Raw genomic sequence first — 115343 nt, forward strand, 5'->3', positions numbered from 1 at the left:
GGCCTGGCTGGTCGCCTCGTTGCTGGTGGCGGCCGAGGACGTGGCGCTGGCCCGGTTCCGGGTCGACGTGCCGAACAACCGGCAGGCCCGCCGGGTACGCACCCAGGTGGTGATGCTGCGTCGGCTGACCATCGCGGTGATCGTGATCCTGACCGTCGGCGTGATGCTGATGACCTTCCCCAGCGTCCGGGGCATCGGGGCCGGCGTGCTGACCTCCGCCGGCGTGGTCGGTGTGGTCGCCGCGTTGGCCGCGCAGAGCCTGCTCGGCAACGTCTTCGCCGGGCTCCAGCTCGCCTTCAGCGACGCGGTGCGCCTGGACGACGTGGTGGTGGTCGAGGGGGAGTGGGGCCGGATCGAGGAGCTGACCCTCAGCTACGTGGTCGTGCAGATCTGGGACGACCGCCGGCTGATCCTGCCCACCTCGTACTTCACCAGCAAGCCCTTCCAGAACTGGACCCGGACCGAGGCGGCGGTGCTGGGCACCGCCGAGTTCGACGTCGACTGGTCGGTCAACGTGCAGGCGATGCGCGAGGAGCTGCGCCGGCTGGCGGAGAGCAGCGACCTGTGGGACGGCCGGGTGTGCGTACTCCAGGTGACCGACGCCACCGGCGGCCTGGTCAAGGTCCGCGCCCTGGTCAGCGCGGCGGACGCCGGCAGTCTGTGGGACCTGCGCTGCCTGGTGCGCGAGCACCTGGTCGGCTGGGTCCGCGACCACCGCCCGACCGCCCTGCCCCGGATGCGCGCCGAGGTCGGCGACTCCTCCGGCGCCCTGCCCTGGCAGTCGGTGCAGCCCCGGCGCCCGGTCCGCCGGCCGGCCGACACCGACGTCCCCGACGATGCCCGGGTCTTCGGCGGCAGCGACGACGGCACGGCCCGCAGCGAAGCCTTCGTCGGCCCCGACGACACCCCCACCCCAACGCTCACCCCGACCCCGACCCACACCCGCTGAATGCGGTGATCAAGAGGTCTGCGCCGCCCGGACCGCAGATCCCGACGCAGACCTCTTGATCACCGTGGGCCGGGTGGGTGGGGGTCTGGGTTTGGGAAGGCGGGTTCTGGGGACTGGTGCGCGGGGTGGTCGGTGCTACTGGCTGCACCGCGCAGGATTGACGGGCGGCGGCTCCGGGCATACAGCGCGGTGATGATGAAAGGAGGACAGCATGGCTGACGTCGCGAATCACCGCACGTCTCGGACCGGGAGCGAGCCGTCCACCGCGGAACTGGTGCAGCGGGCCACGGAGCAGGTCTCGCGCCTCGTCCGGGACGAGCTCGCGCTGGCCCGGGCGGAACTGACGCAGAAGGGCAAGCACGCCGGCATCGGGATCGGCCTGTTCGGCGGTGGCGGGGCCCTGGCGCTCTACGGGCTCGGCGCACTGGTCGCCGCCGTGATCCTGCTGCTGGCGCTGGTCATGCCCGCGTGGCTGGGCGCGCTGATCGTGGCGGTGGCGCTCTTCCTGCTGGCCGGGATCCTCGCGCTGGTCGGCAAGAAGCAGGTCAGCCAGGCGGTCCCGCCGGTTCCGGCGGCGACGGTACGCAGCGTCCGGGCGGACGTGGACACCGTGACCGCCGCGGTCCGGGACAGGGGACGGGCATGACGGGCAACGGGGCCGGCGACACCGAGGGGCTCCGCGAGGAGATCCGGCGGACCAGGGTGGAGCTGGGCGAGACGATGGAGGCGCTGGCCGCCAAGGCCGACGTCAAGGCCCGCCTGAGGTCCTCCGCCGAGCAGGCGAAGGGCCGGATGCGGGAGCAGGCCGCGCAGACGGTGGCCCGGGTGCGGGAGCAGGCGGCGCAGGGGGCCGGAGTGGCCCGGGAGGGGGCGTCCACCGCCGGCGCGGGGCTGCGCGGCCCGGTGCCGTGGGCGGCCGTCGCCGCCGGGGCGGTGGCTACGATGATCGTGTTGTTGATCGTTCGGGGGAGGAACAGGTGAGCAGGGGCATCGGCAAGGCCGCGTACAAGCCGGTCGGGGTGCTGCTCGGCGTGGCCGCCGGCACGGTCGCGGGCGCGATCTTCCGGCAGGTCTGGAAGGCGACCGCAGGCGACGGCGAGGCCCCGAGCGCCACCGACGAGGACCGTGGCTGGGGCGAGATCCTGGCCGCCGCCGCCCTCCAGGGCGCGATCTTCGCGGTGGTCCGGGCCGCCGTGGACCGGGGCGGGGCGGCCGGCGTGCGGCGGTTGACCGGCCGCTGGCCCGACTGACCCGTCGGCACCATGGAAAAGGGCCCTTTCCGGTATGCGGGAAAGGGCCCTTTCGCTCGGGGCGCGACCCGTCCGGGCCGGAATTCGGGCGTCCTTCGGGTCACCTCTCCGAGGATCTCTTCGGGTACGCTGTGCGAAGTTTTCGCTACGTGGTTCGCTGTCCCACGCTGTTGCGAGAAGGCGTGGGTTGAGAGAAGTCTCCTGCACAGGGGGCCGCCTCAGGCGCCGCTGCTCGAAAACGGCCAATCGGCCGCACGGCGTGCTCGGCCGCCAGTTTTAGAAGGAGATTCACATGGCGCAGGGAACCGTGAAGTGGTTCAACGCAGACAAGGGCTTCGGCTTCATCACCGTCGACGGCGGGGGTGCTGACGTGTTCGTCCACTTCTCGGCCATCCAGTCCAGCGGCTACCGTTCGCTGGAGGAGAACCAGCGGGTGGAGTTCGAGATCGCCCAGGGTCAGAAGGGCCCGCAGGCTGAGCAGGTCCGCCCGATCTGAGCAGCCGTGGCCGGCGTGCCGGCCGAGGCCGGGTGATCCGCCCGGATCACAGCGAAACCCCGCGTCCTGTCCGGGATGCGGGGTTTTCCGTTGCCCGGCCCCATGCCCTCGGTGGGGTGGAGAGCGGTCAGGGCCGGCGGCGGCTGCGCAGGCCGCGCCAGATCGTCACGAGTCCGATCAGGACCAGCAGCGGGCCGAGCAGCGCCCAGATCCACTGGTCGGTCATGAGGCTGCCGCCGACGTAGCCGAGGCCCTGCACCGTCCAGACGGCGCCCACGACCATGGCGAGCAGGCCGAGGGTGAGCGGAAGCCACCCCTTCATCGCGTTCCTCCTTCGCTGGCCGGCCGGGCCCGTCCAGCATGCGCGTCGTCGCCGAGGTGGGCGAGCACCGTCGGCCCCGGGCGGGTCACCACCGGTCGTGCACCTGCGGCCGGACCAGCTCGTCGTAGGTGCGCCACCCGACGGCCAACTCCTCGGCGGACAGCGGCGGCAGGGCGGCGTTGCGCCGGGCCCGGTCGGCGTCACGGGCATCGGGGATGACCACGTCGGGCCGGCTCCTCAGGAACCGGCCGGGGAGCTGCTCGCTGCGCCCGTCGCCGTACACGTCGGCGGCGTCGACGAACGTGATGCCGGAGTCCGCAGCGGCGGCCAGCACGGCCAGCGCGGCGGCCTCGTCGACCCGACCCCGCTCCGCGCCGAGCTGCCAGGTGCCGAGGCCGACCACGCCGACGGACCGCCCGAGCCGGGGGAGGGTGCGCTGCTGCATGCCCCGAGCCTAGTGATCGGCTTGCCCGGTCGTGCGGCGGGCCGTACGGTTCAACAAGACGAACGTACGGTTTGGGAGGCGGCGATGTGGGACCCGGCGGTGTACCTGCGCTACGACGACGAGCGGGGGCGGCCCTTCCACGACCTGGTCGCCCGGGTCCCGGCCGGGCGGCCCCGGGCCGTCGTCGACCTCGGCTGCGGTCCCGGCACGCTCACCGCCACCCTGGCCGCCCGCTGGCCGGGTGCCCGGATCACCGGCCTCGACTCGTCGGCGGAGATGATCGACCGGGCCGCAGCCCTGGGCGCACCGGTCGACTTCGCGGTCGGCGACGTGCGCGACTGGCGCCCCGCGCCCGACGTCGACGTGGTGGTCAGCAACGCGGTGCTCCAGTGGGTGCCCGGGCACCGGGAGCTGCTGACCCGCTGGGCCGGCGAGCTGCCCGCCGGGGCCTGGCTCGCCGTGCAGGTGCCGGGGAACTTCGAGGCCCCGTCGCACCGGGCGCTGCGCGCGGTGGCCGGGACGGGGCCGTGGGCCGCCGAGCTGACCCCGCTGCTGCGCGAGGCCCCGGTCGACGAGCCGGTCGGCTACGCCAGGCTGCTGACCGACGCCGGCTGCGCGGTCGACGCCTGGGAGACCACCTACGTGCATCAGCTCCCGGCCCCGGCGCACGCCGAGCACCCGGTGCTGACCTGGATGGAGGGCACCGCGCTGCGTCCGGTCCGGGCGGCGCTCGACGACGCGCGGTGGGCCGACTTCCGCGCCGAGCTGCGGGCGCGCCTCGCGGCGGCCTACCCGGCCCGGCGGAATCTGGTGTACTTCCCCTTCCGCCGGCTCTTCGTCGTCGCCCGGACCGATGCCAGCGCAAGGGAGAAATCGTGATTGATCTGTCCACCTTCATCGCCGGACTGCCCAAGGTGGAGCTGCACGTGCACCACGTCGGCTCGGCGTCACCGCGGATCGTGGCCGAGCTGGCCGCCCGGCACGCCGGCCGCAGCCCGGTGCCGGCGGACCCGGACGCCCTCGCCGACTACTTCGCCTTCCGGGACTTCGCCCACTTCATCGAGGTCTACCTCAGCGTCGTGGACCTGATCCGTGATCCGGAGGACGTCTGGATCCTCACCCACGAGGTCGCCCGCGAGCTGGCCCGCCAGCAGGTCCGGTACGCCGAGTTGACCGTCACCCCGTACTCGCACGTGCGCCGGGGCATCCCCGCGCCCGCGTTCTGCGAGGCGATCGAGGACGCCCGGAAGCGGGCCGAGGCCGACTTCGGCATCGCGCTGCGCTGGTGCTTCGACATCCCGGGCGAGGCGGGGCTGCCGGCCGCCGAGGAGACCCTGCGGATCTGCCTGGAGGAACGCCCCGACGGGCTGATCAGCTTCGGCCTGGGTGGCCCCGAGATCGGGGTGCCCCGCCCGCAGTTCAAGCCGTACTTCGACCGGGCCCGGGCGGCCGGGCTGCACTCGGTGCCGCACGCCGGGGAGACCACCGGCCCGCAGACCGTCTGGGACGCGCTGCGCGACCTCGGCGCGGAGCGGATCGGCCATGGCATCTCCGCCGCCGAGGACCCGGAACTGCTCGCCCACCTCGCGGAGCGGCGGATCGCCCTGGAGGTCTGCCCGACCTCCAACCTACGCACCCGGGCGGTCGCCTCCCTCGACGAGCACCCGCTGCCCCGACTCGTCGAGGCGGGTGTGCTGGTCACCATCAACTCCGACGACCCGCCGATGTTCGGCACCACCCTCGACGACGAGTACGCGGTGGCCGCCCGGCTGCTCGGGGTCGGCCCCGAGGGAGTGGCCGCGCTGGCCACCGACGCGGTGACCGCCGCATTCCTCGATCCGGGGGAGAAGTCGCGGCTCACCGCCGAGATCGACAGCTACCTGGCCGCGGCGACCCGCTGACCCGCCGGGGCCGCCGCCTGGCGGTCGGGGCCCGGGTCGAGGGGTCGGCGCGCGCGGCGGGAGCCGGTCGTGGGGGGACCGGACTCCCGCCGCGTGCACGGACTCCACCGGCCAGGGGATGGATCCGGGGGCGGCCGGTGGAACTGGTGGGTTCGCCCCCCGATCCTGACAGGTCGCGCCCGGCCCGCCGGTGCCGTTAATCCGAATCTAAGAAAGACTTGTGTCTGCCCACAGGCGGCGGGGTGATCAGCCGTCCGTGGGGCGTTGCCGGGGCCAGCGACGGCCCCCGCTCTTCTGCTCCCGCGCCTCCCGGGCCATCCGGCCGACCAGGCCGAAGCGGCTGACCTGCCGCGGGGTGGCCTCCGGGTCGGCCAGCAGCATCACCACGCTGGCCCCGCCGAGCCGGGCCCGGTCGATGCTCACCGACCCGTTGGCCTGCAAGGCCACCCGCTTGGCGATGTCCAGGCCGAGCCCCGTGGAGCCCTGGTCGCTGGTTCCCCGCCGCAACGCCCGGTCCGGGTTGGCGATGCCCGGGCCGGCGTCGTCGATGCGGATCGCCACGTATCCGTCCCGGCGGGAGACCGCGAGCTCGAACGCGGTGCCCTGCGGGGTGTAGCGGAACACGTTGCCGATCACCGCGTCGAGGGCGGCGGCCAGCTCGGCCCGGGGCACGGGAGCCGGGATGCGCAGCTGCGCCCCGCTGACCCGGTGCGGCCGGTTCTGGTCCCCCGCGAGGGCCGACCAGAACACCATCCGGTCCCGGACCACCTCGCTGACGTCGCACATCGCCGGGCCGGCCTCGTGGGCGACCGTCTTGCGGGTCGTCTTGATCAGCACGTCGATTTCGCCCTCAAGGGTCACGATGGCCTGCCGGATCCGCCGGATGGTGCGCCGCCGGTCCAGCTCCGCCTCCGTGAACGAGCCCACGCTGGTGTCGTCGGAGTCCAGTCCCTCGGCGTCCAGCCGCAGCACCGTCAGGGGCGTGCGCAGCCGGTGCGACAGGTCCGCCACCAGTTCCCGCTCGTCGGTGCGCGCCGCCGCCATCCGGTCCGCCATCCGGTTGAACGCGTAGCCGGCCTCGGCCAGCTCGCGCGGGCCGCTCGGCTCGACGTGCACCCCGAGGTCGCCGTCGCCCACCGCGAGAGCGGCCTTCACCAGCCCCCGGGTCGAGTCGACCGCGCGGGCGGCGACCCGGTCCACCACCAGTACGGCGGCCCCCACCAGGGCCACCGCCACCGCGGCCAGCAGCAGCCAGCGGCCCCCGGAGCCCTCCTTGAGCGCGGAGTCCGGCACGAACACCTCGACCACGACCACCGTGTCGCCGAGCACCACCGGATCCAGCCGCAGCGCCCCGCCGGGCACGTCGACGATCACCGAGCGCCGGTCCGCGGTGGCCCTGGCCACCGCCGGCGCGTCGGCCCGGCCGGCCGGAGTGGCACCGCCCAGCCCGTGCACCACCGGCCGGGTCGCCGGGTCCGTGCCGCTGGCCTCCACCGCGCGCCGCACCGCCGCCGGCTCGGTGCTGACCGCGAGCGCGCCGGTGACCAGCGCGCCGCGCCGGGCGGCGTCGGCGAGGGCCTCCTGACGGGTCTGCTCGCCCAGGCTGATGCCGAGGGGGACCAGGAACGCCAGCGCGACGAGCGCGCACATGCCGGCCGTGAGCCAGGCCAGCGCGACCCTCAGTCCGGGGCCACCAACCGGAAGCCGACCCCCCGCACGGTGCGCAGGTAGCGCGGCTTCGCCGCGGACTCGCCCATTTTGCGACGCAGCCAGTACAGGTGAACGTCGATGGTCTGGTCCTCGCCGACCGATGGCTGGTGCCATACCTCCTCCAAGAGTTCCCGGCGGGAAACCACCCGCCCCGGGCGGGCGGCGAGATACGCCAGCAGGTCGAATTCCTTGCGGGTCAGCGCGAGCGGCATTCCGTCGAGCTGGGCGCTGCGCTCGCCGACGTCCACCCGCAGGCCGCCGACGGTGTGCACGGCCGGCTGCACCGTCCGGCTGGCCCGGCCGGCCCGGCGCAGCACCGTGGTGATCCGGGCGTCCAGGTGCGCGCCGGTGAACGGCTTGACCATGTAGTCGTCCGCGCCCGCCCGCAGCAGGCGCACCACCGACTGCTCGTCGTCGCGGGCGGTGGCGATGATGATCGGCACGTCGGTGATGCCACGCAGCATCCGCAGCGCGTCCGAGCCGTCCAGGTCCGGCAGGCCGAGGTCCAGCACCACCAGGTCGGGGGTCTCCGCGGCCACCCGGCGCAGCGCGTCCAGCGCCGTGCCGACGGCATGTACGGCGTGCCCCCGGTCGGCGAGGGACCGCAGCATCGCGCCGCGTACGACGTGGTCGTCTTCGACCAGGAGCACCGTGGCCACGTCAGCACCGTACTCGGCAGGGCAAGCTGGCGCGTTGCGGCGCACCCGCGAACCGGGCAAGCTGGTACGACCATGTCCTTCACGCTCTTCCCGGATACCCGACTGGCGCTCGCCCGGGACAGCCTCGCCGGGCTCTCCGTCGGCGACGCCCTCGGCTCCCAGTTCTTCGTGCCGGGGCATCGGCCCGGGGACCTCGCCGCCGGCCGGCTCCCCGCGCCGCCCTGGCAGTGGACCGACGACACCGAGATGGCGTGCTCCGTGCTGGCCGAGCTGGCCGGCGCAGGGGAGGTCGACCGGGACCGGCTGGCGCTGGCGTTCGCGCACCGGTGCGAGCCGTACCGCGGCTACGGCCCCGGGGCGGTGACCATCCTGCGCCTGATCCGCACCGGCACGCCGTGGCCCGTCGCCGCGGCCTCCGCGTTCGACGGGCAGGGCTCGTGCGGCAACGGCGCGGCGATGCGGGTCGGGCCGCTCGGGGCGTGGTTCGCCGACTCGACCCGGCGGGCCGCGGCCCAGGCCCGGTCGTCCGCCGAGATCACCCACGCCCACCCGGAGGGGATCGCCGGCGCGGTGGCGGTGGCGGTGGCCGCCGCCCTGGCCGCCCGGGCCCGCCTCGACGGGGACCGCCCGCCGCCGTCGCGGCTGCTCGCCGCGGTGGCCGCCGCCCTCGACCCGGGCGGCCAGGTGCACCAGGGGGTACGCCGGGCCGCCGCCCTGCTGGACCGCCCGGTGGCCGTCGCCGCCGACGTGCTCGGCAACGGCTCCCGGGTGACGGCGCAGGACACCGTCCCGTTCACGCTCTGGGTCGCCGCCACGCGCCTCGACGACTACCCGGCGGCGATCCGGGCCTGCGTCGAGGCGGGCGGGGACGTGGACACCACGGCGGCGATCGTCGGCGCGGTGGTGGCCGCCCACACCGGCGTCGGCTCGCCGGGCGGGGTGCCCGCCGACTGGCTCGCCGCCCGCGAGCCGCTGCCCGACTGGGCGGGCTGACCGCCCGGCCCGGCCCGGTCGCGGGACGCCCACCCCTCGTGTCCGGGCCGACGCGGTGGCCGCCACCGCCCCGACCGGCCCCGGGCGGAAGGTGTCGGGACGGAGCGTTGCCTTCACCGAATGCGACAAGAAGGGGCCTCTTGCTGCCCGCTAGCATCAGCGGGGGCGGTCGCTCGGCCGCGTTCGTCGTCAGCTGAAGGAGTCAGCGTGTCCGCACCCCGTACCCCCGTCGTGGCCGACCCCGTCGTCGTCGCCGCCGGGACGACGGCGGCCGACGCGGTGGCCGCGGCCGGCCTGCCGGCCAGCGGCCCCAAGGCGGTCGTCGTGGTCCGCGACCCGCAGGGCCAGCTCCGCGACCTGGACTGGGCGCCGGCCGAGGACGTCACCGTCGAGCCGGTCGGCCTCGACACCCCGGACGGGCTGAACGTGCTGCGCCACTCGACCGCGCACGTGCTCGCCCAGGCCGTGCAGGACGTGTTCCCGGCGGCGAAGCTCGGCATCGGCCCGCCGATCGAGAACGGCTTCTACTACGACTTCGCCGTGGACAAGCCGTTCCAGCCCGACGACCTGGCCAAGATCGAGAAGCGGATGCAGGAGATCGTCAAGTCCGGTCAGCGGTTCCGGCGGCGGCGGTTCGACGGCCTGGACGAGGCGAAGGCCGAGCTGGCCGCCGAGCCGTTCAAGCTGGAGCTGATCGACGTCAAGGGCGAAGGGCTGGACTCGTCCGAGGTGATGGAGGTGGGCGGCGGCGAGCTGACCATCTACGACAACCTCGCGGCCAAGGAGGACAAGGTCTGCTGGTCGGACCTGTGCCGGGGCCCGCACCTGCCGAACACCCGGCTGATCGGGGCGTTCAAGCTGATGCGCTCGGCCGCCGCGTACTGGCGGGGGAGCGAGAAGAACCCGCAGCTCCAGCGGGTGTACGGCACCGCGTGGCCGACCCGGGACGAGCTCAAGGCGTACCTGAAGCTGCTGGAGGAGGCCGCCCGGCGCGACCACCGCAAGCTCGGCGCGGACCTGGACCTGTTCAGCTTCCCCGACGAGATCGGCTCCGGCCTGGCGGTCTTCCACCCCAAGGGCGGCATCATCCGCCGGGAGATGGAGAACTACTCGCGCCGCCGGCACGAGGACGCGGGGTACGAGTTCGTCAACACCCCGCACATCACCAAGGCGCAGCTCTTCGAGACCTCCGGCCACCTGCCGTACTACGCCGACACCATGTTCCCGCCGATCCAGTTCGAGGGCGTGGACTACTACCTCAAGGCGATGAACTGCCCGATGCACAACCTGATCTTCAGGTCGCGCGGGCGGTCCTACCGGGAGCTGCCGCTGCGGCTGTTCGAGTTCGGCACGGTGTACCGGTACGAGAAGTCCGGCGTGGTGCACGGCCTGACCCGGGTGCGCGGGCTGACCCAGGACGACTCGCACATCTACTGCACCCGGGAGCAGATGCCCGGCGAGCTGTCGACTCTGCTCACCTTCGTGCTGGACCTGCTGCGCGACTACGGCCTGGACGACTTCTACCTGGAGCTGTCCACCCGGGACGACTCGCCGAAGTTCATCGGCGAGGACGCCGACTGGGCGGAGGCGACCGAGGCGCTGCGCACCGCCGCCGAGGCGTCCGGGCTGGACCTGGTGCCCGACCCGGGCGGTGCGGCCTTCTACGGCCCGAAGATCTCGGTGCAGGCCCGGGACGCGATCGGCCGGACCTGGCAGATGTCGACGATCCAGGTCGACTTCAACCAGCCGGCCCGGTTCGGGCTGGAGTACCAGGCCGCCGACGGCACCCGCAAGCAGCCGGTGATGATCCACCGGGCGTTGTTCGGCTCGATCGAGCGGTTCTTCGGGGTGCTCACCGAGCACTACGCGGGGGCGTTCCCGGCCTGGCTGGCCCCGGTGCAGGTGGTGGGCATCCCGATCCGTGAGGACCACACCGACTACCTGCACGGGTTCGTCGCGGCGCTGCGCGCCGAGGGCGTCCGGGCCCAGGTGGACGCGGGCGACGACCGGATGCAGAAGAAGATCCGCACCGCCCAGCAGCAGAAGATCCCGTTCATGGTGATCGCCGGCGACGACGACGTGGCCGCCGGGACCGTGTCGTTCCGCTACCGGGACGGCTCGCAGCGCAACGGGGTGCCGATCGCCGACGCGGTGACCCACGTGCTCGACGTGGTCACCTCCCGCAGCAACACCGGTCCCTCCGCAGCCGAGGGCTGACCGGCCCGGCGCACGACACGGCGGGGCGTCCCTGAGCCGGGACGTCCCGCCGTGCCGTCTACGTGCGGGTGATCAGGCTCAGATGCCGCAGCTCGACGCCGACCAGCCCCCGACGGCCCCGACGTGCGTGTGGGTGCTGTGGCCCGGGTAGCCGGGGCCGAGGATGTTCCCGAAACCGTGGTAGCGGGCCTGCTGGGCCATCCGGCAGAACGACGGGGAACCGACCAGGTCCACCCCGTCGCCGTACAGGTGCCGGCTGTTGGACGTCCCGCCGACCGCGTTGTTGCAGGCGACGCTGCGGAAGCCGCTGCTGATTTGGATGGATACGTCCCCGAGGGCGTGCCGCATGGCCTGGAGCTTCCACATCGAGACGAGCGCGTTGAACCTGGCGGTGCTCGCCGCGACCGCCCCGCCGGCCCAGGTGCTGTTGCACCGGTTCAGTTCGGCGTAGGTAAAGTTGATCGGCGTGCAGTCGTCGTCCTGGAGCGCGTACAGCTTGCTGAAGGTCTGCGGGCCGGCGGCGCCGTCGGCCGACAGGCCGTACGCCTGCTGGAAGCGGATCAGCGCCGCGCGTGTCGCCGGGCCGAACACGCCGTCGAGGCCGATCTGCGAGTTGTAGCCGGGGTAGCCGGCGATCCGGATCTGGAGCTGGCGGACGTCCTCGCCGGTCGAGCCCTGGACGAGCGTCCGGCCCCAGTTGTAGCAGCCGTCGGCCTGCGCGGCACCGGTGGTCACGGTCAGGCCCACCAGGGTGGTGGCGGCGGCGAGCGCGCAGGCGGCAAGAACTCTGCCGATCCGGCGGAATGCGGTCTTCACAGGGTGACTCCCATCGACGAATATCAGTTTCGATTGGAATGGAAGTTTCATTCACCGTCATCTCTGCGTCAAGAACTTTCACACCCCTATTCGTCCCGGTGAGGCCCCCTCGCGCCCCCAGGTAGCCCCGAGCGGATCCCCCACTCCGGCGCTGGGGTGGCGCCGGGCGGGAACGTAGGATCGGTGGCGTGACAGGGGAGGAACGGCACAGGGACAGCGGCATGGCCGACGGGTTGGAGCGACTCTGGACCCCGCACCGGATGGCCTACGTCTCCGGTGGAGACCGGCCCGAGGGTGGGTACGAGAAGCCCGCCGGCTGCCCGTTCTGCCGCGGGCCGGGGCTGCCGCCGGAGGAGAGCCTGGTGGTGGCCCGGGGCGAGCACGTGTTCGCGGTGCTCAACCTCTACCCCTACAACCCGGGGCACCTGCTGGTCTGCCCCTACCGGCACGTGGCCGACTACACCGAGCTGGCCCTGCCGGAGACCGCCGAGCTGGCGGCGTTCACCCAGACCGCGATGCGGGTGGTGCGCGCGGTCAGCAGCGCGCACGGGTTCAACCTGGGCATGAACCAGGGCGGGGTGGCCGGCGCCGGGATCGCCGCGCACCTGCACCAGCACGTGGTGCCCCGCTGGGGCGGTGACGCCAACTTCATGCCGGTGATCGGGCGGACCAAGGTCCTGCCGCAGCTGCTCACCGACACCCGTGAGCTGTTCACCCGCGCCTGGCCGAGCTGACCCTACGTAGTCGTCCGCCTCCTTTCGGCCAACGTGCTGCCCTCGACCGGGCCCGGGGTGGCACGATCTGGCGATGGCAGTGACGACACGGACATTGGGTCGCAGCGGCATCGAGGTCAGCGGCCTCGGCATGGGGTGCTGGGCGATCGGTGGCCCCTGGGCCGAGGGCGTCCAGCCGCTGGGCTGGGGCGCGGTCGACGACGACGAGTCCGTCCGCGCGGTGCGCCGCGCGCTCGATCTCGGGGTCACTTTCTTCGACACCGCCGACACGTACGGGGCCGGGCACGGCGAGCGGGTCCTCGGCCGGGCCCTCGCCGGCCGGCGCGACGAGGCGGTGCTCGCCACCAAGTGGGGCTACACGTTCGACGAGGACGCCCGCCAGGCCACCGGGGAGGACCCCTCGCCGGAGTACCTGCGCCGGGCGGTCACCGACTCCCTGCGCCGGCTGGACACCGACCGTATCGACCTCTACCAGCTGCACCTGGGCGACCTGCCGGTGCCGAGGGCCGAGGCGCTGCTCGGCGTCTGCGAGGACCTCGTCGCCGACGGCCTGGTCCGGGCGTACGGGTGGAGCACCGACCGGGTCGACCGGGCCACCTGGTTCGGGCAGGGCGCCCGGCACGCCACCGCGGTGCAGCACACCCTGTCGGTGCTGCGTGACGCCCCCGAGCTGCTCGCCGTCTGCGACAAGTACGACCTGGCCAGCGTCAACCGCAGCCCGCTGGGGATGGGCCTGCTCACCGGCAAGTACGGCGCCGGCTCCACGCTGCCCCGCGACGACGTGCGGGGGGCCACGGCGAACTGGCTGGAGTGGTTCCGCAGCGGCCGGCCCGCGCCCGAGTGGCTGCGCCGGGTCGGAGCGGTCCGGGCGGCGCTCACCGCCGACGGGCGCACCCTGGCCCAGGGCGCGCTGGGCTGGATCTGGGCGCGCAGCGACCGAACGGTCCCGATCCCCGGCTGCCGCACCGTCGCCCAGGTCGAGGAGAACGGCGCCGCACTGGCCCTCGGTCCGCTCGCCCCCGACCACTTCGCCGAGGTGGAACGCCAACTGGCGGCCCTCCGCGCAGCCGCCCTCCGCTCCGCCGACCGCCCCCGCTGGCCCATGCCCCCCACCCCCTCCGCCCGCCCCTGACAGCTTCCCCCGCTTCCCCCGCCCACCCTCGCCCCCGCGCGCCCACCCATCCCCGTCGATCTTGCAGTTGTGGCCCTCGGAACGAGGCTTCTGCGCCGATTGCCGGGGCCGAAACTGCAAGATCGCGGGTGCGGGGTGCGGGGTGCGGGGTGCGGGGTGGGGTCAGGGGGTGGGGGGGTGTTCGTTGCGGGTCTGGTCGGACAGGTGGGTGGGCATCGGGTCGTGGCGGGTGAAGTGGCGGCGGAAGGTACCGGTGCCGGAGGTCAGGGCGCGCAGCTCGATCGCGTACCGGAGCAGCTCGACGGCCGGGACCTCGGCCCGGATCACGGTGCGGCCGTCGGCGTCCGGGTCCGGCTCGGTGCCGAGCACCCGGCCGCGCCGGCCGGAGAGGTCGCCCAGCACCGCCCCGACGGTGTGGTCCGGCACCCGGACGGCCACCTCGTCCACCGGCTCCAGCAGGGTCGGCTGGCCCTTCTCGGCGGCGTGGCGCAGCGCCAGCGCGCCGGCGGCCTGGAACGCCGCGTCGGAGGAGTCGACGCTGTGCGCCTTGCCGTCGACGAGGGTCACCCGCAGGTCCACCACCGGGTGGCCGGCGACCAGGCCGCGCTCCAGTTGCGCCCGCACGCCCTTCTCCACCGACGGGACGTAGTTGTGCGGCACCGCCCCGCCGACCACCCGGTCGACGAACTCGAAGCCGGCCCCCCGGGGCAGCGGCTCCACCTCGATGTCGCAGATCGCGTACTGGCCGTGGCCGCCGGACTGCTTGACGTGCCGGCCGTGCCCGGTGGCCGGGGCGGCGAGGGTCTCCCGCAGCGCCACCCGGACCGGCTCGGTGTCCAGCTCGACGCCGCCACCGCGCAGCCGGTCGAGCACCACGTCGGCGTGTGCCTCGCCCATGCACCACAGGACGAGCTGGCGGGTCTCCGGGTTGCGTTCCAGCCGCAGCGTCGGGTCGCCGGCGACCAGCCGGGCCAGGTTGCGGGACAGGGTGTCCTCGTCGGCCCGGCTGCGCGCGGCGACCGCCACCGGCAGCAGCGGCTCGGGCATCTCCCACGGGGCCACCAGCAGCGGGTCGTCCTTGGCGGAGATCGTGTCGCCGGTCTCCGCGCTGCCCGACTTGGTGATCGCGCAGATGTCGCCGGCCACGCAGACCGGCACCTCTCGCAGGGTCGCCCCCAGCGGCGTGTGGAGGTGCCCGACCCGCTCGTCCGCGTCGTGGTCGGGGTGTCCCCGCTCGGCCAGGCCGTGGCCGGCGACGTGCATCGTCCGGTCGGGGCGCAGGGTGCCGGAGAAGACCCGGACCAGGGAGACCCGGCCGACGTGCCGGTCCACCGTCGTGCGGACCACCTCGGCGACGAGCGGGCCGTCCGGGTCGCAGCTCAGCGGCTGCCGGGGGGAGCCGTCCACGCCGGTGACGGCGGGCAACTCGTGCTCCAGCGGCGACGGGAATGCCGATACGAGGCCGTCGAGCAGCACGTCCAGCCCGACGCCGGTCGCCGCGCAGACCGGCACCACCGGGTGGAAGTGCCCCCGGGCGACCGCCTTCTCCAGGTCGGCGACCAGCACCTGCGTGTCGATCTCCTCGCCGGCGAGGTAGCGGTCCATGAGGGACTCGTCCTCGCTCTCGGCGATGATCCCCTCGATCAGCTCGTTGCGGGACTCGGCGATCGCCGGCAGGTGCTCCGGGTCGGGCTCGCGCACCTGGGCCGGCAGCCCGGCGGTGTAGTCGAAGACCCGGCGGGTGACCAGGCCGAGCAGTCCGACGACGGACTGGCCGTCGTCGCCGAGCATCGTCAGGTGCAGCGGGACCACGTTGTCGCCGAAGACCCGCTGGCACAGCGCCACGGCCTCGTCGAAGTCCGCGCGGGGGTGGTCCAGCCGGGTCACCGCGACCGCCCGGGGCATGCCCACCGCGGCGCACTCCTCCCAGAGCGCGGCGGTGGCGGCGTCCATCCCGTCGACGGCGGAGACCACGAACAGCGCGGCGTCGGCGGCCCGCAGGCCGGCGCGCAGCTCGCCGACGAAGTCCGCGTACCCCGGGGTGTCCAACAGGTTGATCTTGACGCCGTCGTGCACCAGCGGGGCACAGGCCAGGCTCACCGAGCGCTGTTGGCGCACGGCGGCCGGGTCGTGGTCGCAGACCGTGGTGCCGTCGGTGACCGTGCCGGCCCGCCCGATCGTGCCGGTCGCCGCGAGCAGCGCCTCGACCAGGGTCGTCTTGCCAGCCCCGGAGTGCCCGACGAGCACCACGTTGCGAATACTGGCGGGCTCGGTCACCACCGGCACGCCGCCGGTGACCCCCTTGTCCTGATTCCTCTGCGCCATGGGGCGCACCTCCCTCAGCCGGTGGTTGGTGGCGACCGCCGCGCGCGACGGGGAAGCGGCCCGGTGCGCAAGCTCCGCGGCGCCATCCTCCGGTGATCTGCCGTGCGGCGGGTACGGGACGGTCGGTCGGGTGAGCTGCCTCACCCTCAGGCTCGATCTCACACCCCTCGGAGGGCCGGCACAAGACTTCCCCGGGCGGGTCGGTGACCGTGGCGTGCCCTCGCCGGGGGCCGGCCGTTATCGTGGGACCGCCATGGCGAAGATCTTCCAAGTGTCGGTCCGGGCGGGGATGACCCGCGTCGTTGAGCCGATCGCGCGCGGCCTGCTCCGCGCGGGCGTGTCCCCCAATGCGGTCACCGTCACCGGCACCCTCGGGGTGCTGGCCGGTGCGCTCGGCTTCGGCGCCCGCGGCCATCTGGTCGCCGGCGCCCTCATCGTGACGTTCTTCGCGCTGACCGACCTGCTCGACGGGACGATGGCCCGGATGAGCGGCGGCTCGACGAGATTCGGGGCGTTCCTCGACTCGAGCATGGACCGGGTCGCCGACAGCGCCGTCTTCGGCGCGGTCGCGTACTGGCTGGCCACCGAGGGTGACCACGCCGGGGTCTCCGCCGCGCTGCTCTGCCTGGCCGCCGGCGGCTTGGTCTCCTACGTCAAGGCCCGCGCCGAGGGGCTCGGGATGACCTGCAACGTGGGCATCGCCGAGCGGACCGAGCGGCTGCTCATCGTCGGCGTGGGCGGCCTGCTCACCGGCTTCGGTGTCCCGCACGCCCTGCAGATCGCGCTCTGGCTGCTGGCCGCCGTCTCGATCTTCACCGTGGGCCAGCGGATCGCCCACGTGTACCGGCAGGCCCGCGAGGCGACCCCGGACGGGTCGCAGGGGTGAACCTGACCGAACTCGGCTACGTCGCCGGCTGGCGTCTGGTCCGCGCGCTGCCCCGGCCCGTGGTGGCTGCGGCCTTCCGGGCGGGCGCCGACCGTGCCCACCGCTCCGGCGGCGGGGGTACGGCCCGACTGCGCGCCAACCTGCGCCGGGTGGTCGGCCCCGAGCTGCCCGAGGCCGAGCTGGACGACCTGCTCCGGCGCGGCCTGCGCTCCTACGCCCGGTACTGGATGGAGGCGTTCCGGTTGCCGGCGCTGAGCCGGGAACAGCTCCTCGCCGGGTTCCGGCTCGCCCCCGAGGGGGTCGACCTGCTCGCCGCCGACGTGGCCGCCGGCCGGGGCGCGGTGGTGGCGCTGCCGCACTCCGGCAACTGGGACGCCGCGGGGGCCTGGGTGGCGGCCACCGGCTGGCCGATCACCACGGTCGCCGAGCGGCTCAAGCCCGAGGCCATCTACCAGCGCTTCCTCGCCTTCCGGCGGGGGCTGGGCATGGAGATCCTGCCCACCCACGGCGGCGAGCGGCCCGCGTTCGACGTGCTGGTGGACCGGCTGCGCGCCGGCGCGGTGGTGCCGCTGCTGGCCGACCGGGACCTGTCCGCCCGGGGGATCGAGGTCGACTTCTTCGGCGCGCGGACCCGGCTGCCGGCCGGTCCGGCGCTGCTGGCGCTGCGCACCGGGGCGCCGCTCTACGTCGCCTCATTGTGGTACGAACCGGATGCGGCGTGCGCCTCGCTCGAGGGTCCGCTGCCCGTGCCCGGGGAGGACAGCGGGCCGCTGGACCAGCGGGTCCGGGAGCTGACCCAGCGGATTGCCGACGGTCTGGCGGCGGGCATCGCCCGGCATCCGGAAGACTGGCACATGTTGCAACGGATGTGGCTGGACCAGCGCGGCACCGGCGACGGCGAGCCCCGGCCCGTCTCCACGCCGCCGGCCGTCACCGGACCGGTCTGAGGCGGAGGGCGCTCACATGCGGATCGGCATCGTGTGCCCGTACTCCTTCGACGTGCCCGGCGGGGTGCAGAACCACGTGATGGACCTGGCCGAGGCGCTGATCTGGCTCGGGCACGAGGTGAGCGTCCTCGCCCCCGCCGACGAGGACTCGCCGCTCCCGCCGTACGTGGTGTCGGCGGGCCGGGCCGTGCCGCTGCCGTACAACGGGTCGGTGGCCCGGATCGCGTTCGGCCCGGTCTCCACCACCCGGGTCCGGCGGTGGATCGCCCGGGGCGACTTCGACGTGCTGCACGTGCACGAGCCGTTGACGCTGAGCCTGTCGATGCTCGCCGTGCTCTCCGCGAAGGGGCCGGTGGTGGCCACCTTCCACACCGCGATGACCCGGTCCCGGGTGCTCGCCGCCGCGCAGGGCCTGCTGCAGATCGTGCTGGAGCGGATCACCGCCCGGATCGCGGTCAGCGCCCTGGCCCGCAAGGTGCAGGTCGAGCACATGGACGGCGGCGCGGTGGAGATCCCCAACGGGGTCACCGTGGCCAAGTTCAGCCACGCGACACCGCTGCCCGGCTGGCCGGGGGAGTGCGACCTGGCCGAGGGCGGCACGCTCGGCTTCCTCGGCCGGTTCACCGAGGCCCGCAAGGGCTTCCCGATCCTGTGCGACGCGTTCGTCGAGCTGGCCCGCTCCCGTCCGGGCCTGCGGCTGCTGGTGGCCGGGCCCGGCGACCCGGACGACCTGTTCGACCAGTTTCCCGCCGAGCTGCGCGACCGGGTCACCTTCCTCGGCCTGGTCTCCGAGGAGGACAAGGCGCGCATGCTGCGCAGCGTCCACCTCTACGTGGCCCCGAACACCGGCGGGGAGTCGTTCGGGATGATCCTCACCGAGGCCCTCGCCGCCGGCACCACGGTGGTGGCCAGCGACCTGGACGCGTTCCGCCGGGTGCTCGACGGCGGCCGGGCCGGGCTGCTCTTCCCCACCGGGGACGCGGTGGCGCTGCGGGCGGCCCTGGTCGCGCTGCTGGACGACCCGGCGCGGCGGGCCGCGCTGACCGCGTGCGGGGACCAGGTGGTGGCGCACTTCGACTGGCCGGTCGTCGCCCGCCGGGTGCTGGAGGTGTACGCGGCGGCGATCGAGGCGACCGACGGGCGGGTGATCGACCAGGAGTGGGCGGGGCTGGGCTGACCGCCGTGACCGTGGGTGCCGGTGGGACGCAGGTGTCGGGGCGGGTCGCGCTCCGGCCGGAGGCGAACGGAGCAGCACTACGATGCCGGGCATGTGGTGGTGGTTGGGCGGGATTCTCGTCGTGGGGCTGCTCGCGGCGTACCTGACCTGGACCGTCGGCCGGGTCGAGCGGCTGCGCCTGCGCGCGGAGTCGGCGGCCCGGGCGCTGGAGGCGCACCTGCTGCGCCGGGCGGCCGCCGCCGCGGTGCTGGCCGAGCGGCGCGACGGCGTGGAGTTGTACGCGGCGGCCCGGATCGCACTGGACGCCGAGCCGGAGGAGCGGGAGGCCGCGGAGAACGACCTCACCCGGCAGTTGCGGGCGGTGCGGCTGGACCCGGCCGACCCGGACTGCGAGGCGGTGATCGCCGCGAGCCGGCGGCTCGCCCTGGCCCGTCAGGTGCACACCGACCTGGTCCGGGACGCCCGCGCGGCGCGGGGACGGCGGCTGGTGCGGCTGTTGCGGATGGGCCACCGACACCCGTGGCCGCGCTACTTCGACATCGACGACCCGACCCTCGCGCTCCCCGCCGACGTGCCCGCCTGAGCGGCGTCCGCCGCAGCCCGGGCCCGTCGACCAGCGGGGCCGGGCCGGGGTGATGACGGCCACAGAGCAGGCCACCCGGGGTCTGATTGGCTGTCGGACCGGCGTTGACCCCGTCGTAGCATTCAGCTTGAGCCACCCCCCCTCCGAGCACGCCGAGGAGCGATAACCCGTGCCCGAAACCATCTCCCCGAACGCCAGCGCCACCCCCGTCGTCGGCACCGCCCGCGTCAAGCGCGGCATGGCCGAGATGCTCAAGGGCGGCGTGATCATGGACGTGGTCACCGCCGAGCAGGCCAAGATCGCCGAGGACGCCGGAGCTGTCGCGGTGATGGCCCTGGAGCGGGTGCCCGCCGACATCCGCGCCCAGGGCGGGGTGTCCCGGATGAGCGACCCCGACATGATCGACAGCATCATCAACGCCGTCTCGATCCCCGTGATGGCCAAGGCCCGGATCGGCCACTTCGTCGAGGCCCGGATCCTCCAGTCGCTCGGCGTGGACTACGTCGACGAGTCCGAGGTGCTCACCCCGGCCGACTACGCCAACCACATCGACAAGTGGGCGTTCACCGTCCCCTTCGTGTGCGGGGCGACCAACCTGGGCGAGGCGCTGCGCCGGATCACCGAGGGCGCGGCCATGATCCGTTCCAAGGGCGAGGCCGGCACCGGTGACGTCTCCAACGCCACCATGCACATGCGCAAGATCCGTCAGGAGATCGCCCGGCTCAGCTCGCTGCCGGCCGACGAGCTGTTCGTCGCGGCCAAGGAGCTCCAGGCCCCGTACGACCTGGTCAAGGAGGTCGCCGAGACCGGCAAGCTCCCGGTGGTGCTGTTCACCGCCGGCGGCATCGCCACCCCGGCCGACGCCGCGATGATGATGCAGCTCGGCGCCGAGGGCGTCTTCGTCGGCTCCGGCATCTTCAAGTCCGGCAACCCGGCCCAGCGGGCCGCCGCGATCGTCAAGGCCACCACCTTCCACGACGACCCGGACGTGCTGGCCAAGGTCTCCCGGGGCCTTGGCGAGGCGATGGTCGGCATCAGCGTCGACGAGATCCCGCAGCCGCACCGCCTGGCCGAGCGCGGCTGGTGACGTGAGAGGAGGGCCCCTGCTCCCCCTGCCTCAGGCGGAGCAGGGGCCTCTTTCCGACACCTGAGAGGAGTGAACGTGACGGCACCGGTCATCGGTGTGCTCGCTTTGCAGGGTGACGTCCGCGAGCACGTGGGCGCGCTGGCCGGGGTCGGGGCGGACGCCCGCCCGGTCCGCCGCCCGGGCGAGCTGGACGCGGTCGACGGGCTGGTCATCCCCGGGGGCGAGTCCACCACGATCAGCAAGCTCGTCGACATCTTCGAGATGCGGGAGCCGATCGACAAGCGGATCGCCGCCGGGATGCCGGTCTACGGCTCCTGCGCCGGCATGATCATGCTGGCCACGGAGGTGCTCGACGGCCGCCCCGACCAGCGCGGCTTCGCCGGAATCGAGATGACGGTGCGGCGCAACGCGTTCGGCCGGCAGGTCGACTCGTTCGAGGCGCCGGTGGAGATCGCCGGGGTCGGGGGCGAGCCGTTCCACGCGGTCTTCATCCGGGCGCCCTGGGTCGAGCGGGTCGGCCCGGACGTCGAGGTGCTGGGTCGGGTCACCGACAGTCCCACCGCGGACCGGATAGTCGCGGTGCGGCAGGGCAACCTGCTGGCCACCTCCTTCCACCCGGAGCTGACCGGCGACCTGCGCCTGCATCGCTACTTCGTGGACCTGGTCCGCGCCGCCTGAGCCACCGCCGAGGGGGCCCCTTCCGTGCCGGGAGGGGCCCCCTCGGCGTGCCGGCCGCCGGGCCCGCCGGTGCCGGGTGTGACACCGACCCGTCCCGCCTCGGTAGGATTGCCGCGGTTCGGCAGGGCCCAGCGCCCGCCGCGGCCATCCACGCAGAGCCGGCCGGCCCGTCCTACGCCGGTGGAGAAGTGGAGTTGGCGCGGGCCGTCGACGCAGGCGTGATCAACAGACGGAGGTAGCAGATGTCCGGCCACTCAAAGTGGGCGACCACCAAGCACAAGAAGGCCGTGATCGACGCCAAGCGCGGCAAGATGTTCGCCAAGCTGATCAAAAACGTCGAGGTAGCGGCCCGCATCGGCGGCGGCGACCCGGCCGGCAACCCCACCCTCTACGACGCCATCCAGAAGGCGAAGAAGAACTCCGTACCCAACGACAACATCGACCGGGCGGTCAAGCGCGGCTCCGGCCTGGAGGCCGGCGGCGCCGACTGGCAGACGATCATGTACGAGGGGTACGGCCCGAACGGCGTGGCGATGCTCATCGAGTGCCTCACGGACAACCGCAACCGGGCCGCGACCGAGGTGCGCACCGCGTTGACCCGCAACGGCGGATCGCTCGCCGACGCCGGGTCGGTGTCCTACATGTTCTCCCGCAAGGGCGTGGTGATCGTGCCCAAGGCCGGCACCACCGAGGACGACGTGATGATGGCGGTCCTCGATGCCGGGGCGGAGGAGGTCAACGACCTCGGCGAGGCGTACGAGGTGGTCTCCGAGCCGACCGACCTGATCGCCGTGCGCACCGCCCTGCAGGACGTCGGCATCGAGTACGAGTCGGCCGAGTCCTCCCTCATCCCCAGCATGAACGTGCCGCTGGACGAGGAGGGCGCTCGCAAGACCTTCAAGCTGATCGACGTCCTGGAGGACTGCGACGACGTGCAGAACGTCTACGCGAACTTCGACGTCTCCGACGAGGTTATGGCCGCGGTCGGCTGAGCCGTGGCGACCGGGCGGGAGCGGCGGTTCGCGCCGGGTGATGTGGTTGTCCGGCGCGAGATCCTGCGCGGCGAGGTCTGGTTCGCCGCCCCGACCGTCTGCGTGCGGGACTCGCCGGATTTGTTGGCCCTCTACCTGCCCACCGGGGCCGAGTTCGGCTTCCCCGAGCGCGGGAACTTCCCCTGCGGGCGGCACCCCTGGCAGGTCGCCGGGCAGCACGCGTGGCGCGGGCCCGGCAAGCTGATGCTGCACCGCCCCGGCGAGGCGCACTCCGTCGACGTGTTCTGGGCCGAACCGGGGCGGTCGTTCGCCGGCTGGTACTTCAACCTCCAGGACCCGCTGCGGCGTACCCCGATCGGGGTGGACACCCTCGACCACGAGCTGGACCTGTGGTGGGCGGCGGACGCCGACCGGTACGAGTTCAAGGACGTCGAGATGTTCGCCCAGCGCCTCGTCGAGGGGCGCTATCCGGGCATGGCGGCGGCCATCCGCGCGGAGGGTGACCGGATCGCGGCCCTGCTCGACGCGGGGGAGCGCTGGTGGGATCCGGCGTGGGCGCGGTGGCGTCCCGACCCGGCCTGGCCGGTGCCGACGCTGCCCGCCGGGTGGGACACCGTCCCCTGCTGACCCCGGCCGCGCGGCCCTTCGGCCCGGCATACCCGGTGACGAGGTGCCGGGCCGGGTGGCGGGGCCGGTCAGCCGGCGCGCCGGGCCTTGACGCCGGAGTCGATCAGGTCCCAGACCAGGACCACCACCGTCGTGATGATCGCGATGACGGTGATCGACTGCCGGTTGCCCTCGTCCTGGAGCCAGGCGAAGCGCTCGACCAGGTCCGGGTTGAGCAGCCGGTCGTCCGCCAGCAGCCAGACCACGGGCACCGAGAACGCCAGGTCCAGCGTGGCCTTCACCGCGACCAGCGGCCAGGTCCAGCGCCCGACGCGGTACTTGACCAGCTCGAAGACCACGCCGGCCAGCAGCACGGCCAGCAGCACCGGCAGCCACGACCGCCACAGCGCCGGGTCGAGCAGCGGGATGCGCTCGCCGTCGATCTGCCGCGCCCACGACCAGAAGTGCTGCCAGGGCAGGAAGGCCGCGGTGAACAGCAACAGGGCGACGGACGCGGCGATGTCGGTCAGGGCCATGTCCTGTTTCGCCGGCACCTCGGGCAGTTGGTCGACCGTCCACGCCGGCAGCTTCAGCGACGGGTCGGCGCGTTCGATGATCGCGAAGGTCAGGGTCACCCAGAACGTGACCTGGATCGCGACCTCGAAGGCGGTGCCGAACCCGGAGGTGATCGCGGGGATCGGGGCCTTCCCGGTGGCCGCCTGGACCACCCCGACCACCGTGCCCGCCAGTGCCGGTACGAAGGTGAGCAGCAGCCGCAGCAGCCGCTGCCAGTGCAGGTAGTAGGTGGGGCCGATGAGCTGCAACCGGCGGTCGGTGTACCGGGCGGCGAGCCGGTCGGGGTTGCCGAGCTCGGTGAGCACCTCGCGCTCGGCGGTGGCGGCGTCGCGCCCGGCGTCCGTGCGACCCTCGATCATGTCCTCGATCGAGGTGCGCAGCTCGGTGGCGATCTCCTCCCGCCGGGGGGCGGGCACCGCGCGCAGGGTGGCGGCGAGATAGCGGTCGGTCAGCGAAGTCATCGGTCCACTCCTTCGATCAGGCCGGTGAGGGATTTCTGCACGGCGGAGAGGTCGGTCAGCAGCAGGCGCAGCACCGTCTCGCCGTCGTCACTGGTCTGGTAGAACTTCCGCGGCCGGCGCTCCTCGGTGTTCCACTCGCTGGTCAGCAGCCCCTGCTCCTCCAGTCGGCGCAGCAGGGGGTAGAGCGTGTTGGCGTCCACGGGGAAGCCGTGGTCGGCGAGCCGCTGGAGCAGCGCGTAGCCGTAGCCCGGCTGGCGCAGCGCGACCAGGCTCGCCACCACCACCGTCCCCCGGCGCAGCTCCTGTAGATGGATCCGCAGGATGTCGTCGCTCAGCATGCCTCACACCATACTGTATGCCACACAGTGTTGTCATCCGGCGCATCGTTGTTCCCGGCCGGGTATGTCCGGAGCTGCCGGCGGAGACGCGGGCCACGACCCCCGGCGCGGACGGTGGAGCCGGCTCGGTCGCCTCGGTAGGGTGGTGCCCGGCCAGTTCGGCCGACCCATGATCCGACCCGGGGGGGCGCTCTGCATGGGCGATTCGTTCGCGCATCTACACGTGCACACCGAGTACTCGATGCTCGACGGTGCGGCCCGGCTCAAGGACCTGTTCGCCGAGGTGGACCGGCTCGGAATGCCGGCGGTGGCGATGACCGACCACGGCAACATGCACGGCGCGAACGACTTCTACAAGCAGGCGATGGCCACCGGGGTCAAGCCCATCCTCGGTATCGAGGCGTACGTCGCGCCGGAGTCGCGGTATCACAAGCAGCGGGTGCGGTGGGGTCGGCCGGAGCAGAAGGGCGACGACGTCTCCGGCAGCGGCGGCTACACCCACATGACGATCTGGGCGGCGAACAAGAGCGGCCTGCACAACCTGTTCAAGCTCACCAGCCGCGCATACACCGAGGGCTTCTTCGTCAAGTGGCCCCGGATGGACGCCGAGACCATAGCCGAGCACTCGGAGGGTCTGATGGCGACGACCGGCTGCCCGTCCGGGGAGGTGCAGACCCGGCTGCGGCTGGGGCAGTTCGACGAGGCGCTGAAAGCCGCGGCCCGGTACCAGGACATCTTCGGCAAGGAGAACTACTTCCTGGAGATCATGGACCACGGCATCTCCATCGAGCACCGGGTCCGCAAGGAACTGCTGGAGATCGGCGGCAAGCTGGGCATCCCCCCGGTGGTCACCAACGACTCGCACTACACCCACGAGGCGCAGGCCGAGGCGCACGACGTCCTGCTCTGTGTCCAGACCGCCGCGAATGTCGCCGACCCCAACCGGTTCCGCTTCGACGGCAACGGCTACTTCATCAAGTCCGCCGACCAGATGCGCGCCGTGGACAACTCCGACGCCTGGCTGGAGGGCTGCCGCAACACCCTGCTGGTCGCCGAGAAGGTCGACCCCACCGGGATGTTCGAGTTCCACAACCTGATGCCGCGTTTCCCCGTCCCGGAGGGGGAGACCGAGGAGTCCTGGTTCCGCAAGGAGACCTTCGCCGGGCTGGCCCGCCGCTACCCCGGCGGCATCCCCGAGGGCCACCTCGTCCAGGCCGAGTACGAGCTGGGCGTCATCATCCAGATGGGCTTCCCGTCGTACTTCCTCGTGGTCGCCGACTTCATCCAGTGGGCGAAGAACCAGGGCATCGCGGTGGGCCCGGGCCGTGGCTCGGCCGCCGGCTCCCTCGTCGCGTACGCGCTGGGCATCACCGACCTGGACCCGATCCAGCACGGGCTGATCTTCGAGCGGTTCCTCAATCCCGAGCGCGTCTCGATGCCGGACGTCGACATCGACTTCGACGAGCGCCGGCGCGGCGAGGTGATCAAGTACGTCACCGACAAGTGGGGTGAGGACAAGGTCGCCCAGATCGCCACCTTCGGCACGATCAAGGCGAAGGCCGCGATCAAGGACTCGGCCCGGGTGCTGGGCTTCCCGTACGCGGTCGGCGACCGGATCACCAAGGCGATGCCCCCGGCGGTGATGGGCAAGGACATCCCGCTCACCGGCATCTTCGACCCGAAGCATGCCCGCTACGCCGAGGCCGGGGAGATCCGCGGCCTGTACGAGTCGGACCCGGACGTGCGCAAGGTGATCGACACCGCGAAGGGCATCGAGGGGCTGATCCGGCAGACCGGCGTGCACGCCGCCGGTGTCATCATGTCCGCCGAGCCGATCATCGAGCACATCCCGCTGATGCGCCGGGACGCCGACGGGGCGATGATCACCCAGTTCGACTACCCGACGTGCGAGTCGCTCGGGCTGTTGAAGATGGACTTCCTCGGCCTGCGCAACCTGACGATCATCGACGACGCGGTCAAGAACATCCAGCTCAACCACGGCAAGGAACTCGACCTGCTGGGGCTGCCCCTGGACGACAAACCCGCGTACGAGTTGTTGGCCCGGGGCGACACCCTCGGCGTGTTCCAGCTCGACGGCGGGCCGATGCGCTCGCTGCTGCGGCTGATGAAGCCGGACAACTTCGAGGACATCTCCGCCGTCCTGGCGCTCTACCGGCCCGGCCCGATGGGCGTCGACTCGCACACCAACTACGCGCTGCGCAAGAACGGCCTCCAGGAGATCACCCCGATCCACCCGCAGCTGGAGGAGCCGCTGCGGGAGATCCTCGCCCCCACCCACGGCCTGATCGTCTACCAGGAGCAGGTGCAGCGCGCCGCGCAGATCCTGGCCGGCTACACCCTCGGCCAGGCCGACCTGTTGCGCCGGGCGATGGGCAAGAAGAAGAAGGAGATCCTCGACAAGGAGTTCGTCCCGTTCCGGGACGGCTGCCGCGAGCGCGGCTACTCCGACGAGGCCATCCAGGCCGTGTGGGACGTACTGGTCCCGTTCGCCGGGTACGCCTTCAACAAGGCCCACTCCGCCGCGTACGGCCTGGTCTCCTACTGGACGGCGTACCTGAAGGCGCATTACCCGGCCGAGTACATGGCCGGGCTGCTCACCTCCGTCGGCGACGACAAGGACAAGATGGCGCTCTACCTGGCGGAGTGTCGGCGGATGGGCATCCAGGTCCTGCCGCCCGACGTGAACACCTCCGCCGGGCCGTTCACCCCGGTCGGCAAGGACATCCGGTTCGGCCTCGCCGCCATCCGCAACGTCGGCGCGAACGTCGTCGCCTCGATCATGCGCTGCCGCCAGGAGAAGGGCGAGTACGCCGACTTCTACGACTTCCTGTCCAAGGTCGACGCGGTGGTCTGCAACAAGAAGACCATCGAATCGCTGATCAAGGCCGGCGCGTTCGACGTGATGCGCCACCCCCGCCGGGGCCTGCTCGCCGTGCACGCCGACGCCATCGACGCGTACGCCGACGTCAAGCGCAAGGAGGCCGTCGGCCAGTACGACCTGTTCGGCGCCGGCTTCGGTGACGCGGAGGCCACCGGCAGCACCACGGTCATGCCGACCATCGGCGACAGCGAGTGGGACAAGCGGGACAAGCTGGCCTTCGAGCGGGAGATGCTCGGCCTGTACGTCTCCGACCACCCGCTGTTCGGCCTGGAGCACGTGCTCAACGCCGCGGCCGACTGCACCATCGCCTCACTGTCCGAGGAGGGCACCGTCCCCGACGGCGCGGTGGTCACCCTCGCCGGCATCCTCTCCGGCGTGCAGCGCCGGGTCACCAAGCAGGGCCGGGCCTGGGCCTCGGCCACCCTCGAAGACCTCGCCGGCGGCGTCGAGACGCTGTTCTTCCCGAACACGTACGAGGTGATCGGGCAGTACATCGCCGAGGACGCCATCGTGGTGGTCAAGGGGCGGGTGGACCGCCGCGACGACACCCCGCGCATGATGGCGATGGACATGCAGCTACCCGACGTCAGCAGCACCCCGGGCAGCAAGCCGGTCACCCTGACCATCCCGGTGCACCGGTGCACGCCCCCGCTGGTGGAGCGGCTCAAGGAGACGCTGGTGCTGCACCCCGGCGACACCGAGGTGCACGTGAAGCTGCTCAACGGCGGCAAGACCACCACCCTGCGGCTCGGGCCGTTCCGGGTCGCCGCCACCACCGCGCTGATGGGCGACCTGAAGAGCGTCCTCGGCCCGGCCAACGTGACCTGATCCGCCCACCGACGGCCACGGCTGGCGGATTGGCGCTGCCAGCGGCCGGTTCCCACCCGTTAGCGTCGCGACATGGAGCTGGAGCAGGCACTGAAGCTGTGGCAGCCGGAACCCGGCTGGCTGAACACCGCCACCTACGGGCTGCCGCCCGAGCCGGCCTGGGCGGCGTTGCAGGAGGCGCTGGCCGACTGGCGGGTGGGGCGGACCTCCTGGGAGGGCTGGGGCGAGTCGACCGAGCGGGCCCGCGCGGCCTTCGCCGGCCTGGTCGGGGTGCCGGCCGCCGACGTCGCGGTCGGCAGCACCGTTTCCCAGATACTCGCCCCGGTCGCGGCGGCACTGCCGCCCGGCGCCACGGTGGTCGTCCCGGAGGTCGAGTTCACCTCCAACCTCTTCCCCTGGCTGGCGCAGGCCGAGCGCGGCGTCGAGGTGCGCACCGTCCCGGCCGCCGGTCTGGTCGACGCCATCGACGCCGGCACCGACCTGGTCGCGTTCAGCCTGGTGCAGTCCGCCGACGGCACGATCGCCGACTACGACGGGATCGTGGCCGCCGCCCGGGCGCACGGCGCGCTGGTGGCCGTCGACGCCACCCAGGCGTGCGGCTGGCTGCCGTTCGACGCGGGCCGGGCCGACGTGGTGGCGGTCGGCGGGTACAAGTGGCTGATGGGGCCGCGCGGCACGGCCTTCGCCTATTTGGCCCCGGCCCTGCGTGAGCGGCTGCGCCCCGACGCGGCCGGCTGGTACGCGGCCGGTGACCCGCGAACGTCCCACTACGGGCCACCCCTGCGGCTGGCCGCCGACGCCCGGCGGTTCGACATCTCCCCGGCCTGGTTCAGCTGGGTCGGCGCCGCTCCCGCACTGGAACTGCTCGCCGAGATCGGAGTGCCGGCGGTGCGCGAGCACGACGTGGCGCTGGCCAACCGGTTCCTCGCCGGGCTGGGTCAGCCGCCGGGGGACAGTGCGATCGTCACCGTCGATGCGCCCGACGCGCGGGATCGGTTGGAACGCGCCGGCATCCGGGCGGCGGTACGCGCCGGTCGGGTCCGGGCCTCGTTCCACCTGTACACCTCGCAGGCCGACGTCGACCTGGCCCTGGACGCGCTGACCGGCTGACCAGATCGCCCACCGCCGCGCCGCCGGACACCCCGGCGGCGCGGTCCCGTGCTGCCCTTTGACGGGCCGCCAAGAGCCGGGCTGTGTCGGACTGGGCGTGGGGCCGGCGCGCGAGGTCGTGGTCCGGGTTTCGGGGTGACGGGTGCCGGACACGCCGCTGGCCGGGCCCCCTTGTCGGGGGCCTGGCCGGTTGGCTGTTCGGTGGTGCGGGGGTCAGCTGTTCCAGTGCTCGGTGACGAGGTCGGCGGCCTGCTGCTCCCACTGCGCGTACGCGTCCGGGTACGCCGACACCTGCACGGTCTGCGCGGCCTCGGTCAGCGGCATGTCCTGCCACCCGTCGACCTGCTTCAGACCCTTCAGGAACGCCAGGGTCGAGTATTCGGGGTCGGTGATCTGTTCGGGGGTGCCCCAGCCGGAGGTGGGGCGCTGTTGGAACAGGCCCTGCGAGTCGTGGTCGTTGCGGTCGCCCAGGTGGCCCAGGTTCTCCAGCTTCGACTCCTGCAGGGACGTGCCGATGGAGATGACGGCGGCCCGCTCGTTCATGCCGGCCTTCTTCGTGGCGGCGATGATGGCCTTCGCGTTGGCGGTCTGCTCGTCGTCGAGCGTGATGCGGGACTGTTCGCCCTGCACGCCGTGGGGGATCAGTTTGGCCTTGTCGACTGTCGGCTTGTCGGCCTGTACGGCGACGGCGGTGGTCGGGGTGGATGCGGTGGGGGTGGTGGTGTGGGCGGTGGCGGGGCCGGCGAACACGCCGCCGGCGAAGGCGAGACCGGCGATGCCGAGAACGCTCTTACGGATGATCGTGTTCATGGGGGTGTCTCCAATCGGGGGTCGACACACGCGCCCGCCCGGGGAGGGGCGGGGGGTGTGAGCACCACGTCGAGGCGCCCAACAGATCAAGAATCAGGGGGGAAGTCGCGGCTCACCGCGCCCGCAGGGGGGTGCTGGTGGCGGCGGGTCCATGTGTAACGACCGGGGGCCGGCCCGCATTCCACGGGGGTTCGGGCGGCTCGGCAGCGGGGTGCGCTACTCGATCGTCTGCCATGTGTAACGACCCCGGGCCGGCCCATGTTCCGCCGGACGGATGCCCCCGGTCACACCCCGAACCACCCCAAACCTCACTCCGGCCCGCCCACCCCGGCCTTCGGCACAGGGTGATCAAGAGGTTTGCGCCGGCTTGGTGAGTTGGCCGGGCCGGGTGGGGCTGGCGGAGTGGGTGCGCCCGAATCTGACCCGAACCTCTTGATCCGCCATTGGGCGCCCGCTACGGGGCGGGGGCAGGGGTTGGTGTGAGGTGGGGCACAAGGGATACGGGACGGTTCCGTATCGAAAAGGGTTGGCCTAGGCTCGTTTCGCGTTACGAGTATGACCCGTTTCGTAATTGCCGCGGGTGGACCTGGGGGAGAGCCGGCCATGCAGCTTCACGAGAACACCGGACACCCGAGGAGGTGGGCGATCCTCGGGGTGCTGGTGATCAGCCTCCTCGTCGTCGTCCTCGACAACACCATCCTCAACGTCGCCCTGCGTACCCTCGCCGACCCGGTGCGCGGTCTCGGCGCCACCCAGGGCGAGCTGGAGTGGTCCATCAACTCCTACACCCTGGTTTTCGCCGGTCTGTTGTTCACCTTCGGCGTGCTCGGCGACCGCGCCGGGCGCAAGCGGTTCCTGGTGGCCGGCCTGGTGTTCTTCGGCCTCGCCTCACTGCTGTCCGCGTACGCGCAGAACCCGGCCCAGCTGATCGCGGCCCGCGCGCTGATGGGCCTGGGCGGCGCGGCGATCATGCCGGCGACCCTGTCGATCATCTCCAACGTCTTCGACCCCCGGGAGCGGGGCCGGGCGATCGGCATCTGGGCCGGCGCGGTCGGCCTGGCCGTGGCGATCGGCCCGATCCTCGGCGGCGCGCTGCTGGAGCACTTCTGGTGGGGCTCGGTCTTCCTGATCAATGTGCCGGTCGTCGTGCTCGGCGTGGTCCTGGTCGCCCTGCTGGTCCCCGAGTCGCGCGACCCCGACCCGGGCCGGGTCGACGTCCCCGGCGTGCTGCTGTCGGTGGTGGGCCTGGTCGCGCTGACCTACGGCATCATCGACGGCGGCGAGCACGGCTTCGACCGGCCGCTGGTCTGGGCGTCGATCGTCGGCGGACTGGCCGTGCTGGCCTGGTTCGTGGTGCTGGAGCTGCGCAGCGACCACCCGTCGCTGGACGTCCGGCTGTTCCGGGTGCCGCGGTTCGCCGCGCCGGTGGCGCTGGTCGGGCTGATCTTCTTCGCCGCCATGGGCGTGATGTTCTTCAGCTCGTTCTATCTTCAGCTGGTCCGCGGCTACAGCCCGTTGGAGACCGGCCTGCTCTTCCTGCCCTTCGCCGCGGCGCAGCTCATCTTCGCCCCGCGCAGCGCGGCGATGGTCCGCAGGTACGGGGGCAGGGCGGTCGCGGTCGTCGGCCTGGCGCTGACCGTGGTGTCGCTGGGGGCGTTCGTGTTCATTGATGCCAGCACCCCGCTCTGGGCGGTCCTGGTGTGCTTCTTCCTTCAGGGCACGGGGATGGCGAACGTCATGCCGCCGGCCACCGAGTCGATCATGTCGGCGCTGCCCCGGGAGAAGGCGGGGGTCGGCTCGGCGGTCAGCAACACGATTCGGCAGGTCGCCGGTGCACTCGGGGTGGCCGTGCTCGGCTCGGTCCTGTCCGCGCTGTACCGCCAGGACGTCGCCCCGGCCCTGCGGGGCCTGCCTGCGGCGGCGCACGAGGCGGCCGCTGAGTCGATCTCCGGGGCGTACACCGCGGCCAGCCAGCTCGGCCCGGCCGGGCCGGCGCTGGTCACGTCGGCCAACCACGCCTTCGTCTCGGCGATGCACTGGGCGGCGGCCCTCTCGGCGGCGGTCGCCGCGCTCGGCATCGTGGTCGCGTTGCGCTGGATGCCCGGCCGGGACCAGGGGCAGCCGCCGGCCGCGACGCCGGTGGCCGGGAAACCGGAGTTGGCCGGAGCCGCATAAATATGGGAAGAATGTCGGACATGACTTCTGCCGCCGACGCTCCGCGACCGCCCGGCCGACCGCGGAGCGTCCGCGCGGACGAGGCGATCGTGGAGGCCGTTCTCGACCTGCTCGCCGAGGGCGGCACGATCGAGGCGCTGTCCATCGAGGCCATCGCCGCCCGGGCCGGGGTGGGTAAGGCCACCATCTACCGGCGCTGGTCGGGCAAGGACGCGCTGATGCTCGACGCGCTGCGCCGCCTCAAGGGCGTCCTCCCTCAGCCGACCGGGCACTCCGTCCGGGAGGACCTGGTGCTGCTGGTCGGCGCGATCGGGCACAACGTCGACCCCCGGGCCGCGAAGATCATGCCCTGCCTCGTGTCGGAGGTGAACCGCAGCCCGGACCACTTCCGGGTCTACCAGAACATCATCGAGCCCCGCCGGCAGCTCATGCGCGAGGTGCTCCGCTGGGGGGTACGCAGCGGTGAGCTGCGTGCCGACCTCGACATCGAGGTGGTGATGGCCCTGCTGGCCGGGCCGATGCTGGTACAGCGGTGGCTGCGCTGGAACCCCGAACTGGACGAGGGCTCCCTGCCCGGCCGGATCGTCGACGGCGTCCTGGACGGCATTCGGGCCCGCTGACCCCTCCGGGGCGGGCCGACCCGGAACTCCGGGCCGTGACGGTCCCGAAAATCCGCCGGGCACGCTCGCCACTGCAACCGGGTGGTGGACGGCCCACCGGCCCCCGTCACCGCCGGAGCCCCGCGCGCTGCGGCCGGCTGCCGGCGTGTCCCCGGCGGAGGGTGTCCGGAGCGACCAGTAGGGTGTCGAACACACGTACTGCTGGCGGCTGGGGGAGGAGGCGGCGTGCGCGTGCTCGGCGTCGACCCGGGGCTGACCCGGTGCGGGGTCGGTGTGGTCGAGGGAGTCCCCGGCCGGCCCTGCACCCTGGTCGCCTACTACGTCGTCCAGACCGACCCGGGTGACGACCTGTCGCTGCGCCTGCTGCACCTGGACCGCTCGCTCACCGACCTGGTCGCCGAGCACCAGCCGGACGCCGTCGCCGTGGAGCGGGTGTTCAGCCAGCACAATGTCCGCACCGTGATGGGCACCGCCCAGGCGAGCGGGATCGCGGTGCTGGCCGGCGCGCGGGCCGGCCTGCCGGTGCAGACCTACACCCCGAGCGAGGTGAAGGCTGCCGTGACCGGGTCCGGCCAGGCGGACAAGGCGCAGATGACGGCCATGGTGACCCGGCTGCTGCGGCTGTCCGAGCCGCCGAAGCCGGCCGACGCGGCCGACGCGCTCGCGCTGGCCATCTGCCACGTCTGGCGCGGTGGCACCCGCTCGAAGCTGGCCGAGGCGGCCGACCGGGTACGACGAGGAGGAGCACGATGATCGCCAGTGTGCGCGGCACGGTGACCGCGACGGGCCCCGATCACGCCGTGGTCGAGGTCGGCGGGGTGGGCCTGGCGGTGTACTGCGCCCCCGGCACGCTCGCCGACCTGCGGGTCGGCCAGCCAGCCCGGCTGGCCACCAGCCTGGTGGTCCGGGAGGATTCGCTCACCCTCTACGGCTTCGCCGACGACGCCGCCAAGCAGTTGTTCGAGCTGCTCCAGACCGCCAGCGGGGTGGGTCCCCGGTTGGCCCAGGCGGTGCTCGCCGTGCACACCCCGGACGCGGTGCGCAGGGCGGTCGCCAACGCCGACACGGCGGCGCTGACCCGGGTGCCGGGCATCGGCAAGAAGGGCGCCGAGCGCCTGGTGCTGGAGCTGCGCGACCGGATCGGCCCGGTGCCGGTGGGCGCCGACGGCGCGGCCGGGGTGACCGGGGGCGCCTGGCCCGAGCAGGTCCGCCAGGCCCTGGTCGGGCTCGGCTGGACGGCCGGCCAGGCCGACCAGGCTGTCGCCGCCGTGGCGGAGACCGTCGACGGGCCGCCCCCGCCCGTGCCGGTGCTGCTCAAGCAGGCCATCCGCCTCCTCGGCCGGACCCGATGACGGGCCCGGACGGCAACCTCGTCTCGGCGTACGTCCACGACGCCGAGCTGGACGCCGAGGCCAGTGTCCGGCCGAAGCGGCTGGCGGAGTTCATCGCCCAGCACCGGGTCCGCGACCAGCTTGACCTGCTGCTCCAGGGCGCGATGCGGCGCGGCTCCCCGCCCGACCACATCCTCCTGTCGGGCCCACCCGGCTTGGGCAAGACCACCCTGGCGAACATTGTGGCGGCGGAGCTGGGCGCCGGCCTGCGGGTGACCAGCGGCCCGGTGATCGAGCGCTCCGGGGACCTGGCGGCGATCCTGACCAGCCTCGCCGAGGGTGACGTGCTGTTCATCGACGAGATCCACCGGATCGCGAAGCCGGCCGAGGAACTGCTCTACAGCGCGATGGAGGACTTCCGGGTCGACGTGATCGTCGGCAAGGGGCCGGGGGCCACCGCCATCCCGCTGGACGTGGAGCCGTTCACCCTGGTCGGCGCGACCACCCGGTCCGGCCTGCTGACCGGGCCGATGCGGGACCGGTTCGGCTTCGTCGCGCACCTGGACTTCTACTCCCCGGCCGATCTGGATGTGCTGCTGCGTCGCTCGGCGCGGATCCTGGGTGTGCCGATCACCGACGACGGCGCCGTCGAGATCGCCGGCCGGTCCCGGGGCACCCCCCGGATCGCCAACCGGCTGCTGCGCCGGGTGCGGGACTTCGCCGAGGTCCGGGCCGACGGCGTGGTCACCCTGGAGACGGCCCGGGCCGCCCTCACGGTGTACGACGTCGACGCGCTCGGGCTGGACCGACTGGACCGGGCCGTGCTCACCGCGCTGGTCGACTCGTTCCGGGGCGGGCCCGTCGGGTTGTCCACCCTGGCGGTGGCGGTGGGGGAGCAGCCGGACACGGTCGAGGAGGTCTGCGAGCCGTTCCTGGTCCGGGCGGGGCTGCTCGCCCGCACCCCGCGAGGCCGGGTGGCGACGGAGGCGGCCTGGCGGCACCTGGGCCGTACCCCGCCAAATGGTACATTTGGCACCGATGCTCCTGCCACGCCCGATCTGTTCTCCGCCGCGCCGGATCAGCCGTGATCCGAACGTGATCTATGCCGCTTTCGGCGTTCCCAGGTGCAGGGACTAGACTTCGCCGCGGTTTGTACAGGACGTGAGACCCCGCCTCCGCTCCGGTGCTTTCGCGCCGAGCCGAAGGCCAACCGGAAGGTCAGTAACCGTGCTCTACGCAGCAGCGGGCGGAGGAGGAGTCGGCGGTCTTACGCCGATCCTCATGATCGCCCTGCTCTTCGGCGTCATGTACTTCATGATGATCCGCCCTCAGCAGAAGCGCCGCCGCGAGGCTGAGCAGATGCAGTCCGCCCTCGGCTTTGGCGACGAGGTGGTCACCATCGGCGGTCTCTACGGCACGGTCACCGAGGTGGACGACGACACCGTCCTGCTGGAGGTCGCGCCCGGCGTGCAGACCCGGTACGCCCGTCCGGCCATCGCCCGAGTGATCAACCGGGCCGAGCGGGTCGAGGCGACCGAGCCGGTCGGCGAGGACGTCGAAACCGTCAAGGAGTGACCGCCTCCCCGACGGGGCAGCGGAGACGCCGTTAAAACTGGATAGTTGGGTCGACACCTGACGCCGACACCCGAAGGTTGCCGGTCGACGCCCCCGCGTCGGCCGTGGTCAGCCGTGCCGGCGTCGGGTCGCCGGCCCCGGACAGCCGTCGCCGGGACCCCCGGCCCGACATTCGCGCCGCCGTGTCGGCGGCGCGACCGTAACAGGGAGACAGACAGCCGTGGCACCACCTCAGGGACAGATGCGGCCCGGACGGCAGCTTGCCGTGCTCGGCCTCATCTTCGTCGTCCTATATCTCATGGTGTTCTTCTCGGGCGGCGCCAGTGGTGGCTTGAAGGATCGGCTCGAGCCTCGGCTCGGTCTGGACCTGATCGGCGGCACCCGGCTGACGCTCGAGGCGACGAACAGCATCGACGGCAAGCCCCCGACGACGGAGAACCTCGAAGAGGCCCGCCAGATCATCGAGAACCGGGTCAACGCGTACGGCGTGGCCGAGGCCGAGGTGGTCACCGAGGGCAACCGGAACATCGTCATCTCCCTGCCGGGTGAGAACCGCGACCTCACCGACGTCGGCAGCGCCGCCGAGCTGCGCTTCCGCAAGGTGTTGAAGGCCGCCGACGGCACCGGCGCGGTGGCCCCCCCGGCGGCCACGCCGACCCCGGCCCCGTCGGGCAGCGCGAGCCCCAAGCCGTCGGGCAGCGCCAGCCCCAAGCCGTCGGGCAGTTCGTCGGCCGGAGCGAAGGCGACCGCGTCGCCGAGCGCCGGCGGTCAGGGTGGCGGGGCCGCGGCCCCGAGTGCCAGCGCCACCCCGTCGGCCTCGCCGAGCGCCGCCGCGCCGTCGCCGAGCGCCAGCGCCGAGCCGGTGCCGGAGGGCGTCGAGAAGCAGCGCGCGGCCGTCCAGCAGAAGGTCGGGGCCGCCGCCTGGCAGGCCGCCAGCGGCCTGCAGGCCCCGGCCGACCTGACCACCGATCCGTCGCTGGGCACGACCCTCAAGCCGTTCGGCACGCTCTCCCCGCGCGAGGTCGCGGTGCTGCCGGTGGAGATGCAGTTCAACGTCCCGACGATCGGCTGCGCCCAGCTCGACCAGCGCCCGGCGGCGTCGATCAAGGACGAGAAGCAGAAGGCGATCGCCTGCGAGGACGGCACCCAGAAGTACCTGCTCGACGTGGCGAAGGTGCTCGGCACCGACGTCGGCGACGCCAACGCGGTGCTCGACCAGACCAGCTCCTGGGTGGTCAGCCTCGACTTCAAGGGCAAGGGCCAGGAGAAGTGGACCGCCCTGACCCGGGAGGCGTTCACCAACGAGGGCCAGGCGTGCGACCAGACCGCGCTGGGCCAGGACGGCAAGTGCCGGGTCGCCGTCGTCCTCGACAACAAGGTGGTCTCCTCGCCGGAGATCCAGGGCGTGCTCACCGGTGACTCGCAGATCACCGGAAGCTTCGACAACAAAACGGCCAGCGACCTGGCCAGCCAGCTGCGCTACGGCGCCCTGCCGGTCACCTTCGAGCAACAGGACAAGGTGAACATCACCGCCACGCTGGGCGCCAGCCACCTGCGTGCGGGCCTGCTCGCCGCCGGCATCGGCATGCTGCTGGTCATCATCTACTCGTTCTTCTACTACCGGCTGCTCGGCTCGGTCATCTTCCTGAGCCTGGTGCTGTCGGCGCTGCTGGTCTTCGGCGCGCTGGTGGTGCTCGGCCGGCAGATCGGCTTCACCCTCACCCTCGCCGGCATCGCCGGCATGATCGTCTCGCTCGGCGTGGCGGCGGACTCGTTCGTCATCTACTTCGAACGGCTCAAGGACGAGATCCGCGAGGGCCGCAGCCCGCGCAGTGCGGTGCCGCGGGCCTGGATCCGGGCCCGCCGAACGATCATCTCGGCCAACGCGATCACCCTCATGTCGGCCGTGGTGCTCTACATCGTCTCGGTCGGCACGGTGAAGGGCTTCGCCTTCGCGCTCGGCCTGGCCACGGTGCTCGACCTGGTCGTGGTCTTCCTCTTCCGTCACCCGATCATGACGATGTTCGCCCGGACCCGGGCGTTCCTGTCCCCGCGGGTCAGCGGTCTCGGCCGCGCCCTTCCGGCGCGGACCGAGCAGGCCACCCCCCGTACCTCGCGCGTCAAGGAGGCCTGAGATGGCTAAGACTGGATTGGCGAGCCGCCTCTACCGGGGCGAGGCCGGGGTCGATGTCGTCGGCAAGCGCAAGCTGTGGTTCACCGTCGCCGGGGTGCTGATCCTGATCTCGGTGCTCAGCTTCGGGATCCAGAAGTTCAGCCTGGGCATCGAGTTCGCCGGCGGCAACTCGTTCCAGGTGCCGGCCAGCGTCGGGACGCTGGAGCAGGCCGAGGAGAAGGTCGACGCGGCGCTGGCGAGCACCGCGGGCGGGGCCGAGGTGGCCACCGCGCAGAAGGTCGGCGGCACCGGCGGCGACTACTACGAGATCCGCACCTCGCAGCTCACCCCCGAGCAGGCCGACGCGGCCAAGGCGGAGATTGCCCGGGAGCTCGGCATCCAGCCGGACCAGATCAGCGGCAGCCAGGTCAGCGAGGCGTGGGGCAGCCAGGTCACCTCCCGCGCGCTGCTCGGCCTGGTCATCTTCATCGCGGTGGTGATGGTCTACCTGATCCTGCGCTTCGAGTGGCGGATGGCGGTGGCGGCCGTCTCCTCGCTGTTCATGAACCTGATCCTCACCGCCGGCATCTACTCGCTGGTCGGCTTCGAGGTGACCCCGTCGACGATCATCGGGTTCCTCACCATCCTGGGCTTCGCGCTCTACGACGTGGTGGTGGTCTTCGACAAGGTCCAGGAGAACACCCGGGGCATCACCGCGAACAACAACCAGACGTACGGCGAGGCGGCCAACCTGGCGATCAACCAGAGCCTCATGCGGTCGCTGAACACGTCGGTGGTCGCCCTGCTCCCGGTCGGCGGTCTGCTCTTCATCGGCGCGGGCCTGCTGGGCGCGGGCACCCTGAAGGACCTCGGCCTGGTGCTCTTCGTCGGTATGGCGATCGCGTTCCTGACCTCGATCCTGCTGGCCACCCCGCTGCTGGTGCTGCTGAAGAACTACGAGCCGCGGATCCAGGCGCACAACAAGCGGGTGCTGGCCCGGCGGGGCGCCCTGGCCCGGGGCGAGATCACCCCGAAGGGCGCGCCGCGCCCGGCCGGGGAGGACGACGAGCCCGTCGACCCGGAGGAGGCGGCCCTGGCCGGGGCCGCGCCGAAGGTGGGCGCCCGGCCCGCCGGTAAGCGTCCGAGCGGCGCCCGGGGTGGTCGCCCCGCCGGCGGCGGCGGCAACCGGCCGGGCGGCGCGAAGCGCCGCTGACGCGACCGGGGAGACACCCGCTGGAAACGGTGACGACGGCGTCCTTCATGCTGTGCGAGCGGCGTGGAGGACGCCGTCGTCGTACGAAGGGAGACGGGCCGCCGTGACGGAGACGTACAGCGCCGGGGTACGGGGAGACAGCGGCCCGCAGGTCGCCGAGCTGGTCGCCAGCCGTGTGCTGGACGTGCCGGACTTCCCGAAGCCAGGCGTCATGTTCAAGGACCTGATGCCGCTCTTCGCCGACGGCGCGGTGTTCCGCGAGGTGGTCGACGGGATCGTGGCCTACCACGGGCGGGACTCGTTCGACGCCGTGGTCGGGATCGAGGCCCGGGGCTTCGTGATCGCGGCGGCCGTCGCGTACGCCACCGGGGTCGGCGTGGTGCCGGTGCGCAAGGCCGGCAAGCTGCCCCGCCCCGCCTACTCGGCCTCGTACGCGCTGGAGTACGGCGAAGCGACGCTGGAGCTGCACGAGGACGCGTTCACCGCCGGGCACCGGGTGCTGGTGGTCGACGACGTGCTCGCCACCGGGGGGACCGCCGAGGCCACCCTCGATCTGGTGGAGCGGGCCGGCGGTACGGTCGCCGGCTTCACGGTGCTGCTGGAGCTCGGTTTCCTCGGTGGCCGTGAGCGGCTCGCCCCGCGCCCGGTGCACGCCCTGCTCGAGGTCTGACCGCCCTACGGAGCGGGTTGACGTCCGGTCCGTGCCCTGCTGACCGATTGGTCGTGCTGACTGCCGGGCGGACCCGGTGCGGTCCGTCCGGCCGAGCGGCGGCGCACGGTGCGTACGGGTAGCATTGCCCTTTGCTGACCGGCGGGAAGACCGTCCGGGCGGCGGAGACCAGGCCGGCCGGCGCACGGTCGGCGTACCCCGGCGAGCGGTAAGGAGGCCGGTGTCCCACGATGTCGTCCCTCCGGTGGAGGGCACGGTGCACCCGACAGGCGACGCTGATGGTTCGGTGACCGACAAGGGAGCTGAGCCGCGGGGCGCGGCCCTCGGGAACGAGGCGGGTTCCGCCGACGGCGACATCCCGGCGGCCGGCGTCCTGGAGCCGCTCTCGGCCGACGACTCCGGCGACCAGTCGCCGAGCGGCGGCTTCGCCCTCTCCAACGCGCCCACCGGCCGGCGGGTGCGGGCCCGGCTGGCCCGGTTCAACGCGCCCTGGCAGACCTCGCAGGTCAGCGAGGTGCTGGAGCCGCTGATCTCGTCCCATCGGGTGAACCACCCCAAGGCCGACGCCCGGCTGCTCCAGCGGGCGTTCGACACGGCGGCCCGCTGGCACTCGGGCCAGTACCGCAAGTCCGGCGACCCGTACATCACCCACCCCCTGGCGGTGTCCACCATCCTGGCGAACCTGGGGATGGACACCACCACCCTGGTCGCCGCGCTGCTGCACGACACGATCGAGGACACCGAGTACACGCTCGACCAGATGAAGGTGGACTTCGGCGGCGAGGTCGCGCTGCTCGTCGACGGGGTGACGAAACTCGACAAGGTCAAGCTCGGCGACGCCGCCAAGGCGGAGACCATCCGCAAGATGGTCGTGGCGATGGCCAAGGACCCCCGGGTCCTGGTGATCAAGCTGGCCGACCGGCTGCACAACATGCGCACCCTGACCTTCCTGCCCCGCCCCAAGCAGGAGCAGAAGGCGAAGGAGACGCTGGAGATCCTGGCGCCCCTGGCGCACCGGCTGGGCATGAACACGATCAAGTGGGAGTTGGAGGACCTCGCCTTCGGCACGCTGTTCCCGAAGCGGTACGAGGAGATCCTCCGGCTGATCGGGGAGCACCAGCCGCAGCGGGAGACGCAGCTGCGCCAGGTCACCCAGAAGGTGCAGACCGACCTGAAGGCCGCCAAGATCAAGGCGGAGACGACGGGACGGCCGAAGCACCTGTACTCGATCTACCAGAAGATGATCGTGCGGGGTCGCGACTTCAACGACATCTACGACCTGGTGGGTGTGCGGATCCTGGTCGACACGGTGCGGGACTGCTACGCGGCGCTGGGTGTGATCCACGCGAATTGGCAGCCGGTGCCGGGTCGGTTCAAGGACTACATCGCGATGCCGAAGTTCAACATGTACCAGTCGTTGCACACGACGGTCATCGGGCCCACCGGCAAGCCGGTGGAGATGCAGATCCGCACGTACGCGATGCACCGCACCGCCGAGTTCGGCATCGCCGCGCACTGGAAGTACAAGGAGCACAAGGGCACCCAGATCGTCGGCCCGCCGGCGCACATCGACGAGATGACCTGGCTGCGGCAGCTGCTGGACTGGCAGCGGGAGGCGGCGGACCCGAGCGAGTTCCTGGACGCGCTGCGCTTCGACCTGTCCAGCCAGGAGGTGTACGTCTTCACCCCCAAGGGCGACGTCATCCCGCTGCCGACCGGGTCGACGCCGGTGGACTTCGCGTACGCGGTGCACACCGAGGTGGGGCACAAGTGCATCGGGGCGCGGGTCAACGGCAAGCTGGTGCCGTTGGAGTCGACGCTGTCCAACGGCGACGTGATCGAGATCTTCACGTCGAAGTCCGAGACGGCGGGGCCGACGCAGGACTGGCTGGGATTCGTGAAGAGCCCCCGGGCGCGCACGAAGATCCGGCAGTACTTCAACAAGGAGCGCCGCGAGGAGGCGATCGAGGCCGGCAAGGACTCGATCGTCAAGGCGATGCGCAAGCAGGGCATGCCGTTGCAGCGGATGCTCACCTCGGACGCGTTGATGACGATCGCCCGGGACCTGCACCTGGCCGACGTGGCGTCGCTGTACGCGGCGGTCGGCGACAGTCAGGTCTCCGCCCAGTCGGTGGTGCAGAAGCTGATGGCCGCGTACGGCGGCGAGGAGGGCGCGGCGGAGGACATCGCCGAGACCGCCGTCGCCACCCGGCCGCCGCGCAGTCGGCAGAGCAGCGCCGATCCGGGCGTGGTGGTGCGCGGCGTCAGCGACGTCTGGATCAAGCTGGCCCGGTGCTGCACCCCGGTGCCGCCGGACGCGGTCTTCGGGTTCGTCACCCGCTCCGGCGGGGTCAGCGTGCACCGGGACGACTGCGCCAACGCCGAGGACCTGCTGGCCCAGGACGAGCGGGTGGTCGAGGTCAGCTGGAAGCTCACCTCCGCCTCGACGTTCCTGGTGGCCATCCAGGTGGAGGCCCTGGACCGGCACAAGCTGCTCGCGGACGTGACCCGGGTGCTCTCCGAGGAGCGGGTCAACATCCTGTCCGCGACGGTCACCACCACCCGGGACCGGGTGGCGGTCAGCCGGTTCAGCTTCGAGATGGCCGACCCGAAGCACCTGGGCCACCTGCTGGCCGCCGTCCGCAAGGTCGACGGCGTCTTCGACGCGTACCGGGTCACCTCGGGGTCCTGATCCGCACACGACAGCGCCCGCCGGCTCTCAGCCGGCGGGCGCTTCGTCGTGGTGGAGGGCTCAGCCCTGCGGCTCGCTCATCGTCAGCTTCTTGATGACGACCTCCTTCTTGGGGTGGCCACCGCCGGCCTGCTTGGCGAACGCCTTGTCGTCGCCGGCCTTGGCGACGGCCTCGACGATGTCCATGCCGCCGGTGATCGTGCCCAGGACGGTGTAGTTCGGGTCGAGCTGCGAGTCGCCGTAGACGATGAAGAACTGGCTGCCGGTGCTGCCGGGCTGTCCCGAGTTGGCCATCGCGATGACCCCCTTCGGGTAGGCGGGGCGCTTGTCGGTGGGCAGGTTCTCCTCGGTCAGCTTGTATGCCGGGCCGCCGGTGCCGTCGGTCTCCCGCCAGCCCTTGCCGGTCGCGCTCGGGTCACCGCACTGGAGCACCTGGATGCCCTCGGTGACCAGGCGGTGACACTTGCTGTTGTCGAAGAAGTTCTTGCTCGCCAGGTGGGTGAAGCTGGCCGCGGTGCACGGCGAGGCGGCCCGGTCGACCTTGGCGGTGATCGGGCCCAGGTTGGTGTCCATCGTCAGGGTCTGGACGCCGGTGTTCGCCTGCTGGTTCTGCGGCAGCCCGACGTCCTTGACCTCCTTGGTCCGGCTCTCCTTGGGGATCTCGGTGAACGCGCACTGCACGAGACCGCTCGCGGCGGTTTCCTGCTTGTCGTCGTCGTCGCCGACGACGGTGGTGGCCAGCCACACGGTGCCGGCGACCACGAGCAACAGGGCCGCCCCGGCGCCGACGACCGCCTGCGTCTGCCGGCGCTTGCGGGCCCTGGTTGCCTGCGCGGCCATGTTCCGCTGAAGTCGGGCCTTCGCCGCCGCGCGCTGCCGCTCTTTCGTGGACGTCACGGTCGATCCTCCTGGACTGTGTCTCTGGCGCGGTCAGTGCCGCAGTGTGTGGGGCGGGGCCCGGTCAGCCGGCGCTCGGGCTGGCCGCCGGAGCGCCCGATGCCGGGGCGGGCGCGGCCGGCGCCGTCGTCGGCTCGCCGACGGTGAGGCTCTGGATCACCAAGTCGGTCTTCGGCTTGACCTTTGCTCCGCTCCCATTGTCCACGGTCGGGAGGGCGCCGATCTTCGTGATCACGTCGAGCCCGCCGGTGACCTTGCCGATCACCGGGTAGACCGGCTTGGCAGGATTGAAGTCCTTGAAGAAGATGAGGAACTGGCTGCCGTTGGCGCCCGGCGGGTTGGCCATCATCGCGACCGTGCCCTTCGGGTACGCCGGGGGCTGGCCGGGGGCGGGGCTGGCCGACGGGCTCGCCTCGGGCTGCACGGGGACGTTCTCGTCGTAGAACGAGTAGGTCGGGCCGCCCAGGCCGGTGCCGCTCGGGTCACCGCAGCGCAACGCGCCCTCGTCGGTGATCTCGTGGCACGTGGCGTTGTCGTAGAAGCCCCGGCTGGCCAGGTGGGCGATGCTCGCCCCGGCGCAGGGGGCCGAGGCGAGGTCGAGCTCCGCGGTGACCGGCGCGCCCTGGTTGGTGGTGACGGTCATCGCCCGGGTGCCGGAGGTCGGCAGGCCGGTGGTGGCCGGGGTGCCGACGTCCTTGAGGTTGGTGTTCGCGGTGGCGTCCTGGGGAGTCCAGATGCAGATGTCCTCGGCGGCCTTGTTCTTCTCCGGGTCGTCGTCGAAGGCGCCCAGCGCCCACGCCGAGCCGGCCACGATCAGCGCGAGCACCACGGCGGCGCCGACGCCGGCCTGGATCTGCCGGCGGCGCCTGATCCGGGAGGCCCGTCGGGCCAACTGTCGGTCGAGCTTGGCCCGCGCCATTTTGCGCTGCCGGTCCCTGCTGGAAGCCACCCGTGCTCCCCCTCCTCATACCCTGACGGTCACCGGCGGGTCGGGCGTCGCGCCCTGTCTGGCGGCACGTGCGCTACGCCACACGCCCGCCAGAGTGTACGGGTACCGACTGGGAATGTGGTGTACCAGGTCCTCGCAAGGTTTATCGGGGGGTGTCACTGTGGCTGCGGGGGCCCGCGGGGCGGGTGGGCCGACGGAATCCGCGCGCCGATGCGGCTAGGCTGCCAGTGCAGGGACGACAGCTCGACGGAAGGGGAGCGGACGTGCTCGTGGCCGGCTTTCCCGCGGACGCCTTCGGCACCAACTGCTATGTGGTGGCGACCGCGCCGGGGGAGCAGTGCGTGGTGGTCGACCCGGGCATCGGGGTGCTCGACCGGCTCGACGCCGTGCTCGCCGAGCATCGCCTGCACCCGGCCGCGGTGCTGCTCACCCACGGCCACCTCGACCACACCTTCTCCGTCGCGCCGGTCTGCGGCGCCCGGGGCATCACCGCGTACGTCCACCCCGCCGACCGGGAGTTGCTGGCCGACCCGGGCAAGGCGCTGTCGATGGACCTCACCCAGCTCTTCGGTGGCCGGCTGCCCTACACCGAGCCCGACGACGTCGCCGAGCTGACCGACGGGGCCACCCTCGCCCTGGCCGGCCTGGAGATCACCGTCGACCACGCCCCGGGCCATACCGGCGGGTCGGTGCTGTTCCGGCTGCCCGGCGCCGGCTCGCCCTGGGAGGCCGAGCAGGTCTGCCTCTCCGGCGACGTGCTCTTCGCCGGCTCGATCGGCCGCACCGACCTGTGGGGCGGCAGCATGCCCCGGATGCTCGCCAGCCTGCGGGACAAGATCCTCCCGCTGGCCGACGACACCGTGGTGCTGCCCGGCCACGGCCCCGCGACCACCATCGGTCGCGAGCGCGCGAGCAACCCGTACCTCGTCGAGGTGGCGGGCTCCGGCGGCGCGCGCCCCGCCGCGCCCACCCGCGGCCTCTAGATCCTCCGCCCGCGCCGCGCGGGCCACGACCTCACCGCGCCCGGCGGCGCGGAGCTGCAAGGAGTACGCCATGAGCAAGCCCACGCCCATCTCCGGCTTCCCCGAGTGGACGCCGGCGCAGCGGATGATCGAGCAGTTCGTCCTCGACCGGATCCGCGCCACCTTCGAGCTGTACGGCTTCGCCCCCCTGGAGACCCGCTCGGTCGAGCCGCTGGACCAGCTCCTGCGCAAGGGGGAGACCTCGAAGGAGGTGTACCTGCTGCGCCGGCTCCAGGCCGACGCCGAGGGCCCGGCCGGGGACGACGCGCTCGGCCTGCACTTCGACCTGACCGTCCCGTTCGCCCGCTACGTGCTGGAGAACGCCGGCAAGCTCCAGTTCCCGTTCCGCCGCTACCAGATCCAGAAGGTGTGGCGGGGCGAGCGCCCGCAGGAGGGCCGCTACCGGGAGTTCCTCCAGGCCGACATCGACATCGTCGACCGGGACACCCTGCCCGCCCACTTCGAGGCCGAGATGCCGCTGGTCATCGGCGACGCGCTGCGGTCGCTGCCGATCCCGCCGGTGCGGATCCAGGTCAACAACCGCAAGATCTGCGAGGGCTTCTACCGGGGCATCGGGCTGACCGACCCGGAGGCCGCCCTGCGCGCGGTCGACAAGCTCGACAAGATCGGCCCGGCGAAGGTGGCCGAGCTGCTGGCCGAGACGGCCGGGGCGAGCGAGGCGCAGGCCAAGGCGTGCCTGTCCCTGGCGGAGATCTCCGCCCCGGACGCCTCCTTCGCCGACGCGGTGCGGGCCCTCGGGGTGAGCCACCCGCTGCTGGACGAGGGCGTCGACGAGCTGGTCGCGGTGGTGGAGACCGCCGCCGCGCACTCGCCGGGGCTGTGCGTGGCCGATCTGCGCATCGCCCGTGGCCTGGACTACTACACCGGCACCGTCTACGAGACGCAACTGGTGGGCTACGAGCGGTTCGGCTCGATCTGTTCCGGCGGCCGGTACGACAACCTGGCCAGCTCGGGGGCCGCCCGGTTCCCGGGGGTGGGCATCTCGATCGGGGTGACCCGGCTGCTCGGCCTGCTCTTCGGCGCCGACGCGCTGTCGGTGTCCCGTAGCGTGCCGACCTGCGTGCTGGTCGCGGTCACCGCCGAGGAGCACCGGGCGGTCAGCAACGCCGTCGCCGACGCGCTGCGCGGCCGTGGCGTGCCCACCGAGGTGTCGCCGAGTGCGGCGAAGTTCGGCAAGCAGATCCGCTACGCCGAGCGGCGCGGCATCCCGTACGTGTGGTTCCCGGGGGCCGACGGCGCGGCGGACGAGGTGAAGGACATCCGCTCCGGCGAGCAGGTGGCCGCGGCGGCGGGGGAGTGGACCCCGCCCCGGGCGGACCTGCGACCGCTGGTCGGGCAGGGCTGAGGGTCCGCCGGGAAAACGCCACGAGCTGGCGTTACTGGCGCGTACGTCGACGAAGACCTACGGTTGCGTAAGTTACGCCACCGTAGGTAGGGAGATCGTCGTGACCGCACTGAGCCAGACTGCCCTGCTCGTCGAGCTCGAGCCCGTCGTGGAGAAGAACCTCGACCGGCACCTCTCGATGGCCAAGGAGTGGTTCCCGCACGAGTACGTGCCGTGGAGCGAGGGTCGCACCTTCGACGGTCCGCTCGGCGGCGAGGCGTGGTCGGCATCGGACTCGACGATCCCCGAGGTGGCGCGCACCGCGCTGATCGTGAACCTGCTCACCGAGGACAACCTCCCCTCGTACCACCACCAGATCGCCACCCTCTTCGGCCCCGACGGGGCGTGGGGGACCTGGGTGGGCCGGTGGACGGCGGAGGAGGGGCGGCACGGCACCGCCATCCGGGACTACCTGACCGTGACCCGGGCGGTCGACCCGGTGGCCCTGGAGCGGGCCCGGATGGTGCACATGACGGCCGGGTACTCCAACTCCCACGACGACTCGATGCTGCGCTCGCTGGCGTACGTGTCGTTCCAGGAGTTGGCCACCCGGATCTCGCACCGCAACACCGGCCGGGTGACCGGCGACCCGGCCTGCGAGGCGCTGCTGGCCCGCGTCGCGGCCGACGAGAACCTGCACATGGTCTTCTACCGCAATCTGCTCGCCGCCGCTCTGGAGCTCGACCCGAGCCAGACGATGCGGGCGATCGCCGAGGTGCTGGCGGACTTCCAGATGCCCGGTGTGGGCATCGAGGGCTTCGCCCGCAAGTCGGTGACGATCGCCCTCGCCGGCATCTACGACCTGCGCCAGCACCGCGACGAGGTGGTCGTCCCGGTGCTGCGTCAGTGGGACGTGTTCAACGTCTCCGGCCTGGACGCCGACGGCGAGGCGGCTCGCGATGAGATCGCCGCCCACCTGGACACCCTCGAGACCCACGCGGCCCGCTTCGAGGAGAAGCGCGACGCCCGCGCCGCCCGCCTGGCCGCCGCCCGGGCCTGACCTCCCACCCCCACCGCCAACCCACCTCCCCTCTCGCGATCTTGCGGTTGCGGCCCCCGCAAAAGCCGCATCACGCCCAGTTCGCGGGCCCTAAGTGCAAGATCGCCGGGGGTGGGTGGGGGCAGGCTGGTGGGGTCACCAGCCGAAGCCGGCGGCGTACGAGACGTCGGCGAGCACCTGCTGGCCGGTGCTGTTCGGGTGGAAGTAGTCCCAGCCGGAGAGCTGGCCCAGGGTGAACGGGTAGCCGAACACGGCGTTGTCGTCGAAGTCGCAGTTCGGGCCGTACGCGGCGCACGCCTGGGCGAGCTGGGTGTTGTAGTCGACCACCCGCTGGCGGACCCGGGCCCGCCGGTCCACGTCGGCCTGCGCCGTGGACGTGGGGTTGGCCAGCATGGACTGGCAGATGCTGAACAGCGACCAGGCGGTGCGGGCGCTGCCGCTGTCCTTGCCGACCGACCAGAGCCGGTGGATGTCCGGAACGCTGACCAGGAGCACCCGGGCGTCGGGCAGGCCCGCCCTGATCCGGCCGAGGGCGGCGTCGATGTTGGCCCGGTAGGTGGCCGCCGGCGTCATCGTCGACTCCGCGCTGGTGCACGCGTCGTTCGCGCCGATCAGCATCGTCACGTATTCGACGCCCTGGCCGACCGCGGTGGCCGCCTGGCCGGGCATGTCGGCGGACTTCGCGCCGGTCTTCGCGTCGTTGTGGTTGTTCCCGGCGATCGCCGGGTTGACCGCCCGGATGCGCAGGTAGTGACTGTTCACCGAGGACGTGTCGCCGGTGCTGAACGAGCGGGAGGTGCAGTCGACGAACCAGCCGCAGGCGTTGAAGCCGCGGGTGATCGAGTCGCCGAGACTGGCCATCGAGGCGGGCGCCGGGCCGGTGTCGGCGTGGGCGGCGGTGGTGCCGAGCGGGACGAGGACGGTGGCGGCGGCGAGGGCGGCCAGGACGCGTCGAACGGGGCTCATGGTGGCCTCCGGATCACGGGTGCCGATGGAATAAATCGGAGTCCGTCGATCCTATAGATCGATGCCAGTGGCCACAATGTTGCTGGTCCGCGTCGTGTTCGGATCGGGTGGGACGGGTGGAGCCAGGCCTTGCCGGTGATCTTAAATATGTGAATACTTCACTTTGCCGGGTCGATTCCCCCCAGATCCGGTCGCTTGGTCCTCGGGTCCGTCACCCCCGGCGCGACCCGTCACCCCCTTCCGGGAGGTTGTTGTATGCGACCCACGAGGTCATCGCTGCTCCGCGCCGCGTCCGTAGCCGCGGCCGGAACCTTGGTCGCCGGCGCGCTGATCGGCGCGCCCGCCCAGGCCGCGCCCTCGCCCGCTTCGCCCGACGCCGCGGCCACCCTGGCCGAGCGGCTCGGTGACCGCTCCGCCGGCACGTACGCCGACGCCAGCGGCAGAATGGTCGTCACCGTGACCGACGAGGCCGCCGCCCGTCAGGTCCGCGCCTCCGGCGCGACCGCGAAGGTCGTGAAGCGGGGCGCCGTGGAGCTCAACCGGGCCACCGCCGAGCTGGAGCGCTCGGCGAAGATCCCGGGCACCGCCTGGTGGACCGACGCGGTCACCAACCAGGTCGTCGTCTCCGTCGACAGCACCGTCACCGGCGCCAAGCTGGAGCAGGTCAAGGCCGCTGCCGCCCGGACCGGCGGCGCCGTCCGCGTCGAGGCCGAGGCCGGCGTGCTGAGCACCCGGATCTCCGGTGGCCAGGCGATCTACGCCGGTGGCGGCGGTCGGTGCTCGCTGGGCTTCAACGTCCGCAACAGCGCCGGCACGACCTTCTTCCTGACCGCCGGGCACTGCACCAACATCGCCTCGAGCTGGTACTCCAACTCGGGCCAGACCAGCGTCCTGGGCACCCGCACCGGCAGCAGCTTCCCGGGCAACGACTACGGCATCGTGCGGCACAGCAACTCCGCCAACGCCACGGGCAACGTGTCCCTGTACAACGGCAGCTACCGGGACGTCACCGGCGCGGTCAACGCGTACGCCGGCCAGAGCGTCCAGCGCTCGGGCAGCACCACCGGCCTGAAGGGCGGTTCGGTGACCGCCACCAACGCCACGGTCAACTACGCCGAGGGCAGCGTCTCCGGCCTGATCCGGACCAACGTCTGCGCCGAGCCGGGCGACAGCGGCGGCTCGCTGTTCAGCGGCAGCAGCGCCGTCGGCCTCACCTCCGGCGGCAGCGGCAACTGCAGCTCCGGCGGCACCACGTACTTCCAGCCGGTGACCGAGCCGATGAGCGTCTACGGCGTCAGCATCATCTGATCCACCGCACCGTCCGCGAAGCGGGTCGCCGGCCTCCCGGTGGCCCGCTTCCGGCGTACCGGGAGAAGGCGGCGACCGGCGGGCGCGTCCGGGCGTTGGCCGAAGGGCCGGTCACGGGGGACCACCTGCTCGCCGTCGACCACCACCGAGGGCCAGCACCGCCAGCAGCGGGCAGAGCGCCTCGGCCCCGGCCGCCACCCGCTCGGCCAGGCCGACCCGGGCGCCGCCGCCGACCAGCTCCACGACCAACCAGCCCACCAGGCCCAGCAGGAGCGCCGCGGCGGCCGTACCGTGGGATGCCGGCGCCGCGGCGTCGCCGGGCGGGCGGCGCGCGGGCGCGGCGAGGGCCGGCCAGAGCGCCAGCGCGCCGAAGGCGACCACGGCGGCGGCGCGGTGCGGGGCGGATGCGCCGCTCATGGCCGGCAGCGGGAGGGCCGCGACGGCCAGCGTGGCCACCCCGCCGAGGGCGAGCAGCAGGCGGCCGGCGGGCCGCGCCGGCCGCAGCCCGGCCGCGGTCACGCAGTGGCACAGCCCCAGGCCGAGCAGCCCGACAGTCATGATCCACCGGTCCGCGGCGTCGACCGCCGCGAGCGCGCTGATCGTGTCGCCCACCTGGTCGAAGCCGCCCGGCTGCCGGGCCGCCGCGAGCGTCCAGCCGCCGATCAGGAACACCGGGGCGGCGGCGGAGGAGAGCAGGGCCCAGCGGGGTACGGCGCGCACCGCCACACGGTACGCGGGCGCGCTCCGCGACCGCCATGCGTGGCGCGGGACGGGGCCCGGCCCGGCGCGCGCCGGGCTAGCCCGGTGGCGGCGCCGTCCGGGTGCCGTCGGCCGCCCGGTGGCGGCGGGGGGCGGGGCGCCCTGACAGAATGCGGGGGCAGACCGACCGCAGATGAGGGAGACGCAAGCCGTGATCCGTACCCATGACGCCGGCAGCCTGCGCGCGACGGACGCCGGCACCACGGTGACGCTCGCCGGGTGGGTGGCCCGCCGGCGCGACCACGGCGGTGTCATCTTCGTCGACCTGCGCGACGGCTCCGGCATCGTCCAGGTGGTCTTCCGCGAGGAGGACGCCCACGCGCTGCGCAACGAGTTCTGCGTGAAGGTGGTCGGCGAGGTGACCCGCCGCCCCGAGGGCAACGAGAACCCGGAGCTGCCCACCGGCGAGATCGAGGTGACCGCCAGCGAGCTGGAGGTGCTCTCGGAGGCCGCGCCGCTGCCGCTGCCCGTCGACGACCTGGTCGAGGCCGGCGACGACATCCGGCTCAAGTACCGCTACCTCGACCTCCGCCGGGGCGGCCCGGCGAAGGCGATGCGGCTGCGCTCGCGGGCCAACCAGCTCGCCCGGGGCGTGCTGCACGAGCGGGACTTCCTGGAGATCGAGACCCCGACGCTGACCCGGTCCACCCCGGAGGGTGCCCGCGACTTCCTGGTCCCGGTCCGCCTCCAGCCCGGCAGCTGGTACGCCCTGCCGCAGTCCCCGCAGCTGTTCAAGCAGCTGCTCATGGTCGGCGGCATGGAGCGGTACTACCAGATCGCCCGTTGCTACCGGGACGAGGACTTCCGCGCCGACCGGCAGCCGGAGTTCACCCAGCTCGACATCGAGATGTCCTTCGTCACCGAGGACGACGTGATCGACCTCGGCGAGGCGATCGTCTCGGCACTGTGGAAGGACCTCGCCGGCCACGAGATCGCCCGGCCGATCCCGCGGATCACCTGGCACGACGCCATGGCCCGGTACGGCTCCGACAAGCCCGACCTGCGCTACGGTCTCGAGCTGACCGAGCTGACCGACTACCTGCGCGGCACCGCGTTCCGGGTCTTCGCCGGCGCGATCGACGCGGGCGGGTACGTCGGCGCGGTCGTCATGCCGGGCGGGGCGGCCCAGAGCCGCAAGGAGCTGGACGGCTGGCAGGACTGGGCCAAGGCGCGTGGCGCGAAGGGCCTGGCGTACGTGGTGCTCGACGCCGAGACCGGCGAGGCGCGCGGCCCGGTGGCGAAGAACCTCTCCGCCGAGCACCTAACCGGGCTGGCCGACGCGGTCGGCGCGAAGCCGGGCGACGCGGTCTTCTTCGCCGCCAGCACGGCCACCCGGGAGGCGCAGGAGCTGCTCGGCGCGGCCCGGATCGAGATCGCCAAGCGGGCCAAGCTGATCGACGAGTCCGCGTGGGCGTTCTGCTGGGTCGTCGACGCGCCGATGTTCGAGCGCACCGACGAGGGTGGCTGGACGGCCGTGCACCACCCGTTCACCTCCCCGAACACCGAGTGGGTCGACCGGTTCGAGGAGGCCCCGGACCGGGCCCTGGCCTACGCGTACGACATCGTCTGCAACGGCAACGAGATCGGCGGCGGCTCCATCCGTATCCACCGGGGGGACGTGCAGAAGCGGGTGTTCGACCTGCTCGGCATCACCTCCGAGGAAGCACAGGACAAGTTCGGCTTCCTGCTGGAGGCGTTCAAGTACGGCGCCCCGCCGCACGGCGGCATCGCGTTCGGCTGGGACCGGGTCTGCATGCTGCTCGCCGGCGCGGACTCGATCCGCGAGGTCATCGCGTTCCCGAAGACCCGGGGCGGCTTCGACCCACTGACCGGCGCGCCGACCCCGATCACCGGGCAGCAGCGCGCCGAGGCGGGCATCGACGCCAAGCCGAAGCCGGCCGCCGCCGCGCACACCGGCACCGCCGGCCCGGCAGCCCCGGTGGCGGATCCGGTCTGAGACGGTCTTTTCGCAGGGTCGGCGGGGCGTCACCGAGGTGGCGCCCCGCCGCCGTGAGAGGGGGAAGAGCGTGACGTTGCTCGTGGTGGGCGCCAGCGGGTACCTCGGCGCCGAGGTGTGTCGGCAGGCCGTCGCCGCGGGGGAGCGGGTGGTCGGCACGTACCACGCCAACCCCGTCGAGCTGGCCGGCGTCGAGGCGCGTCGGCTCGACGTGACCGACCGGGCCGCCGTGCGTGCGCTGGTCGGGGCCGTGCGGCCCGCCGCCGTGGTGAGCACGTCCGCCCGGTACGACGACTGGACGGTCACCGCCGACGGCGCGGCCCACGTGGCGTACGCCGCCGCCGAGGCGGGGGCCCGGCTGGTGCACCTGTCCAGCGACGCGCTGCACGCCGGCAGGCCCGAGCCGTACGCCGACGACGAAGTCCCCGCCCCGGTCTTCCCGTACGGTGCGGCGAAGGCGGCGGCGGAGACCGCGGTGCGGGCGGTCGACCCTCAGGCGGCGCTGGTGCGTACCTCGTTGATCGTGGGCGACGAGCGGAGCAGGCAGATCCGGCTCTGCCTGGACGCCCTGGCCGGCCGGGCGAGCCTGTTCACCGACGAGATCCGCTGCCCGGTCGACGTGGTCGACCTGGCCGCCGCCGTGCTGGAGTTGGTGGAGAGCGAGCACGCCGGCCCGCTCAACGTGGCCGGCCCGGAGGCGGTCAGCCGCGCCGAGCTGGGGCTGCTGGTGGCCCGCCGGTTCGGCATCGACCCGGCCGGCCTGAGGACCGCCACCAGCGCCGCGTCGGGCCTGCTCCGCCCCACCGAGGTACGTCTCGACAGCTCCCGCGCCGCCGGCCTGCTGCGCACCCGCCTGCGCGGGGTCAGCGAGACTCTCGCCCCCTGAACGTTCCCACCGCCGCTGTCGGATGCTGCACACTTTCTATGCACAGGTATTGTGCATAGAAAGTGTGCATGAGTATCGTGCAGGCATGGACAGCGAAACCTCGCCAGGAGCGCTCAGTGCCGTCCGGCTGGACCACCGACAGGTGCGGGTGCTCGCGCATCCGCTGCGGCTGCGGCTGCTCGGCGCGCTGCGGGTCGACGGCCCGGCGACCGCCACGACCCTCGCCGCGAAGCTCGACACCAACACCGGTGCCACCAGCTACCACCTGCGGCAGCTCGCCGAGGTGGGGCTGGTCGTGGAGGACCCCGACCGGGCCACCGGCCGGCAGCGCTGGTGGCGCGCCGCGCACGACGTGACCGACTGGGAGTCGACGGACTTCGACGACGACCCGGACGCCCGGGCCGCGATCGAGTGGATCCAGGGAGACCAGGTGCGGCTGCTCGTCGAGCGGGCCGAGCGGTGGTTCGCCGCCCGCCAGGACTGGTCGCCCGCGTGGCGGGACGCCGCCGGCATGAGCGACGCCCTGCTGCACCTGGGACCGGAACGGCTCCAGGCGCTCGAGGCGGAGGTGTGGCAGGTCCTCATGCGCTACCGCGAGGAGTCCGTCCCCGACGAGCCGGGCGCCCAGCCGGTGCACGTCTTCCTGGCCGGCTACCCGATGATCGGGCAGACCCGGTGAGCGCCCTCACCGTACGCCAGGTCCGGTTCCGCTACCTGGCCCTCTACGGCCTGCGCTGGCTGCCCACCGGACTGCTGATCCCGGTCATGATCCTGCTGATGCAGGAGCGCGGCCTGACGCTGTCCCAGATCGGCCTGGCCGTCACCGCGCAGGGCCTGGTGGTGCTGGCGATGGAGCTGCCCACCGGCGGGGTCGCCGACGCGCTGGGCCGCAAGCCGGTGCTGGTTGCTGCCGGGGTGCTCAACCTGGTCTCCCTGGCGCTGTTCGCGGTGGCCGACTCCGTCGCCCTGTTCTTCCTGGTCTTCGCGGTCCAGGGGGCCTACCGGGCGCTCGACAGCGGCCCCCTGGAGTCCTGGTACGTCGACGCCACCCTCGCGGCCGACCCCGACGCCGAGTACGAGCGCGGCCTCGGCCACGCCGGCACGGTCGCCGGCGTCGCCATCGCCGGCGGCGCGCTGCTCAGCGGTGGCCTCATCGCGCTCGGCCCGGTCGGCCCGGTGAGCGCGCTGACCGTGCCGGTGCTGGCTGCCTTCGCTATGCAGGCGGTGGCGCTGGCCGCCCTGCTGGCGCTGCTGGTCGAGGCCCGGCCCGGCCGGGGATCCGGGGCGCTGCGCGCGTCGGTCGCCGAGGCGCCCCGGATGGTCGGGCAGGCGTTCGGCCTGCTGCGCCGCTCCCGGGTGCTGCTCGCCCTGGTCGCGGTGGAGCTGTTCTGGGGCTTCGGCATGGTCACCTTCGAGTCGCTGCTGCCGGTCCGGCTAGCCGAGGTGGTCGGTGACCCCGAGCGGGCCGCCGCGCTGCTCGGCCCCGCCAGCTCCGCCGCCTGGCTCGCCTCGGCCGCCGGGGCCGCGCTGACCCCGCTGCTGCTGCGCTGGCCGGGGGCGGCCCCCGGCGCCGCGCTGCTGCGGGTTCTCCAGGGCGCGACCGTGGTCGGGATGGGGCTGCTCGCCGGCCCCGTCGGGGTGCTGGTCGCGTACCTGGCCTGCTACACCGTGCACGGCGCGTCGAACCCGCTGCACCTGGGGCTGCTGCACCGGCAGGTCGACGGCCCGTACCGGACCAGCGTGCTCTCGCTGAACTCGATGATGGGCCAGCCGGCCGGCGCACTGGGCGCGGTGGCGCTGACCGTGCTGGCCGACCGCACCGACGTCAGCACGGCGATGCTGGTCGGCGCGGTGGTGCTCGCCCTGGCCGCGCCGCTCTACCTGCCGGCCTGGCGGGCCGCCCGTCGCGCGACCCCGGCCCCCGCCGCCGCGCCGCAGGCCGGTTCCGCCGCCGCTCACCCGGCCGGCCCCGACGCCGACCCGCCGGCCGGGGACGCCCCCGGGCCCGGCGGCGTCCCCGCCGGGACGGTCGTCGCGTCCGCCGACCCCGGCCGGTAGCGCGGGGTCGCCCCGCCACCGGGGCGTCGGGAGGATGCCCCGTGGACCGCCTCAGGCGAGGTGGCGGTGATCATGTCGCCGGCCTGGAACCCGTTCCGGCCCGCCGGTGACCGACCTGCGCGGACGGCCCATCCACGGTGGAGATTGGCGGTCGGACCGGTTGGGTACATCACCCGGCGACCTACTGTGAACCCCCACCGGAGGACCGACATGCTCGCCATTCTCGCGGCCATCGTCTTCGGCTTCGCCCTGTTGATCGACCTGCTCGACACCAACTTCGGCGCACCGGACCTTTTCAACGTACACACCCTGCTGATGCTCGGCCTGCTGCTGCTCTCCCTCTACCTGGCCGGCGTCGGCAGCGGCCCGCGCGGCGGTGGCGGCGGTGGCGGCGGCGGTGGCCGCGGCCGCTGGTACCGGGGCCGGCGCCCCGGTCGGGGCTGACCGGAATCGATCACTCCGGGCCGGGTCCGCGCCGCAGTTCCGGCGACGCGGACCCGGCCCGGTAGTGTCTTCCCGATGGAGTCCGACGCCCTCTTCTCCCTCGGTGCGCCCGCTGGGGCGCCCGGCGCCCCCACGGGGTCCGTCGGCGTCGACGGCTTCACCCCGGTGTCGGCCGACTCGCCCCTGCCCGTCCGGATGCGCCCGGCCGGCATCGACGAGCTCGTCGGGCAGGACCACCTCCTCGCCCCCGGCGCCCCGCTACGCCAGCTCGTCGGCGGCGTCACCCCGATGTCGGTGATCCTCTGGGGCCCGCCGGGCAGCGGCAAGACCACCATCGCCCACCTGGTGGCCCGGGCCACCGACCGCCGCTTCGTAGCGATGTCGGCGCTCTCCGCCGGGGTGAAGGACGTCCGCGCGGTGATCGACACCGCCCGCCGACAGCGCCGCTCGGGCGGCCCGCCGACCGTGCTGTTCATCGACGAGGTGCACCGGTTCAGCAAGACCCAACAGGACTCGCTGCTCGCCGCCGTCGAGGACCGCACGGTCACCCTGCTCGCGGCGACCACCGAGAATCCGTACTTCTCGGTCATCTCACCGCTGCTGTCCCGGTGTGTGCTGCTCACCCTCCAGCCGCTGGACGACGCCGCCGTGCGCGGCCTGCTGCGCCGTGCGGTCACCGACCCCCGCGGCCTCGCCGGCGCGCTCACCCTTGAGACCGATGCCGAGGACCACCTCGTCCGCCTCGCCGGCGGCGACGTGCGCAAGGCGCTGACCGCGCTGGAGGCGGCTGCCGCCTCGGCCACCGCGCTGGGCGTCGAGCGGATCGAGCTGGCCACCGCCGAGCAGGCGGTGGACGTCGCCGCGGTGCGCTACGACCGGGCCGGCGACGCCCACTACGACGTCACCAGCGCCCTGATCAAGAGCATGCGCGGCTCCGACGTGGACGCCGCGCTGCACTGGCTGGCCCGGATGCTGGTGGCCGGTGAGGACGCCCGGTTCATCGTCCGGCGCCTGGTCATCTTCGCCAGCGAGGACGTCGGAATGGCCGACCCGACCGCGTTGGGCGTGGCCACCGCCGCCGCCCACGCGGTCGAGTTCGTCGGCCTGCCGGAGGCCCAGCTCAACCTCGCCCAGGCGGTGATCCACCTGGCCACCGCGCCGAAGTCCAACTCGGCGACCAGCGCGATCGGGGCCGCGATGGCCGACGTCCGCGCCGGGCGGGGCGGGCCGGTGCCCCGCAACCTGCGCGATGCCCACTACTCCGGGGCCCGCGGGCTCGGTCACGGCGTGGGCTACCGCTACCCGCACGACGACCCCCGAGGGGTGGTCACCCAGCAGTACGCTCCGGACGACCTCGTCGGGGCCGACTACTACCTGCCCAGCGGGCACGGTGCCGAGCGGTCGGTGGCCAACCGGCTGCCGTTGCTGCGCCGGATCGTCCGAGGGCTGCCCGCCCCGGCGCGTCCGGACGCGCCGGCCCCCGCCGGGAACGGCCGCCACCTGTCGGGCAACGGGCACGCCACCGTGGCGGACGAGGACGGCGCAGACGCCGTCGGGGAGGGTCAGCAGTGAGATCCCGTGGTTCGGAGCGACCGGAGGACGACACCGACGAGCGGCGCGAGCAACGCGCCAAGGGGCGTCGGTGGGGTCGGGGCCGACCCGACAGCGAGCCCGAGGAGCCGGTGAGCGGCGAGGAGTTCGGCTGGATCGACGACCTGCGGTCCGCCAAGCAGCAGCGCGCCGAGCTGGGCCCCGACGGCCTCCCACCCGGCGAGGCCCCGCCGTCGGGCCGCCCCGGCGCGGCGGCCCGGCGCGGCGGCCCGGCCGGCCCCCCGGCCGCGCCCCCGGTGCGCGGCGGTGAACCCGGCCCCGCCCGGCCCCGCCCGGTCGACGGGCCGTGGCCCGGTTCGCCGGAGCCGGGCCCCCGCCCCGCCCCGGCCGCCCCGACCCGCCCGCCGCACGGCACGCCCCCGTCACCTGCGGCCCCGCCGGTCCGCCCGGCTCAGGGCCCGACCGCTCCGGCCACGCCACCGACCGCTCCGGCCCACCCGCCGTACCCTGCGGCGCAGCCGGCCCGGCCGCCGTACCCGGCAGACGCCGCGCCCCGGCCTGCGCAGGTCGGCCCTGAGCCGGCCCGCGACCAGCCTCGTGCGGCCGGTCCCGCCGGCCCGGTGGGCGGCCCGCCGGGGGACCAACCCCGGCCGCAGGGAGCCGCGCCGGGGGCCGGTGTCCCCGGACACCCTCCCCGCCCACAGGGCCCGCCGGCAGCTCCGGCCGTAGGCGGGGGCCAGCCCCCGACCGGCGGCTGGCCGGTCGGCCCGGGTGGGCCGCCGCCCGCCGGCCGGGCCACCGCCGCCGCGCGCCGTCCGGCCCCGGAGTCGACCCCGGCACCCCGCCAAGCCACGCCGGCGCAACCCTCCGTCGTCGGCGTGCCCCACCCGGCCCCGGCCGACCCGCCCCGGCGCGAGCCGGGGGAGCACCCCGGTCGGGTCCCCGGCGGTCCCGTCGTGGCCGGGCCGGACGAGCCGACCGGCCGTGGTGTCGCCGGGCCGGTCCCGCCCGTGGCCCGCCCGACCGGTCGCCGGCGGGCCACCGAGGAGGCGCCGCCGGTCGTCCCGCTCAGCGGTAACGCCCCCCCGGTGCCCGGGCTGCCGGCCGGTCCGCCGCCGACCGCGGCCCCGGGCGAGGGCGGGCTGCGGCGAGGCCGGCCCGAGCCGGGCCCGGACGAGGCCGCCGCTCGCCGCCGGGTCGTCGGCGACGCCGGGCGGGCGTCAGTCGGCCGGAGCCGGCCGGGTGCCGCGCCCGCCGCTGGGCCGGGGGACTCCGCCCCGCCCGCCACCGCCCGGGCCGCCGCCCAGCCCCGCCCGCCGGCGGCTCCCCGCCCCGGCGAGGTCGGGCCGCCCCGGGAGCCGGGTACGGGCGAGATCCGGCCGCCGCACGAACGCGTCCCCGGTGAGGTCCAGCCGTCCCGGGAACGGATCCCGGGCGAGCCGGGCACCGGCGAGATCGGTGGGCCCCGCGACCCCGCGACCGGCCAGCTCCGGCCGTCTGGTCCCGCGCGGGGCACCGCCCGCCCCGGCGTGCCCGCCGACGCTCCGCACCCGGGCCGGGCGGCCGTCCCCGAGGACCGCCGGTCGTCGGCCGGCCCGACCGGGCTCGTACCGCGCCCGGGTGCCGCCCCCGTGCCCGGTGCCGCCCCCGCCCCGGGTACGGCCCCCGGTGCTCGGCCGGGTGTCCGGCCAGGCGCTGCCGGCCCGCGCCCGGGTGTCGAGTCCGCCCCTGGAACTCCGACGGAGGCCGGGGGCCGCCCAGGCGTCCCCGCCGGACGGGCGACCCCGCCCGGCGCGCCCGCCAACCCCGCCGTCCGTCCCCCCGTGGCCCGGGTGGCGGCCCCCGCAGGCCGGCCCGACGGCGGGCCGGAGGATCGGGTGGCCGGTCGGGCCGCCCCGCCACAGCACGAGCCCGGTCGCGGCGAGCCCGCCGCCGGCCCGTCCCCGGCCGGTCCCGAGCAGCCACCCGCAGTCGCCCGGGCCACCGTGGTGGTGCCTCCCGCTGACGGACCCGGGCAGACCGCGGGCGGGGTGACGCTGCGGGCCGACGGCCCCGACGGCGCTGACGACCCCGCCGGGGACGTCACCGCCGGCCCCGGCGGCCTGCGCGGTGCCCGCTCGGAGTTGCGCCGGCGGATGCGAGAGCGCCGCCGGCTCCGGATGGGCGTGCTCGCCCTGGTCAGCCTGGTGCTGCTCGGCGCGATCCCGCTCTACTTCGGCCTCCGGGCGCTGAGCCACGACCCGGTCTTCGACACCCTGGACGAGCTGGACGTGCCCGGCTGGGCGGCCACGGAGAGCGTCGACAACGTCAGCGGCAGCCGCTGGTGCCTGGAGGAGTGTCGGCTGCGCGAGCGCACCGTCTCCTCCGAGCGGCCGGTGAAGGAGACCACGCAGGCGTACGAGCGCGCCCTGACCGGAAACGGCTGGCGGGCGTGGAAGGTGAGCCGCTGCCCGGAGCAGCAGGCGAAGGGCGTGTACACCTGCTGGCGCCGCGACGAGCTGACCCTCGACCTGTGGGTGCGCGAGCCGACCTGCGTCCCGCCGCCGGTCGACGGCGAGCCCGCGCCGACGCCGCAGGCCTCGCCCGCAGCGCGGGAGTGCACCGGCTCGTTGGTGTCGGTGAAGGTCCGCAACGCGATCGACGACGAGCGGACCCGGCCGCAGCCGAGCACCGACCCGTCACTCACCGGTGAGGATCCCTTCCCGACCCTGAGCGAGGATCCGCTCGGCGAGCCGACACCCTCACCGTCGTGAGCCGGGTTTCATAACTGACGGTAGGGTCTGGGGCTGGCAGGCCTGCCTGCTCCCGCTGCCCCGGCGAGGGTCGTCGAGCGCCGGCGCGGGTATGACGGTCGCGCGTTCCGGGACGTCGGGTTCCGGAACACTGCTTGAGGAGGACATGCGTGGATGGTGGACAGATCGCTGCGCTGATCGCGGCCGGCGCGTTCCTGATGCTGGTGCTCGTGCTGGCGGTGCCGATCCTGCGCCTGCGGCACACCGTGGACGCCACGACCCGGATGATCAACGATCTCAATGACCGCACCGCGCCCCTGCTCGGGGACGTCAACACCACGGTGAAGAACGTGAACACCGCGCTGGAGCAGGTGCAGACCTCGCTGGACGGGGTGAACCTCCAACTGGCCAAGGTGGACACCATGACCACCCACGCCCAGAACGTGACGGCGAACGTGGCGAACCTGGCCACCGTGGTCTCCGCCGCCGCGGCGAACCCGCTGGTGAAGGTGGCCGCGTTCGGCTACGGCGTGCGGCGGGCCGCCTCCGCCCGGCGCAACGCCGAGACTGAGCGTGACGTACGCGACACCATCAAGCAGCAGCGTCGCGCGGCCAAGCGCGGCAACGGCTGAGCCGGCCGGCGACGGAGGGATGAAATCATGAGGCGCCTGTTCTGGCTGGGCATCGGGTTGGCTGTCGGCGTGGTGGTGGTCCGTAAGGCGACCCGCACCGCGCAGGCGTACACGCCGGCCGGTATCGCCGGAGGCCTGTCACAGTCCGCCAGCGGTCTGGTGGATTCGCTGCGTGGCTTCGTGGAGGACGTCCGGATCGGGATGGCCGAGCGGGAGCAGGAGATCCACGAGGCCTTCGCCCGGGGGGAGGCGTTCGACGACCAGTTCGCCGAGCTTCGGGAGGACCCGCGCATCGGTGACCGGGAGATCTTTCCGGAGGATCGCCAGCGATGAGGACGGCGGAGATCAAGCGGCGGTACCTCGGGTACTTCGAGGCGAACGGCCATGCCGTGGTGCCGTCCGCTCCGCTGCCCGCCATCAGCGACCCGAACCTGCTGTTCGTCAACGCCGGCATGGTGCAGTTCGTCCCCTATTTCCTGGGGCAGCAGGCCCCGCCGTACCGGCGGGCGGTCAGCGTGCAGAAGTGCCTCCGCACCCCGGACATCGACGAGGTCGGCAAGACCAGCCGGCACGGCACGTTCTTCCAGATGAACGGCAACTTCTCCTTCGGTGACTACTTCAAGGACGGGGCGATCCCGCTCGCCTGGGACCTGGTCACCAAGCCGGTCGCGCAGGGCGGCTACGGGCTGGACCCGGAGCGCGTCTGGCCGACGGTCTACCTCGACGACGACGAGGCGTTCCGGATCTGGCGCTCCGTCGGGGTGCCGGCCGAGCGGATCGTCCGCCGGGGCAGGACGGACAACTTCTGGTCGATGGGCATCCCCGGTCCGGCCGGGCCGAGCTCCGAGATGTTCTACGACCGGGGCCCGGAGTACGGGCGTGCGGGCGGGCCGGAGGTCGACGAGGACCGGTACATGGAGTTCTGGAACCTCGTCTTCATGCAGTACGAGATCGCCGACATCACCAGCAAGGAGCACTTCCGGATCGTCGGTGAGTTGCCGGCCAACAACATCGACACCGGCATGGGCCTGGAGCGGATGGCCTCCATCCTCCAGGGCGTCGACAACCTCTACGAGATCGACGAGGTCCGGCCGATCCTGGACCGGGCCGCCGAGCTGACCGGCAAGCGGTACGGCGCGCACTCCGGCCAGGTGGCCAGCGAGTCACACCCCGACGACGTGCGGCTGCGGGTGATCGCCGACCACGTCCGCACGGCGCTGATGCTGATCGGCGACGGCGTCACCCCGAGCAACGAGGGGCGCGGTTACGTGCTGCGCCGGATCGTGCGCCGCGCGATCCGGTCGGTGCGGCTGCTGGGCTACCAGGACCGGGCGCTGCCCGAGCTGCTGCCGGTGGCCCGGGACTGCATGGCTCCGTCGTACCCGGAGCTGGCGGCCGAGTTCGACCGGATCTCCCAGTACGCGTACGCCGAGGAGGACGCCTTCCTCTCCACGCTGCGCGCCGGCACCACGATCCTGGACACGGCGATCGCCGAGACCAGGTCGGCGGGGAAGGCGGCGCTGACGGGCGACAAGGCGTTCCAGCTGCACGACACCTACGGCTTCCCGATCGACCTGACCCTGGAGATCGCGGCCGAGCAGGGCCTGACGGTGGACGCCGAGGGCTTCCGCCGGTTGATGGCCGACCAGCGCAACCGGGCCAAGGCCGACGCGCGGGCGCGCAAGACCGGGCACACCGACGTGTCGGCGTACCGGTCGGTGCTGGACGCGGGCGGGCCGGTGGAGTTCACCGGTTACACCGAGCTGAACCGGGAGTCCCGGGTCCGCGCGGTGCTGGCCGGCGGCGGCGAGGTCGGCGCGGCTGTCGAGGGCGACACGGTCGAGCTGGTGCTCGACACCACCCCGTTCTACGCCGAGGGCGGCGGTCAGCAGCCCGACCAGGGCCTGATCACCGTCGGCGGCGGGCAGGTCGAGGTCTTCGACGTGCAGCAGCCGGTGCCGGGCCTGATCGTGCACCGGGCCCGGGTGGTCCGGGGCGAGGTGCGCGCCGGCGAGACCGGGTACGCCGAGATCGACGTGACCCGGCGGCGGGCGATCTCCCGTTCGCACACCGCCACCCACCTGGTGCACCAGACGATGCGTAACTTCCTCGGCGAGTCGGCCACCCAGGCCGGTTCGCTGAATGCCCCGGGCCGGCTGCGGTTCGACTTCAACACCCCGACGGGGGTGGCGCCCAGCGTGCTGCACGACGTGGAGCAGCAGGTCAACGAGGTGCTCCTGGCCGACCTGGAGGTGCACGCCTTCATCACCACCCAGGAGGAGGCCCGCCGGATCGGCGCGATGGCGCTCTTCGGCGAGAAGTACGGCGAGCGGGTCCGCGTCGTCGAGGTCGGCGACTACGCCCGCGAGCTGTGCGGCGGAACCCACGTGGCCCGCTCGGCGCAGCTCGGCCTTGTCAAGATCCTCTCCGAGGCGTCGGTCGGTTCCGGGGTGCGGCGGATCGAGGCCCTGGTGGGCATGGACGCCTTCGGCTTCCTGGCCCGTGAGCACCTGCTGGTCTCCCGGCTCGCCGAGCTGTTCCGGGTGCCCGGCGACCAGGTCGCCGACCGGGTGGAGCAGACCGTCACCCAGCTCCGCGACGTGGAGAAGGAGCTGGATAAGCTCCGCGCCCAGCTCGTGCTCGGCGGCGCGGCGGCCCTGGCGGGGCAGGCGAAGGACGTCCGAGGGGTGGCGTACGTCGGCACCGAGGCGCCCGAGGGCGCGGCCGGCAACGACGTGCGGACCCTGGCCCAGGAGATCCGGGGCAGGATCGATCCGGCGCGGCCGGCTGTGGTGGCCGTGGCGGCGCGTTCGAACGGCAAGGCGTCACTGGTGGTGGCCGTGAACGCCGCCGCCCGGAGCCGGGGACTGGCCGCGAAGGACCTGGTCAAGGCAGCCTTCTCCGGTCGGGGCGGCGGCAGCGACGACCTCGCCCAGGGCGGCGGCCTGCCGGCCGCCGAGGCGCCGAAGCTGCTCGCCACCGTCGAGAAGGCGATCGCCGAGGCGTGAGCGCATCGCACGTCGAGCAGGGCGGACCATCCCGGTTCGCCCTGACTCGTGCCAGGGCAGGGTGAAGGACTGATGACCGAATCGTGGCACGGAGTCCGCCTGGGGGTGGACGTCGGGCAGGTCCGGGTCGGGGTGGCCCGCTCGGATCCGCACGGGGTGCTGGCCACCCCGCTGGTGACACTCGCCCGGGACCTGGCCAGCGCCGAGGACGCCGTGCCCCGCGACATGGCCGAGCTGGTGGGGCTGATCGCGGAGCACGAGTGCGTCGAGGTGATTGTCGGTCTTCCGGTCAATCTCGCCGGTAAGCACGGCCCGGCGGCGCAGAATGTGAAGGCGTACGCTGACCGGTTGGCTGGGGTAATAGCCCCCGTTCCGGTAACGCTCACTGACGAGAGGATGTCGACCGTGGTGGCTTCTCGTAGGCTTGCCGAGCGTGGCGTCCGGGGAAAGCGCCAACGCGCGGTGGTCGACCAGGCCGCCGCGGTCGAGATCCTGCAGAGCTGGCTGGAAGCGCAGCGGAGGCGGACGCGATGATCGACGATCTGGACCTCGGGTTCGACGACTCGGGGCGGGGTGGTGACAAGGGCAAGCACCGGCGCAGCTATGTGCGCAAGCGCAACGGGGAGTCGGGCGGTGGCCGCGGCAAAACCGTCCTCGCCCTGCTCATGGCCTTCGTGCTGCTCGGAGTCATCGGCGGCGGGGCCTTCTACGGCTTCGACCGGATCCAGGGCTACTTCGTCACCCCCGACTACGACGGGTCCGGCACCGGTGAGGTGACCGTCGAGATCAAGCAGGGCGCGCTGATCGCCGACATGGCCAGCGCGCTCTACACCGCCGGGGTGGTCAAGAGCTCCAAGGCGTTCATCGAGGCGGCCGAGGCGAACTCGCGCAGCAAGAACATCCAGCCCGGCACGTACAAGGTGCGCAAGCAGATGAGCGGCGAGCGTGCCCTGGTCATGCTGCTGGACCTCAAGAACAAGGTCGTCAACGGGCTCACCATCCCCGAGGGCACGACCGCCAAGCGCGTCTACAAGCTGCTGTCGGAGAAGACCGAGATCCCGGTCAAGGAGTTCGAGGCCGCCGCGAAGGACCCGAAGGCGCTCGGCGTGCCGGACTCGTGGTTCAAGCGCACCGACGGCAAGCCGGTCAAGAAGTCGATCGAGGGCTTCCTCTTCCCGGACACCTACGAGATCCCGCCGAAGGCCACCGCCGAGAGCATCCTCACCCTGATGGTGGAGAACTTCCTCGCCGTCACCGGGGAGATGAAGTTCGCCGACCGGGTCAAGGAGGAGCGCGGCGGCATCAGCCCGTACGAGGCGCTGATCGTCGCGTCTCTCGCGCAGGCCGAGGCGGGCAACAAGGACGACCTCGGCAAGGTCGCCCGGGTGGCCTACAACCGGGTGTACGGCGAGTTCCCGTGCAACTGCCTGGAGATGGACGTCACGGTCAACTACTACTTCGAGTCGATCGGCCAGGAGGGCAAACGCTCGAAGGACATGACCCCGGCCGAGCTGGACAACAAGAAGAACCCGTACAACCGCAAGCTGCGCGGGATGATCCCCACCCCGATCAACAACCCGGGCAAGCAGGCCCTGGAGGGGGCGATGGACCCGCCGCCCGGTAAGTGGCTCTACTTCGTGGCGATCGACAAGGAGGGGCACTCGGCGTTCGCCGAGACGTACGAGGAGCAGTTGCGTAACCAGAAAAAGGCCGAGGAGGCCGGGATCATCTGATGACCACGCCTCGGCGGGCGGCGGTGGTCGGCAAGCCGATCAGCCACTCCCTCTCCCCGGTGATCCACAACGCCGGCTACGCCGCCGCCGGCCTCGCCGGGTGGTCGTACACGACGATCGAGTGCGCGGAGGCGGAGCTGCCGGCCATGGTCGCCGGCCTCGGCCCCGAGTGGGCCGGGCTGTCGGTGACCATGCCGTGCAAGGAGGCGACCCTCGCCCTCGCGGCCGAGGTGTCGCCGGTCGCCGCCGCGATGGGCGCGGCGAACACCCTGGTCCACCGGCCCGACGGCTCCTGGTACGCGGACAACACCGACGCCGCCGGGATGGCCGAGCTGCTGGCGGCGGCCGACGTGCGACCCGGTGCCCGGGTGACCGTGCTCGGCGCGGGCGGCACCGCCCGGGCCGCCCTGGCCGCCGCCGCCCGCCTCGGCTCGGGCACCGTGACCGTGGTGGCCCGACGAGCCTCGGCGATCGACGAGCTGCGCCCGGCCGCCGACGCGCTCGGCCTGCGGCTGGCCGGGGCCGACTGGGCCGAGGCGGCCAGCTGCACCGACGCCGACGTGGTGGTCTCCACCGTGCCGAAGGGCGTCGCCGACTCCCTCGCCGTCGACGCCCGGTGGCGGCCCGGCGCGGTCTACTTCGACGCGCTGTACGACCCCTGGCCGACCCCCCTCGCAGCCTCGGCCGGGGCCGCCGGGTGCCGGGTCGTGTCCGGTCTTGATCTGCTGGTCGCCCAGGCGGTCGGCCAGTTCGAGCACTTCACCGGCGCCCGCGCCCCGGTGGCGGCCATGGCCGCCGCGCTCTCCGCCGAGGTCGGGATCGAGATCCGCCCGGTCCGGTAGCCCGGTCTCGCCATCCCGGTCGAGCCGGCGCTCGGCGACAGCAAGATCATCTGTTGTGCATCCGGAAAGCACCAGCTCCGCGCGGAATGCGAGCGGCCCCAGGGCGCCGCGACCGCCGAGGTCGCCCTCACTCCACGGTGACGGCCCGCACCGCCCCTTTCGCTGGATTTCCGGACGAACCAGGGTCAATCGGTGCATTGGTCTTCCAAGTTGATCGATCAACTCTTATTTCCCCAGCTCAGCCCGTTGCTGTTCGTGGTCGGTGGAACTTCCACGGGCGGCTGACCTGGCCTTTTGTGGATAGCCCGGCAGTCGCTCAAAGTATTGATTGACCTGGATTCCTGACGCACCGTAGCGTTCGCCTCACTCAATGCCCAGTCGACCCCAGGGGAGGGCCGTCAGTGGCTCCTGCGCGTGCAAGATTCGCGTCAATCGTCCAAGTCGCCAGACTCAGCAGAACAGGACTGGGTCGCTTCACCCTCGCCGGCATGGCGGCGGTCCTCGCGGTCACCCTGACCGACGTGCCCAACCAACCGGCGGAAGCCGCACCGGCAAAGGCGCCGGACCGGGTGCTGGACCGCCCCGACGAGATGGCCGCGCTGGTCACCGCGCGGCTGACCGGCAAGCGGGTCCGGATCAGCGGCATGACCACCGAGAGCGCCGAGTACGTCGCCCACCCGAACGGGCAGGTCGAGGCGACCGTCCACGCGAGCCCAGTGCGGATCCGGCGCGACAACCGGTGGGTGCCGGTCGACCTCACCCTCCAGCCCGCCGCCGACGGCTCGGTCCGGGCCCAGGCGCACCCGCTGGACCTGCGGATCTCCGGTGCCCGCAAGGCCGGCGGGGAACTGGCCGCGGTCGGCGTCGGCGACGGCCGGCTGAGCATGGGCTGGGCCGGTGCTCTGCCCGCACCGGTGCTCGCCGGCAACCGGGCCACCTATCCGGAGGTGGCCGCCGGCATCGACCTGGTGGTCGAGGCCACCCGGACCGGCTTCTCGCAGTTCCTGACCGTGAAGAACCGGCAGGCGGTGGACCGGCTCCCGACGCTGGCGTTCCCGCTGACCGGCAAGGGACTGTCCTCGTTCAGCCAGGACAGCTCCGGCGGGCTGCTGCTCAAGGACGCCAAGGGCCGGCCGATCGCTGCCGTGCCGGCGCCGGAGATGTGGGACGCCCGGCGCAACCCGGGCACGGAGGAGCCGACCCGACGGGCGGTCGTGGCGGCGAAGTCCGAGCGGCCCACCGCGCGGTCGGCCCGGGCCAACGGCCTGACCATGCGGCTGAGCCCGGACCTGGCGTGGCTGAAGGACACGGCCACCCAGTACCCGGTGACCATCGACCCGCAGATCAACCCCCTCTACACGACGTTCGACACGTACGTGAAGGAGGGCGACAACGTCGACCGGGGCGGGGCGAACGACCTCCAACTCGGCCTGCTGGCCGGCACGCCGAACACCAAGGCCCGGTCCTTCGTGCACTGGGGCGTCTCCGCGCTGCGGGGCAAGCAGATCACCTCGGCGACGGTGAACTTCTGGAACTTCTGGTCGAACACCTGCACCGCCACCTCCTGGGAGATCTGGACCACCGGCGCGGCCTCCTCGGCGACCCGCTGGGGCACCCAGCCGACCTGGGCGCAGCAGGAGGCCACCTCCACCCAGACCAAGGGCGGCACGGCCTGTGCCGACGGCTGGGTGAGCATCAGCGGCACGACGTTCTTCCAGCGGGCCGCCACCGCCAACCAGTCCACCGCCTACATGGGCGTGCGGGGCACCGACGAGACCAGCCCCAACAGCTTCAAGCAGTTCCGCTCCCGCAACGCGGCCGACAACAGCCAGGTCCCGTACGCGGTGGTGAACTACAACTCGTACCCCACCGTCGGCACCCGCTCGACGGTGCCGGCCACCGCCTGCGCGACCGGCGCGTCCCGGCCCAAGGTGAACACCGCGACCCCGCAGCTGAAGTCGGTCGTCTCCGACGCCGAGGGGTCCACGGTCAAGGCCGAGTTCGAGTGGTGGACGCTGACCGGCACCACCAAGCTCGGCAGCGCGATCACCGGCACCGCGGCGTCGGGCTTGACGTTCAGCACCACCGTCCCGGCCGCGACGTTCACCCACAACACCTCGTACAAGTGGCGGGTGCGCGGCAACGACGGCACGGTCAACGGGACCTGGTCGCCGTTCTGCGAGTTCACCGTCGACACGTCGATCGGCAGCCCGCCCATCGTCAGCTCCACCACCTACCCGGAGAACCAGTGGGGCGGCGACGCGAACGTCGCCGGCAGCTTCACCTTCGAGGCCAACGGCATCGCCGACGCGGCGGCCTACGAGTACAGCCTCGACGTGCAGACCCTGAACAAGGTCGTCAACACCGCCACGCCGGGCGCCGACGCGACGGTCAGCATCACCCCGCTGACCCCGGGCTGGCACAACATCTGGGCGCGCACCCGCGACTCGGCCAACAACGTGACCGACGTGCGCAGCTACCCGTTCAAGGTGGGCACCGGCGCGGTGACCTCGCCGAAGGCCGGCGACGTCAGCGGGGCGAAGGTCGTGCTCGGCTCGACCGCCGCGCCGTCCTTCGCCAACGCCACCTACCAGTGGCGGCGGGCCGGCTCCGACGCCTGGGTCGCCATCCCCACCGCCCACGTCACGTACGCCGTCGGCGGCGGGGCGGTGACCTGGCCCGTCGCCCTCACCTCCGGCGTGGCCCCCAAGCTGAACTGGGACGTGGCCGCCACCCTCGCCTCGGTCGACGGGGCGAGCATTCCGCGCGACGGGCCGGTGCAGGTGCGGGCCTACTTCAACCTGAGCAGCAACGGGGCGCCGGCCGACAACGTGAAGTTCCGGTTCGACCGGAATCTCGCCTCGGCCGACACAGGCCAGGTGGGCCCTGGCTCGGTCAACCTGATCACCGGCAACTACCAGATCTCGCAGTCCGACGTGTCGGTGCCCGGCCTGGGCATCTCGCGTACGGTCAACAGCCGGCAGCCCCTCGGCGCCGACCCGCTCTTCGGGCCGGGCTGGGTCTCCGGCCTGGTGGTCCAGGAGGCGAACGCGCCGTACACCCGGCTGACCACCTACGGCAGCCTGGTACAGGTCAAGCTGCCGAACGACTCGACCATCGGGTTCACCAAGGTCGACAGCGCCGGGGTGAACTACGAGCCCCAGTCCGGCGCCGAGTCCTACAAGCTGACCTTCAACTCCGCCACCAGCACCTTCACCCTCGCCGATGGTGCGGGCAACGTGGTCACCTTCACCCGGGCGTCGACCGACCCGGCCAACGTCTACACCCCGACCGCGGCCATCGCGCCGGGGTCGGGCAACACCACGACGTACTCGTGGGAGAAGGCCACCGTCGGCTCGAACGAGATCATGCGGCCGACCCGGATGCTGGCTCCGGTCCCGGCGGGCGTCACCTGCACGACGCTGGTCAAGGGGTGCCGCGCGCTGACCTTCACCTACGCCACCGCCACGACCGCCACCGGCCTGGCCGACGGCACCTGGGGCGACTACACCGGCCGGGTGAAGCAGATCTCCTACACCGCCTGGGATCCGGACCTGGCGACCCCGGCGATGCGGACCGTCGTGCTGGCCCGCTACACCTACGACAACGGTGGCCGGCTGCGGACCTTCTCCGACCCCCGACTGGACTACACCAACGGGTCGGGACCCCAGCAGTTGCGGACCGTCTACTACTACAACGGTGACGGGATCATCGTCTCGCTGACCCCGCCGGCCGAACAGACCTGGCAGTTCTCCTACACGACGGTCCCGAACGACCCGGGCAAGGGGCGCCTGCACAAGGTCACCCGGTCCGCCCTCACCGCCGGCACGGCGGTCGAGACCGTGGTCTACCAGCTTCCGATCTCGGGCAGTGGCGCTCCGTACGACCTGTCCACCGGGCAGACGGCGCGGTGGGGGCAGACGGAGCCGCCGACCGACGCCACCGCGGTCTTCCCGGCCAGTCAGGTGCCGACCGGCGACCCCGCCGCCGGCACGCTGCCCGGCTCGTACGAACGGGCGACGGTCACCTATCTGGACGCGAACGCGCGGACGGTCAACGTCGCCGAGCCGGGTGGCAACATCGCGACCACCTGGTACGACGGGTCGGGCAACCTCGTGAGTGAACTGGAGCCGGGCAACCGCAAGCGGGCGCTCGACGCCTCTCCCGCCGACAGCGCGAGTGCCGAGGCCGGTATCGCCGCCAAGCTGACGACCACCACCCTGTACTCGCCCGACGGCCAGCAGGCCGTGGAGACCTTCGGGCCGGAACACGAGGTCGTGCTCGCCAGCGGTGCCGTGGTGCGGGGCCGCAAACACGTCCGGTACACCTACGACGAGGGCGCGCCGGCCGGTGGTGAGCCGAGGAACCTACCCACCACGGAGAGGGCCTCAATCAGCCATGTCAGCGCCGGTCAGACGATCGACGCGGACACCCGGACGACCACGAAGCAGTACGACTGGGACCTGGGCCGGCTGCTCCTCGTCACGACCGATCCCGGCGGTCTCGACCTGACCACCAGGACCAGTTACGACGCCTCGGGGCGGGTCATCGCGACGACCGGTCCCGCCGGGGGTGGGGTGGACACCACCCCGGCGACCCGGCAGACGGTCTACTACACCGAGGCGGCCAACTCGTCGTACCCGGAGTGCGGTGCGCATGCCGAATGGGCCGGCCTGGTATGCCGGACGCAACCGGCCGGCGCCGTGGACGCGGGGCCGGAACTGCCCGCGACGGTGCTGACCTACGGGCTCTACCACCAGCAGCGTTCGACCACGGAGAAGAACAGTGGGGGCGTCCTTCGTAGCACGGCGATCACCTACGACGGGGCTGGCCGTGAGCTTGAGGTGACGGTCACCGCAGGGACCGGTCTGGGCGAGCCGCTGGAGAAGCGGCGCAACGTGTACGACCTGGCCAGCGGCAAGAGCGTGCGGACGCAGTCGCTGAACGGTGCCGGCACGGTCACGGCCGAGGTGGTGCGCGCCTACGACTCGCTGGGCCGGCGCACGACGTACACCGACGCCGACGGCAACGTCTCCACCGTCACCTACGATCTGCTGTCCCGTCCGGCGACCGTGTCCGACGGGAAGGCGACGCAGACCTACACCTACGACGGTGGCACCGAGCGCCGAGGGTTCCCGACGCAGATTGTCGACAGTCAGGCCGGCACGATCACGGGCCAGTACGGCGCTGACGGCGAACTGACGGGTGAGACCTGGCCGAACGGTGTGGTGGTGACGGCGACCCGCAACGAGGCGGGCGACCCGACGGGGATCGGTTACGTGCAGGCGGGCTGTGGCCAGCCCGACTGCACGGTGTTCACGGAGAACGCGACCTGGAGTTCTCAGGGCCAGTGGCACAGTCGCCAGTCGACGTTGTCCCAACAGCAGATGGCATACGACGAGGCCGGGCGCCTGGCCGCCGTGCAGGACACCGTGGGTGGCCAGTGCACGTCCCGGGTCTACGAGTTCGACGCGAGCAGCAACCGGACCGGCCTGTCGTCGTACGCTCCGGGCGCCGGTGGTTCCTGCCAGACCGCCACCGGGGCCACGAGCCGGACGTGGCAGTACGACAACGCCGACCGGCTCGTCAGCACGGGCTACGTGTACGACGCGCTGGGCCGTACCCAGCAGTCGCCGGCAGTCGACACGCCCGGGGGCGGAGCCGCCTCCACCATGACCTATCACGTCAACGACATGGTCAGGTCGATCGCCAGTGGGAGCCGTACGGCGACCTACACCCTCGACGTCCTGGGCAACCGGAACCGCTCGTGGACCGACAACCCTTCGGGAACGTCGGTGACGAAGCGGCACCACTACGCCGACGATTCCGACAAGCCGGCCTGGACCGACGAGGGCGGCGGCGATTTCAGCCGCTCGGTACCCGGGCTGTCCCGGCTGGTCGGGGCGTACCTGAACACCACCGGGATGGCCTGGGCCATCACCAACCTGCACGGCGACTTCGTGGCGGGGATGACCGGGAGCGGTTCGGGTCTGTCGTACACGAGCGAGCAGGACGAATCCGGCCAGCCGCGCAACACCGCCGACGTGGGGACGCGTCGGTACGGCTGGCTCGGCTCGGAACGCAGGGCCTCCGACACCCCGAACGGGGCCACCCTGATGGGCGCGCGGGTCTACAACCCGACCACGGGTCGTTTCCTACAGGTGGATCCCATCTACGGCGGCAACGCCAACAGCTACGAGTACTGCTCCGGAGACGCGGTCAACTGCACCGATGTCTCTGGCAAGATGTCCTGCGGCAGGTGGTACAAGCGCTACTACAAGTGGAGCTGGGAGTACGGCTTCTGGTGCAAGTTCTCGCACTGGGAGACCCGATGGATCCTGGACATCTTCGGTCTCGCCTTCGCGATGATCGGTGGGGCCATCGGCGGGATCGTCGGTTTCGGCATCGGTGGCCCGTGGGGAGCGGGGATCGGTGGTGCGATCGGCGGCTTCATCGGTTGGATCGCGGGCACCTTCGTGCCCCGGCTGTACGAGTACTACTGCCGCAGGCAGAAGGGGGTCTACCTCTATATGGTGGTCGGCTTCATCGGTAGGACGTTCATACCGTGGAAGGGCTATGGAATCCCGGCCTGCCGGTAGCCGGAGAGGTTGATGATGGGGACGCTGGTCGCGTATTTGCTGGTCGTGGGCGGCATTGTGATGGTGCTGCTTGGCGGGTGGCTTCAGAAGCGGGGCACCCTGCCGGAGCGGATGATCCGGACCGACGTCCGCCCTCCGGTCCGCCAGGTGAGCCTGCTGCTCGGCGCGACCGGCGTCGCCGCCGTCGTCTCGCAGCTCCCGGTGGCGCTGGGTGCGGATGCCGGTACGAAACTGTTGCTGTGGTTCGCGTCGGTGCCCTTCCTGGTCGTGGCCGTGGCGCTGCTGTTCCGCATCGCTTCGGCCCGGCACGGACGCGGGGACGGTGATACCGCCGGTCGTCGATGACGAGGTCGGCCGGCGCCTGAGCGGGCGTGGAACGGTTCGGGTCGGGCCAGGTGCCCGACCCGAGCCGTTGCTGCTCGTGGCGTCCGCAGGGCGGGACACGGCGGGCGGTGCGGTGGGACGTGACCCGGTCGTGACAGACTTGCCGACGTGTTGCGTTGGCTGACTGCAGGTGAATCGCACGGTCCCGCCCTCGTCGCGATGATGGAGGGCGTGCCCGCCGGGATCGAGGTGACCACCGGCGAGATCGCCGGTGAGCTGGCCCGCCGCCGGCTCGGCTACGGCCGGGGCGCCCGGATGGCGTTCGAGCGGGACGAGATCGAGGTGATCGGCGGGCTCCGGCACGGCCTCACCCTGGGCAGCCCGGTGGCCATCCGGGTCGGCAACTCCGAGTGGCCCAAGTGGCAGACGGTGATGGCCGCCGACCCGGTGGACCCCGACGAGCTGGCCCAGCAGGCCCGCAACGCGCCGCTGACCCGTCCCCGCCCGGGCCACGCCGACCTGGCCGGCATGCAGAAGTACGGCCACACCGACGCCCGCCCCATCCTGGAGCGGGCCAGCGCCCGGGAGACCGCCGCCCGGGTGGCCGTCGGCACCGTGGCGAAGGCCCTGATCAAGCAGGCCCTCGGCATCGAGATCGTCTCGCACGTGGTGGAGCTGGGCCCGGTCGCGGTGAAGCCGGGGCTGCGGCCCACCCCTGATGACGCCGAGCGCATCGACGCCGACCCGCTGCGCTGCCTCGACCCGGAGGCCAGCGCCCGGATGGTCGCCGAGGTCGACGCCGCGAAGAAGGCCGCCGACACCCTCGGCGGCGTGGTCGAGGTGCTGGCGTACGGGGTGCCGCCGGGCCTGGGCAGCCACGTGCAGTGGGACCGCAAGCTCGACGCCCGGCTCGCCACCGCGCTGATGTCGATCCAGGCGATCAAGGGCGTGGAGATCGGCGACGGCTGGCAGCAGGCCCGATCCCGCGGCTCCGAGGCGCACGACGAGATCATTCCGACCGCGACCGGGGTGCGCCGGGTGACCGACCGGGCCGGTGGCCTGGAGGGCGGCATCACCACCGGAGAGCCGCTGCGGGTGAAGGCGGCCATGAAGCCGATCTCCTCGCTGAACCGGGCCCTGGCCACCGTCGACGTGACCACGGGGGAGCCGGCGACGGCGATCAACCAGCGCTCCGACGTGTGCGCCGTGCCGGCCGCCGCAGTGGTCGCCGAGGCGATGGTGGCCCTGGTGCTCGCGGAGGCCGCCACGGAGAAGTTCGGCGGCGACTCGGTGGCCGAGATCCGCCGGAACCTGGCCGGCTACCTCGACTCCCTGGTGATCCGGTGAGCGCGCCCGCGAGCGGCGGCGACGACCGGGACGCCCTTCCGGTGAACCAGACGCGACCGGTGGTCGTCCTCGTCGGGTCGCCGGGGTCCGGCAAGACCACCGTCGGTACGGCGCTCGCCGCGCTGCTCGGGGTGGGGTTCCGGGACACCGACGCCGACATCGAGCGGCTGGCCGGCAAGCCGATCCCGGAGATCTTCATCGACGAGGGGGAGGCGCACTTCCGTACCCTCGAACGGGCCGCCACCGCGGCGGCGCTGGCCTCCTGCGCGGGGGTGCTCGCCCTCGGCGGCGGCGCGGTGCTCGCGGAGGAGAACCGGGCCGCCCTGATCGGGCACACCGTGGTGCACCTGAGCGTCGAGCTGCCTGACGCGGTGAAGCGGGTCGGGCTGGGCGCCGGCCGGCCGCTGCTGGCGATCAACCCGCGGGCGACGCTGAAGTACCTGATGGACCAGCGCCGCCCGCTCTACGCCGAGGTGGCGACCGCGACCGTGGTGACCGACGGGCGGGGCCCGGAGGAGATCGCCGCCGAGATCGCGGCCCTGCTCAAGCCCTGACCCAAGCCCGGCCCCTGTGGCGAGGGGTCAGGACCGGGCCGCCTCCCGCGCCGGACGTGCCGGAGGTGTCGGACGCGCCGGCCTCGGGTCCTTCCGCACCGGTCGCCAGGTGGCGAGCAGCGCCAGGGCGAGCGCGATCTCGGCGAGGTCGCCGCCGTAGTACATGACCGTCGCCCCGGCCCGGAGCTGCTCGGGCGGCCCCGGCACGTCCACGGCGAGCCCGGCGTACAGGAGTTGGGCGAGGGCGGCGTGGGCGGCGACGGCGACGCCGAGCACCACCAGCCGGACCGGCACCCGGGGCCGGTGCGGGCCGGGGTCGGGGCCGGCGACCGACCAGGTGAACAGGCAGCCGGCGAGCAGGAAATGCAGGTGCACCAGGTAATGCGCCGCCGGGTGCGCCACCGTGGCCCGGTACAGCGGGGTCAGGTACAGCAGGTACAGCCCGCCGGCGGTCAGCGCCAGCCCGGTGACCGGGTGGGCGAGCACGGCCAGGGCCGGCCGGCGCAGCAGCCGGACCAGCGCCCGGCCGCGCCGGCGGTGCACGGTGCGCAGCAGCAGGGTGACCGGCGCGCCGAGCACCAGGCCCAGCGGCGCCAGCATGCCGATCAGCAGGTGCTGCCACGCGTGCCCGGCGAAGCCGCCCGCCGGCAGGCCGAGCCCGACCGCGAGCAGACCCGCGCCGGTGCCGAAGGTCGCCGTCCGCCGGTGCGGCCACCCGGCGCCGCCCGGACCCCGCTGCCGCAGCGCGGCGGCGAGGTAGACCCAGAACAGCGCCAGGGGTACGAGCAGCGCCGGCCCCGGGCTGAACCCGTCGTGACCGGCATGGGCCGGGGTCACCGCTGGTCGGCGCAGAGGTCCACAGCCGTGCCGCGGCGCTGTACCAGCCAGCCGGCGGCGACCAGCGCCGCCCCGAACACCAGGAACCCGAGGTCCCACCAGGTCTGGTGCGGGCCCCCGCGCACGTGGTGGATGCCGAGCAGGTGGTGGTCGGCGATCCCCTCGACGAGGTTGAACAGCCCCCAGCCGACCAGCGCCCAGCCCCACAGCACGGGGGAGCGCCACAGCCGGCCGCGTGACTGGGTCACCCGGGAGTAGAGCAGCGCGAGGCCGGCCAGCACCGCCACCCAGGTCACCACGTGGAAGATCCCGTCCCACAGAGTGTTGATCTCCAGCCCGGGCACGGTGTCCACCGGGTACGCCTTCATCCCCACGTTGGCGCTGCCGGTGCTGCTGAGCATGTGGTGCCACTGGAGCACCTGGTGCAGCACGATGCCGTCGGCGAAGCCGCCGAGGCCGACGCCGAGGATGATGGCGGGCACCCGGATGTCGGCGCCGAGGACGGTGGCGGACACCCGGGTGTGGGTGCCGCTGGTCGTGGGTGTGCTCATCGGGGGAACCTCCGCCTAGTCGACCGGTCCGTGCTGCAGCGCTCCCCCCGGTCTGCCCAGCTAAATGCCTACGTGCGGTAGTTGTCAAGTAACTGAGACGGGTTGTGTCTGCTGGGCGGGCTGGTTGATTCAGGCGGTCTCGGGCAGTTTGGGTGGTCGCGGGCGGCGGGCGACCCGGACGACGAGCCGGACTGGTTCCTGGAAGGTGTGGACACGTACACGCCCGTCGGCCACGGAGTGGACAGTCGCCGCCTGGCACCCGGCGGCTGGACTAGGCTGCCGGGCGATGGACGAGGTGACCCGTATTCCGGTCGGCGGCGAGCGGCCGTACGACGTGCTCGTGGGACGTGACCTGCTCGACGCGCTCCCGATGTTGCTGCCCGACGCGACCCGGGTGGCGGTGCTGCACGCGCCGCCGCTGAAAGGGCTGGCCGAGGCGCTCGGCGCCCGCCTGGCCGCCGTCGGGATGACCCCGTTGACCGTGGAGGTGCCGGACGCCGAGGCGGGCAAGGCCGTCGAGGTGGCCGCCGCGTGCTGGGACCGGCTCGGCGAGGCGGGCTTCACCCGTACCGACGCGGTGGTCGGGGTGGGCGGCGGCGCGGTCACCGACCTGGCCGGCTTCGTCGCGGCCTGCTGGCTGCGCGGGGTGCGCTGGGTGGCGGTGGCGACCTCGCTGCTCGGCATGGTCGACGCCGCCGTCGGCGGCAAGACCGGGATCAACACCGCGGCCGGCAAGAACCTGGTCGGCGGCTTCCACCCGCCGGCCGGGGTGCTGTGCGACCTCACGGTGCTCGACAGCCTCCCGCCGGCCGACCTGGCGGCCGGCCTGGCCGAGGTGGTCAAGTGCGGGTTCATCGCCGACCCGGTGATCCTCGACCTGGTCGAGCGGGACGGGGTCGCGGCCACCGACCCGACCTCGCCGGTGGTGCGGGAGCTGATCGAGCGGGCGATCCGGGTCAAGGCCGACGTGGTCTCCGGCGACCTGCGCGAGTCCGGGGTGCGCGAGGTGCTCAACTACGGCCATACCCTGGCCCACGCGATCGAGAAGGTGGAGGAGTACCGCTGGCGGCACGGGCACGCCGTCGCCGTCGGCCTCGTCTACGCGGCCGAGCTGGCCCGGCTGGCCGGCCGGCTGGACGCCGCGACCGCGGCCCGGCACCGCACGGTGCTCACGGCGCTCGGGCTGCCGACGGGCTACCGGGCCGACGCGTGGCCGCAGCTGCTGGCCGCAATGCGGGTGGACAAGAAGACCCGTGGCTCGCGGCTGCGGTTCGTGGTGCTCGACGGCCTGGCCCGCCCGACGATCCTGGAGGGCCCGGACGACGAGCTGCTGCACGCCGCCTACCGGGAGGTCAGCCGGTGAGCGCGAGGGTGTACGTGCTGAACGGGCCGAACCTGGGCCGGCTGGGCACCCGCCAGGTCGACGTGTACGGGGCGACCAGCTACGCCGACCTGGTGACGCTGTGCGTGCGGACCGGCCGGGAGCTGGGGCTGGACGTGGTGGTCCGGCAGACCGACGCCGAGCACGAGCTGGTCGGCTGGCTGCACGAGGCGGCCGACGAGGGCGCGGCGGTGGTGCTCAACCCGGCGGCCTGGTCGCACTACTCGATCGCGGTCCGGGACGCCTGCGCGATGCTGCGGGCCCCCCTCGTCGAGGTGCACATCTCCAACATCCACGCCCGGGAGGAGTTCCGCCGGCACTCGGTGGTCTCCGCCGTGGCGACCGGGGTGATCTGTGGCCTGGGTCTCGACGGCTACCGTCTCGCCCTGCACCACCTGGCGGCCCGCCCGGGCGCGGAGCCGGCCGGCGGCTGACGGCGGGGACGGCCGGCGGCGGCAGGCAGTAGACTTGCCAGGTCTGTCCGCCAATTGATGATCAAGGCAGGAAATGGCCTCCACCAACGACCTGAAGAACGGCCTGGTACTCAACCTCGACGGAGAGCTCTGGGCCGTCGTCGAGTTCCAGCACGTCAAGCCCGGTAAAGGTGGCGCGTTCGTGCGTACCACCCTGAAGAACGTGCTGTCCGGCAAGGTGGTCGACAAGACCTTCAACGCGGGCACCAAGGTCGAGACCGCGACCGTGGACAAGCGCACCATGCAGTACCTCTACGCCGACGGTGAAGACTACGTCTTCATGGATCTGGAGACGTTCGACCAGATCACCGTCCCGGACGGCACCGTCGGGGAAGCGGCCAACTACCTCCTCCCCGAGGCCGAGGCGACCGTCGCCACCCACGAGGGCGTGCCGCTGTACATCGAGCTGCCGACCTCCGTCGTGTTGGAGGTCACCTACACCGAGCCGGGCCTGCAGGGCGACCGGTCCACCGGCGGCACCAAGCCGGCGACCGTCGAGACCGGAGCGACCGTGCCCGTGCCGCTGTTCATCACCACCGGCGAGAAGATCAAGGTCGACACCCGCGACGGCCGTTACCTCGGCCGCGCCTGATGGCCGAGGGCGCCAAGCAACAGATGCCGGCACGCCGCAAGGCGCGCAAGCGGGCGCTGGACGTGCTCTACGAGGCCGACCTGCGTAACAAGCCTCCGGTGGAGGTGCTCGCCGGCTACCTCCAGCGGATCGAGAAGCCTCACCCGGAGCACCTGGGGTACGCGGTCGGCCTCGTCGAGGGGGTGGCCGCGCACCTGGACCGGATCGACGAGCTGATCGCCAGCTACGCCGAGGGCTGGACGCTGGACCGGATGCCGGTCGTCGACCGCAACCTGGCCAGGATCGCGGTGTACGAGCTGCTCTACGTCGACGAGCTCGACGACCCGGTGGCGATCAGCGAGGCAGTCGAGCTGGCCCGCCAGATGTCGACCGACGACTCGCCGCGCTTCCTCAACGGGGTGCTCGGCCGGATCGCCGAGTACGCCACCCGCTGAGCCGGCGGCGTCGCCGCACCCGTACGACGAGGGAAGGGCCCGTGCCGTCCGGCACGGGCCCTTCCGTCTGTCGACCTCGATCAGGAGGCGAAGAACGCCCGCGGGTCGGCGACGAGCACGCCGTGCTCGGTGAGGCGCTCGATCAGCCCGGACGGCGAGGCGTCGTAGACGATCGCCAGGGCGCGTAGATCGTCGGCGCGGATGGAGAGCACCCGGCCGTTGTAGTCGCCGCGCTGCTGCTGGATGGCGCGGGCGTACCGGGCGACGTAGGCCAGCTCCTCGGAGGCCTCGTCGTAGAGCCGCTCCAGGTCCAGCACGATCTTGCTGGTGGGCTCGTGACGGACCCCGCTGCCGTCGGGCAGCAGCTCAGAGACGGGCACCCGGTAGAAGTCGGCCAGCTCGGCCAGGCGGGACACCGTGACGGCGCGGTCACCGCGCTCGTACGAGCCGACCACCACGGCCTTCCACCGCCCGTTCGACTTCTCCTCCACCCCCTGCAGGGACAGGCCCTGCTGCTGGCGGATGGAGCGCAGGCGGGCGCCCAGCGACTTGGCGTATTCAGAGGGCATTCGGACACTCCCAGTGCTGCTCGGGGTTCTCCCAGCGATCGCTACGGAGCGTGACGGTACGGGGATTGCGACACCTGGTCAAGTGGTCGTGACCCTACCGTTGAGGAGCACAGGGTGAGTTATCCCGATTCGCCACCCTGATCCTGGGGTCAGTGCCGGCGGCGGAAGGCCCCGTGACCGCTGGTAACGTGGCGTGAGCCCCGGCGCCGGCCGTTCGCGGTCCGCCGGAGGTGCCAGACATCCTTTAACGACCCGTCCCGTGAGGCGGGGAAGGAGGTCCGCCGTGGCCTACCCATCGGCTGCCCATCCGTCGCCACCGCGACAACCCTCGGTGAAGGTGATCCTCACCGCAGCGGACGTCTCGCGCGTGGTGGACCGCATCGCCCACCAGATCCTCGAGAAGACCCAGGGCGCCGCCGACACCGTGCTGCTCGGCATCCCCACCCGGGGCGCGCCGCTGGCGCGGCGGCTCGCCGCCCGGATCAGCACCTTCGAGGACGTCGCCGTCCCGGTGGGCGTGCTCGACATCACCCTCTACCGCGACGACCTGCGCCGCAACGCCACCCGCGCGGTCGGCCCGACCCAGCTTCCGCCCGGCGGGATCGACGGCAAGCGGGTCGTCCTCGTCGACGACGTGCTGTTCTCCGGCCGCACGGTCCGGGCCGCCCTCGACGCGCTCGGCGACGTCGGCCGCCCCGCCTCGGTGCAGCTCGCCGTGCTGGTCGACCGGGGCCACCGGCAGCTGCCCATCCGCGCCGACTACGTCGGCAAGAACATCCCGACCGCGCTGGCCGAGAGCGTGCGGGTCACCCTCGCCGAGACCGACGGCGCGGACGAGGTCCGGCTGTACGGAGAGGCGCTCGCGTGATCCGCCACCTGCTCTCCGCCGCCGACCTGGACGCCGCCACCGCCACCCAGATCCTGGACACCGCGGCCGAGATGGCCACCGTCGCCGGGCGCGAGGTCAAGAAGCTGCCCGCGCTGCGCGGCCGGACCGTGGTGAACCTGTTCTACGAGGACTCCACCCGGACCCGGATCTCCTTCGAGGCGGCGGCTAAGCGACTCAGCGCCGACGTGATCAACTTTTCGGCCAAGGGCTCCAGCGTCGCCAAGGGCGAGAGCCTGAAGGACACCGCGCTCACCCTCCAGGCCATGGGGGCCGACGCGGTGGTCGTCCGGCACCCCGCCTCCGGAGCGCCGCACCGGCTGGCCGACTGGGTGGACGGGTCGGTGGTCAACGCAGGCGACGGCACCCACGAGCACCCCACCCAGGCGCTGCTCGACGCGTACACGATGCGCTCCCGGCTGGGCCGGCTCGCCGGCCTGCACGTCGCGGTGGTCGGGGACGTGCTGCACTCCCGGGTGGCCCGCTCCAACGTGCTGCTGCTGTCCACCCTCGGCGCGAAGGTCACGCTCGTAGGCCCGCCCACCCTCATCCCCGTCGACATCGCGGCGGCCCTCGCCCCCGGCACCGACGTCTCCTACGACCTCGACGTCGTTCTTCCCGACGTGGACGTGGTGATGATGCTGCGGGTGCAGCGGGAGCGGATGAAGGACTCCTACTTCCCCTCCGCCCGCGAGTACGCCCGCCGCTACGGGCTCGACGGGCCGCGGATGCGCCGGCTGCCCGAGCACGCGATCGTCATGCACCCCGGGCCGATGAACCGGGGCATGGAGATCACGCCCGAGGTCGCCGACTCGCCCCGCTCCACCATCGTCGAACAGGTCGCCAACGGGGTCTCCGTGCGGATGGCCGTCCTCTATCTCCTGCTCGGGGGGAACAAGCTGTGACCGCGTACCTGATCACCAACGTGAGCGTCGTCGGCGCCGCGCCGGCCGACCTGCTGATCCGCGACGGCGTCGTCGCCGCCACCGGCCAGGGGCTGAGCGCGCCGGACGCCACGGTGGTCGACGGCACCGGGCTGGTCGCCCTGCCCGGCCTGGTCGACCTGCACACCCACCTGCGCGAGCCGGGCCGCGAGGACGCCGAGACCGTCGAGTCCGGCTCCCGGGCGGCGGCGCTGGGCGGGTACACGGCGGTCTGTGCGATGGCCAACACCTCCCCGGTCGCCGACACCGCCGGGGTGGTCGAGCAGGTCTGGCGGCTCGGCCGGGAGGCCGGCCTGGTCGACGTGCAGCCGATCGGCGCGGTCACCGTCGGCCTGGCCGGCGAGCGCCTGGCCGAGCTGGGCGCGATGGCCGACTCGGCGGCCCAGGTGCGGATCTTCTCCGACGACGGGCACTGCGTCGCCGACCCGGTGCTGATGCGCCGGGCCCTGGAGTACGTCAAGGCGTTCGACGGGATCATCGCCCAGCACGCCGAGGAGCCCCGGCTCACCGAGGGCGCGCAGATGCACGAGGGCGAGGTGTCCACCCGGCTCGGGCTGACCGGCTGGCCGGCGGTCGCCGAGGAGGCGATCATCGCCCGGGACGTGCTGCTCGCCGAGCACGTCGGCAGCCGGCTGCACGTCTGCCACGTCTCCACGGCCGGCAGCGTCGAGGTGCTGCGCCAGGCCAAGGCCCGCGGCGTCCGGGTCACCGCCGAGGTCACCCCGCACCACCTGCTGCTGACCGACGCCAAGGCGACCACCTACGACCCGGTGTACAAGGTCAACCCGCCGCTGCGCACCGCCACCGACGTCGCCGCGCTGCGCGCCGCGCTCGCCGAGGGCGTGATCGACATCATCGCCACCGACCACGCCCCGCACGCCGTGGAGGACAAGGAGTGCGAGTGGGCGTACGCCCGACCGGGCATGCTCGGGTTGGAGACGGCGCTGTCGATCGCCCTGGACGTGCTCGGCCCGCAGTGGGAGTTGATCGCCGAGCGGATGTCCCGCACCCCGGCCCGGATCGCCGGGCTCGACTCCCACGGCCTCGACCCGGCCCCCGGCGTTCCGGCCAACCTCACCCTGGTCGACCCGGCCGCCCGGCGGGTCGTCGAGTCCGCCGAGCTGGCCAGCCTCAGTCGCAACACCCCGTACGCCCGCATGACGCTTCCGGGTCGCATCGTGGCGACCTTCCTGCGCGGCGAGCCGACGGTTCTGGACGGAAAGGCAGTGAGATGAGTCGCAGGCAACCCGCGATCCTTGTCCTTGAGGACGGGCGCACGTTCCACGGCGAGGCGTACGGCAGCGTCGGGGAGACCTTCGGCGAGGCGGTCTTCAACACCGGCATGACCGGCTACCAGGAGACCCTGACCGACCCGTCCTACCACCGGCAGGTCGTGGTGCAGACCGCGCCGCACATCGGCAACACCGGCGTCAACGGCGAGGACGACGAGTCCGGCCGGATCTGGGTCGCCGGGTACGTGGTCCGTGACCCGGCCCGGATCGGCTCGAACTGGCGGGCCACCGGCGGGCTGGAGGACCGGCTCGCCGCCGAGGGCGTGGTCGGCATCGGCGGGGTGGACACCCGGGCGCTGACCCGGCACCTGCGCGAGCGCGGCGCGATGCGGGTCGGCATCTCCAGCGTCGACGACGACCCGCGTGCCCTGCTGGCCCGGGTCCGCCAGGCGTCGCAGATGATCGGCGCGGACCTGTCCGCCGAGGTGACCACGCCGCAGCCGTACGTGGTCGAGGCCGACGGCGCGCACCGGTTCACCGTGGCCGCCCTGGACCTCGGCATCAAGCGCAACGTGCCGCGCCGGCTCGCCGCGCGCGGGGTCACCACCCACGTGCTGCCCGCCTCGTCGAGCATCGACGACCTGCTCGCCACGGGCGCGGACGCGGTGTTCATCTCGCCCGGCCCGGGCGACCCGGCCACCGCAGACGGCCCCGTCGAGCTCGCCCGGGAGGTGCTGCGCCGGCGGATCCCGCTGTTCGGCATCTGCTTCGGCAGCCAGATCCTCGGCCGGGCGCTGGGCTTCGGCACGTACAAGCTCGGCTACGGCCACCGTGGCATCAACCAGCCGGTGCTCGACCGGGTCACCGGCAAGGTCGAGGTGACCAGCCACAACCACGGCTTCGCGGTCGCCTGGCCGGGCCGTGAACAGGAGCCCGACGCCGTGCCGACGCCGGGTGCCGTCGTCCCCGACCAGGTGATCGAGACCGAGTTCGGTGGCGTCCAGGTGTCGCACGTCTGCCTCAACGACAACGTGGTCGAGGGGCTGCGGGCGAGGGACGTGCCCGCCTTCACCGTCCAGTACCACCCGGAGGCGGCGGCCGGCCCGCACGACGCGGACTACCTCTTCGACCGCTTCGCCGAGCTCATCGAGGGCCGGACCCACAGCGAGGGGCGCACGAATGCCTAAGCGGACCGATCTCAAGCACATCCTGGTGATCGGCTCCGGGCCGATCGTCATCGGGCAGGCCTGCGAGTTCGACTACTCGGGCACCCAGGCGTGCCAGGTGCTGCGCAGCGAGGGGATCCGGGTCAGCCTGGTCAACTCCAACCCGGCGACCATCATGACCGACCCGGAGTTCGCCGACGCCACGTACGTCGAGCCGATCACCCCGGAGTTCGTCGAGCTGGTCATCGCCAAGGAACGCCCCGACGCCCTGCTGGCCACCCTCGGCGGACAGACCGCGCTGAACACCGCGGTCGCCCTGCACTCCGCAGGCGTGCTGGAGAAGTACGGCGTGGAGCTGATCGGCGCGAACATCGACGCCATCAACCGGGGCGAGGACCGGCAGCTCTTCAAGGACGTCGTGGCGAAGGCCGGCGCCCGGATCGGCCTCGCCGACCCGACCGGCCTGGTGCCGCGCTCCCGGGTCTGTCACTCCATGGCCGAGGTCGAGGCCACCGTCGTCGAGCTGGGCCTGCCGGTGGTGATCCGGCCGTCGTTCACCATGGGCGGCCTGGGCTCCGGCATGGCGCACACGGATGCCGACCTGGCGCGGATCGCCGGGGCGGGGCTGGCCGCCAGCCCGGTGCACGAGGTGCTCATCGAGGAGAGCGTGCTCGGCTGGAAGGAGTACGAGCTCGAACTCATGCGCGACCGCAACGACAACGTGGTGGTGGTCTGCTCGATCGAGAACATCGACCCGATGGGCGTGCACACCGGCGACAGCGTCACCGTGGCCCCGGCCATGACGCTGACCGACCGGGAGTACCAGCGCCTGCGTGACCTGGGCATCGCCGTGCTGCGCGAGGTCGGGGTGGACACCGGCGGCTGCAACATCCAGTTCGCGGTGAACCCGGCCGACGGCCGGATCGTCGTGATCGAGATGAACCCCCGGGTGTCCCGCTCCTCGGCGCTGGCGTCGAAGGCGACCGGCTTCCCGATCGCGAAGATCGCCGCGAAGCTGGCCATCGGCTACACCCTCGATGAGATCCCCAACGACATCACGCACAAGACCCCGGCGGCGTTCGAGCCGACCCTGGACTACGTGGTGGTGAAGATTCCCCGGTTCGCGTTCGAGAAGTTCCCCGGCGCGGACCCGGAGCTGACCACCACCATGAAGTCGGTGGGCGAGGCGATGAGCCTCGGGCGCAACTTCACCGAGGCGCTGAACAAGGCGATGCGCTCGATGGAGACCAAAGCGGGCGGGTTCTGGAGCGTGCCGGATCCGCAGGGGGCGACGAGGGAGGACACCCTCGCCGCGCTGCGCGTCCCGCACGACGGCCGGCTGTACACCGTCGAGCGGGCACTGCGCCTCGGCGCGTCGATCGCCGAGGTCGCCGCCGCGTCCGGCGGGATGGACCCGTGGTTCCTGGATCAGATCTCGGCGCTGGTGGAGCTTCGGGCGGAGATCGTCGACGCCCCGGTGCTCGACGGCGACCTGCTGCGCCGGGCCAAGCGGGCCGGTCTGTCCGACCGGCAGCTCGCCGCGCTCCGTCCGGAGCTGGCCGCCGAGGACGGGGTACGCACGCTGCGCCACCGCCTCGACATCCGGCCCGTCTACAAGACGGTGGACACCTGCGCCGCCGAGTTCGAGGCGACCACCCCCTACCACTACTCGACCTACGAGTCCGAGACCGAGGTCGCGCCGTCGGACCGGCCCAAGGTGCTCATCCTGGGTTCCGGGCCGAACCGGATCGGCCAGGGCATCGAGTTCGACTACTCGTGCGTGCACGCCGTGATGGCGCTCAGGGCGGTCGGCTACGAGACGGTGATGGTCAACTGCAATCCGGAGACCGTCTCCACCGACTACGACACCGCCGACCGGCTCTACTTCGAGCCGCTGACCTTCGAGGACGTCCTGGAGGTCTGGCACGCCGAGGACTCGTCCGGCCGGGCGGCCGGCGGACCGGGCGTGGTCGGGGTGATCGTGCAGCTCGGCGGGCAGACCCCGCTGGGCCTGGCGCAGCGGCTGAAGAACGCGGGCGTGCCGGTGGTCGGCACCTCGCCGGAGTCGATCCACCTGGCCGAGGAGCGCGGCGCGTTCGGGTCGGTGCTGGCCCGGGCCGGGCTGCGCGCCCCCGCGCACGGCATGGCCACCTCGTACGAGGAGGCCAAGGCGATCGCCGAGGAGATCGGCTACCCGGTGCTGGTCCGCCCGTCGTACGTGCTGGGCGGGCGGGGCATGGAGATCGTCTACGACGACCCGACGCTGCGCGACTACATCGGCCGGGCCACCGAGATCTCCCCGGACCGCCCGGTGCTGGTCGACCGGTTCCTCGACGACGCCATCGAGATCGACGTGGACGCGCTGTGCGACGCCGACGGCGAGGTGTACCTCGGCGGGGTGATGGAGCACATCGAGGAGGCCGGCATCCACTCCGGCGACTCGTCCTGTGCGCTGCCGCCGATCACCCTGGCCGGCTCGCACCTGGCGCAGGTGCGCCGGTACACCGAGGCGATCGCCCGGGGCGTGGGGGTGCGCGGCCTGCTCAACGTCCAGTACGCGCTCAAGGACGACGTGCTGTACGTGTTGGAGGCGAACCCGCGGGCGTCCCGGACGGTCCCGTTCGTGTCCAAGGCCACGGCGGTGCCGCTGGCCAAGGCGGCGGCCCGGATCGCACTCGGCGCCACCATCGCCGAACTGCGCGCCGAGGGGTTGCTCCCGCCGACCGGCGACGGCGGGACGATGCCGGCCGACGCGCCGATCGCGGTGAAGGAGGCGGTGCTGCCGTTCAAGCGGTTCCGCACCCCGTCGGGCAAGGGCATCGACTCGCTGCTCGGCCCGGAGATGAAGTCCACCGGCGAGGTGATGGGCATCGACACGAACTTCGGTCACGCCTTCGCCAAGAGCCAGGCTGCCGCGTACGGGTCGCTGCCGACCGCCGGGAGGATCTTCGTCTCGGTGGCCAACCGGGACAAGCGCGGCATGATCTTCCCGATCAAGCGCCTGGCCGACCTGGGATTCGAGATCGTCGCCACCACCGGCACCGCCGAGGTGCTGCGCCGGCACGGCATCGCCTGCGAGCAGATCCGCAAGCACTACGAGTCCGGCGCGGGCGAGGACGCGGTCTCGATGATCCTCGGCGGCGACGTGGCGCTGGTGGTCAACACCCCGCAGGGCTCCGGGGCGAGCGCCCGTTCCGACGGCTACGAGATCCGCAGCGCCGCCGTGACGGCCGACATCCCCTGCATCACCACCGTCCCGGGCGCGGCGGCGGCGGTGATGGGCATCGAGGCCCACATCCGCGGCGACATGCAGGTCCGCCCCCTCCAAGACCTGCACGCCAGCCTCCGAGCCACCCGATGACCCCACCCCGACCCACAACCCCAACCCCCCGCCCGGTCGGCGTTGATCAAGAAGTTCCGCTCGCCCAGGGGCCCGTTCCCGGATGCAAACTTTTTGATCAACACGGCGGTGCGACCCGGGGGAGGGTGTGGTGATTTTCGAGAAGGTGCTGCGGCCCGGGTTGTTCCGGGTGGGTCGGGGGGACGCCGAGGCGGCGCACGAGTGGACGCTGCGGCGGCTGGCCGCCGTGTCGCGGTCGCCCGTGGCGCTGGCCGGGCTGCGGGCCCGGTACGCCGTGCGGGCGCCCCGGAGGGTGTTCGGGGTGGAGTTCCCGAACCCCGTGGGGCTGGCCGCCGGGATGGACAAGGATGGTGCGGCGCTGCCGGCGTGGCCGGCGCTGGGCTTCGGCTTCGTCGAGGTCGGCACGGTCACCGCGCACGCCCAGCCGGGCAACCCCCGGCCCCGGCTGTTCCGGCTGCGTGACAGCGAGGCCGTGGTGAACCGGATGGGCTTCAACAACGCCGGCGCGGTGGCGTTGGCGGGCCGGCTGGCCGCGCTGCCCCGCCCGATCGGGGTGCCGCTGGGGATCTCGTTGGGCAAGTCCAAGGTGACCCCGCTGGACGAGGCGGTGCAGGACTACCTCGCCTCCTACCGGGCGCTGCGCGGGCACGGCGACTACTTCGCGGTCAACGTCTCCTCGCCGAACACCCCGGGCCTGCGCGCGTTGCAGGACCGGTCGCACCTGGACGCGCTGCTGGCGGCCCTGGTGGGGGAGAAGCCGGTGCTGGTGAAGATCGCCCCGGACCTGACCGACCCGGCGATCGCCGACCTGTTGGAGGTCTGCCTGGACCGGGGTGCGGCCGGGGTGATCGCCACCAACACCACCCTGGCCCGTGCCGGGCTCGCCCCGGCCGACCGGGCGCGGGGCGCGGAGCAGGGCGGCCTGTCCGGCCGTCCGCTGGCCGCCCGCGCCCGGGAGGTGGTCTCCTTCGTCCATCGGGAGACCGGCGGGCGGCTCCCGGTGGTCGGGGTGGGCGGCATCGTCGACCCCGACGACGCAGCCCGGATGTTCGACGCGGGCGCGTCCCTGGTCCAGCTCTACACCGGGTTCATCTACCGGGGCCCGGCCCTGGTCCGGTCGGTGGCCCGCACGGCCTGCAGGGCGACAACCCCGGCCGACACCCGGTGAACGAGGGACCGGCGACATCGTGTCCCCGCCCCCTTTGCTCTGCTGCAGCGGGCGCAACGGCTGCCGTCCCGCGTCCGGGCAGCGGGTGTTGCCTCCGCGGCAGCAGAGCAAAGGGGGGCGTACGGGTCGGGGTCGGTCCGCGCGACACGCCCGTGAGGACACGGAGGAGGGCCCTGTGACACCCGAGGAGATCCTCGCCGCCGACCGGGAGCACGTGTGGCACCCGTACGCGTCGCTGCCGCCGGCCACGGCGCCGTATGTGGTGGAGAGCGCCCAGGGGGTGCGGCTGCGGCTGGCCGACGGCCGGGAACTGGTGGACGGGATGTCGTCCTGGTGGGCGGCCATTCACGGTTACCGGCACCCGGTGCTGGACGCGGCCGTCACCGACCAGCTCGGCCGGATGAGCCACGTGATGTTCGGCGGGCTGACCCACGAGCCGGCGGTGCGGCTGGCCGGCACGCTGGTAGAGCTGGCCCCGGAAGGGCTGGAACAGGTTTTCCTGTGCGACTCCGGCTCGGTGAGCGTCGAGGTCGCGGTGAAGATGTGCCTGCAGTACCAGCGGGCCGTCGGGCGGCCGGAGCGGCGCCGGCTGGGCACCTGGCGGGGCGGGTACCACGGCGACACGTTCCACCCCATGAGCGTCTGCGACCCCGAGGGCGGCATGCACCACCTCTGGGGCGACGTGCTGCCCCGGCAGGTGTTCGCGCCCGTGCCGCCGGGCGGCTTCGACACCCCGCCCGACCCGGCGTACGTGACGGAGCTGGTGGACGCCGTGCGGCGGCACGCCGACGAGCTGGCCGCCGTGATCGTCGAGCCGGTGGTGCAGGGCGCCGGTGGGATGCGCTTCCACCACCCGGAGTACCTGCGGGTGCTGCGCGAGGTGACCCGGGCCCATGGCGTGCTGCTGGTCTTCGACGAGATCGCCACCGGCTTCGGCCGCACCGGGACGATGTTCGCCGCCGAGCATGCCGGGGTGAGTCCCGACGTGCTTTGTGTCGGCAAGGCGCTCACCGGCGGGTACCTGACGCTGGCCGCCGCGCTGTGTACGGCGGAGGTGGCGTGGGGCATCTCCCGCGACGGGGTGCTGGCGCATGGGCCGACGTTCATGGGCAATCCGCTCGCCTGCGCGGTCGCCAACGCCTCCATCGGGCTGCTGCGGGCCGGAGACTGGGCCGCCGAGGTGTCGAGGGTGGGCGCGGGCCTGCGGGCCGGTCTGGAGCCGCTGCGGGGCGTACCGGGGGTGGCCGACGTGCGGGTGCTCGGCGCGATCGGCGTGGTCCAGCTCGACCACGAGGTGGACCTTGCGAAGGCCACCGCCGCCGCGGTGGGGCAGGGGGTCTGGCTGCGGCCGTTTCGCGACCTGGTCTACACCATGCCCCCGTACGTCACCGGCGACGCCGACGTCGCCAGGATCGCGGCCGGGGTCGCCGCCGCCGTGGCGGTCGGCTGACCCGCGTCGTTGGCCCACCGGTCCGGCTTGGCATGTCCCGGATCGGTCAGCCGCGCCGATTGCGGCGCGTGTCGGTGCGCGGCGGGTGCCGCGCACCGGGGAGAGATCGAGAGAGGGAGAGGTCGGATGGAGAGCTTCGGTGGCCGGTTGCACCGGGCGGTGGCGGAGCGTGGGCCGTTGTGTGTGGGCATCGACCCGCATCCGGGGCTGCTGGCCCGGTGGGGCCTGTCGGACGACGTCAACGGGTTGGAGCGCTTCAGCCGCACCGTGGTGGAGGCGCTCGGCGACCAGGTCGCGGTCGTCAAGCCCCAGTCCGCGTTCTTTGAGCGCTTCGGCTCCCGCGGCGTGTCCGTACTGGAGTCAACTATCCGACAGTTGCGGGATTCCGGCTCGCTCGTTCTGCTTGACGTCAAGCGCGGGGACATCGGTTCGACCGTCGCGGCGTACGCCGCCGCGTACCTCGATCCATCCAGCCCGCTGTATGTCGACGCGCTCACGGCGAGCCCCTACCTGGGAGTAGGGTCGCTGGCGCCGATGTTCGAGCTCGCCGCCACGCACGGCGGCGGGGTCTTCGTCCTGGCGCTGACGTCCAACCCGGAGGGGGCCGCGGTGCAGCGCGCCCGCACCGCCGACGGGCGCACCGTCGCACAGACGGTGATCGACGAGATTTCGCAGCTCAACCGGGGTGCCGAGCCGCTCGGCAGCTTCGGCCTGGTGGTCGGCGCGACCATCGGTGACACGGGCCACGACCTCTCCGCCGTGCACGGTCCGCTGCTCGCTCCGGGGCTCGGCGCGCAGGGTGCCACGGCGGCCGATCTGCGTACGGTCTTCGGTTCCAGCCTGCCGTCGGTGCTGCCGTCGTACTCCCGCGAGGTGCTGCACGCCGGGCCCGACGTGGCCGCGCTGCGAGCCGCCGCGGACCGGGTCCTGACCGAGTGCCGGGCCGCACTCGGTGCGGCCTGACTGAGTGAAGGCTCGGTCACTTTGCCGTGGTCGCCGCGCGCCCACGTTGCCGAATGCGCCCGCGAACGCTAGTTTTCCCCGCGCTGGGAACCATGGACCCCTTTGGTTCCCGGCGACTTCACGTTTCACAGCTGCGGCGTGGCGTCCCGCCCGTCGCTATAGGGACCTGAGGAGAACTGGTGCCCCTCCCGTCACTGACCCCCGAGCAGCGCGCAGCCGCGCTCGAAAAGGCTGCGGAGATCCGCAAGGCCCGTGCTGAGCTGAAGGAGCAGCTCAAGCAGGGCAAGACCACCCTCGCCTCCGTTCTGGCGCGGGCCGAGGGCGACGACGTCGTCGGCAAGCTCAAGGTTTCGGCCGTTCTGCAGGCGATGCCGGGTATCGGCAAGATCCGGGCCACCCAGATCATGGAGAAGCTCAAGATCGCCGACAGCCGCCGGCTGCGGGGCCTGGGCGAGCAGCAGCGCAAGGCGCTGCTCGGCGAGTTCGCCGCCAACTGAGCACGACGGGTTCGCCGTCACCTGACCACGGCAGCGTGTAGAAACGAGCCGTGAGAACGGATGACGAGGCGCGCCCGGCGGCTCGGCTCACCGTCCTGGCCGGCCCCTCCGGGGCCGGCGTGGGCAGTGTCGTCGAGTTGTTCCGGGCGCGTTCTCCGTCGGTGTGGACGCCGGTGCCGGCCACCACCCGCCCTCGTCGGGCGGGTGAGCGGGACGGCGTCGACCGGCTGTTCCTCGACCCGGCGGAGTTCGACCGGCTGATCGCCGCCGGTCGGCTGCTGGAGTGGACCCGGGTCGGGCCGTACGCCCGCGGCACCCCGGCCGGGCCGGTCATCGCGCGGCTCGCCGCCGGCCGGCCGGTGCTGCTCCCGCTCGACCTGCGCGGCGCGCTCGCCGTCCGTGCGGCGCTCCCGGACGTCCGACTGGTCCTGCTCGCCCCGCCCGGCTGGCGGCCGGAGCCGGCCGTCGCGGCCGTGGCCGAGCACGTCGTGGCGCACGACCTGACCGGGCAGGCGGTCGACGGACTGGTAGGCTTGCTCGGTTCTTCTTTCCCGGCTCCGGCTCAACCGCGTCTGCGTGGTTGAGCGACCCACCGCGTCCGCGCGGTAACAGAGACGCAGAGGTTATTTCGTGGGATCCATCGCCAACCCCGAAGGCATCACCAACCCGCCGATCGACGAGCTCCTTGAGAAGACGACGTCGAAGTACGCCCTGGTGATCTTCGCCGCCAAGCGGGCCCGCCAGGTCAACGCCTACTACAGCCAGCTCGGCGAGGGCCTGCTGGAGTACGTCGGCCCCCTGGTGGAGACCACCCCCCAGGAGAAGCCCCTCTCCATCGCGATGCGCGAGATCAACGGGGGCCTGCTGACCGCCGAGCCCACCGACCAGCCGTAGCCCCCCGCGCGTCGATGTCCGCCGAGATCGTCCTGGGGGTCGGCGGCGGCGTCGCCGCCTACAAGGCGTGTGAGCTGCTGCGGTTGTTCACCGAGTCGGGGCACCGGGTCCGCGTCGTGCCGACCGCGTCGGCGCTCCGCTTCGTCGGGGCGCCGACCTGGGCCGCCCTGTCCGGCCAGCCGGTCGCCGACGACGTCTGGTCCGACGTGCACGAGGTGCCGCACGTCCGGCTCGGGCAACGGGCCGATCTGGTCGTGGTCGCCCCCGCCACCGCCGACCTGCTCGCCCGCGCCGCCCACGGCCTCGCCGACGACCTGCTCACCAACACGCTGCTCACGGCCCGCTGCCCGGTGCTGCTCGCCCCGGCGATGCACACCGAGATGTGGGAGAACGCGGCCACCGTGGCCAACGTCGCCACGCTGCGCTCCCGAGGTGTCCGGGTGATCGAGCCCGCCGTCGGCCGGCTCACCGGCGCCGACAGCGGCAAGGGGCGGCTGCCGGACCCGGCCGAGATCTTCGCCGTCGCCCGGCGGGCGCTGGCCCGCGGCGTCGCCGCCCCGGCCGACCTGGCCGGCCGCCACGTGGTGGTGACCGCCGGCGGCACCCGGGAGCCGCTCGACCCGGTCCGGTTCCTGGGCAACCGCTCGTCCGGCAAACAGGGTTATGCCTTCGCCCGCGCCGCGGTCGCCCGCGGCGCCCGGGTCACCCTGGTCTCCGCCAACGTGACGCTCGCCGACCCGGCCGGCGTCGACCTGGTCCGGGTCGGCACCACCGAGGAGTTGCGCGAGGCCACCCTGAAGGCCGCCGAGGGGGCCGACGCGGTGGTGATGGCGGCGGCACCCGCCGACTTCCGGCCCGCCACCTACTCACCGGGCAAAATCAAGAAATCGGACGCCGGGCCACCTACGATCGAACTCGTCACGAACCCGGACATCGCCGCCGAGCTGGGTCGGCGTCGTCGACCGGAACAGGTGCTGGTGGTGTTCGCGGCCGAGACCGGCGACGCGGAGGCCAACGGCCGGGCCAAGCTCGCCCGCAAACGGGCGGATCTCGTCGTCGTCAACGAGGTCGGCCCGGACAAGGTCTTCGGCGCCGAGACCAACGCGGCGACCGTCATCGGCGCGGACGGCGCGGTGCACACCCTGCCCGAACAGTCCAAGGAGGACCTCGCCGACGGCGTCTGGGACCTCGTGGTGGCGCGGTTGGCCGGGGGTGTCCGCATGGTGACGGCGACCTGACCGATCGAGTGCTGTACGAGTGTGGGTGATTACACTCCACGGAACGACTTCCACATACTTAGGAGTGCCGTGACACGCCGCCTCTTCACGTCCGAATCGGTCACGGAAGGCCACCCGGACAAGATCGCCGACCAGATCAGCGACGGCATTCTCGACGCACTGCTCACCCAGGACGCGCACAGTCGGGTGGCCGTCGAGACCTTGATCACCACCGGCCAGGTGCACGTGGCCGGCGAGGTGACGACCAAGGCATACGCCGACATCCCGACGATTGTCCGGGAGACGATCCTCGAAATCGGCTATGACTCCTCGAAGAAGGGCTTCGACGGGGCCTCCTGCGGCGTCAGCGTGTCCATCGGGGCCCAGTCCCCTGACATCGCGCAGGGCGTGGACAACGCGATGGAGTTGCGCACCGGCTCGTCGGAGAGCGCGCTGGACGCCCAGGGCGCCGGCGACCAGGGCATGATGTTCGGTTTCGCCTGCTCGGAGACGCCCGAGCTGATGCCGCTGCCGATCGCCCTGGCGCACCGGCTGGCCCGCCGGCTGACCGCGGTGCGCAAGGACGGCACGATCCCGTACCTGCGGCCGGACGGCAAGACCCAGGTCACCATCGAGTACGAGGGGCTGCGCCCGGTCCGGCTCAACACGGTCGTCGTGTCCAGCCAGCACGCGGCCGACATCTCGCTGGACTCCCTGCTCACCCCGGACGTGCGCGACCACGTCATCGCCCCGGAGCTGGAGAGCCTCGGCCTGGACACCGAGGGTTACCGGCTGCTGGTCAACCCGACCGGGCGGTTCGAGATCGGCGGCCCGATGGGTGACGCCGGCCTGACCGGCCGGAAGATCATCGTCGACACCTACGGCGGGTACGCCCGGCACGGCGGCGGCGCGTTCTCCGGCAAGGACCCGTCCAAGGTGGACCGCTCGGCCGCGTACGCGATGCGCTGGGTGGCCAAGAACGTGGTCGCCGCCGGCCTGGCCGAGCGGTGCGAGGCGCAGGTCGCGTACGCGATCGGCAAGGCCCACCCGGTGAGCCTGTTCATCGAGACGTTCGGCACCGAGACGGTGGCGGTCGCCTCGATCGAGAAGGCCGTGTCCGAGGTCTTCGACCTGCGCCCGGCCGCCATCATCCGGGACCTGAACCTGCTCCGCCCGATCTACCGGCAGACCGCGGCGTACGGCCACTTCGGCCGGGAACTGCCCGACCTGACCTGGGAGAGCACCGACCGGGCCGCCGACCTCAAGTCGGCCGCGGGAGCCTGACCGGCACCAGGCGCAGCGACCGGCGACCCGCGGACGGGTCGCCGGTCGCTCGCGTCTGCGTGGACGTCCCGCTGGCCCACCTCGACCGCCCCTTCGACTACCTGGTCCCCGCCGAGCTGGACGAGGCCGCCGCCCCCGGGACGCGGGTGAAGGTGCGCTTCGCCGGCCAACTCGTCGACGGCTGGCTGCTTGAGCGGGCCGACGACTCCGGGCACACCGGCAAGCTCGCGTACCTGGAGAAGGTCGTCTCGTCGGAGCCCGTGCTGGCCCCCGAGGTCGCCGGGCTGGCCCGGGCCGTCGCCGACCGGTACGCCGGCAGCCTCGCCGACGTGCTCCGGCTGGCCGTGCCGCCCCGGCACGCCCGGGTGGAGAAGGAGCCGCACACCCCGCCCGAGCCGCCGGCGCCGCTGGCTCCCCCCGAGGCGGACGGCTGGCGGGCGTACCCGGCCGGGCCGGCGTTCCTGCGCGCCCTGACCGAGGGCCGGCCCGTCCGCGCGGTCTGGTCCGCTTTGCCCGGGGAGGACTGGCCCGCCCGGTACGCCGAGGCGGTCGCCGCCACCGTGGCCGGCGGCCGGGGCGCCGTCGTCGTGGTGCCCGACGCCCGGGACCTCGACCGCCTCGACGCGGCGCTGACCGTCGCACTGGGTGACGGCCGGCACGTCACCCTGGCCGCCGCCGCCGGCCCGGCCCGGCGCTACCGCGCGTTCCTGGCGGCCCGGCGCGGGGACGTACCCGTCGTGATCGGCACCCGGGCGGCCATGTTCGCGCCGGTGGCCCGGCTCGGCCTGGTCGCCATCATCGACGACGGTGACGACCTGCACGCCGAACCCCGCGCGCCCTACCCGCACGCCCGGGAGGTGCTGCTCACCCGCGCCCAGCTCGCCGACGCGGCGGTCCTGGTCGGCGGGTACGCGCGCAGCGCCGAGGCGCAACTGCTGGTGGAGACCGGCTGGGCCCGGGAGGTGGTCGCCGACCGGGCCACCGTGCGGGCGCGTACTCCCGCCGTCGCGCCGACCGGCGACGACCCGCAGCTGGCCCGCGACCCCGGCGCGGCCACGGCCCGGCTGCCCAGCCTGGCCTGGACCGCCGCCCGCGACGCGGTCCGCGCCGACGCGCCGGTGCTGGTCCAGGTGCCCCGCCGGGGCTACCTGCCCTCGATCTCCTGCGCCGAGTGCCGGACCCCGGCCCGCTGCCCGCACTGCGCGGGGCCGCTCGCCCTGCCGTCGGCCGACGGCCCGCCCACCTGCCGCTGGTGTGGCCGGATCGCCGCCGCCTATGCCTGCCCGGAGTGTGGGGGGCGGCGGCTGCGGGCCTCCGTCACCGGTGCCCGGCGCACCGCCGAGGAGCTGGGCCGGGCCTTCCCCGGCGTGCCGGTGCGCACCTCCGGCCGGGAGGAGGTGCTCACCACCGTGCCCGGCGGAGCCGGCCTGGTGGTGGCCACCCCCGGCGCCGAGCCGGTCGCCGAGGGCGGCTACGGCGCGGTCCTGCTGCTCGACTCGTGGGCCCTGCTCACCCGGGCCGACCTGCGGGCCGGCGAAGAGGCGCTGCGCCGCTGGCTGGGGGCCGCCGCGCTGGCCCGCCCCGCTGGGGCCGGCGGCCGGGTGGTGGTGGTCGCCGACGGCGCCCTCGCCCCGGTGCAGGCGCTGCTGCGCTGGGACGCCGCCTGGTTCGCCGCCCGGGAACTGGCCGAGCGCCGCGAGCTGGGCTTCCCCCCGGCGATGCGGATGGCCAGCGTCACCGGATCGGCCGACGCGGTGGCCGATTTGCTGGCCGAGGCCCGGCTGCCCGAGGAGGCCGAACTGCTCGGTCCGGTCCCCGCCGACGGCGACCGGGAGCGGATGCTGGTCCGGGTGCCCCGGGCCCGGGCGGCGGCCCTGGCCGGAGCGCTGCACTCGGCCGCCGGGGTCCGCGCCGCCCGCAAGGCGGCCGACCCGGTGCGTCTCCAGGTCGACCCGCTGACCATGTTCTGAGTGGGCGCCGCCGCGCGGGCCGTGGGCACGGCCCGTGCCCCGCCCGCGGCCGGCGACCGGTTCCGAGCGCCGTCACGGTCCGTGCTGGCGCCTGCGTGATAGCATCGCCCGTCATGCCTGGGCGCACGGATCGCGCGACGAATGGCGGAAGCGCGTCGGTAGGACGCCATGTCGATGATGTCAATCAGCCGGTGATCAGGGGTGGACCAGTCGTGACCGTTCGTCAATCGATCGTCTTCAACGGTGACCTCGGCAGTGGCAAGAGCACCGTCTCCGTCGAGATCGCCAAGCGGCTGGAGCTGCGCCGGGTGAGCGTCGGCGACCTCTACCGCCAGATGGCGCAGGAGCGGGACATGACCGCGCTCCAGCTCAACCTGCACGCCGAGCTGGACCAGGCCGTCGACGGCTACGTCGACCAGCTCCAGCAGGACATCGCCGCCTCCGGCGAGAGCCTGGTGATGGACTCCCGGCTGGCCTGGCACTTCTTCACCGACGCGCTCAAGGTGCACATGATCACCGAGCCGACCGAGGCCGCCCGCCGGGTGCTGGCCCGCCCCTCCGGCCCGGCCGAGAGCTACGCCTCCCTGGAGGAGGCGAAGAGCAAGCTGCGCGAGCGCAGCGAGAGCGAGCGGGGCCGGTTCATCGTCCGCTACGGCGTCGACAAGGCCCGGCTGCGCAACTACGACCTGATCTGCGACTCCACCCGGGCCAACCCGGAGCAGGTGATCAACCACATCATCGACGTGTACGAGGGTCGGATCGGTGCCGACGTGCTCCGCGACGCCCCCCCGCTGCTGCTGCTCGACCCGGCCCGGGTCTACCCGACAGAGGACATCGGCACGCTGCGCGGGCTGTGGGACGCCGGGTTCGTCGGTGACGTCGCCGACGGTGGCGACGAGGCGTTGGAGCCGCTGACCATCGGCTTCACCGGGGAGTACTTCTTCGTCGTCGACGGTCACCGCCGACTCAGCGCCGCCCTGCAGAACGGGTTCCCGCTGGTCCCCGCGCGGCTGGTCGCCGAGGTGGAGGAGCCGGTGGTCGGCGGGATGAGCGCGGTGGACTACTTCACCGCCCAGGTCCGCCCCGGCATCGTGTACGACTGGGAGGCGGCCCACAAGATCCAGCTCCCGCTTCCGGAGCACTGCCTGCGCGCCGGGGAGACCGTGCTCGCGGGCGACCCGGCCCCGGGCGCCTGAGGGCCGGTCCCGCGAGCCGGCTCCCGGGGCCGGCGGGCGAGCGCCGGGCCCGGCTGACCCCGTGTGGCTACGCCACCCCGCCAGTCACCCTGCGCGACGAGTCCCCGGCCACCGATCGCGGTACGCCGGCCGGCGTCACCGAGCGCACTCCGTAGACTGGTACGGCACGACCGTCGTCCGACCGAAGGAGCACCCCCGAGTGACCGTCCAGCCCATCCGTCTGTTCGGGGACCCGGTGCTGCGCACACCGGCCGATCCGGTGGTCGACTTCGACGTCGAGCTGCGCAAGCTCGTCGCCGACCTGACCGACACGATGCGTGAGCAGAACGGCGCCGGCCTGGCCGCGCCGCAGCTCGGCGTGGGCCTGCGGGTGTTCGCCTTCGACGTCGACGACGTGCTCGGCCACCTGGTCAACCCGGTGCTGGAGTTTCCCGACGCCGAGGAGCAGGACGGCCCGGAGGGCTGCCTGTCCATCCCCGGGCTCTACTTCGACACCAAGCGCCGGCAGAACGTGATCGCCAAGGGCTTCAACGGCTACGGCGACCCGGTGCAGTTCGTCGGCACCGGCCTGATGGCCCGCTGCGTCCAGCACGAGACCGACCACCTCGACGGCGTGCTCTTCGTCGACCGGCTGGACCCGGACGGCCGCAAGGAGGCGATGAAGGCGATCCGCCAGGCGGACTGGTACGACCCGACCACCCCGCCGACGGTCAAGCTCAACCCGCACGCCGTCGGCAGCCCCTTCGGTCTGGGTCGGTGACGCCGGTGCGCCTCGTCTTCGCCGGCACCCCGGCCGTCGCCGTCCCCGCCCTGGCCGCCGTCGCGGCCTCCGACCACGAGCTGGTCGCCGTCGTCACCCGTCCCGACGCCCCCGCAGGCCGGGGCCGGGGCCTGGTCCGCTCGCCCGTCGGCACGTGGGCCGACGAGCACGGCGTCGAGGTGCTCACCCCGGCCCGCCCGCGCGAGCCGGAGTTCCTCGATCGGCTGCGCGAGCTGGCCCCCGACTGCGTCCCGGTGGTCGCCTACGGCGCGCTGGTGCCCCCGGCCGCGCTGGAGATCCCCCGGCACGGCTGGGTCAACCTGCACTTCTCGCTGCTGCCCGCGTGGCGTGGCGCGGCTCCGGTCCAGCACGCCGTGCTGCACGGCGACGAGCTGACCGGCGCGAGCGTCTTCGAGCTGGAGGAAGGGCTGGACACCGGCCCGGTCTACGGCACCCTCACCGACGAGATCCGCCCCACCGACACCTCCGGTGACCTGCTGGAGCGGCTCGCCCACTCCGGCGCCGGCCTGCTGGTGGCCGTCCTCGACGCGATCGCGGCCGGCACCGGCCGGGCCGAGCCGCAGCCGGCCGACGGGGTGTCGCTCGCGCCGAAGCTGACCGTCGAGGACGCCCGGGTGCGCTGGGGCGACCCCGCGTTCGCGGTGGACCGGCGGGTTCGCGCATGTACCCCGGCTCCCGGCCCGTGGACCACGTTCCGGGGCGAGCGGGTCAAGCTCGGCCCGGTCGTCCCGGTGCCGGACGGCCCCGAGCTGAAGCCGGGCGAGCTGTTGGTGGAGAAGTCCCGGGTGCTGGCCGGCACGGGCACCGTCCCGGTGGCCCTCGGCGAGGTACGGGCGGCCGGCAAGAAGGCCATGCCGGCGAGCGACTGGGCGCGCGGCGTCCGGGTCTCCGGCGGGGAGGAGCTCGCATGACCGGGCCGACGGAACGGCCCGCGCGCCGGTACGACGAGCAGCGCGACCCGCGCCCCGACCGGCATCCCGAGCGGCCGTCGGGCGGCCCGCGGGGTGACCGGCCCGGCTACGGCGACCGGCCCGGCTACGGCGACCGGCCCGGCTACGGCGACCGGTCGGCCCGGGGCGGTCGGGGCGGCGAGGACCGGCAGGGCGGCCGGCGGCCGGCGCGGCCCGCCGTGGACCTGCCCCGGCAGGTCGCGTACCAGGCCGTCGCGGCGGTGCACCGGGACGACGCGTACGCCAACCTGGTGCTGCCGGCGATGCTGCGCGAGGAGGGGCTGACCGGCCGGGACGCCGCCTTCGCCACCGAGCTGACCTACGGCTCGCTGCGGCACACCGGCACCCTCGACGCGATCCTCACCGACGCCGCCGGCCGGGACGTGTCCCGGATCGACCCGCCGGTGCGCGACGCGTTGCGGCTGGGCGCGTACCAGCTCCTGCACACCCGAGTGCCAGCGCACGCGGCGGTCTCCTCGACGGTCGACCTGGTCCGCACGGTCGCCGTCAGCGCCACCGGCTTCGCCAACGCGGTGATGCGCGAGGTGTCCAGCCGGGACGCCGACGCCTGGGTGGCGAAGCTCGCCCCGTCGTTCGAGACCGACCCGATCGGGCACCTGGCCCTGGCCTACAGCCACCCGCAGTGGATCGTGCGGTCGTTCGCCGAGGCGCTCGGCGGCGACCTGGGCGAGACCACCCGCCTGCTGATCGAGAACAACGAGCGCCCGCCGGTGCACCTGTGCGCCCGGCCGGGCCGGGCCGATCCGGTCGAGCTGGCCGACGAGGCCGGGGGCGCCCCCGGGGCGTTCTCCCCGTACGCGGTCTACCTCGGCGGCGGTGCCCCCGGCGACCTGCCGGCGGTGGTCGAGGGCCGGGCGCACGTCCAGGACGAGGGCTCCCAGCTGGTGGCCACCGCCCTGGCCGTCGCCCCGTTGGACGGCCCGGACAGCCACTGGCTGGACCTGTGCGCCGGGCCCGGTGGGAAGGCCGCGCTGCTCGGGGCGCTCGCCGCCCAGCGTGGTGCCCGGCTGACCGCCGTCGAGGTCACCGAGCACCGGGCCCGGCTGGTCACCCAGGCCACCCGGGGGCTGCCGGTCGACGTGCTGCACACCGACGGGCGCACCGTCGGCGCCGACCCGGAGCTGCCGGAGGGGCACTTCGACCGGGTGCTGGTCGACGCGCCGTGTACCGGGCTGGGCGCGTTGCGCCGCCGGCCGGAGGCCCGCTGGCGCAAGCAGCCGTCGGACCTGCCACCGCTGACCCGGTTGCAGCGGGAGCTGTTGGTGGCGGCGCTGCGGGCGGTCCGCCCGGGCGGCCTGGTGGCCTACGTGACCTGCTCCCCGCATACGGTGGAGACGCACGTGACGGTGACCGAGGCGGCCCGGCGGGCGGGGGTGCCGGCGGACTTCGTCGACGCCCGACCGCTGCTGCCGGCCGGGATGCCGGGGTTGGGCGACGGGCCGTCGGTGCAGTTGTGGCCGCACCGGCACGGCACCGACGCCATGTTCCTCGCCGTGCTGCGCCGGGGCTGAGCGACACGCAGAAGGAGGGGGCGGCCGGATCCGGCCGCCCCCTCCTTCTGCGTCAGCTCCCCGCCTCCCCGGCGGGTCGGATCACTGGACCGGCAGGACCTTGGCCCCGGCGCCCTTCGCCGAGCGGGTGAGGTTGCGGTCGACCCAGAGGAAGCACTGCACCCCCCGGTTGCCGTCCTTCCACTCGTCCTCGCTGGGGTGGTAGAAGATCGTCCCCGCCCGGTACTGCAGGTCGCTGTTGTCGGGGACCTTGGCGTACGAGGCGAGCAGGGACCGGCACCCCCGGTGGATGCGCAGCCGGTTCTTGTCGAGCTGGCTGTAGGCGATGTCCGGTGCCCGGTAGACCCCGACGAACTCGACCCGGTGCTTGCTGGTGCACGGGGTGGGGGCCATCGACTTGACGTCGTCCTTGACGATCTTCGGGTTGAAACAGCCGTGGACCAGGGTGGAGCCTCCGGTCAGCGCGCCCTTGAGGCTGCCGCTGCGGGACACGGCGCTGGAGTCGTCGACGCTCTCCACCTCGTTGAGGTCGCAGCGGAACCACCGCGCCCCGCCCGTCCACGCCTGCCGGGACGGGAGGACCGTGGACAGGAACAGTCGGCCCGCGCGCCAGTCGGCGCCGACGGCCTTGTTGACCTCCCGGTCGCACTCGGCGCGGATGGCCTTCATTCCGGTCGACCCGGCGGTCGGGGGAGTGCTCAGCTCGGCGGCCGGGCCGGTCAGCGTGCCGACGTGGAAGGTCTCCATCCGGTGGGTCGTGCCGCAGTCCACCGGGTTGTAGCCGCTGAGGTAGCCGACATCGGAGAACGTGGTGTGGCAGGTCCCGGCGGCCGGCACGAACTGCGTCGGCGCGGCCATCGCCCGCCAGTCGTCGGCGAGGTCACCGTCCACCCCGGCCGGTGTGCCGCAGCCGGCCAACGCCACCGCCGCGCCCGCACCCACGGCGACCGCCGTCCACCATCGCCGCATCCGCCCGACCTCCCCGTCGCCGGTGGTCGCGGATCACCGGCCTCTGTCGCCGACCGCGCCACGGTGCGGGAGCATACGGCACCGGCGCTCGTCCCGCATGGACTCTCGCGGCCTTCGGTCGGTCGGCCGGCGGGGCTGCCCGGCCGGCCGGGATCCTCCGCCCGGTCGGTGAATACGCACCAGCCGTCACGACCGGGTCGCGGAGTGTCCCGCATGGTGCCGCGCTGCGGGCGGCGGACGACCGCATTCGTACACTGGCCCGGTGACCGTACCGCCGCTGATTGTCGCGCCCAGCATCCTCGCCGCCGATTTCGCCCGTCTGGCCGAGGAGGTCCGCGCCGTCGAGGGTGCCGCGGACTGGCTGCACGTCGATGTCATGGACAACCACTTCGTGCCGAACCTGACCATCGGGCTGCCCGTGGTGCAGAGCCTGCGGGCGGCGACCGAACTGCCGTTCGACGTGCACCTGATGATCACCGACCCGCACCGTTGGGCCCCCGGGTACGCCGACGCGGGGGCGTACAACGTCACGTTCCACGCCGAGGCGTGCGACAACCCGGTGGCGCTGGCGAAGGACCTGCGGGCCGCCGGGGCGAAGGCAGGGCTGGCCATCGACCGAGACACCCCGATCGAGCCGTACCTGGAGCTGCTGCCCAGCTTCGACACGCTGCTGATCATGACGATCAAGGCCGGCTTCGGCGGGCAGCGGTTCGTCCCGGAACTGCTGGACAAGGTGCGGGCCGCCCGGCGGCACGTCGACACGGGCCACCTGGAGCTGCGCATCGAGGTCGACGGCGGGATCGCCGCGGACACCATCGAACAGGCCGCCGCCGCCGGGGCGGACGCCTTCGTCGCCGGCACCGCGGTCTACGGCGCCGACGACCCCGCCGAGGCGGTCCGCCGCCTGCGGGGCCTGGCGGAGCGCGCGGTCTCCGGGGTCTGAAGTGGAGCCGGCCGAGGAACGACCCGACGTCATCCTCGTCGTCGACGACGACGCCGACATCGCCCGGTTCGTCGAGTTCAACCTACGGCTGCACGGCTTCGAGGTGATCCACGCCGGCGACGGCCAGGAGGCGCTCGAGGTGATCGAGCGGCAGCGGCCGGACCTGGCGGTGGTCGACCTGATGATGCCGCGCATCGACGGGCTGGAGCTGACCCGGCGGCTGCGCGCCGACCCGATGACCTCCGCCCTTCCGGTGATCATGCTGACCGCCAAGGGGATGACCGTGGACAAGGTCCACGGGCTCAGCGCCGGCGCGGACGACTACCTGGTCAAGCCCTTCGACACCGCCGAACTGGTGGCCCGGGTCAGCTCCACCCTGCGGCGCAACAAGGAGTTCCGCGAGGTCTCCCCGCTGACCGGCCTGCCCGGCAACTCCCGGATCCGCCGGGAGATCACCGACCGGGTGCGCAGCGGCGTCGACTACGCGGTCGGCTACGTCGACATCGACCGGTTCAAGAGCGTCAACGACCGGTACGGCTTCGTCCGGGGCGACGAGTTCATCTCGGCGCTGGCCCGCAGCCTGCACCGGGCGGTCGTCGCGATCGGGCTGCCACCGGCCTTCCTCGGTCACGTCGGCGGCGACGACTTCGTCATCGTCTGCGCCCCCGAGCAGGTCCGGCCGCTGACCTCCCGGGCGGTCGTGGACTTCGAGACCGCCGCCGACCGGCTCTACGACCCGTCCGACGCCGAGCGCGGCTACGTCGAGCTGAAGGACCGCCGGGGCAACATCCGGCGCGCGGCGCTGGTCACCCTGTCGATCGGGGTGTCCGTGTCCGACGGCGGCAAGCGGCTCATCAATCCGCTGGAGGCGATCGCGGCCGCCTCCGAGATGAAGTCCGTGGCCAAGAGCCAGCCGGGTTCGTACGTGGCGGTCGACCGGCGACGCAGTCTTTCTTGAATATTGCCTACCTGTGTGAGGTAGCTCCCCCGAGGGCAGACGCGTGGCGCGTGCCGTGCCACACTTCTGAGGTACCCACCACGCGCTGGCGGGACTCGGTGTAATTCCGAACCGGCGGTGATCCACGGTGCGACCGTGGTAAGCCCGCGACCCGGACGGCGACTGCCGCCCGGTGGACCTGGTGAGATTCCGGGGCCGACGGTTGGGGGCGGGCAAGCCCACCCCCAGAAAGTCCGGATGGGAGACAGCGCGCGGGACGGGGCGGGCCCTGCCGGCCGCTGACCTCAGCGCTGTCCGGGCTTCCCCGGGGTCGGCTTCGCCGTCCCCGGACTCCGCCGCCGCCTGCCCGTGCCCTCCCGACCCGCCGCGCGCGGACCGGCGAGCGAGAGGGCAGGGGCGATGGACAGCGGCTCCGTGGACGAGGCGATGCGTCGGGCGATCGCGCTCGCGGCCCGCGGGCTCGGCACCGCCAGCCCCAACCCCGTGGTCGGCTGCGTGCTGCTCGATCCGGACGGCGAGGTCGTCGGGGAGGGATTCCACGCGTACGCGGGCGGACCGCACGCCGAGATCGTCGCGCTCGCCCAGGCCGGCCGGCGGGCCCGGGGCGGCACCGCCGTGGTCACCCTGGAACCCTGCGACCACACCGGCCGCACCGGCCCGTGCAGCCGCGCCCTGATCGTCGCAGGCATCGCCCGGGTGGTCGTCGCCGTGCCCGACCCCGACCCGGTGGCGGCCGGCGGCGCCGCCACCCTGCGCGCCGCCGGCGTACGGGTCGAGTTCGGGGTGCGCGCCGCCGAGGCCGAGGCCGGGAACGTGACCTGGCTGACCTCCGTGCGCCGGGGCTGGCCGTACGTGGTGTGGAAGTTCGCCGCCACCCTCGACGGGCGCTCCGCCGCCGTCGACGGCACCAGCATGTGGATCACCTCGGAGGAGGCCCGGGCCGACGTGCACGCGCTGCGCGGCACGGTCGACGCGGTGATCGCCGGGGTGGGCACCGTCCTGGCCGACGACCCCCGGCTCACCGTGCGCAACCTGCGCGACGGCACCCTGGCCATCCGGCAGCCGCTGCGGGTGGTGGTGGACAGCCTCGGGCGTACCCCCGCCGGGGCCCGGGTCCGCGACGGCGCCGCCGGGACGTGGATCGCCACCGCCGCGCAGGTCGGCGCCGGCCCGGACGGCCGGGTCGACCTGCCGGAGCTGCTGGCGGAGCTGCACCGCCGGGGAGTGCGGGCCGCGCTGCTGGAGGGCGGCCCCAGCCTGGCCGGCGCGTTCCTCTCCGCCGGCCTGGTCGACCGGGTCGTCGGGTACGTCGCGCCGAGGCTGCTCGGCGCCGGGCCGACCGCGCTGGCCGACGCCGGGGTGACGACCATCGCCGACGCCATCGACCTGGAGATCACCGACGTTACGCAGATCGGTCCCGACCTGCGGATCACCGCGCTGCCCCGAAAGAGGGAGGGCTGACATGTTCACCGGCATCGTCGAGGAGCTGGGCGAGGTCGTCGCAGTGACCGAGACCGGGGGCGATTCGGCGCTGGTCGCCGTTCGCGGCCCGCTGGTCACCGTCGACGCGAGGCACGGCGACTCCATCGCGGTCAACGGAGTCTGTCTCACCGTGGTCGACGTCGGCGCCGGCGTCTTCACCGCCGACGTGATGGGGGAGACGCTGCGCCGCTCCGCCCTCGGCGGGCTGGGCCCCGGCGCCCCGGTCAACCTGGAACGCGCCGCCGCGCTGAACAGCCGGCTCGGCGGGCACATCGTGCAGGGCCACGTCGACGGGGTCGGCGAGGTGCTGTCCCGGGAGCCGGCCGAGCAGTGGGAGACGGTCCGCTTCCGACTCCCCGCCGCCCTCGCCCGGTACGTGGTGGAGAAGGGCTCGATCACCGTCGACGGGGTGTCGCTGACCGTGGCCGACGTCGGGCCGGACTGGTTCGCCGTCGGGCTGATCCCCACCACCCTCAAGCTGACCACCCTCGGCGCCCGCGCCGTCGGCGACCCGGTCAACCTGGAGGTGGACGTGCTGGCCAAGTACGTCGAGCGGCTGCTCGGCGACCGGGCCTCCGGTGGGGGCCAGCGGTGACGGAGCCGCTCGGCTGGCTGCTCGACGCCCAGCTGCACATCGCCGGCTCGCCGGTGCTGGTGCGGGAGATCGTCGGCAACGTCTTCGGCCTGGCCTCGGCGCTGCTCGGCATGCGCCGCGTGGTCTGGGCCTGGCCGGTCGGCATGATCGGCAACGCGTTGCTGCTGACCGTGTTCCTCGGCGGGGTGTTCGTCACCCCGCAGGCGCACGACCTCTACGGCCAGGCCGGCCGGCAGGTGTTCTTCTTCGCCGTCAGCCTCTACGGCTGGTGGCGCTGGTCGCGCAACCGCCGCCTCGGTGCCGACGGGGATCACGCCGCGGTCGTGCCGCGCCGGGCCACCGGCCGGGAACGGCTCGGTCTGCTGGTGGCCGCGGCCGTCGGCACCGCCGTCGCGTACCCGGTGCTGGCCGCGCTCGGCTCCTGGGGGCCGCTGCCCGACGCCTGGATCCTCACCGGCAGCCTGCTGGCCACCTACGGCATGGCCCGCGGCTGGGTGGACTTCTGGCTGATCTGGATCGCGGTGGACGTGGTCGGCGTGCCGCTGCTGCTGCGCGGCGGGTTCTACCCGTCCGCCGTCATGTACCTCGTCTACGGCGCCTTCTGCGCCTGGGGCTTCGCCGCCTGGTGGCGCGCCTCACGCGCCGTCCGCCCGGCCCGCGTCCCGCTCCCGCCCAGCTACTCGGAGGCCGTCGCATGAGCACTTTCGCCAGCATCGAGCAGGCGGTGGCGGACATCGCCGCCGGCCGGCCCGTCGTCGTGGTCGACGACGCGGACCGGGAGAACGAGGGCGACCTGATCTTCGCGGCCGAACTGGCCACCCCGGAGCTGGTCGCGTTCATGGTCCGCTACACCTCGGGCTACATCTGCGTGCCGCTGACCGAGGGCGAGTGCGACCGGCTGGACCTGCCGCCGATGCACCACACCAACCAGGACCGGCGGGGCACCGCGTACACCGTGACCGTGGACGCCCGGGAGGGCATCAGCACGGGCATCTCGGCGGCCGACCGGGCGCACACCATCCGGCTGCTGGCCGACGCGTCCACCGACCCGACCGACCTGGCCCGGCCCGGGCACGTGGTGCCGCTGCGGGCCCGCGAGGGCGGGGTGCTGCGCCGGGCCGGGCACACCGAGGCGGCGATCGACCTGACCCGGCTGGCCGGGCTGCGTCCCGCCGGTGTGCTCTGTGAGCTGGTCAACGACGACGGCACCATGATGCGGGTGCCCGACCTGGAGAAGTTCTGCGCCGAGCACGGCCTGACCCTGGTGACGATCGCCGACCTGGTGGCCCACCGGCGGCGCACCGAGAAGCAGGTGGAGCAGATGGCGGCGGCCCGGATGCCCACCCCGCACGGGGTGTTCCGGGCGCTGGGTTACCGCGCCGAGCACGACCCGGCCGAGCACATCGCTCTCGTCTTCGGGGAGCTCGGCGACGGGCAGGACGTGCTGGTCCGGGTGCACTCGGAGTGCCTCACCGGCGACGTGTTCGGCTCGCTGCGCTGCGACTGCGGCCCGCAGTTGCAGGCCGCGCTGGCCCGGGTCGCCCGGGAGGGCCGCGGGGTGGTGCTCTACGTGCGCGGGCACGAGGGGCGCGGGATCGGGCTGCTGCACAAGCTCCAGGCGTACCAGTTGCAGGACCTGGGCCGGGACACCGTGGACGCGAACCTCGACCTGGGGCTGCCGGCGGACGCCCGGGACTACGGCACGGGCGCGCAGATCCTCTACGACCTGGGTGTGCGTTCGATGCGGCTGCTGACCAACAACCCGGCCAAGCGGGCCGGGCTGGAGGGGTACGGCCTGACCGTCACCGGCCGGGAGGGGCTGCCGGTGCAGCCGCAACCGGAGAACGTCCGCTACCTGCGCACGAAGCGCGACCGGATGGGCCACCTGTTGGACGAGTTGGACGAGGTGACCGAGGCCCCGATGGGCCGCCCGGTCGCCGGCGACGAGATCGGAGCATAACCATGGCGGGATTCGGTGAGCCCGGGGTGACGGCGGTGGACGCCGCAGGGATGACGGTCGGGATCGTCGCCGCGCGCTGGCACGGTGAGCTGACCGACCACATGGCCGAGCGGGCGGTCGCCGCCGCCGAGGCGTGCGGCGCCCGCGCCGTGGTGGCCCGGGTCGCCGGCTCGGTGGAGCTGCCGGTGGTCGCCCAGGCGATGGCCCGCCGCTTCGACGTGGTGGTCGCCCTCGGCGTGGTGGTGCGCGGGGCCACCGCCCACTTCGACTACGTCTGCCGTTCGGTCACCGACGGGCTGACCCGGGTCGCCCTCGACGAGGGCAGGCCGGTCGCGCACGGGGTGCTCACGGTGGACACGATCGAGCAGGCCCGGGACCGGGCCGGGCTGCCCGGCTCGGCGGAGGACAAGGGCTGGTCGGCCACGGTGGCCGCGCTGGACGCCGCGCTGGCCGTACGCGGCCTGGACGCCGCCACCGGACAGCGGCTCGGCTTCGGCCGCTGACCGGTCCCGCCGGTCCACCGCCCCGTCGTTGACCGGTCCCGGCCCCGGAGCCGACCGGCGTGGAACCCGGCCCGGAGTCGGCCGGTGTGGAGGGCGCGCCGGCGCTCGCCGGTGTGGAGTGCGGCACGTACGGCGGCGGCCGGCGCCGGGAGTCACTCCCGAGGCCGGCCGCCGTGGCCGAGCGTCGCGTCAGCAGGCGTTGTGGACGTACGTGGAGCTGCCCGGGGCGGTGACGTCGACGTCGCGCCGGACCACCGAGACGCTCGCGTCGAGCACGCCACCAGCGCTGGGGTCACCGGCCCTCATCAGTCGACTTGGTACACGTACAACAGCAAGGATGAAGACCGAACTCCGCGACGGCTCCGCGACCGGAGCCCTGCGCGCGAAATGGAAGTACGACCAGCTCTACACCGGCTTCACGGCAAAAGCGAAGAGTCAACTGACCGAGTCCTACCGGTACGACCCGCCGGGCTCGACGAACATCTACAAGTGGCAGGTCGGCCTTCAGCCCCCGCGGCCAGCCCAGCACCACGAACTACGTCATCCCCGCCGTCGAAGGAGCCGGCCTCTCCGGCACGTGGACCTACGAGCGCAGGCACCTACGTCACGTTGAGACCTACACCGAGTTCGGCGAACCCAACATCACCACTCGGCAAACCTCCGGGGTCTCTACGTGCGGCGGTGGACATCACGTGTAGAGGACCAGGTGCCAGTGCGGGTTGTGGCTGGCGGAATAGGTGCACGAATAGTCGGAGTAACGCGAGCCCGGACGGTCGACTGCATTGCTGCCGGCCTGGTAGCAGGCGGTGCTAGAGGTGAACCACCCGCCGTTCACCGCGGCGGCGCTTGCGGGGGTCGCCGTCATCAGCGACACGGTGCCAGCGACAACCGCACTGAAAATGCCCAGACGTGTGCCTAACTTCCCAATCTTGGTCACGAAATTCCTTTCCTCCGTCGGTTCCGAGACCGCGCCCGTGTACCGAATACGTACGGTTCCGGAATAAGGATCGTTCCTCATATATACACGGGTGGATGGGAGTGCACAAGAGAAGCGATGTGGCCGCGGGTGGAGTTAGGTGATCTCAAAAGCCATCCGGGCTCAGTTCGGGATGACACGGGGCAACGCGTTCATAACGGATGGCGCAGAGACAGGGCGTGGGGCCCCGGCAGACAGGTTCCTGCGACGGAATCTGATCTGCCAGGAAGGACCTCACGGATTGCCTATCGGGCCATCCTGGACGTCCCCAGGAGACTCGTACAGCACGTGGCGCGGCTGCTACGCGCCGAGCGTCGCGCGGTAGGAACCCGACCGGGTAACCGCGCTGCGGTAGCCGATTGGCTCACTGCGCTCGGTCCGTTGCCATAGGGTTCTCCTTTCAGTCTCAGAGTCGGCCGGCGGCGATGATGCGGTGCAGGAACTGGCGGGTGCGCGGCTCGGTCGGCTCGCCCAGCACCCGTTCCGGTGGCCCGGTTTCGATCACCCGGCCGCCGTCGAGGAAGCACACCTGGTCGGCGACCTCCCGGGCGAAGCCCATCTCGTGGGTGGCCAGCACCATCGTCATCCCGTCGGCCTTCAGGTCGCGGATCAGGGCCAGCACCTCGCCGACCAGCTCCGGGTCCAGCGCCGAGGTGACCTCGTCGAGCAGCATCAGCCGGGGCGAGTTGGCCAGCGCCCGGACGATCGCCACCCGCTGCTGCTGCCCGCCGGAGAGCCGGTCGGGGTAGGCGTCGGCCTTCGCCCCCAGCCCGACCCGGTCGAGCAGCTCCCGGGCCTGGGCCTCGGCCTCGGCGCGGGCCCGCCGGTGCACCCGGACCGGGGCGAGGGTGATGTTGTCCAGCACGCTCAGATGCGGGAACAGGTTGTACGACTGGAAGACCATCCCGATCCGCCGGCGCACCCGGTCGGGGTCGGTGCGGGGGTCGGAGATGTCCTCCCCGTCCAGCTCGATGGTCCCGTCGTCCAGCTCCTCCAGCAGGTTGACACAGCGCAGCAGGGTCGACTTGCCCGACCCGGACGCCCCGATCAGCGCCACCACCCGGTGTTCCTCGACGGTCAGGTCGAGGCCGTCGAGCACGACGTGTCCGCCGAAGGACTTGCGCAGGCTCCGACAGGTCAGCACGGGCATGTCAGCCTCCCGCCTGGCGTCGGGCCGCGCGCAGCGTCACCCAGTCGGTGACGGCGATCAGCGGGATCGCCAGCAGCACGAACAGCGCCCCGGCCACGATGTAGGGGGTGTAGTTGAACGTCTCGGCGGTGGCGATCTGCGCGGCGCGGACCGCGTCGATCGGGCCGGCGAGGGAGACCAGCCCGACGTCCTTCTGCATCGCCACCACATCGTTGAGCAGCGGCGGGGCCACCCGCCGGACGGCCTGCGGCAGCACCACGTGCCGCATGGTCTGCCGGTAGGTCAGCCCGAGCGAGCGGGCCGCGGCGAGCTGGCTCGGGTGGACGGACTCGATGCCGGCCCGGAACACCTCGGCCAGGTACCCGCCGTAGGTGAGCACCAGCGCCAGCCCGCCGAGCACCAGCACCGACGGCATGCCCCCCAACCGCAGGCCGGGCACGCCGAGGGTGAGCACGTACAGCACGATGATCAGCGGCAGGCCCCGGAAGGTGTACGTGTACCCGGCCGCGAGCGCCCGGACCGGGAAGAAGACCGGGCCGCGCAGCGTGCGCAGGAGCGCGACCAGCAGCCCGAGCAGCAGCGCGCCGGCCGCGCAGCAGACCAGCAGCCGGATGTTGAGCCACAGGCCGGTGAGCACCGCGGGCAGCGCGTCCCGGGCGATCGCCGGGTCGGCGAAGGACTCCCGGACCCGGTCCCAGCCGGGCGCGCCGGTCACGGCGACGACCAGCAGCGTGCCCAGCGCCGCCGTGGACGCGGCGGCGACCAGCACGCTGGTGACGGTCTGCCGACGGCGGTACGCGGCCCGCCGCCGCTGTGCCTGCGAGGGGAGGTGGGGTGCCAGGGTCACGTGAGCTCGGCCGCACCCGCGACCTGGGCCAGCCACTTCTGCTCCAACCGCTTGAGCGTGCCGTCGGCGGTGAGCTGGCCGACCGCCCCGCTGACGCAGGGGGTGAGCGGGGAGTTTCGGTCCAGCAACAGCCCGAACGCCTCGGGGGTGCCGACCTGGGGAAGCTGCCCGACGATCTTCGTGTCGGTGAGTTCCGCGCCGGTGATGTAGAAGGCGGTCGGCAGGTCCACCACGAGGCCGTCGATCTGCCCGTTCTGCAGTGCCTTCTTGGCGTCGTCGTTGCTGTTGTAGACCTGCGGCTCTGCCGTCGGCTTGATGACCTGGGTGATCGCCTGGTAGCTGGTGGTGCCGACCTGGGCGCCGAGCTTCGCGCCGCGCAGGTCGGCCAGGGTCCTCGTCCCGGCGATCTTCGCGGACTTCCGGGCGATCACGGCCTGCCGGACCAGGTGGTACGGGCCGGAGAAGTCGACCGCCTTCTTGCGCTCCTCGGTGATGGAGAACTGGTTGATGTCGAAGTCGAACTCCTTCGGGCCGGGGGCGATGGCCGTGTCGAACTTCACCCTGGTCCAGGTGACGTCGGCCTTGGCGTACCCGAGCTTCTCCGCCACGGCGTACGCCACGGCGGCCTCGAAGCCCTCTCCGTTGTCCGGCTTGTTGCCGGTGAACCAGGGTTCGTACGCCGGCTCGTCGGTGGCCACGGTGAGCTTGCCCGGCGTACGGGTCGGCAGGTTGTCCCTGGTGCAGGCCGGCCCCGCGGTGGCGGCGGGGGTGGCGGTGGCGGTGGGGGCGTCGTCCTGGGGCGCGCAGGCGGCGAGCGCGGCGAGGACGGTGCCGGCGGCGGTGAGCGCGAGGACGCGGGGGCTGCTGGGCATGGCGGACAGCGTAGAGCCATGGACGGACGTCGTGCAGGGGTTGTCCCACCGTTTTGGTAGGGAATTTCGGCCGGCCGGTCCGCTGCCGCCGTGGCGCCGCCGCACCGGCGGGGACCCGCTGCGCGCCCCGGCGTGCCGGTGCTGGAAGAATCGCACCCCGTGAAGACGTTCGAGGAGTTGTTCGCCGAGCTGCAGGCCAAGGCCGCCGCCGGCACCCCCGGCTCGGGCACGGTCGCCGCGCTGGAGAAGGGGGTGCACTTCATCGGCAAGAAGGTCGTCGAGGAGGCGGCCGAGTCGTGGATGGCCGCCGAGCACGAGGGCCCGGAGCGGGCGGCCGAGGAGATCTCCCAGCTGCTCTACCAGGCGCAGGTGCTGATGCTCGCCACCGGTCTCGAACTCAAGGACGTCTACCGACATCTGTGAGTGCCCCGTCCGCTGATCTTCTCCACCGATCGAGGGAGCACTCCGCCATGCTGCGTGTCGCCATTCCGAACAAGGGCACCCTGGCCGAGCCGGCCTCGGGGATGCTGCGCGAGGCCGGTTACCGGCAGCGCCGCGACCCCAAGGACCTGGTCTGCCGGGACGAGGCCAACGACGTCGAGTTCTTCTACCTGCGTCCCCGCGACATCGCCACCTACGTCGGCTCCGGCGACCTGGACCTCGGCATCACCGGCCGGGACCTGCTGGTCGACTCAGGCGCCCCGGCCGAGGAGGTGGTGGACCTCGCCTTCGGCGGGGCCACCTTCCGGTTCGCCGCCCGCCCCGACACCATCGCCTCGCCGAAGGAGCTGGGCGGGCACCGGATCGCCACCGCGTACCCGGGGGTGGTCCGCCGCTACCTCGACGACCACGGGCTGACCGCCGACGTGATCCGGCTCGACGGCGCGGTGGAGAACGCCGTCCGCCTCGGCGTGGCCGACGTGGTGGCCGACGTGGTCTCCACCGGGGCGACCCTGCGCCAGGCCGGCCTGGCGATCGTCGGCGACCCGCTGCTGGTCTCCTCGGCGGTTCTGGTCCGTCGGGTCGAGGCCCCCGAGCACGCCCAGGAGGCGCAGCTCCTGCGCAGGCTGCACGGGGTGCTGGTGGCCCGCCGCTACGTGATGCTCGCGTACGACGTGCCGGCCGGGCTGCTCGAGCGGGCCAGCTCGCTCACCCCCGGCATCGAGTCGCCAACCGTCTCGCCGCTGCACCGCGAGGGCTGGGTCGCGGTGCAGGCGATGGTGCGGAGCGACGACGTGCACCGGATCATGGACGAGCTGTACGAGCTGGGCGCTCGCGCCATCCTGGTCACCAACATCCACGCCTGCCGGCTGTGAGGCCGCCGCCCCCGGCGGTCGCCCTCGCCCTGGTGGTGCTCGGCGGTGCGGCCTCCGCGGCGCAGGGGGAGGGCAACGCCACGCTGGGGGCGCGGGCCGGCGATCCGGTGCTCGGCGCGCTGGTCAACAACATCGGCGGGTGCCTGGTGGTCCTCGTGGGCCTGCTCGGCCTGCCGTCCACCCGGGCCGGGCTCGACGCGCTGCGGCGGGCCCGGCTGCCGTGGTGGGCGTACCTCGGCGGGCTGGGCGGGGCGGTGATCGTGACGGTCGCCGCGTATGTCGTCCCGGTGCTCGGGATCGCAGTCTTTACCATCGCCCAGGTGGCCGGGGGCAGTCTCGGCGGGCTCGCGGCGGACCGGGCCGGGCTGGCCCCGCTCGGGCGGCTGCGGCTGACCGGCCCCCGGGTCGCCGGGGCGCTGCTCGGCGTCCTTGCCGTCGCCCTGGCCCAGCTCGGCCGGCCGGTCGGCGGCGTCGCCGTCGGCGGGGTCCTGCTCGCCGTCGTGGGCGGGGCGGCCGTCGCCCTCCAGGCCGCGCTCAACGGCCGGGTCGCCGCCGCCGGCACCCCCACGGCCGGCATCGCGATCAACTTCGCCGTGGGCACCGCGGTCATCGTGGTGGTGGCTGCGCTCGCCGGGGTCTTCACGGGCCCCGAGCCGACCTGGCCAGGCGACTGGTATCTGTATCTCGGCGGCCTGCTCGGCGTCGGCATCGTGCTGGCCCTGATGATCGGGGTCCGGGCGGTCGGGGTGCTGCGCACCGGGCTGGCCCTGGTCGCCGGGCAGCTCGGGGGCGCTCTGCTGCTGGATGTCGCGCTGCCCGGCGGGGCGGGGCTCCGGTGGCCGGTGCTGGTCGGCGCACTGTTCACCCTGCTGGCGGTGGTGGTCGCCGGCCGTGGCACCCGCCCACCGCCTCCGGCCGGTCCGGTCGTCCCGGCATCCCCGTCGGCCCCGGCGTCCCGGTGAGCCGGGTCGCAGGCGCGGGCAGGTGGCCGCGTGTGGCGGCGGGTGGGCCGGCGGGGCCGGATGGCAGACTGGTGGGGTGAGCGATACCGAACCGGTTACCCTGCGGCCCCGCCGGATCCGGCTGGTGTGCTGGGTGTCGGCCGCCGTCCTGCTGGTGGTGTTCAGCCTGGTGGCCACCTCGCTGACCGGC

The 115343-nt window shown here is 73.0% G+C and carries 104 protein-coding genes and 2 pseudogenes (2 of these 106 running past the window's edge); 85 read left to right on the top strand and 21 right to left on the bottom strand.

Annotation, left to right across the window (positions count from 1 at the left end; genetic code table 11):
* The 5 genes from ACFYZF_RS12310 to ACFYZF_RS12330 all read left to right on the top strand — a co-directional run.
* Positions 1–949: the 3' portion of a mechanosensitive ion channel family protein gene (locus ACFYZF_RS12310; RefSeq protein ID WP_387018998.1), read on the top strand. It extends 272 nt beyond the left edge of the window; only the last 949 of its 1221 coding nucleotides appear in the window; the start codon falls outside the window, past its left edge; it ends in the stop codon at positions 947–949.
* 211 nt (positions 950–1160) lie between these two features.
* Positions 1161–1595: a phage holin family protein gene (locus ACFYZF_RS12315; protein ID WP_387019000.1), complete on the top strand. Its 435-nt coding sequence runs from the start codon at positions 1161–1163 to the stop codon at positions 1593–1595.
* Positions 1592–1930 carry a DUF3618 domain-containing protein gene (locus ACFYZF_RS12320; RefSeq protein ID WP_387019003.1) on the top strand — a complete coding sequence of 113 codons (339 nt, stop codon included), beginning with the start codon at positions 1592–1594 and terminating at the stop codon, positions 1928–1930. Before ACFYZF_RS12315 ends, ACFYZF_RS12320 begins: the two co-directional genes overlap by 4 nt.
* On the top strand, positions 1927–2199 hold the full coding sequence (locus ACFYZF_RS12325) for a DUF4235 domain-containing protein (protein WP_161691336.1): 273 nt from the start codon (positions 1927–1929) through the stop codon (positions 2197–2199). The genes ACFYZF_RS12320 and ACFYZF_RS12325 overlap by 4 nt, the downstream gene beginning before the upstream one ends.
* Before the next feature lie 292 nt (positions 2200–2491).
* Positions 2492–2695: a cold-shock protein gene (locus ACFYZF_RS12330; RefSeq protein WP_088962828.1), complete on the top strand. Its 204-nt coding sequence runs from the start codon at positions 2492–2494 to the stop codon at positions 2693–2695.
* A 127-nt stretch (positions 2696–2822) separates the two neighbouring features.
* On the opposite strand, the gene ACFYZF_RS12335 is transcribed toward ACFYZF_RS12330, so the two are convergent.
* Both ACFYZF_RS12335 and ACFYZF_RS12340 read right to left on the bottom strand, forming a co-directional pair.
* A complete protein-coding gene (locus tag ACFYZF_RS12335; protein WP_387019006.1) occupies positions 2823–3017 on the bottom strand; it encodes a hypothetical protein in 195 nt (64 codons plus the stop codon).
* A gap of 223 nt (positions 3018–3240) precedes the next feature.
* Positions 3241–3462 (bottom strand): annotated as a pseudogene (locus tag ACFYZF_RS12340) (aldo/keto reductase); the annotation flags it as partial.
* 84 nt (positions 3463–3546) lie between these two features.
* Here ACFYZF_RS12340 and ACFYZF_RS12345 point away from each other — a divergent pair.
* Both ACFYZF_RS12345 and ACFYZF_RS12350 read left to right on the top strand, forming a co-directional pair.
* A complete protein-coding gene (locus ACFYZF_RS12345) occupies positions 3547–4341 on the top strand; it encodes a trans-aconitate 2-methyltransferase (RefSeq protein WP_387019009.1) in 795 nt (264 codons plus the stop codon).
* Positions 4338–5363 (top strand): adenosine deaminase, encoded by a 1026-nt coding sequence (locus ACFYZF_RS12350; protein ID WP_387019011.1) that lies wholly within the window; start codon positions 4338–4340, stop codon positions 5361–5363. The genes ACFYZF_RS12345 and ACFYZF_RS12350 overlap by 4 nt, the downstream gene beginning before the upstream one ends.
* Before the next feature lie 246 nt (positions 5364–5609).
* On the opposite strand, the gene ACFYZF_RS12355 is transcribed toward ACFYZF_RS12350, so the two are convergent.
* Positions 5610–7013: an ATP-binding protein gene (locus tag ACFYZF_RS12355; RefSeq protein ID WP_387019014.1), complete on the bottom strand. Its 1404-nt coding sequence runs from the start codon at positions 7011–7013 to the stop codon at positions 5610–5612.
* Positions 7014–7042: 29 nt separating this feature from the next.
* Complete coding sequence (locus ACFYZF_RS12360) at positions 7043–7732, bottom strand: response regulator transcription factor (RefSeq protein WP_387019015.1); 690 nt, start codon at positions 7730–7732, stop codon at positions 7043–7045.
* Between the two features lie 72 nt (positions 7733–7804).
* Between ACFYZF_RS12360 and ACFYZF_RS12365 the strand changes: the two genes are divergently transcribed.
* On the top strand, positions 7805–8725 hold the full coding sequence (locus ACFYZF_RS12365; RefSeq protein ID WP_387019018.1) for an ADP-ribosylglycohydrolase family protein: 921 nt from the start codon (positions 7805–7807) through the stop codon (positions 8723–8725).
* Positions 8726–8932: 207 nt separating this feature from the next.
* On the top strand, positions 8933–10942 hold the full coding sequence (thrS, locus tag ACFYZF_RS12370; RefSeq protein WP_387019021.1) for a threonine--tRNA ligase: 2010 nt from the start codon (positions 8933–8935) through the stop codon (positions 10940–10942).
* A 78-nt stretch (positions 10943–11020) separates the two neighbouring features.
* Here the strand turns inward: thrS and ACFYZF_RS12375 are convergent, their stop codons facing one another.
* Positions 11021–11758, bottom strand: a complete 738-nt coding sequence (locus ACFYZF_RS12375; protein WP_387019024.1) for a D-Ala-D-Ala carboxypeptidase family metallohydrolase — start codon at positions 11756–11758, stop codon at positions 11021–11023.
* A 221-nt stretch (positions 11759–11979) separates the two neighbouring features.
* Between ACFYZF_RS12375 and ACFYZF_RS12380 the strand changes: the two genes are divergently transcribed.
* Complete coding sequence (locus ACFYZF_RS12380; protein ID WP_387019316.1) at positions 11980–12492, top strand: HIT family protein; 513 nt, start codon at positions 11980–11982, stop codon at positions 12490–12492.
* A 73-nt stretch (positions 12493–12565) separates the two neighbouring features.
* The gene (locus tag ACFYZF_RS12385; RefSeq protein ID WP_387019027.1) at positions 12566–13624 is read left to right on the top strand and encodes an aldo/keto reductase; all 1059 of its coding nucleotides are present in this window, start codon (positions 12566–12568) and stop codon (positions 13622–13624) included.
* Positions 13625–13786: 162 nt separating this feature from the next.
* On the opposite strand, the gene ACFYZF_RS12390 is transcribed toward ACFYZF_RS12385, so the two are convergent.
* Positions 13787–15949, bottom strand: a complete 2163-nt coding sequence (locus tag ACFYZF_RS12390; RefSeq protein ID WP_387019029.1) for an elongation factor G-like protein EF-G2 — start codon at positions 15947–15949, stop codon at positions 13787–13789.
* Positions 15950–16202: 253 nt separating this feature from the next.
* Between ACFYZF_RS12390 and pgsA the strand changes: the two genes are divergently transcribed.
* From pgsA to ACFYZF_RS12430, 8 genes are all read left to right on the top strand, one after another.
* Entirely contained in the window at positions 16203–16835 is a 633-nt protein-coding gene (gene pgsA / locus ACFYZF_RS12395) for a phosphatidylinositol phosphate synthase (protein ID WP_387019030.1), read from the top strand.
* Positions 16832–17782, top strand: a complete 951-nt coding sequence (locus ACFYZF_RS12400) for a phosphatidylinositol mannoside acyltransferase (RefSeq protein WP_387019032.1) — start codon at positions 16832–16834, stop codon at positions 17780–17782. The genes pgsA and ACFYZF_RS12400 overlap by 4 nt, the downstream gene beginning before the upstream one ends.
* A gap of 16 nt (positions 17783–17798) precedes the next feature.
* Positions 17799–18959, top strand: a complete 1161-nt coding sequence (locus tag ACFYZF_RS12405; protein WP_387019035.1) for a glycosyltransferase family 4 protein — start codon at positions 17799–17801, stop codon at positions 18957–18959.
* 82 nt (positions 18960–19041) lie between these two features.
* Entirely contained in the window at positions 19042–19542 is a 501-nt protein-coding gene (locus ACFYZF_RS12410) for a hypothetical protein (RefSeq protein WP_387019038.1), read from the top strand.
* A 169-nt stretch (positions 19543–19711) separates the two neighbouring features.
* Entirely contained in the window at positions 19712–20629 is a 918-nt protein-coding gene (gene pdxS / locus ACFYZF_RS12415; RefSeq protein WP_387019040.1) for a pyridoxal 5'-phosphate synthase lyase subunit PdxS, read from the top strand.
* Between the two features lie 75 nt (positions 20630–20704).
* Complete coding sequence (gene pdxT / locus ACFYZF_RS12420) at positions 20705–21307, top strand: pyridoxal 5'-phosphate synthase glutaminase subunit PdxT (RefSeq protein ID WP_387019041.1); 603 nt, start codon at positions 20705–20707, stop codon at positions 21305–21307.
* Positions 21308–21549: 242 nt separating this feature from the next.
* Positions 21550–22299: a YebC/PmpR family DNA-binding transcriptional regulator gene (locus ACFYZF_RS12425; RefSeq protein ID WP_387019044.1), complete on the top strand. Its 750-nt coding sequence runs from the start codon at positions 21550–21552 to the stop codon at positions 22297–22299.
* Positions 22300–22302: 3 nt separating this feature from the next.
* Positions 22303–22926 (top strand): DUF402 domain-containing protein, encoded by a 624-nt coding sequence (locus ACFYZF_RS12430; RefSeq protein WP_387019047.1) that lies wholly within the window; start codon positions 22303–22305, stop codon positions 22924–22926.
* A 68-nt stretch (positions 22927–22994) separates the two neighbouring features.
* On the opposite strand, the gene ACFYZF_RS12435 is transcribed toward ACFYZF_RS12430, so the two are convergent.
* Positions 22995–23942: a permease prefix domain 1-containing protein gene (locus tag ACFYZF_RS12435; RefSeq protein ID WP_387019049.1), complete on the bottom strand. Its 948-nt coding sequence runs from the start codon at positions 23940–23942 to the stop codon at positions 22995–22997.
* Positions 23939–24280, bottom strand: a complete 342-nt coding sequence (locus ACFYZF_RS12440) for a PadR family transcriptional regulator (protein ID WP_387019051.1) — start codon at positions 24278–24280, stop codon at positions 23939–23941. The genes ACFYZF_RS12435 and ACFYZF_RS12440 overlap by 4 nt, the downstream gene beginning before the upstream one ends.
* Before the next feature lie 196 nt (positions 24281–24476).
* Between ACFYZF_RS12440 and dnaE the strand changes: the two genes are divergently transcribed.
* Together dnaE and ACFYZF_RS12450 are read left to right on the top strand one after the other, a co-directional pair.
* Complete coding sequence (gene dnaE, locus ACFYZF_RS12445) at positions 24477–28010, top strand: DNA polymerase III subunit alpha (protein ID WP_387019053.1); 3534 nt, start codon at positions 24477–24479, stop codon at positions 28008–28010.
* Positions 28011–28082: 72 nt separating this feature from the next.
* Positions 28083–29120 (top strand): aminotransferase class V-fold PLP-dependent enzyme, encoded by a 1038-nt coding sequence (locus ACFYZF_RS12450; RefSeq protein WP_350882384.1) that lies wholly within the window; start codon positions 28083–28085, stop codon positions 29118–29120.
* 213 nt (positions 29121–29333) lie between these two features.
* Here the strand turns inward: ACFYZF_RS12450 and ACFYZF_RS12455 are convergent, their stop codons facing one another.
* Positions 29334–29930, bottom strand: a complete 597-nt coding sequence (locus ACFYZF_RS12455; RefSeq protein ID WP_387019056.1) for a hypothetical protein — start codon at positions 29928–29930, stop codon at positions 29334–29336.
* Positions 29931–30533: 603 nt separating this feature from the next.
* On the opposite strand from ACFYZF_RS12455, the gene ACFYZF_RS12460 reads away from it, so the two are divergent.
* The 10 genes and pseudogenes from ACFYZF_RS12460 to ACFYZF_RS12505 form a co-directional block, all read left to right on the top strand.
* Positions 30534–32105, top strand: a complete 1572-nt coding sequence (locus tag ACFYZF_RS12460; protein WP_387019059.1) for an MFS transporter — start codon at positions 30534–30536, stop codon at positions 32103–32105.
* An 11-nt stretch (positions 32106–32116) separates the two neighbouring features.
* Positions 32117–32725, top strand: a complete 609-nt coding sequence (locus ACFYZF_RS12465) for a TetR/AcrR family transcriptional regulator (protein WP_387019062.1) — start codon at positions 32117–32119, stop codon at positions 32723–32725.
* A 225-nt stretch (positions 32726–32950) separates the two neighbouring features.
* Positions 32951–33478, top strand: coding sequence for a crossover junction endodeoxyribonuclease RuvC (gene ruvC, locus ACFYZF_RS12470; protein ID WP_387019065.1), 528 nt, complete (start codon positions 32951–32953; stop codon positions 33476–33478).
* Entirely contained in the window at positions 33475–34077 is a 603-nt protein-coding gene (gene ruvA / locus ACFYZF_RS12475; RefSeq protein ID WP_387019068.1) for a Holliday junction branch migration protein RuvA, read from the top strand. Before ruvC ends, ruvA begins: the two co-directional genes overlap by 4 nt.
* A complete protein-coding gene (gene ruvB, locus ACFYZF_RS12480) occupies positions 34074–35144 on the top strand; it encodes a Holliday junction branch migration DNA helicase RuvB (RefSeq protein ID WP_387019071.1) in 1071 nt (356 codons plus the stop codon). Before ruvA ends, ruvB begins: the two co-directional genes overlap by 4 nt.
* 139 nt (positions 35145–35283) lie before the next feature.
* Positions 35284–35631: a preprotein translocase subunit YajC gene (gene yajC, locus ACFYZF_RS12485; RefSeq protein WP_387019074.1), complete on the top strand. Its 348-nt coding sequence runs from the start codon at positions 35284–35286 to the stop codon at positions 35629–35631.
* 220 nt (positions 35632–35851) lie between these two features.
* Positions 35852–37765 carry a protein translocase subunit SecD gene (gene secD / locus ACFYZF_RS12490; protein ID WP_387019077.1) on the top strand — a complete coding sequence of 638 codons (1914 nt, stop codon included), beginning with the start codon at positions 35852–35854 and terminating at the stop codon, positions 37763–37765.
* A gap of 1 nt (position 37766) precedes the next feature.
* Positions 37767–38957 (top strand): protein translocase subunit SecF, encoded by a 1191-nt coding sequence (gene secF, locus ACFYZF_RS12495; protein ID WP_387019079.1) that lies wholly within the window; start codon positions 37767–37769, stop codon positions 38955–38957.
* 103 nt (positions 38958–39060) lie between these two features.
* Positions 39061–39627, top strand: a complete 567-nt coding sequence (locus tag ACFYZF_RS12500) for an adenine phosphoribosyltransferase (RefSeq protein ID WP_387019081.1) — start codon at positions 39061–39063, stop codon at positions 39625–39627.
* Between the two features lie 412 nt (positions 39628–40039).
* Positions 40040–42319 (top strand): annotated as a pseudogene (locus ACFYZF_RS12505) (RelA/SpoT family protein); the annotation flags it as partial.
* A 60-nt stretch (positions 42320–42379) separates the two neighbouring features.
* Here ACFYZF_RS12505 and ACFYZF_RS12510 read toward each other — a convergent pair.
* Positions 42380–43216: a peptidylprolyl isomerase gene (locus ACFYZF_RS12510; RefSeq protein WP_387019084.1), complete on the bottom strand. Its 837-nt coding sequence runs from the start codon at positions 43214–43216 to the stop codon at positions 42380–42382.
* 64 nt (positions 43217–43280) lie between these two features.
* Positions 43281–44165 (bottom strand): peptidylprolyl isomerase, encoded by an 885-nt coding sequence (locus ACFYZF_RS12515; protein ID WP_387019087.1) that lies wholly within the window; start codon positions 44163–44165, stop codon positions 43281–43283.
* A 263-nt stretch (positions 44166–44428) separates the two neighbouring features.
* Between ACFYZF_RS12515 and ACFYZF_RS12520 the strand changes: the two genes are divergently transcribed.
* From ACFYZF_RS12520 to ACFYZF_RS12530, 3 genes are all read left to right on the top strand, one after another.
* On the top strand, positions 44429–45148 hold the full coding sequence (locus tag ACFYZF_RS12520; protein ID WP_387019319.1) for an MBL fold metallo-hydrolase: 720 nt from the start codon (positions 44429–44431) through the stop codon (positions 45146–45148).
* Between the two features lie 70 nt (positions 45149–45218).
* Complete coding sequence (gene hisS, locus ACFYZF_RS12525) at positions 45219–46553, top strand: histidine--tRNA ligase (RefSeq protein ID WP_387019089.1); 1335 nt, start codon at positions 45219–45221, stop codon at positions 46551–46553.
* Between the two features lie 100 nt (positions 46554–46653).
* Positions 46654–47592: an acyl-ACP desaturase gene (locus tag ACFYZF_RS12530; RefSeq protein ID WP_387019092.1), complete on the top strand. Its 939-nt coding sequence runs from the start codon at positions 46654–46656 to the stop codon at positions 47590–47592.
* A gap of 135 nt (positions 47593–47727) precedes the next feature.
* On the opposite strand, the gene ACFYZF_RS12535 is transcribed toward ACFYZF_RS12530, so the two are convergent.
* Positions 47728–48558: a GDSL-type esterase/lipase family protein gene (locus ACFYZF_RS12535; RefSeq protein WP_387019095.1), complete on the bottom strand. Its 831-nt coding sequence runs from the start codon at positions 48556–48558 to the stop codon at positions 47728–47730.
* A gap of 255 nt (positions 48559–48813) precedes the next feature.
* Between ACFYZF_RS12535 and ACFYZF_RS12540 the strand changes: the two genes are divergently transcribed.
* Complete coding sequence (locus tag ACFYZF_RS12540; RefSeq protein WP_387019098.1) at positions 48814–49866, top strand: S1 family peptidase; 1053 nt, start codon at positions 48814–48816, stop codon at positions 49864–49866.
* 111 nt (positions 49867–49977) lie between these two features.
* Here ACFYZF_RS12540 and ACFYZF_RS12545 read toward each other — a convergent pair whose 3' ends face one another.
* Positions 49978–50586 carry a DUF998 domain-containing protein gene (locus tag ACFYZF_RS12545; protein WP_387019101.1) on the bottom strand — a complete coding sequence of 203 codons (609 nt, stop codon included), beginning with the start codon at positions 50584–50586 and terminating at the stop codon, positions 49978–49980.
* Positions 50587–50776: 190 nt separating this feature from the next.
* Here ACFYZF_RS12545 and aspS point away from each other — a divergent pair, with 190 nt between their 5' ends.
* From aspS to ACFYZF_RS12630, 17 genes are all read left to right on the top strand, one after another.
* Complete coding sequence (gene aspS, locus ACFYZF_RS12550) at positions 50777–52582, top strand: aspartate--tRNA ligase (RefSeq protein ID WP_387019104.1); 1806 nt, start codon at positions 50777–50779, stop codon at positions 52580–52582.
* A gap of 70 nt (positions 52583–52652) precedes the next feature.
* Positions 52653–53468, top strand: coding sequence for an SDR family oxidoreductase (locus ACFYZF_RS12555; RefSeq protein ID WP_387019106.1), 816 nt, complete (start codon positions 52653–52655; stop codon positions 53466–53468).
* An 85-nt stretch (positions 53469–53553) separates the two neighbouring features.
* Positions 53554–54147, top strand: a complete 594-nt coding sequence (locus tag ACFYZF_RS12560; RefSeq protein ID WP_387019108.1) for a helix-turn-helix domain-containing protein — start codon at positions 53554–53556, stop codon at positions 54145–54147.
* Entirely contained in the window at positions 54144–55526 is a 1383-nt protein-coding gene (locus ACFYZF_RS12565; protein WP_387019111.1) for an MFS transporter, read from the top strand. The genes ACFYZF_RS12560 and ACFYZF_RS12565 overlap by 4 nt, the downstream gene beginning before the upstream one ends.
* Before the next feature lie 210 nt (positions 55527–55736).
* Positions 55737–55970 carry a hypothetical protein gene (locus ACFYZF_RS12570; protein ID WP_350882430.1) on the top strand — a complete coding sequence of 78 codons (234 nt, stop codon included), beginning with the start codon at positions 55737–55739 and terminating at the stop codon, positions 55968–55970.
* Positions 55971–56045: 75 nt separating this feature from the next.
* A complete protein-coding gene (locus ACFYZF_RS12575) occupies positions 56046–57542 on the top strand; it encodes a replication-associated recombination protein A (RefSeq protein WP_387019114.1) in 1497 nt (498 codons plus the stop codon).
* A gap of 2114 nt (positions 57543–59656) precedes the next feature.
* Positions 59657–60274 (top strand): hypothetical protein, encoded by a 618-nt coding sequence (locus tag ACFYZF_RS12580; RefSeq protein WP_387019322.1) that lies wholly within the window; start codon positions 59657–59659, stop codon positions 60272–60274.
* A gap of 149 nt (positions 60275–60423) precedes the next feature.
* Positions 60424–60885 (top strand): DUF948 domain-containing protein, encoded by a 462-nt coding sequence (locus tag ACFYZF_RS12585; RefSeq protein WP_161691421.1) that lies wholly within the window; start codon positions 60424–60426, stop codon positions 60883–60885.
* Between the two features lie 27 nt (positions 60886–60912).
* A complete protein-coding gene (locus tag ACFYZF_RS12590; protein WP_387019117.1) occupies positions 60913–61218 on the top strand; it encodes a hypothetical protein in 306 nt (101 codons plus the stop codon).
* Positions 61215–63893: an alanine--tRNA ligase gene (gene alaS, locus ACFYZF_RS12595; RefSeq protein WP_387019119.1), complete on the top strand. Its 2679-nt coding sequence runs from the start codon at positions 61215–61217 to the stop codon at positions 63891–63893. Before ACFYZF_RS12590 ends, alaS begins: the two co-directional genes overlap by 4 nt.
* 72 nt (positions 63894–63965) lie before the next feature.
* Complete coding sequence (ruvX, locus tag ACFYZF_RS12600; RefSeq protein WP_387019120.1) at positions 63966–64427, top strand: Holliday junction resolvase RuvX; 462 nt, start codon at positions 63966–63968, stop codon at positions 64425–64427.
* Positions 64424–65626 carry an endolytic transglycosylase MltG gene (gene mltG, locus ACFYZF_RS12605; RefSeq protein ID WP_387019123.1) on the top strand — a complete coding sequence of 401 codons (1203 nt, stop codon included), beginning with the start codon at positions 64424–64426 and terminating at the stop codon, positions 65624–65626. Before ruvX ends, mltG begins: the two co-directional genes overlap by 4 nt.
* Entirely contained in the window at positions 65626–66468 is an 843-nt protein-coding gene (locus ACFYZF_RS12610; protein ID WP_387019125.1) for a shikimate dehydrogenase, read from the top strand. Before mltG ends, ACFYZF_RS12610 begins: the two co-directional genes overlap by 1 nt.
* A gap of 488 nt (positions 66469–66956) precedes the next feature.
* Entirely contained in the window at positions 66957–73067 is a 6111-nt protein-coding gene (locus tag ACFYZF_RS12615) for an RHS repeat-associated core domain-containing protein (RefSeq protein WP_387019127.1), read from the top strand.
* Positions 73068–73082: 15 nt separating this feature from the next.
* Complete coding sequence (locus ACFYZF_RS12620; protein ID WP_387019130.1) at positions 73083–73412, top strand: hypothetical protein; 330 nt, start codon at positions 73083–73085, stop codon at positions 73410–73412.
* Between the two features lie 147 nt (positions 73413–73559).
* Positions 73560–74738, top strand: coding sequence for a chorismate synthase (gene aroC / locus ACFYZF_RS12625; RefSeq protein WP_387019132.1), 1179 nt, complete (start codon positions 73560–73562; stop codon positions 74736–74738).
* Between the two features lie 41 nt (positions 74739–74779).
* Positions 74780–75292, top strand: a complete 513-nt coding sequence (locus ACFYZF_RS12630; RefSeq protein WP_387019325.1) for a shikimate kinase — start codon at positions 74780–74782, stop codon at positions 75290–75292.
* Positions 75293–75319: 27 nt separating this feature from the next.
* On the opposite strand, the gene ACFYZF_RS12635 is transcribed toward ACFYZF_RS12630, so the two are convergent.
* Both ACFYZF_RS12635 and ACFYZF_RS12640 read right to left on the bottom strand, forming a co-directional pair.
* Positions 75320–76129, bottom strand: a complete 810-nt coding sequence (locus tag ACFYZF_RS12635; RefSeq protein ID WP_387019134.1) for a cytochrome c oxidase assembly protein — start codon at positions 76127–76129, stop codon at positions 75320–75322.
* Positions 76126–76680, bottom strand: a complete 555-nt coding sequence (locus ACFYZF_RS12640) for a DUF2243 domain-containing protein (protein WP_387019137.1) — start codon at positions 76678–76680, stop codon at positions 76126–76128. The genes ACFYZF_RS12635 and ACFYZF_RS12640 overlap by 4 nt, the downstream gene beginning before the upstream one ends.
* A gap of 286 nt (positions 76681–76966) precedes the next feature.
* On the opposite strand from ACFYZF_RS12640, the gene aroB reads away from it, so the two are divergent.
* From aroB to nusB, 4 genes are all read left to right on the top strand, one after another.
* Positions 76967–78043, top strand: a complete 1077-nt coding sequence (gene aroB, locus ACFYZF_RS12645) for a 3-dehydroquinate synthase (RefSeq protein ID WP_387019139.1) — start codon at positions 76967–76969, stop codon at positions 78041–78043.
* Positions 78040–78495 (top strand): type II 3-dehydroquinate dehydratase, encoded by a 456-nt coding sequence (gene aroQ, locus ACFYZF_RS12650; protein WP_387019141.1) that lies wholly within the window; start codon positions 78040–78042, stop codon positions 78493–78495. The genes aroB and aroQ overlap by 4 nt, the downstream gene beginning before the upstream one ends.
* Before the next feature lie 73 nt (positions 78496–78568).
* Positions 78569–79126, top strand: coding sequence for an elongation factor P (gene efp / locus ACFYZF_RS12655; RefSeq protein ID WP_387019143.1), 558 nt, complete (start codon positions 78569–78571; stop codon positions 79124–79126).
* Positions 79127–79149: 23 nt separating this feature from the next.
* Positions 79150–79560: a transcription antitermination factor NusB gene (gene nusB, locus ACFYZF_RS12660; RefSeq protein WP_387019328.1), complete on the top strand. Its 411-nt coding sequence runs from the start codon at positions 79150–79152 to the stop codon at positions 79558–79560.
* 80 nt (positions 79561–79640) lie between these two features.
* On the opposite strand, the gene ACFYZF_RS12665 is transcribed toward nusB, so the two are convergent.
* A complete protein-coding gene (locus ACFYZF_RS12665; RefSeq protein WP_091436620.1) occupies positions 79641–80129 on the bottom strand; it encodes a transcriptional regulator in 489 nt (162 codons plus the stop codon).
* A gap of 283 nt (positions 80130–80412) precedes the next feature.
* Here ACFYZF_RS12665 and pyrR point away from each other — a divergent pair, with 283 nt between their 5' ends.
* The 18 genes from pyrR to ACFYZF_RS12755 all read left to right on the top strand — a co-directional run bounded on the left by pyrR (position 80413) and on the right by ACFYZF_RS12755 (position 101620).
* Positions 80413–80997 (top strand): bifunctional pyr operon transcriptional regulator/uracil phosphoribosyltransferase PyrR, encoded by a 585-nt coding sequence (gene pyrR / locus ACFYZF_RS12670; RefSeq protein ID WP_387019146.1) that lies wholly within the window; start codon positions 80413–80415, stop codon positions 80995–80997.
* Positions 80994–81920 (top strand): aspartate carbamoyltransferase catalytic subunit, encoded by a 927-nt coding sequence (locus ACFYZF_RS12675; RefSeq protein WP_387019148.1) that lies wholly within the window; start codon positions 80994–80996, stop codon positions 81918–81920. Before pyrR ends, ACFYZF_RS12675 begins: the two co-directional genes overlap by 4 nt.
* Positions 81917–83194 carry a dihydroorotase gene (locus ACFYZF_RS12680; RefSeq protein ID WP_387019151.1) on the top strand — a complete coding sequence of 426 codons (1278 nt, stop codon included), beginning with the start codon at positions 81917–81919 and terminating at the stop codon, positions 83192–83194. The genes ACFYZF_RS12675 and ACFYZF_RS12680 overlap by 4 nt, the downstream gene beginning before the upstream one ends.
* Positions 83191–84378, top strand: a complete 1188-nt coding sequence (carA, locus tag ACFYZF_RS12685) for a glutamine-hydrolyzing carbamoyl-phosphate synthase small subunit (protein WP_387019153.1) — start codon at positions 83191–83193, stop codon at positions 84376–84378. The genes ACFYZF_RS12680 and carA overlap by 4 nt, the downstream gene beginning before the upstream one ends.
* Complete coding sequence (gene carB, locus ACFYZF_RS12690; protein WP_387019156.1) at positions 84371–87718, top strand: carbamoyl-phosphate synthase large subunit; 3348 nt, start codon at positions 84371–84373, stop codon at positions 87716–87718. The genes carA and carB overlap by 8 nt, the downstream gene beginning before the upstream one ends.
* A gap of 130 nt (positions 87719–87848) precedes the next feature.
* Complete coding sequence (locus ACFYZF_RS12695; protein WP_387019158.1) at positions 87849–88886, top strand: quinone-dependent dihydroorotate dehydrogenase; 1038 nt, start codon at positions 87849–87851, stop codon at positions 88884–88886.
* A gap of 175 nt (positions 88887–89061) precedes the next feature.
* Entirely contained in the window at positions 89062–90336 is a 1275-nt protein-coding gene (locus ACFYZF_RS12700) for an adenosylmethionine--8-amino-7-oxononanoate transaminase (protein WP_387019161.1), read from the top strand.
* Between the two features lie 126 nt (positions 90337–90462).
* The gene (gene pyrF / locus ACFYZF_RS12705) at positions 90463–91299 is read left to right on the top strand and encodes an orotidine-5'-phosphate decarboxylase (protein WP_387019163.1); all 837 of its coding nucleotides are present in this window, start codon (positions 90463–90465) and stop codon (positions 91297–91299) included.
* 179 nt (positions 91300–91478) lie between these two features.
* Positions 91479–91796, top strand: a complete 318-nt coding sequence (mihF, locus tag ACFYZF_RS12710; RefSeq protein WP_161691465.1) for an integration host factor, actinobacterial type — start codon at positions 91479–91481, stop codon at positions 91794–91796.
* A gap of 50 nt (positions 91797–91846) precedes the next feature.
* Positions 91847–92380, top strand: coding sequence for a guanylate kinase (locus ACFYZF_RS12715; RefSeq protein ID WP_387019167.1), 534 nt, complete (start codon positions 91847–91849; stop codon positions 92378–92380).
* Between the two features lie 46 nt (positions 92381–92426).
* Positions 92427–92690, top strand: coding sequence for a DNA-directed RNA polymerase subunit omega (gene rpoZ, locus ACFYZF_RS12720; protein WP_074318577.1), 264 nt, complete (start codon positions 92427–92429; stop codon positions 92688–92690).
* Positions 92691–92704: 14 nt separating this feature from the next.
* Entirely contained in the window at positions 92705–93928 is a 1224-nt protein-coding gene (gene coaBC, locus ACFYZF_RS12725) for a bifunctional phosphopantothenoylcysteine decarboxylase/phosphopantothenate--cysteine ligase CoaBC (RefSeq protein ID WP_387019169.1), read from the top strand.
* Positions 93929–93997: 69 nt separating this feature from the next.
* Positions 93998–95191: a methionine adenosyltransferase gene (gene metK, locus ACFYZF_RS12730; protein ID WP_387019171.1), complete on the top strand. Its 1194-nt coding sequence runs from the start codon at positions 93998–94000 to the stop codon at positions 95189–95191.
* 59 nt (positions 95192–95250) lie between these two features.
* A complete protein-coding gene (locus ACFYZF_RS12735; protein ID WP_387019174.1) occupies positions 95251–97161 on the top strand; it encodes a primosomal protein N' in 1911 nt (636 codons plus the stop codon).
* A gap of 212 nt (positions 97162–97373) precedes the next feature.
* On the top strand, positions 97374–98357 hold the full coding sequence (locus tag ACFYZF_RS12740; RefSeq protein ID WP_387019177.1) for an AAA family ATPase: 984 nt from the start codon (positions 97374–97376) through the stop codon (positions 98355–98357).
* Positions 98358–98556: 199 nt separating this feature from the next.
* A complete protein-coding gene (def, locus tag ACFYZF_RS12745) occupies positions 98557–99117 on the top strand; it encodes a peptide deformylase (protein ID WP_387019179.1) in 561 nt (186 codons plus the stop codon).
* 5 nt (positions 99118–99122) lie between these two features.
* Positions 99123–100049: a methionyl-tRNA formyltransferase gene (gene fmt / locus ACFYZF_RS12750; protein WP_387019331.1), complete on the top strand. Its 927-nt coding sequence runs from the start codon at positions 99123–99125 to the stop codon at positions 100047–100049.
* Entirely contained in the window at positions 100046–101620 is a 1575-nt protein-coding gene (locus ACFYZF_RS12755) for an RsmB/NOP family class I SAM-dependent RNA methyltransferase (protein WP_387019182.1), read from the top strand. Before fmt ends, ACFYZF_RS12755 begins: the two co-directional genes overlap by 4 nt.
* A gap of 81 nt (positions 101621–101701) precedes the next feature.
* Here the strand turns inward: ACFYZF_RS12755 and ACFYZF_RS12760 are convergent, their stop codons facing one another.
* Positions 101702–102589: a septum formation family protein gene (locus tag ACFYZF_RS12760; protein WP_387019185.1), complete on the bottom strand. Its 888-nt coding sequence runs from the start codon at positions 102587–102589 to the stop codon at positions 101702–101704.
* Between the two features lie 262 nt (positions 102590–102851).
* Here ACFYZF_RS12760 and rpe point away from each other — a divergent pair, with 262 nt between their 5' ends.
* The 7 genes from rpe to ribH all read left to right on the top strand — a co-directional run bounded on the left by rpe (position 102852) and on the right by ribH (position 109030).
* Positions 102852–103532: a ribulose-phosphate 3-epimerase gene (rpe, locus tag ACFYZF_RS12765; protein WP_387019187.1), complete on the top strand. Its 681-nt coding sequence runs from the start codon at positions 102852–102854 to the stop codon at positions 103530–103532.
* Position 103533: 1 nt separating this feature from the next.
* Entirely contained in the window at positions 103534–104490 is a 957-nt protein-coding gene (locus tag ACFYZF_RS12770; protein WP_387019190.1) for a response regulator, read from the top strand.
* Positions 104491–104889: 399 nt separating this feature from the next.
* Positions 104890–105951: a bifunctional diaminohydroxyphosphoribosylaminopyrimidine deaminase/5-amino-6-(5-phosphoribosylamino)uracil reductase RibD gene (gene ribD, locus ACFYZF_RS12775; protein WP_387019193.1), complete on the top strand. Its 1062-nt coding sequence runs from the start codon at positions 104890–104892 to the stop codon at positions 105949–105951.
* A gap of 1 nt (position 105952) precedes the next feature.
* On the top strand, positions 105953–106567 hold the full coding sequence (locus ACFYZF_RS12780; protein ID WP_387019195.1) for a riboflavin synthase: 615 nt from the start codon (positions 105953–105955) through the stop codon (positions 106565–106567).
* The gene (gene pnuC, locus ACFYZF_RS12785; RefSeq protein ID WP_387019198.1) at positions 106564–107265 is read left to right on the top strand and encodes a nicotinamide riboside transporter PnuC; all 702 of its coding nucleotides are present in this window, start codon (positions 106564–106566) and stop codon (positions 107263–107265) included. The genes ACFYZF_RS12780 and pnuC overlap by 4 nt, the downstream gene beginning before the upstream one ends.
* Positions 107262–108527, top strand: coding sequence for a bifunctional 3,4-dihydroxy-2-butanone-4-phosphate synthase/GTP cyclohydrolase II (locus ACFYZF_RS12790; RefSeq protein ID WP_387019200.1), 1266 nt, complete (start codon positions 107262–107264; stop codon positions 108525–108527). The genes pnuC and ACFYZF_RS12790 overlap by 4 nt, the downstream gene beginning before the upstream one ends.
* Before the next feature lie 2 nt (positions 108528–108529).
* Positions 108530–109030 carry a 6,7-dimethyl-8-ribityllumazine synthase gene (ribH, locus tag ACFYZF_RS12795; protein WP_387019202.1) on the top strand — a complete coding sequence of 167 codons (501 nt, stop codon included), beginning with the start codon at positions 108530–108532 and terminating at the stop codon, positions 109028–109030.
* A gap of 688 nt (positions 109031–109718) precedes the next feature.
* Here the strand turns inward: ribH and ACFYZF_RS12800 are convergent.
* The 4 genes from ACFYZF_RS12800 to ACFYZF_RS12815 all read right to left on the bottom strand — a co-directional run bounded on the left by ACFYZF_RS12800 (position 109719) and on the right by ACFYZF_RS12815 (position 112875).
* Positions 109719–109967 carry a hypothetical protein gene (locus ACFYZF_RS12800; RefSeq protein ID WP_387019204.1) on the bottom strand — a complete coding sequence of 83 codons (249 nt, stop codon included), beginning with the start codon at positions 109965–109967 and terminating at the stop codon, positions 109719–109721.
* Positions 109968–110412: 445 nt separating this feature from the next.
* Positions 110413–111156, bottom strand: coding sequence for an amino acid ABC transporter ATP-binding protein (locus ACFYZF_RS12805; protein ID WP_387019207.1), 744 nt, complete (start codon positions 111154–111156; stop codon positions 110413–110415).
* Between the two features lies 1 nt (position 111157).
* On the bottom strand, positions 111158–112003 hold the full coding sequence (locus ACFYZF_RS12810) for an amino acid ABC transporter permease (protein WP_387019210.1): 846 nt from the start codon (positions 112001–112003) through the stop codon (positions 111158–111160).
* On the bottom strand, positions 112000–112875 hold the full coding sequence (locus ACFYZF_RS12815; RefSeq protein WP_387019213.1) for an ABC transporter substrate-binding protein: 876 nt from the start codon (positions 112873–112875) through the stop codon (positions 112000–112002). Before ACFYZF_RS12815 ends, ACFYZF_RS12810 begins: the two co-directional genes overlap by 4 nt.
* Before the next feature lie 159 nt (positions 112876–113034).
* On the opposite strand from ACFYZF_RS12815, the gene ACFYZF_RS12820 reads away from it, so the two are divergent.
* The 4 genes from ACFYZF_RS12820 to ACFYZF_RS12835 all read left to right on the top strand — a co-directional run.
* Positions 113035–113298 carry a phosphoribosyl-ATP diphosphatase gene (locus tag ACFYZF_RS12820; RefSeq protein WP_036375234.1) on the top strand — a complete coding sequence of 88 codons (264 nt, stop codon included), beginning with the start codon at positions 113035–113037 and terminating at the stop codon, positions 113296–113298.
* Between the two features lie 47 nt (positions 113299–113345).
* Positions 113346–114191 carry an ATP phosphoribosyltransferase gene (hisG, locus tag ACFYZF_RS12825; protein WP_387019216.1) on the top strand — a complete coding sequence of 282 codons (846 nt, stop codon included), beginning with the start codon at positions 113346–113348 and terminating at the stop codon, positions 114189–114191.
* Complete coding sequence (locus tag ACFYZF_RS12830; RefSeq protein WP_387019219.1) at positions 114188–115153, top strand: DMT family transporter; 966 nt, start codon at positions 114188–114190, stop codon at positions 115151–115153. The genes hisG and ACFYZF_RS12830 overlap by 4 nt, the downstream gene beginning before the upstream one ends.
* A gap of 76 nt (positions 115154–115229) precedes the next feature.
* Positions 115230–115343, top strand: the 5' end (the start) of a protein-coding gene (locus ACFYZF_RS12835; protein WP_387019221.1) for a PH domain-containing protein. 348 nt of this gene lie beyond the right edge of the window; the window shows 114 of its 462 coding nt (coding positions 1–114); its start codon is at positions 115230–115232; the stop codon falls past the right edge of the window.

The organism is Micromonospora sp. NPDC001898 (assembly GCF_042891255.1).
GTDB lineage: Bacteria > Actinomycetota > Actinomycetes > Mycobacteriales > Micromonosporaceae > Micromonospora.

Coding starts and splice junctions, on each gene's coding strand:
- ribD (WP_387019193.1), top strand. CDS start 104,890: ATGGACAGCGGCTCCGTGGACGAGGCGATGCGTCGGGCGATCGCGCTC.
- ACFYZF_RS12425 (WP_387019044.1), top strand. CDS start 21,550: ATGTCCGGCCACTCAAAGTGGGCGACCACCAAGCACAAGAAGGCCGTG.
- ACFYZF_RS12465 (WP_387019062.1), top strand. CDS start 32,117: ATGTCGGACATGACTTCTGCCGCCGACGCTCCGCGACCGCCCGGCCGA.
- ACFYZF_RS12575 (WP_387019114.1), top strand. CDS start 56,046: ATGGAGTCCGACGCCCTCTTCTCCCTCGGTGCGCCCGCTGGGGCGCCC.
- ACFYZF_RS12535 (WP_387019095.1), bottom strand. CDS start 48,558: ATGAGCCCCGTTCGACGCGTCCTGGCCGCCCTCGCCGCCGCCACCGTC.
- dnaE (WP_387019053.1), top strand. CDS start 24,477: ATGGGCGATTCGTTCGCGCATCTACACGTGCACACCGAGTACTCGATG.
- ACFYZF_RS12590 (WP_387019117.1), top strand. CDS start 60,913: ATGAGGCGCCTGTTCTGGCTGGGCATCGGGTTGGCTGTCGGCGTGGTG.
- ACFYZF_RS12330 (WP_088962828.1), top strand. CDS start 2,492: ATGGCGCAGGGAACCGTGAAGTGGTTCAACGCAGACAAGGGCTTCGGC.
- coaBC (WP_387019169.1), top strand. CDS start 92,705: ATGTCCGCCGAGATCGTCCTGGGGGTCGGCGGCGGCGTCGCCGCCTAC.
- ACFYZF_RS12385 (WP_387019027.1), top strand. CDS start 12,566: ATGGCAGTGACGACACGGACATTGGGTCGCAGCGGCATCGAGGTCAGC.
- ACFYZF_RS12560 (WP_387019108.1), top strand. CDS start 53,554: ATGGACAGCGAAACCTCGCCAGGAGCGCTCAGTGCCGTCCGGCTGGAC.
- ACFYZF_RS12435 (WP_387019049.1), bottom strand. CDS start 23,942: ATGACTTCGCTGACCGACCGCTATCTCGCCGCCACCCTGCGCGCGGTG.
- carB (WP_387019156.1), top strand. CDS start 84,371: ATGCCTAAGCGGACCGATCTCAAGCACATCCTGGTGATCGGCTCCGGG.
- carA (WP_387019153.1), top strand. CDS start 83,191: ATGAGTCGCAGGCAACCCGCGATCCTTGTCCTTGAGGACGGGCGCACG.
- ACFYZF_RS12610 (WP_387019125.1), top strand. CDS start 65,626: ATGACCACGCCTCGGCGGGCGGCGGTGGTCGGCAAGCCGATCAGCCAC.
- ACFYZF_RS12460 (WP_387019059.1), top strand. CDS start 30,534: ATGCAGCTTCACGAGAACACCGGACACCCGAGGAGGTGGGCGATCCTC.
- ACFYZF_RS12440 (WP_387019051.1), bottom strand. CDS start 24,280: ATGCTGAGCGACGACATCCTGCGGATCCATCTACAGGAGCTGCGCCGG.
- ACFYZF_RS12620 (WP_387019130.1), top strand. CDS start 73,083: ATGGGGACGCTGGTCGCGTATTTGCTGGTCGTGGGCGGCATTGTGATG.
- ACFYZF_RS12790 (WP_387019200.1), top strand. CDS start 107,262: ATGAGCACTTTCGCCAGCATCGAGCAGGCGGTGGCGGACATCGCCGCC.
- pyrF (WP_387019163.1), top strand. CDS start 90,463: ATGGAGAGCTTCGGTGGCCGGTTGCACCGGGCGGTGGCGGAGCGTGGG.
- ruvX (WP_387019120.1), top strand. CDS start 63,966: ATGACCGAATCGTGGCACGGAGTCCGCCTGGGGGTGGACGTCGGGCAG.
- ACFYZF_RS12355 (WP_387019014.1), bottom strand. CDS start 7,013: ATGTGCGCGCTCGTCGCGCTGGCGTTCCTGGTCCCCCTCGGCATCAGC.
- pgsA (WP_387019030.1), top strand. CDS start 16,203: ATGGCGAAGATCTTCCAAGTGTCGGTCCGGGCGGGGATGACCCGCGTC.
- ACFYZF_RS12780 (WP_387019195.1), top strand. CDS start 105,953: ATGTTCACCGGCATCGTCGAGGAGCTGGGCGAGGTCGTCGCAGTGACC.
- ACFYZF_RS12320 (WP_387019003.1), top strand. CDS start 1,592: ATGACGGGCAACGGGGCCGGCGACACCGAGGGGCTCCGCGAGGAGATC.
- ACFYZF_RS12410 (WP_387019038.1), top strand. CDS start 19,042: ATGCCGGGCATGTGGTGGTGGTTGGGCGGGATTCTCGTCGTGGGGCTG.
- ACFYZF_RS12380 (WP_387019316.1), top strand. CDS start 11,980: ATGGCCGACGGGTTGGAGCGACTCTGGACCCCGCACCGGATGGCCTAC.
- ruvB (WP_387019071.1), top strand. CDS start 34,074: ATGACGGGCCCGGACGGCAACCTCGTCTCGGCGTACGTCCACGACGCC.
- ACFYZF_RS12815 (WP_387019213.1), bottom strand. CDS start 112,875: ATGCCCAGCAGCCCCCGCGTCCTCGCGCTCACCGCCGCCGGCACCGTC.
- ruvA (WP_387019068.1), top strand. CDS start 33,475: ATGATCGCCAGTGTGCGCGGCACGGTGACCGCGACGGGCCCCGATCAC.
- efp (WP_387019143.1), top strand. CDS start 78,569: ATGGCCTCCACCAACGACCTGAAGAACGGCCTGGTACTCAACCTCGAC.
- ribH (WP_387019202.1), top strand. CDS start 108,530: ATGGCGGGATTCGGTGAGCCCGGGGTGACGGCGGTGGACGCCGCAGGG.
- aroB (WP_387019139.1), top strand. CDS start 76,967: ATGGACGAGGTGACCCGTATTCCGGTCGGCGGCGAGCGGCCGTACGAC.
- ACFYZF_RS12540 (WP_387019098.1), top strand. CDS start 48,814: ATGCGACCCACGAGGTCATCGCTGCTCCGCGCCGCGTCCGTAGCCGCG.
- mltG (WP_387019123.1), top strand. CDS start 64,424: ATGATCGACGATCTGGACCTCGGGTTCGACGACTCGGGGCGGGGTGGT.
- ACFYZF_RS12580 (WP_387019322.1), top strand. CDS start 59,657: ATGCGAGAGCGCCGCCGGCTCCGGATGGGCGTGCTCGCCCTGGTCAGC.
- ACFYZF_RS12640 (WP_387019137.1), bottom strand. CDS start 76,680: ATGAGCACACCCACGACCAGCGGCACCCACACCCGGGTGTCCGCCACC.
- alaS (WP_387019119.1), top strand. CDS start 61,215: ATGAGGACGGCGGAGATCAAGCGGCGGTACCTCGGGTACTTCGAGGCG.
- ACFYZF_RS12615 (WP_387019127.1), top strand. CDS start 66,957: ATGGCGGCGGTCCTCGCGGTCACCCTGACCGACGTGCCCAACCAACCG.
- ACFYZF_RS12760 (WP_387019185.1), bottom strand. CDS start 102,589: ATGCGGCGATGGTGGACGGCGGTCGCCGTGGGTGCGGGCGCGGCGGTG.
- hisG (WP_387019216.1), top strand. CDS start 113,346: ATGCTGCGTGTCGCCATTCCGAACAAGGGCACCCTGGCCGAGCCGGCC.
- ACFYZF_RS12390 (WP_387019029.1), bottom strand. CDS start 15,949: ATGGCGCAGAGGAATCAGGACAAGGGGGTCACCGGCGGCGTGCCGGTG.
- ACFYZF_RS12345 (WP_387019009.1), top strand. CDS start 3,547: ATGTGGGACCCGGCGGTGTACCTGCGCTACGACGACGAGCGGGGGCGG.
- ACFYZF_RS12755 (WP_387019182.1), top strand. CDS start 100,046: ATGACCGGGCCGACGGAACGGCCCGCGCGCCGGTACGACGAGCAGCGC.
- hisS (WP_387019089.1), top strand. CDS start 45,219: ATGAGCAAGCCCACGCCCATCTCCGGCTTCCCCGAGTGGACGCCGGCG.
- ACFYZF_RS12665 (WP_091436620.1), bottom strand. CDS start 80,129: ATGCCCTCTGAATACGCCAAGTCGCTGGGCGCCCGCCTGCGCTCCATC.
- nusB (WP_387019328.1), top strand. CDS start 79,150: ATGCCGGCACGCCGCAAGGCGCGCAAGCGGGCGCTGGACGTGCTCTAC.
- ACFYZF_RS12315 (WP_387019000.1), top strand. CDS start 1,161: ATGGCTGACGTCGCGAATCACCGCACGTCTCGGACCGGGAGCGAGCCG.
- ACFYZF_RS12405 (WP_387019035.1), top strand. CDS start 17,799: ATGCGGATCGGCATCGTGTGCCCGTACTCCTTCGACGTGCCCGGCGGG.
- ACFYZF_RS12365 (WP_387019018.1), top strand. CDS start 7,805: ATGTCCTTCACGCTCTTCCCGGATACCCGACTGGCGCTCGCCCGGGAC.
- secF (WP_387019079.1), top strand. CDS start 37,767: ATGGCTAAGACTGGATTGGCGAGCCGCCTCTACCGGGGCGAGGCCGGG.
- ACFYZF_RS12455 (WP_387019056.1), bottom strand. CDS start 29,930: ATGAACACGATCATCCGTAAGAGCGTTCTCGGCATCGCCGGTCTCGCC.
- ACFYZF_RS12570 (WP_350882430.1), top strand. CDS start 55,737: ATGCTCGCCATTCTCGCGGCCATCGTCTTCGGCTTCGCCCTGTTGATC.
- ACFYZF_RS12450 (WP_350882384.1), top strand. CDS start 28,083: ATGGAGCTGGAGCAGGCACTGAAGCTGTGGCAGCCGGAACCCGGCTGG.
- ACFYZF_RS12335 (WP_387019006.1), bottom strand. CDS start 3,017: ATGAAGGGGTGGCTTCCGCTCACCCTCGGCCTGCTCGCCATGGTCGTG.
- ACFYZF_RS12805 (WP_387019207.1), bottom strand. CDS start 111,156: ATGCCCGTGCTGACCTGTCGGAGCCTGCGCAAGTCCTTCGGCGGACAC.